The sequence below is a fragment of the Acinetobacter sp. ANC_7504 genome, assembly GCF_056779995.1.
Genome location: NZ_JBWYIZ010000007.1, coordinates 57439 through 157042, shown reverse-complemented (window position 1 = coordinate 157042; position 99604 = coordinate 57439). Strand labels below are relative to the sequence as shown.

Below are 99604 nucleotides of genomic sequence, written 5' to 3'. Positions count from 1 at the left end.
AATTTCTACCAATCATCAATGATAATATATATCGATCAAGCAACCAGTAAAAATCCACACAAGTTGTTCTTCATAATCTCTTAATGATCTTCTTAATGCTTCGTCAGCATCAAGCTAGGTCGGCTATATTACCCTTTCTTTTCAGAAAGTCAACTAGCAATGTTAATTTATTTTCTAACTTATTCTCAAAACTTAGATCCAACCTATTCAGCTAAATCCTTGTTTTTCAACAAGTTTTAATCAACATCACCGCCGATGGATGTGCATTCTACAGTATTTCATATCCAATGCAACCTCTTTTTTAAAATTTAATTATATTTTCTTAACAAGTGATTATATTTTCTACAAAATCACTCTTTTTTCACGGTTAATTCACATTTTTTGTGCAAATATACTTTAGTAAACTGCTTTCAACTCTCGCTATAATGGCGTTATTCTGTTCGTACTTACTATTTATTTAATAAGACTAATATTCAGCTTTTATTCTAGGATGTTTTTATGCAGTACTCTCAACTTATTTGGGTCAGTATGTTAAGTATTGGTTTAGCAGCACCCGCTTACGCCAAACAACCTGAGATTGCAGGCAATAAAATTGCTGACGATACTGCATTATCAACATCTGATCAGTTGTCTACCTCAAATGATAATAACCAGCCTTTAAACAACGATATTGCTAAGGCTTCACAACCAGCTTTAGAAAATTCAGTTAACACCAATGGATCTATCAAAGATTTAAAAAATTTAAAAATTGTTAATTTCAAAGTCAACGCAACAGCAGCATTACCTGAAAATGAAAAAGATCCACTTCAACCTTTAAACAGACAAATCTACGCATTTAATGATGTTGTCGATCAAAATGTCTTGCGCCCCATAGCCGTGCAGTACGCTGATAAAGTTCCAGAACAAGTTAGAGATTCAGTACGTGGCTTCCGAGACAATTTGGGTGAGCCATGGAATGCTGTAAATCAGGTTGCTCAAGGTCGCTTTAAACGTGCCGCACAAACGTTTGGTCGTTTTACATTAAATACAATTACAACGCTTGGTTTCGCTGATCCTGCACGTCGCTTATCTCTCCCAATGGAAGATGAGGATTTTGGAACTACTCTAGGCTATTACGGTGTCCCTTCTGGTCCTTACCTCGTTCTTCCTTTTATGGGACCAAGCACACTCCGTGATACTGTTGGTCGCGTAGTGGATAGTCAGGCACGCCCTCAAAAATATTTACTCGATGGTCATGATCGCATCTATTATAGTGACTGGGCACTTAGCGCATTAGATACACGTGCTCAACTTTTAGAGATTGAACAAGTCTTGCAAGGTGACAAGTATGCAGCAATGCGTGATGCCTACTTACAACGAAAAAACTATGTTATTGCTGAAAAACGCGGTTTAGAAACGGGTTCGGGACTATTTATTGAAGATGATTTTTCAGATGATGAATCCTTCATGGATGAGTCTATGGAATCCGAATAGAAACCATATGCAAGTTAAAGTCTAAATCTTCTGTTTTTAGACTTTAACTTGGCGTTCGATATAAGTTCGTCTAAGATAGTTTTATAAATAAAGCATTTAGGATTGATTCTTTCATCTATGTATTTCATTCAACCCACTCGTGACATCCATCTTCTAGATAGCGTTCTAGAGGCTCTGCCGAGTTTACAAATGATTCATATAGATGATCTTCATCTTTACGATTCAACCATCATTGCCATTAGTGATGTGAATGATTTTCTGCAATATAAATGGACCCTCCCTACGATCGTGATAGGTCATGCAGATGAGGGACTTCAACTCTCGCAAGCATGGGAACTTGGTGCACTCGCTGGCTGGATTTGGGATCGTCTTCCAAAAGACCTCGCAAAATCGATTGCTAAAATTGAAGCAAAATACAAACGTAATCAGGACAGCCGCGACCTGCCCTCCGCAGCCGAATTACAAAAAAAACTATTACCCAACCCAATCGACCTACTTAATTATAAAGTCGAGACTTTATTTCAACCGTCAGCTTACTTATCTGGTGATTGGTATGATTATTGGAAACTCAGTGATCGTGAAATCTTATTTTATCTCGCTGATGTTTCTGGACATGGTGTAACAAGCTCACTTCTTACCTCTTGGATGGCTGCATTTCACGGTAGATCGAAAACCCCACGAGAACTCCTCAAAAAACTTAATGGCATGCTTTTACAAGAGAACATCGAAAAGCATATTACAATGATTGCAGGCACATTGAATCTAGAGACCCACCAGCTTAAGTGGTCAAGCGCAGGGCATTACCCTCCAGCAATTATCTTTGAACCTAATCAGGATGCTCGCATCCTCAACACCAGCAGCTTTCCCTTAGGTCTTACTGAAGATCTCGAAATTGAAGAGTTTGAATGTACGTTGAATCGTGGAGCTCGTTTTATTATTTGCTCAGATGGTGCACTTGAACCTTTTGATGGTGGATTGAATGAACAATTCACACAATTGGTCTATCACTTGCAAAATCAATCATTCGAAGTTCCTGAACATGTTGCAGATGATATTGCAATACTCAGCTTCCAACGCCTAAATTAAGTTAATAATCAATAGTGTAGCTGTTTATAAATCGATCTACGACTGAAGACTACTTGAGTATCGACTTGCGCTATGTGATAATTTTAGCATCCTTTCTGCAAATGGCATTTATATGTCAACAGGTCATGTTGAATATGCAAGCTTGGATGGTACGCACATTTTCAAACTCATTGGAGAAGTGCGCGCTCAATCTTGTATAAGCCTTGATAAATTATTATCTCGGATTGAACAACAACAAAACGTCGTAGGCGCAATTGTTGATTTAACCCAAACTACATTCATAGACAGTACTGTGCTTGGAATCCTCGCAAAACTAGGATTAAAGCTCAAACAAGTGCATCAAGTTCAAGCTGTTATGTTATCTACTAACCCAGATATCACTACACTTGCGAACAGTATGGGTCTTGGTCAGGTTTTCGTAATTTTAAACTATTGCGGAGATCCGAATGTGTGCACGCGCGCTTTATTGGACGAACACATCACACATAATGCAATGCTTTCAACTGTATTAGATGCTCATCGTACATTAATGAAATTAAATGCTGATAACCAAAATATGTTCGAGCCTTTGGTTAAGCAATTAGAACAACAACAAGATACCATCGATCACAGCATCTGATATTCTCTTAAGCATACTGAGCGCTTAAGGAGAACCTCATGACAACCTTACTTTCTGTCACCCAAATGAACTCCCAAAATGATATTGAAAATAACTTTCAAGTCATTGAATCATTGTTAGCAAAAAGTAAGGATCAAGGCTGCTCCTTGATCGTTTTCCCGGAGAATTTCGTTTGTTTTGCGGCAGGCAAACAGCGTGAGACTGCTGAACGATTTGAAGAAATACAATCTCGTTTAGAACAGCTTGCTCATCAATATCAAATGTGGATTGTTGCTGGGACACTCCCCTGTCCTTTTCGCCCAGACGGCACCATTGTGCCAGATGGTCGTGTCAGAACAACCAGTCTTTGTATTAGCCCTGAAAAGACAGAAGCACGTTATGACAAGATTCATTTATTCGATGTTCAAGTCGGTGATGCGGTAGGTGGATATCAAGAATCTAAGTTTTTTGAACCAGGTGATCAAACCGTCATTGCTAAAACTCCATTTGGCAATATTGGTTTAATGGTCTGCTATGACCTTCGTTTTCCTGAACTTGCTTTAAAGCTGCGCGCACAAGGCGCAAATATTTTAACAGCACCTTCTGCTTTTACTTACACGACAGGTCAAATGCACTGGCAATTACTTTTGCAAGCTCGTGCCATGGATAGTCAATGCCAAGTTTTAGGCTCAGCTCAACAAGGGTGGCACGGTGAAAAAAGACAAACCTGGGGTCACTCTGGTGCTGCGAATTCTCGTGGTCAATTGTTAGATATCATCTCTGAAGAAGGTGCTCAAATGATTACAGTTCCGTTTGACATCGATGAACAGAAAAAAATTAGAGAATCGATGCCATTAATTCAGCATCGTAAACTTATTCAGCTTTGACCTGCTCACACATAAAAAATTGAATACCAAGCTTTACAAAATTACCGCTTATCATTCCTTTTAAATCAGAGAGTATAGATATTCACCTATACTCTATCTGGAAGGAATCATGTCATTAGAAAAAGTTGTTTATACCGCACATGCAAAAGCTACTGGTGGGCGTGATGGTCGTGCTACATCATCAGATCAAATTTTAGATGTTCAGCTCGCTGTACCAAAAGAAATGGGTGGTCCCGGTGGTGGAACAAATCCAGAGCAATTATTTGCTGCTGGTTATTCTGCATGTTTCTTAGGTGCGATGAAATTTGTTGCCAACCGCGATAAATTGAAAATCACACCAGATGCTTATATTGAAGGTGAAGTGAGTATTGGTCCTATTCCAACTGGTTTTGGAATAGCAGCCACTTTAAATATTCATCTGGAAGGCTTGGATAAAGAGCAAGCTCAAAAGCTAGTAGATGCTGCTCATATCGTTTGTCCATATTCAAATGCAACACGTGGCAATATTGATGTGACCTTGAATGTGATTGTTTGATCCAGTTGTTTCAATCCTAAAAATCACGCTGATATGCATATTGCATCTCAGCTTTTTTAGCGTTGTAGGTTAAGTTCATGTTAGAACCCATTTAAAATCAGTTGTTTAACCATATAAAAGAAGCCCTTTCATCTCCGATTGGGCTCTTTTGTTGAATCCTCAGCTTTCGGGCTTAATTTCAAATCAGCGCTTCTTCGTTTTATCGAGAATTATTAAATAATCTCTGAATCACTCCGCCGCTTCGTTTGTTACTCGAAGTACTTCCTCTAATGTACTCTTACCTTCAAGCACCTTTCGTAATCCATCATCACGTATCGAACCTGACTGCTGGCGAGCATAGTTTTCAACTTCAAACTCTGCAGCATTCCCGTGAATCAGACGGCGCATTCCATCATCAACAGGGACGATTTCATAAATGGCGGTACGACCACTAAAACCTGTATGCGCACAATGTTCACACCCCTCTGGTTGAGGCAGATTGAGCGCAATACCATCATGGACATTCTTAAAAATTTCTTTTTCAAAGTCATCCGCGGCACGCCAACTATGACAATGCGAACACAAAGTACGAACCAATCGTTGCGCAATCACACCAATTAAAGAACTCGACAGAAGAAATGGCTCAATTCCCATGTCTTTTAAACGCGTCACTGCACCAATCGCAGTATTGGTATGCAACGTCGACAATACCAAGTGACCCGTCAAAGATGCTTGCACAGCAATTTCTGCAGTTTCTAAATCTCGAATTTCCCCCACCATCACCACATCGGGATCTTGACGAAGCATCGCTTTCAATGCACGCGCAAATGTCATATCCACTTTAGTGTTAACCTGAGTTTGTCCAATACCTTCAAGTTGATATTCAATTGGATCTTCCGCGGTCAAAATATTCTTAGATCCGTCATTTAAATCCGAGAGTGCAGCATAAAGTGTCGTAGTTTTACCAGAACCTGTCGGTCCGGTCACGAGAATGATACCGTGAGGACGATGCACTAATTGGGTTAATCGCTCGTAATCATCTTTCATCAGACCCAAATGGGTCATATTTAAACGACCTGCTTGCTTGTCTAAAAGACGCATTACTACGCGCTCACCATGTGAAGAGGGTAAAGTCGAAACACGGACATCCACCTCACGACCTGCCAGTCGTAAAGAGATACGACCATCCTGAGGAATTCGCTTTTCAGCAATATCAAGTTTTGCCATTACTTTAATACGTGAAACTAACAATGGGGCAAGTTCACGACGTGGTTGCACGATTTCTCGAAGTTGCCCATCAACACGTAAACGAACCGATAACTTTTTTTCAAAAGCTTCAATATGTATATCTGATGCACTCACTCGAATGGCTTCGGACAATAATGCGTTAATCAATCTAACAATCGGAGCATCGTCTTCCTGATCCATCAGATCTTCTGCTTCAGGTACTTGATCGGCTAAACTTAACAAGTCAGGATGATCTTCTAAACCAGCAGCCACTTGCTGAGACTCGCCTGTCTCGCCAGCATAACTTGAACTGAGTAACTGACTAAAATCTTGTTCAGTCGCCAATTGATATTGGGCTGTACGCCCCACGTAACGGCGTGCTTCTTGCAAAGCAACCAAAGCAGTATCTTGACGACGGACAATAAAAACTTGATCCCCTTCATAACGCAACAAAACGCCATGCTTTTTTGCAAAACTATACGGTATTTGTATTTGTTTAAGTACTTGCATAAGGGATGATAATCATGATTAAAATTACCTCGAGTGTACTCTAAGCATTTGACAGCGTGAAGACAGTTTTTTTAATGAATTTACTTAAGGATATTCCCTATTGTCTCTAGATCAGAAACTTGAGCAAAACCCTTCGACTTTAAGATGGTGGGGTGAGCAGCATTTTGAACTCAATCAAGTGCGTGCTTGGCAATTTGGTTCATTGCTCTTTCGACTCACTCGTGGCTTACAAGAATGGCGCATGGAGTACTACCGTCCTCAAATTCAATACGACTACGAACAAAAGTGGCAGGAAATGGATGACCCCCATTTTTCATTTCCTCGTCCAGTACATGTTGAACGTTACATGTTCAGGGAAACTCACCCTAAAATTCAATTGATACCACGTCTTGCAGATCGATCTGTGGTGATCCGTCCTGTAGACCCAATATACATTCCAGCTGGTCAACGTGGCACGCTTTATATTAGTACCCCTCTGTGGCTTTCAGGTTATGTCGAAAGTCAAAAGACCCCATTATTCGATATACCGGTCATTATGCCTAAAGATACATGGTTCGGACCTGATCAACGCAGTGGTGAAATGTGTTACGCCACTTCAGTTGATGGTCGAACAGAACTCAAACAACTTCGTCCACGTGCATTTCGTGCAGTCACTCCAATTGACTTTCACAATGTCAGTGGACATCAACTCCGTTTCGATCGAATGAATGTACCTGTTCCTGCCCTACCTTTGTTTTATAGTGAAAGTACAGAGCGATTATGGACGTCACAAATTAAAGTCATTCACGAAGGGATGGATCGACCAGCACGTATTCGTATTGAAAATCGCACCCCACCATTGGCTGGTGATGTTATTTATGTCAATCCAGCACGTGCCCCAGGTAGTACTTTATTTAACATGTTTGATTCATTCTTCTAAGGGGGGGCATATGGCAGATAGTCTTACCGGCACCATTGCTGATAGCCTCAAAAGTATATTTACCAATATCAATACGGATCGCCTAACTGAAATTATTATTGCGATTGTGCTTTGCTTTATTGGATTCCTTTTTGCTCGAGTCGTTTCCAATACTTTTGTGAGAACGATCGGCGCCAAATTTAATGCTCATCAGCGTTTGGTATGGCGGCGCGGTATTTTTTATTTTATTTTCCTCATCTTTGTGATGGCGAGTTTAAAAGAAGCAGGTTTTAAATTAAGTGTATTTCTAGGTGCCGCTGGTATTTTGACCGTAGCGCTGGGTTTTGCATCTCAAACCTCTGCGACGAACTTGATCAGCGGTTTATTCTTGATTGGTGAAGGTTCTTTTGAAATTGGTGACACCATTCAAATTACGTTAATTCGTGGACATACCATCGAAGGTGAAGTGATCTCCATTGATTTACTGTCTGTCAAATTACTGACTCAAGATAATGTCTATGTCCGTTTACCTAATGAGCAATTAATTCGTGCTCCCGTACACAACCTTTCTAAATTCCCGATACGGCGCATCCCCATTACACTTGCAATCAACTTTCATGAAGACATCATTAAAGTACGAGAAGTTTTATTAAAAGTGGCCAACAGCTATCCTTTAGTGTTAGCAGATCCCAAACCTGCTGTAACGGTAACCGCATTCCGTGAATCTTCAATCGAATTGTTATTCGCCATTTGGTGCCAACAGGAAAACTTTTTAAAAGTGCGTGATGAAATGCAAGAGCGGATTCGAAACGGTTTTGTTGATCACCATATTGAAATTCCTGTACCTAAAATGGGTTTTGTTGATCGCCCTCCACAACCCTCGTTAACAGATGAGGAAATAGACCAATACGCCAATGCTAAGGAAATCAAAAGAGAGCCTAAATTATAATGAATTAAGGTTAATGCTTGATCTCAGGATCAAGCATTAGTCTCTTCTACTCGATTTTGCTCTGGCGCTGGGGCGATGTACGCAATAATCAGCATCAAACCTCCCGCGCCTAAAAATGATAAAACTCGACTTAGAGTGCCGATATGGGATAAATCTAACAATACCAATTTAAAAGTCACGATCGCCAAAATACTTGCACCAAACATCCATACCACTCGATTATGGATGACAGCGGCATATTTCATCACAATGAATGCCATGACCACCCACAATAATGTCAACGCCAATTGCACTGCAGAATCTTGCCAAATGATCCACTGGTTATAAGGTGTAGCAAAATAAAAATGTAAGGCTCTAAGAAGTACATAACTACTTACCCATAGCACAGCGAGTAAGATCAAGAATGCGCCAAGTGTTCGCTCTAGCCCCATTCTGATTTGACTGCGAAGCACCTGAATAAGAACCCACAAACCAGCCAGACTGACGACATCAATAGGATTTAAGATTGGGATAAAATATTTCCAAAAAGGTTCTACCACCCAAATTTGTGAGCTGACAATCCAGCACAACAATAAAATGAGGCTGGTCTTTGTTAACCAAAGCTTATTCAAGTCTGTTGTTTTAAAAATACTATAGCCATAAAGTATCAACGGTAAAAGGACAGCTCCCATCATAGGTGACATTGAAACTACACCCACGCTGGCACAAGCTAAAGAAGCGAGTCCACCAAAGGCGATCCATTCATTCTCATACTGAGCATTTGAAATGGGTTTTAACCACAGATAGCTCAGGCCCAAACAAGCCAAGATAAACAAGCCTTGCGCACCAAATGACTGCCAGACGATGACTCCTTGAGTGTATTGATCGATCAGCATAATAACTGCGAACACTACAATAGGAATCAGCCCCAACCATTTTGGTAATAACCATGACCATGAGACTACTTGGCGCGGTTGTAAGACTAAATTAGCAGCAAAATAAATCGCAGTTGTGAATGCAAGTGTGTAGATTAATCTCATCGGTTCACTAAAAGTTTCCACACCTTGATAAAGCAGTAAAAGACTCGCAAAAAAAGAAAAAATAGACAGGAAAATTTTATCTGACAGTGTCAGCTGTTTTTGATAACGCATAACAACATTGGAGACCGCAATCGCAAGGATATAACTTAGACCTAGTAACCATGGGATGATATTTGGAATTGATGCTAACTCGATCAAATAGTATAAATACGAAAATAATCCAACTGCTAACAACTCATAACCTAATGTTCGCCCTACCCTAAACTCACGATGCAAGCCCCACATTAAAATAAGCAGTCCTTCAATGATCCACCCGATCACACTCCATGCTTGTGGAATCAAGATCGGCGGGATAAAACTTAGAAAAATAAAACCTAACATTAAATAATTTTGTTTAATCGCCGTATCAAATTTTGCGTGCTGCACAACTTTAAAAATCGCAAAGTGAGTCAATGCAAAACCCAAACACAAGGCAATTTGAACCGATGTTTGATCTAAATACATGAGATGTAAAAATGCATATGCGACCAAGGGACTGACATAAATCAATGCGGAGTCAATAATACGCTGACCTAAATGAGCCTGATTTTGATGTGTAGCGAGCTGGTTAAATCTGAAACCCAACCAAATAAATACACTCGCATGTGCAATAACTAGACAGGATAAAACGAATCTCTCTGCAACACCGCCATTCAAAAAGGCATAACCACCACCGATAACAACAATGAGCAGCAACGCTATTTGAGTGAGTATTTTCCATGGATGTAATGTACAAATTACACCTACAACACTATTGACCGCTAGATAATAAGACAGTAATTGAGCTGAGGAAAAATCTGCATGAGGTAATGTGAACGGTGCAATATAAGCAACTAAAACTCCCATCTGGGAAAGCTCCACTGACCGCTGTTTTAAAATCAGTATGACCAACGACAGCATGCTCAAGCTGTAAAGCGTAATCGTATTAATGAGATTTAACAGATCATCGTGATAAGCAAATAGAATACTTAATAACAATCCCGCAAAACCCAGTCCTTGTAAAGCAAGACCAAAGCCGCGGTTTTTTTTCTGTATATGATAACCAAAGGCAACACATATGACGGCGATGACAGCAACAGCCAAAAGTTTGATTGAAAGACTTAAGGTCCAATGTTCAACCATATATCTCAATAATAAGACGACCCCAATCACTAGGACGGTAATCGCAACTTTGAGAACAGGATTACCATGAAAGATCCATCGTCTGATTTGCATCCCAAAACCCAAATCATGCTGCTGATTTGTCTGGATTCCCTCTGAATCTTGTAAAATACTTGTGGTGCTGGTCTGATCGTCTCGATCTAGTTTTATTAGCTTTTCCTGCAAAGCACCGATTTGAATTAATCGACCCTCAAGTTGTCGCAACCAGTTTAGAAAAAAATAAATCCAGAGTGTTAAACCTAATCCAACCAACCATGTCCAATCGAACAAGCTGCCAATTAGTGCAAGAAATGACGAAATATATAAGGGCAATCGTGATGTATTCTGTTTCGAATAATGAGTCTGTTGCTCAATGTTGGTAAGCGGTTTTTCAATATGATGGGCATATTGCATAACACTTATGAGGAATGCAGCAACACATAAAAACGTAATGATCGGCAACGCTAGAACCCAAGTACTGATCGCTACTATGATGAGTAGCATCAACCAAATCATTTTTATTTCACTATATTGCTTCAGCATACACATCATTCCTTTTTAGCTAGATTGATGATACCTCAGCAAGAATTAGCATTTTGCGTTTTTCATCGCATATTCTGTACACTTGATTGCAAATCTTGTATCAGCGCAACTGCTGAAAATCACGTACAATGAAAAAGTTAATTGGATTAGGAACGTTTCAATGCCACCATTTGTCTTGGTCGATGGGTCATATTTTTTATTTCGTGCTTATCACGCACTACCACCGCTAACGACGTCAACAGGTTTACAAACCAACGCAATTCGCGGAGCTATTTCTGCTATCCAAAAGTTAATGCGTCGTGTTCAACCTACACACATGGCTGTCATTTTTGACACACCTGAACCAACTTTCCGTCATCAACTTTCCCCAATATATAAAGGGGATCGACCGAGCATGCCTGACGAACTCGCTCAACAAATTCCGTATTTACATAATTTAATTCGTGCTTTAGGTATCCCACTCCATGCCATACCTGGTGCGGAAGCCGATGATATCATCGGTACGCTGGCAAAACGTGCAGAAAAAGAAGGCTATCAAGTCTTGATTTCCACAGGCGATAAAGACATGGCTCAATTGGTCACGGACAAAGTGACACTTGAAGACAGTTTTAAAGACAAGCCCATGGATGTGAATGGCGTTTTTGAAAAGTTTGGTGTTTGGCCGAACCAAATTATTGATTATTTAACCCTCATGGGAGATGCCTCTGACGGCATCATGGGCGTTCCTGGTATCGGGGCAAAGACTGCGGCTAAACTGCTGAATGAATATGGTTCAATTGGCGGCATTCTTGAAAATGTAGATAAAATTAAAGGCAAAGTAGGCCAAAATATTAAAGACAATGCAGATGGTATTGCGCTAGATCATCAGCTAGCAAGTATTGTTTGTGACTTAGACATGAATCTGACCTATGATGATCTTAAACTCCGAGATCCAAATGTTGCAGAGTTACGTCAGCTTTACACCGAACTTGAGTTTAGAAATCAACTGCAGTCTTTAGATCATCCCAACAATCCAAATAGTGCTGCGTATAAACAATTGAGTCAAGTTGTCGCAAAACCGAGTACTGCAACGTCGAAAATCGAAGACCAAGCGGTTCAGACTAGTGTAGATGATCAGCTTGGCGAGGCAACTTACCATACCGTTTTAACACCAGCGGATTGGGAAAAACTCTTTCAAAGATTGGCTACTGAGAAACGCTTTGCTTTCGATACTGAAACCACAAGTTTAGATTATCGTGTTGCAGAGATGGTAGGATTCTCTGTGGCATTTGATGCCCAAGATGCATATTACGTTCCGCTTGCTCACGATTATGAAGGTGCTCCAGAGCAATTGGATCGCGACGCTATTCTTGCGCAAATCAAACCAATTTTAGAAAACGCTGAGATTGAGAAGATTGGTCATCATTTAAAATATGATGCTCATATTCTCGAAAATCATGGAATTCATTTACAAGGCTGGTACTTTGACACCATGCTTGCCTCGTACGTGCTCAATGCTGTGGCGACGCGCCATGGTATGGATGACGTTGCGCGCGTTTATCTTAGCCACTTAACCACCACTTACGAACAAGTGGCGGGCAAAGGTGCTAAACAAAAAACCTTTAATCAAATTGAAATCGAAACAGCAGCGCATTATGCCGCTGAAGATGCCCATGTAACCTATCGTTTGTATGAGGTATTGGAGCGTAAGCTTAAAGAAATCCCAGAGCTTCTCAATATTCTTCATCAAATCGAAATGCCGACAGCTGCAGTTCTGACGACGATGGAAGAAAATGGAATTCAGCTCGATTTGAGTTTCCTCGATCAATTGGGTCAAGAATTTTCTAATACAATTCTAGAGTTAGAAAATCAGATTATCGAAATCGCGGGTCAACCTTTTAATGTCAGCTCACCTAAGCAGGTGGGTGATATTCTTTTTGATAAGTTAGGTTTAAAAGGTGGTAAGAAAACTTCAACAGGTCAATACAGTACCAGCGAAAGCATTCTTGAGAAAATTGATCACCCGATCGCTTCACTTATTTTAGAATATCGTGGCTTGTCTAAATTAAAAAGTACCTATACTGACGGTTTAATCAAACAAGCCAATAACGAAAGTCATCGTGTTCATACCAGCTACCATCAAGCTTTAACCGCAACTGGACGATTATCTTCAACTGATCCTAATCTTCAGAATATTCCAATTCGTGAAGAGATCGGTCGTCAAATCCGAAAAGCTTTTGTTGCACCTGAAGGTCGGGTTTTACTTGCTGCCGATTACTCACAAATTGAACTACGTCTTATGGCACATTTTTCACAAGATGAGGCTTTAGTTGACGCGTTTAATCACGGCCAAGATGTTCATCGCCGTACTGCTGCAGAAGTATTAAATATTGCTTTGGATGATGTAACCAATGATCAACGTCGCCAAGCCAAGGCAGTCAACTTTGGATTACTTTATGGCATGTCTGAGTTTGGTTTAACACGTCAGTTGGGATTCACACGCGAAGAATCTCAAAATTACATTAAACAATATTTCCATCGCTATCCTGGCATTTATGAATATATGCAACGCACACGACAAGTCGCATTAGAACAAGGCTTTGTTGAAACCATTACAGGACGACGCTTATACACCCCAGATATCGATGCACGCAATATGATGATTCGAAAGGCAGCTGAACGCGCTGCAATTAATGCGCCTCTTCAAGGTTCTGCTGCGGAGATTATCAAAATGGCAATGATCGAAGTAGATAAAATTCTACCTAAAGATCAGGCCAAATTATTATTGCAAGTTCACGATGAATTAGTGTTTGAGGTAGATGAAGCGATCGCTGACGAGATCGCTATTAAAATCGCAGATGCAATGCAAGGTGTTGTTCAACTCTCTGTGCCACTTGTTGTTGAAGTCGGCAAAGGGAAAAACTGGGGCGAAGCGCACTAATTTCTAAGATTCTTAGATTGTAAAAAAGGACTCAAATGAGTCCTTTTTTATGAAATTGTTTAAATCCACAATTTAGATTTAACCAATTGATTTCAACATGATTTCAGCAATATAAAGTGTAAAGAATGCAAGGATTGGAGAAAGATCAATCATCCCTAAATTTGGCATTACTTTACGGAATGGTGCCAACATCGGTTCAGCTAATTCTTGAATCACTTCAATATAGGGTGAACGTGTTTGTGAAAACATCAAAATCCAACTACATATGATGTAAGCGAACAGTAAATATTTAAGAATTGAAATTAATGCCTGCAACATTGAAAGTACTGTTGAACCAATAAAGTACAATGCATCGCCTGTTGGTAAGGCATTTAAATATTTATAACCAAATACCTTAAGAAAATACAACAACACGATCAGCACTAAAGCTGCTAGATTTACACGCCCCTGTGCCACAGTTGGCAAGATTCGTCCAAACACATCTACAATTTTAGTTGCTTTCACTGTCGATAGCACAACAGGGTTATATGGACTGACTGCAGCCAATTGCATTAAAAAACGGAAAAATACCAATAAAATCGCAACATTAATGATAATGTCAAAAAATAGCGCAGAGTTCGCACCCATACTTCAATTTTCCTAAAATTTAGTTATTTAGAACTATCACTTAATTCCTGAGCGAGCTCCTGACTGCGTTTTTTTGCAGCCGCAAGAGCAGCTTGAATATTCTGTGAAATTTGCGCTCGATCAAAAACTTCCAAGGCCGCTTGAGTTGTACCATTTGGTGATGTCACATTTCTACGCAGTTCAGATGGCGTATTAGAACTGGTGATCGCCATTTGTGCAGCACCGAGAGCTGTTTGTAGCGTTAATGCTGTTGCAGTTTTCTCATCCAAGCCTAAATTTTTCCCAGCACGAATCATACTTTCCATCATATAGAAAAAGTACGCTGGACCTGACCCCGATACCGCAGTTACTGCATCAATTTGCTCTTCTGAGTTTACCCAAAGTGTTAAGCCTGTTGCAGCTAAAATCTGACTTGCCAATTCACGCTTTGCTTGGTCAACAACGTCATGAGCATATAAACCATGGGCACCTGTTTGAACCAATGCAGGTGTATTAGGCATGACACGAACGATAAAATCCGTCCCCGTTAATGCAGCAATCGTTGCAATTTCAGCTCCTGCTACTATCGAAACAATTAACTTATTCTCAAATTTATCTTTTAACGGTTTAAGAACTTGTGCGAGTACTTGTGGTTTCACCGCCAGAACAACAACATCAGCATTTTGGATCGCGTCTTCATTATTGTCTGTAACTTGAATTTCTTTTTCTTTTAATAACTCTCTCACACGTTCTACAGGATCGGAAACTGTAATACGCGTTGTTGGTAAACCACGACTAATCAACCCTCCAATTAGGGCTTGAGCCATATTACCACCACCAATGAAACAAATATTACAGTTTAACGCAACACTCATGAACGACTCTCAACCTTGATTTTATAGCGATGAAACTAACTTTGGCTGCCAACCACCGACTTCACAATACTCTGATTCAGCCAGCCAAAACCCTTTTGGCGTGAAAACACCAAGCATAACATTATCTAAGCTTAAAATTTGAATAGTATGACGCTTCCATGGAAAAATGTGTGCCTCTTGAATTGCTTTTTTTAATGGCCATTTCCCCACACGTCCATGCAAATGGACTTTTTCCCCACCTTGACGATAATGCAATGTCAAAGGCTGATTTAAAAGTTCTATACGCAGACCATACTCTTCCTGATGTTGGCAGATCTTAAATTGACCCGAAGCTAAATTTACAATTTGCTGGATTTCAAATTTTATTTCTGAATCAGTTGTATTCGATTCTGCTAAGTATTCATCCTTAGCAACTCGATATAAGATGTTTTGGAAACGAACATAATATTGTCCATTCCAATGCAATGCTGCTTGTGCATCAGGTTTCGCCAAAATAACTTCTTCAGTCAACCGCTCTACCATCTCAAATGCAGGACGGTATTGATCCTTACCTTTCATCCAATTGGATAAAAGTTGTCTTCTTCTTGCTAAACTTAATTGATTGAGTTGTCGTAAATCTAGATGATCATCATCGCCACAGAACGCCAAATCTTGCTGTAAAACCTCTTGCAAAATTTCATCCGCATCTTGCATCAGCACACTAGTTCTCACAATCGCCTGTTGCATTTTAGGGAATCGGCTTTGCAAAATATTCCAAAGCTCATGACGGCACCAAGCTCGATCATAATGCGTATCAAAATTGGTAGGGTCATCCACGTAGGGCAATTTGAGTTGTTCTACCCATTGGCAAATCTGCTCACGACTTAGATTCAATAATGGTCGCCAAATAATGATGTCTTCACGCGAATCAACTAATTTCATCGCGGACAACCCCTGTATTCCAGCACCAGAGAACAAACGTAATAATACGGTCTCAGCTTGATCCTGCTGATGATGTGCCAGTACTAAAATATCTGTGTCGGATAAATGATGTTTAAAAGCCTGATAACGTGCTGCTCGAGCTTGCTGTTCCAAATTCCCTTCAGCAACTTGAACTGTCTCGAGAACCACAGGGATGTGCGCTGCTATACAAAATTGATGGACGAATTCAGCCCATTCCTGATTTGCAGATTGCAACTGGTGGTTAATATTAATCGCACGGATTTTTTGGGGAATTAATTGAGACATGAGATACAGCAACAGCATGGAATCCATGCCGCCACTACATCCCACTAAGAACGTGTGTTCATCACCAAATTTGGCAATTTGTTTTAAGAAGCTAGACCTGAATTGTCGCTGCCAAACTTCATTAAACGTTGGTAACGTGCTTCGCATCTTGCATTTGCATCCATTGGAACAAGCTCATCAAGTGCAGCTTGTAACACATGTTTTAATTTATCCATGACTACGTCTGGCTGAAGATGAGCACCCTCACCTTCATCTACAACATACTCAACAATACCAAGTTCTTTCAGTTTATCTGCAGTGAGTGCAAGTGCTTCACTCGCTTGCTCTGCTTTTTCAGCAGTTTTCCAAAGAATTGAGGCACAACCTTCAGGTGAAATCACAGAGTAAATACTGTGAGAGAGCATAATCACACGATCTGCAACGCCAATGCCTAATGCGCCGCCAGAACCACCCTCGCCTAGAACAGTCGCGATGACAGGTACTTTTAAACTTGAGAGCTGAGCTAGGCTCGTAGCAATTGCTTCTGCTTGTCCACGCTCTTCAGCACCAACACCAGGGTATGCACCCATGGTGTCAATAAATGTGAAAACTGGAAGATTAAAGCGTTCAGCCATATCAAGTAAACGCTGAGACTTGCGATAGCCTTCTGGATTACTCATCCCAAAATTATGCTGTAACTTTTCACGTGTACTACGACCACGATGTTGACCAACCACCATCACAGCCTGACCATTAAAACGCGCTAAACCGCCAACCATTGCACCATCATCACCATATAAACGGTCACCATGAAGTGCATCAAATTCTGTAAAAATTTCGCTCACATAATCTAAAAATTGTGGGCGATCTGGATGACGCGCAATTTGAACCGTTTTCCATGCTTTAGATTGAGCAGCTTTATTTTTCATAAGTCGATGAATATCCCTAAATTAACTATAACGTAGTTAACTAATAAAATTCGTTTATCAGCTTTTGTTAGCCAATAAATTGTTCCGACTGAATATTCAAAACGATATCCCAATGTTTAAATTGCACCTGCTCATCATGCAGCTCTGCAACCAACAAAGGCCATTGTTTTGCATCACCAGAAACTTTCAGTTGCCATTGTTGCTCATCTAATATCTTTAATTCAATGGCAGGAAGCATCTCATCGCTTCGGCTGTGATTCAGCAAAATTGCGAGACGAAGGAGCAAACATAGATAGACAAGTTTAATTCCACCGACTTTCGTCACATCATTTTTTGCTTCAGCACGCAATTTACGGCGATGATGAGCGACCAAATGTGACAAATGATTTTGATCAATTTGTGAAAAACCAGCAATGTCAGAATGCTGAAGCAAATATGCGCCATGACGATGATAACCACTATGACTAATGGCTAAACCAATTTCATGAAGATAAGCTGCTCGACGTAGCAAATCACTATCGTCATTATTTAGACCAAGCGTTCCTGCCACGCTATCAAATAATTGTTGAGCCGTTTCAACAACACGTTCTGCTTGTTTTTGATCAGCACCATAACGCCCCATCAAGGCTTGTACGCTACGATCTCGAATATCTTCATGCTGGAAACGCCCGAGTAAATCATACATTACACCTTCTCGTAAGGCGCCATCTGAATAGACCAGTTTATCAACTTGAAGAACTTCAAATACAGCGTATAAAATCGCAATACCCGCAGGTAGGACTGCACGACGATCTTCCTTAAGACCTTCAAATTCCATGTCTGAAATATGTTTGTATTTGAGTAATTTATCTTTAAGTTTTTCCAAGCCTTCACGCGTCAAGTTTTCCTGATCATCGCTCCAGCCCATATTTACCACAATTTGACGACAGGCTTTAATGGTTCCACTTGAACCAACAACAGTATCCCATCCTGCCGCACGATAAGTTGTCGCGATACCCGAGATTTCTTTGCGTGCAGCAGTCACCGCACGATCGAAAGCTTTTGGATTAATATCGCCGTCTGCAAAATAGGCCTTGGTAAATGCAACGCATCCCATTTGCACGGATTCAGTATGAATCGGCTCAAACTCTTCACCAATGATTAACTCAGTCGAGCCACCACCAATATCAATCACCAAACGGCGACCGCTGTTCGCCATAGTATGTGATACACCTAAATAAATTAAACGTGCTTCTTCACGACCAGCAATAATTTCAATAGGTTTAGGCAGAATTTCAGCTGCTTTTTGAATGAATTCATGCCCATTTTTAGCTTGGCGCAACGCATTGGTGGCGACAATTCTTAAGCGATTGGATTGGACTGAACTTAGGCGCCCTACAAATCGAGCTAAGCATGCTAAACCACGTTGTTGAGCAGCTTCTGTCAAATTTTTATTTTCATCTAAACCTGCGGCCAATTGGACCTTTTCAGACATCGATGCGACTTTTTTTACCTCACCATGATCAACTCGAGCAATCGCCAAGTGGAAGCTGTTTGAGCCCATATCAATGGCTGCAAGGAGTTCTTCATCAATCAAAAAATCAGACATTGTTGCGCTAAGTTCAACCAGAATTGTGCCTAGATTAATTCACATAACTGTAATTTAAAAGCCATTTATTTAGTCAATTTAACGACTATTTAAAAAATCATCATATATGACAATTGTGTTACACCGATCATGGAAATCGTGAGCATCAATTAGACATTTACAGAATTTAGTCCGAAAATAAACCCTATCCCCTACTTTGTTAAAGTGGTCTATGTAATACTTATATACATAGATAGACCGTTTTCAAAAAATTATTCGGAGCAAATTCCATGTCTACTAATATTGTTAATACAACTGATGCTAATTTTGAAGCTGACGTTTTAAATTCTGACACGCCAGTTCTTGTTGATTTTTGGGCAGGCTGGTGTGCGCCATGTAAAGCTATTGCTCCTGTACTTGAAGTTTTAGCAACTGAATACGAAGGTAAGGTTAAAATCGTAAAAGTTGACGTAACTTCATGCGAACAAACTGCTGTAAATTACAATATTCGTAATATCCCAGCTTTATTGATGTTCAAAAATGGTGAAGTTGTTGCTCAACAAGTTGGTGCAGCTCCTAAATCTAAACTTGCAGCTTTTATTGAAGAAAATATCTAATTCTTTCAATTTTAATTGCCTTGAAAGCGTCAAATTTTTGGCGCTTTTTTTGACGGTAAAATTGACAAAGAGCCATATCTCACTTATATTGCATGATCAAGAAACACTTGGACAATTTCTCCTCGTTTCTTACAATACACAAAACATAAGATCGCCGCTCGGCTAAAGAAATTGTTTACACATTTCTCCTCGAAAGAACTTACTAGATTCTGAGTTTGTTATTGTGCAAATCAATTGCTGCTCTTTTCTTGCACTGCGGATGTCTTTTGCTTCTATTCTATCTGTGTTCCACACTTCCTTTTAATTCAATCGACCATTTATGAACTTAACTGAACTCAAGAAAAAACCGATAGGCGAACTCATCAAAATTGCTGAGTTCATGGGCCTTGAAGGAATGGCACGTAACCGTAAGCAAGACATTATTTTTGCCATTTTGAAACGCCATGCTATGAATGGTGAAGAAATTTTCGGCGATGGTGTTCTTGAAATTCTGTCTGATGGTTTCGGTTTTTTACGTTCTGCAGCAGGGTCTTACCTTGCGGGTCCAGATGACATTTATGTCAGCCCTTCTCAAATTCGCCGCTTCAATTTGCGCACTGGGGATACGATTACAGGTACGATTCGTCCACCAAAAGAAGGCGAACGTTATTTTGCACTTTTAAAAGTGAATCAAATTAACTACGACACGCCAGAAAACTCTCGCAATAAGATTCTTTTCGAAAACTTAACGCCTTTATTCCCAACTGAACAATTAGTGATGGAGTTAGGAAATGGTTCGACTGAAGATTTAACTGCGCGTGTTGTCGATTTAGTTGCTCCAATTGGTAAAGGTCAACGTTCAATTATTGTTGCACCACCTAAAGCTGGTAAGACAATGTTGATCCAAAACATTGCTCAATCTATTGTTCGTAATAATCCTGAATGCTTCCTAATCGTTCTTCTCATTGATGAGCGCCCAGAAGAAGTAACAGAAATGGAACGTACCGTTCGTGGTGAAGTTGTTGCTTCAACATTTGACGAATCACCTGCACGTCACGTTCAAGTCGCTGAAATGGTGATTGAAAAAGCGAAACGTCTGGTAGAACACAAAAAAGACGTTGTTATTTTGCTTGACTCAATTACACGTTTAGCACGTGCATATAACACTGTTATTCCATCATCAGGTAAAGTTTTAACTGGTGGTGTTGATGCCCACGCTTTAGAACGTCCAAAACGTTTCTTCGGTGCTGCACGTAATATCGAAGAAGGTGGTTCACTTACGATCATTTCTACTGCTTTAATTGAAACTGGCAGTAAAATGGATGAAGTCATCTACGAAGAATTCAAAGGTACAGGTAACCAAGAGATTACGCTTGATCGCCGTATTGCTGAGAAACGTGTATTCCCTGCGATGAATATCAAGAAATCTGGTACACGTCGTGAGGAACGCCTCATGGATGAAGATAAACTACGTAAGGTTTGGATTTTACGTAAGCTTCTCCATCCTATGGACGAACTTGCTGCGATGGAATTCTTACTTGATCGCATGAAGGAAACCAAGACCAATGATGATTTCTTCGATCAAATGAAACGCAAAGCTGCCAACTAATACGCAAAAGGCCATCATTTTTTGATGGCCTTTTATTTGGGTTGACACCATTTACATAAATACACAATACTAACTTTTGAATGTAACTTTTCTTGCAAGTATGTGATTTTTATCATCTTGTATTTTAATTCCCTTTATTTTTTAAGTATTTACTTAGTATTTCTCCAATTCAAAATGCAATAATGATTGTAATTTTCTGTTAAAAATAGGGTCAAATTTTTCATTTTTTAAGCATTTTTTCATTTCGCCTAGTAGTAATTCAAAATACTCAGTGATAGCATGTCGGCATACCAGTTAGGCTGCTCCATGCGTTATTAACCTTACTAACGTTAGGAATAATAAAAGCACACAACAGACTAACCGGGTTTTTTGTCTCAATTTATTTTAATGAGAGTGATGCCATGTTATTCAAAAAAATTGCTATTGCTGCTGCCGTTGCTACTACTTTAGCTTTCGTTGGTTGTGCTAAAAAAACTGAAGAAGCTGCTGCTGACGCAAACGCTGCTGCATCTGAAGCTGTAGAAGCTGCTTCTGAAGCTGTTGTAGCTGCTGACGCTGCTGCTGTTGAAGCTTCTTCTGAAGTTGCTGCTCAAGCTGACGCTGCTGCTGCTGAAGCTACTGATGCTGCTGCTGAAGCTACTGACGCTGCTGCTGACGCTACTGCTGCTGCTTCTGCTGCTCAATAATCTAAAGTTTAGATTATTCGAAAAAAAGAGAACCTTTGGTTCTCTTTTTTTATGCGCTGAATTTTATGAATACGCATAAAGTTAAGAGCATAAAAAAACCTGAGCTGAGCTCAGGTTTTTAAATGTTATTTGATCAAGCGATTAATCGACTTGCTCTGTCCCTACACGCTGTCTAAACTTTTGACCAGCACGGAAGGTCACTACACGGCGAGCAGAAATAGGAATCTCCTCACCTGTTTTTGGATTACGCCCTGGACGCTGACGCTTGTCACGCAGTTCGAAATTACCAAAACCCGATAATTTGACATGTTCACCTGCAATTAATGCCTGGCTAATTTCATCAAAAAACAACTCAACCATTTGTTTAGCTTCACGACGATTTAAACTCGTCAGCTCACTCAAATGATCAGCCATTTCTGCTTTTGTTAATGCTGTCATGAGGCCCTCAATGTCGCTTGGTAAGTGTTTTCTAACACTTGTAAAATATTATCCATACCAGATTTAATTTCAGCATCCTCAAGCGTGCGACTCGGATGCTGCCATAAAAGTGCAAACGCCAATGAACGTTTACCCTCTTCTACACCTTGACCCGTATACACATCGAATAACCAAGAAGAATCAAGTAACTCTCCTCCAGTTTTTTCGATAAGTTGCTGAATTTCACTAACATTAATCTTATCACTAATTAAAACTGCAATATCACGTCTCACTGAAGGAAATCGTGATAATTCTGTAAAATTAGATACATAAGTTTGCAAAACAGACGATTGATCGAGTTCTGCTACCCATGTCGTTGCGAGATCAAGCTCATCTTCAAGCGATGGATGTAAACGACCAATATAACCAATTGATTGTCCGTCCACTAAAATTTCAGCAGATTGACCTGGATGTAACCATGAACGCTCTGAACGCACATATTCTACTTGAACTCGCCCAGCCGCCAATACAGCCTCAATTTCACCTTTAAAATCGAAGAAATCCATTGGCTGAGGTTTAGCATGCCAAGATTCCTGATTCTTCGCACCTGTTGCCACAATCGCAAGTGTAGGTATTTGCTTAAGATCATGAATACTGGTGGCTTCTTGATAATCAAAACGTAAGCCAAGCTCAAAGAAGCGTACGCGACTTTGTTGACGATTAACGTTGTATTGGACACAAGGAATTAAGCTTGAAAGTAAAGTCGAACGCATTACAGCCAAATCACTTGAAATTGGATTTGCCAATGCCAAAGGATTTACACTTGGATTTAACTGTTTTTCAAGTTTTAGATCAGCAAAACTAAAGCTGATTGCCTCTTGATAACCAAGTGCAACCAAAGTTTGACGTAATTGTGCAACTTCAAATTGATCTTGGTATTTTGCAAGTTTCACATCAATCACAGGCAAGCTGATTTGAATGTTGTCATAACCATGAATACGCGCAACCTCTTCAATTAAGTCTTGGTAGATTGCCATATCATAACGATGTGATGGCGGTACGACAGACCATTGACCTTGTGCTTTAATTGTTACCTGACAACCTAGACGTGTTAACGCATCAGTAATAAAGTCAGAGTCAACTTTATAACCAAGAAGTTGATCAACTTGCGCCTGCTCAAGCTCGATTGCTTCGCGTGTTGGCAATACTCTTGGATTTTCTGCTACCGTAATTGGACCAAATTCACCACCTGCAAGCTCAGAAATCAACTGAGATGCACGGTGCATTGCGATCATTGGAAGTTCGAAATCCACTCCACGCTCATAACGCTGAGACGCATCTGTATGTAAACCGAAGCTACGCGCACGACCCGCAATATGAAGTGGTGCAAAGAATGCTGATTCAAGGAAGATTTCAGTCGTTGCGTCTGTCACCGATGAAGACAAGCCACCCATGATGCCCGCAATTGCTAATGCTTTTTCGTCATCTGCAATCACCATCACGTTGTCTTGCATTTCAACTTCTTGCTCATTCAAGAGAACAAGTTTTTCACCTGCAGTTGCTTGACGAACGTGTACCGCACCTTGAACTTTACCACCATCAAATGCGTGAAGCGGTTGACCGAACTCCATCAATACATAGTTGGTAATATCAACTAAGATACTGTGCTGACGGATACCAGAACGAGCCAGTGCGCGTTCCATCCATTCAGGAGTTGGCGCTTTGGTGTTGACGTTTTTGATCACACGACCTAAGTAACGTGGGCAACCTTCAGTAGATACAACGACCTTCTTTTCATCAGCAATCGTTGCAGCCACTTCTTTAATTTCAGGCGCAGTCACGGGAAGTTGGTTAATCACACCAATTTCACGTGCAATCCCACGAATACTGAAACAGTCACCACGGTTTGGTGTGATACTAATATCAATCACGTTGTCATCAAGGTCTAGATATTCACGTACGTTTACACCGACTGGCGCGTCCGCAGGAAGCTCGAGTAGACCGTCGATTTTATCTTCTAAATCAATTTCAGATGCACCGCACAGCATACCTTGTGATTCAACACCACGAAGCTTACCTTTTTTGATTTTAAAATCACCTGGCAATACTGCACCGATGGTTGCTACGGGTGCTTTCATTCCTGCACGTACATTAGGTGCACCACAGACGATTTGTAATGGTTCACCCACACCAATGTTGACAGTCGTTACACGTAAACGATCTGCATCTGGGTGCTGTTCTACCGTAAGTACTTCACCTACAACCACACCTGTAAATGGTTTTGCAGCAGGAGATAAATCATCTACCTCAAGGCCAAGCATGGTCAGTTGGTCAGATAAAGTATCGCTATCGATGGCTGGGTTAACCCATGTGCGTAGCCAATTTTCGCTAATTTTCATTGATATAAAACCTGTAATTCAAATCTCTAGAATCCTCCCTCTAACCCCCTTTGCTAAGGGAGAGAACCCCAAATGATTCTGTGGAATTCCTCAAGTTAGGAGAGGATTTAATAAAAAGTTTTAAGCAAACTGGCGTAAGAAACGCACATCATTTTGGTAGAACATACGCAAGTCGTTTATGCCATAACGAAGCATTGCAAAACGTTCAACACCTAAACCAAATGCAAAGCCTTTGTACTTATCTGGATCAATACCCGCTGAACGAAGAACATTTGGATGCACCATGCCACAACCTAATACTTCTAACCATTTTCCTCGCTCATCCATGATGTCGACTTCAGCACTTGGTTCTGTGAATGGGAAGTAAGATGGGCGGAAACGTACTTTCAAGTCTTTTTCAAAGAACTCATTCAGCAAATTAACCAATAATCCTTTTAACTCAGCAAAGCTCGTATTTTCTGCAACGTACAAACCTTCAATCTGGTGGAACATCGGAGAATGTGTTTGGTCTGAGTCACAGCGATACACACGACCTGGACATACAATACGAATTGGTGGTTGCTGTGTTTCCATCGTTCGAATCTGTACACCAGAGGTATGCGTACGAAGCAAATGGTTTACATCGAAGTAAAAGGTATCGTGCATTGCACGCGCAGGGTGATGACCAGGAATATTTAATGCCTCAAAGTTGTGATAGTCATCTTCAACCTCTGGACCAGTCGCAACAGAAAAACCTGCTTTCGTGAAGAATTGACAAATACGCTCTTGTACTTGGGTCACTGGGTGGATACTGCCCACCTGTTGTCCACGACCAGGCAACGTGATGTCGATCTGTTCACTTGCTAATTTTTGTTCTAGTGCAGCTTTTTGTAATGCAGTTTGACGCTCAGTTAATGCGCCATTAATCGCTTCTCGAACTGAATGAATCTGCGCACCAAAAACCTTACGCTCTTCCGGATCCATTTTACCCAGTGCTTTCGATTGTTCAGCAAGCTGGCTTTTCTTACCCGTAAATTGCACTCGAACCTGATCGAGTGTTGCAAGGTCTTGAGCTGCTGCAATGGCAGCGAGCGCTTCAGTGGTCAGGGCTTCCAGTGACATAGTAACTCTCAAAGCAACAAATATAAAAAATAATATAACTGCGCATTCTAACAGCTTTTATAGCTCCGTATGAAGATCAGCAAGTGTTAAAATTGGATGTGGAATTAAATTGGAAATTACATTTATAAAAAGTTTAAGATATGCGCAATGATCATTGAGAAGATATGTCATGGCATTAGATCAAATTTGGAAACAACAGCTCACACTTGTGACTTACGGCAATGAGTTTTTAAGTCAGGATTTAAGTTTTCAACACTGGAAAAATCATGCGATTTTTAATCAGCACCATTTCCTTTTTCGAGATTTAAATACGCAACACTTATTGGCACAACATTTCCAAGTTTGGTTAGAAAGCTTAAAACGTCAGGGTGTCACACGCTTAAGCCTACATAACTCAAGTTTATTAATCGATGAAAAAAATCCCAATCCAAATGTTGAGCTTTTACCATATCCCCATTTCATTGTCAGTCATCACCGCAATGTAAAAACAGCATGGATCTGTGGTAAAGAACTTGCCGAATGGTATAGTTCTGAACAAGACTTCGACATACCAAACAACCAAACACTCCCTGCACGAATTGAAACATTTTGGCGTTTTGATCTATCCACCCAACATATCAAACGTGTTGAGGCAGATCTTCAAGCACCTAATTGGAATGATATTCACCACTACACAGAGAATGAGCTGTTCGATCGCGCATTAGCACAAGGCGTGCAATCCGTTGAGCGTGGCGCAATCTTTTATGGTACTGACGATCAATCGCCCTGCAACATTGGAGTTGCCTTACCATTACTCCCACAAGATTATGCAGCACCTTATGCCAATGAAACCTTAGTCCGTTTCATGCATCTAGAACAACATTTAAATATTCAAAAACGAAAACTTTTGGAGCAAGATCATCAAGAATCTCTTGAGAAAGAAAAACAACTGAAGGTATTTCAACAAAAGTTAGATGACCTGAGTGCAAAATTCATTACTAAAGTAGCAAATCACTATAAAACTGCTCATTTAAAAAGCCCCGAAATTCACTCCCCTTTGGATGAAGCCTCAACACATACTCAACATGGAAAACGATTTTTCAACAATGATTCCAGTTCTCACCAACCCACACCTAAAACAGGTAAATCAAATGTATTTGCCCTCATTTTAGTCACTGCAATAATCTGTTTCTGCGCTTACTATTTTGGACTGTGATGTTTTAAAAATTCATCTAATTGTTCAGTTTTATGAAAATGTAGCCACTTTATATGATGATATTGAGTGGCATTCATCATCTGCAAATATTTAAATCTATTTTTCCCATGTGTTTGGACTACCCACAATATTATTGAGTCTTTACTTAACAATTTCGCCCAATGTTCTCTATTGTTAGAATTTTTCCATATTTTCTTTTGGCTAATCACTCGGTATAGCGACCTCTTAATCACACGATAAAGATTTACGCGTAGTGAAAAATCCAACCAAATCACAGTGTCGATCTCACTTAAGATTAAATTTTGAATCAGGGAATAATTACCATCAATCACGAAGCCCTTATTCATAGACCTAACACGATTTATAAATTTTTCTTGAAATTGTATTGAAGCTGACTCGATCCAGTTATCCAACCAAAAGAGATTATCAAGTTCAATATGATCGACTTGCAGTTGAACAGCCAACTTACGTGCAAAGGTTGTTTTCCCAGATGCTGCTGTACCGACGACCATAATTTTATTCATACTAATCTCTTGGCTTTATTTGGTCGTAAACGATGAAAATAAAAAAGACCGCTAAAAAGCGGTCTTTTTCTCATCTACGATGATTAAGCAGCTAATGCGCCTTTAGCTTTTTCAGCTAAAGCAGCAAATGCAACTGCGTCATGCATAGCGATGTCAGCAAGTACGCGACGGTCGATGATCACTTGAGCTTTTTTCAAGCCATCGATCATACGGCTGTACGACAAACCATTTTGACGTGCACCAGCATTGATACGCGCAATCCATAAAGCACGGAATTGACGTTTCTTTTGACGACGGTCACGGTAAGCATATTGACCTGCTTTGATTACCGCTTGGAACGCTACGCGGTAAACGCGTGAACGAGCACCATAGTAACCTTTAGCGCGAGCAAGAATTTTTTTGTGACGGCGATGAGCCTGTACACCACGTTTTACACGAGCCATTTATAATCTCCTTAGATGTACGGGCACATACGACGAACTGAAGCAACGTCACTTACGTGAACCATTACACAGCCGCGCAATTGACGAATACGCTTAGCAGATTTTTTGGTCAAAATGTGGCGTTTGAACGCTTGTTTACGCTTAAAACCGTTAGCAGTCGCTTTGAAGCGTTTTGCTGCACCACGGCGAGTTTTCATCTTAGGCATAACAACCTCTTTTGAACACCTGTTCGGCTCGTTTGCACCATTACAATACGACCTGCAGGTAAGGGAGCGAGTATTCTATAGCATCTTTGCGCAAAACAAAAGCACCGTTAATCTTGATTCAGACAAATTAATCTTGATGAGTTTTACTCTACGAAAATTTAGAACAAACCAAGATACACCCAGTAGATAAATAGATATCGACCTGTTTTCGCTATACCCACCACGAAGATAAATTTCCAGAATTTTTCTTTCAAGATTCCTGCAATTAAGGTGATTGGATCACCAATGATAGGCACCCAACTTAAAAGAAGTGACCATGTACCATACTGCTGATAAGCCCGTTGAGCACGAATCATTTGATCTGACTTAAATGGAAACCACTTTTTGGTTTTAAACTGCTCTATTTTTAAGCCCAACCACCAATTAACGCATGAACCCATCACATTCGCTACACTTGCAACAAAAATAAGCATCCACGGCGAAAATTGTTTTAAAGCAAATGACCCCAACAATACTGCTTCGGACTGTAAGGGCAATAAAGTGGCGGCTCCAAAGGCACTTAAGAACAATAAAATCAGATTCATTAACTGGACTTGTTCGCCGCTAAAAGTTTCTGCGTTTTGCGATATTCTTTTATCGACCACGCAATTGCCAACACTACTATGATGACACGTAGCACCGTATATTTACTCGTAATTGCTGGAATCACCTGTTTTAATTGATCCCTAGAATCTGGTTCGATTGCTGCAATGATATTTTGCACATGAAATATTTCGACGATATAAGAAGCAACACAGAGTAAAATACCAGCAATAATTGCCCAGTATACTTTTGAATTAGATTCAACAATTTTGCTAAAATTTAAAAAAAAATCCTTCATGGCAGTTCTCCATAAAAAAACCACCAAATGGTGGTTTAGATATGTAAAGTTTATCACACTTAAATCCGTGATCTACTTTAGTAGTGCAAGCGCCTTTTGTACCGCTGGTCTCTGTTGGATACGTTGAATATAAGCTTCCACTTCAGCAAACTCTGCTAAATGAATACTTTGCCACTCGTGCCGCATCAACCAAGGGAAAATTGCCATATCCGCAATAGAGTACTCACCTGCCACATAGTCTTGCCCAACTAACTGCTTATTGAGCACCCCATATAATCTTTTGGTTTCTGTAATGTAGCGCTCGATCGCATAAGGGATTTTCTCTTTAGCAAATTTAGCGAAATGATGATTTTGACCTAACATCGGTCCTAGACCACCCATTTGCCACATCAACCACTGCTCAACCTGAATCCTCGCGATTTCGTGCTGAGGATAGAATTGTCCCGTTTTACGTCCTAAATATTGCAGTATTGCACCAGATTCGAAAATCGAAATTGCTTGATTATTTGGTCCATTTTGATCAACTATCGCAGGAATTTTATTATTAGGAGAAATCGCAAGAAAGTCAGCTTGGAACTGATCATTTTCTAAGATATTGATTGGATAGATTTGATAATCTAAAGCCATTTCTTCGAGTGCAATTGTTATTTTTAATCCGTTGGGTGTTCCCCAATAATATAAATCGATCATTACAGTTCAGGCTCCATATGCCCTTTGTTGATTGATTTACCCACCATAAATCATTTCAAACCAAACAACAAGGATAGAAATTTTTTATTTATAAATTATAAAAAATCAATTATTTATAAAATAATTTTAAAATTTTTTTGAATTTATTATTGAAAAATTTCGGTCTGAACCTATATAAAAAATTGCCAGATTAATGATGATCATCTGGTTCTGTTGATGATAGTCATGACAGAACAACATTCTTATTTTTATGACTTTGCTGACCTCAGGAGGTTTTAATCATGAGTAACTTAAATCTTCATCCATTGTTTCGTCGTAGTATTGGTTTTGATCGTTTAAACGATTTTATTGATTACGCAATGCAAAGTGATGCTCCAAACTACCCACCTTATAACATTGAAAAAAAAGGTGAGAACAGATATCGCATCGTGGTCGCTACTGCAGGATTTAGTCAAGATGAGTTAAATATCAGTCTTGAAAATCAACTTCTCTCAATCACAGGAAAACCGGAAGCTATTCAATCTGAACAAACCGAATATCTTCATAAAGGAATTGCGCGTCGTTCATTTAAATTATCGCTTCGCTTAGATGAACATATTGAAGTTCAACAAGCAGATTATGAAAATGGCTTATTAGTGATCGACTTAGAGCGTATCATTCCAGAAGAGAAATTACCTCGACAAATTCCAATTGGCAAAAAACTTCTGTTAGAAAATACAGAGTCTACTGAAAAAACAGTTCATGTCGAATAAAGCATCGAACTTAATGAGTCACAAAAAAAGCCGATGCAAAAGTATCGGCTTTTTTTATAGATCAAATCTACAGGTACTTTGAGCAACGAATTTCCTGATGTGCTGATGTGCAATATAAAAAATCCTTTTTGGGTCATCTTTCAAGACAGTAAACACTCTAAACCTATTCAGTTTTACCATCCATCTAGAATTTTCTATGCATAAGTACGAGTTTACCTGTCGAAATAATTACATTTTCTACTCAAGCCACAAAATGATTCGAGAAGTTTAAAATATACGTTTATTAGACTTCACTAAAGTACTGCCTGATGGAAATATTCAACTGATGATTTATACCCCAACTACAGTCGTTCCTCTCTTTACTAACTCAGGATGTACCTATATCCCTTCAATCAACATATAAAAAAGCCCTGCATGTGCAGGGCTTTTTCTCTAAATCGGTTTTACTTTTTCTTTTTAGGACCAAGTAACATACCCATTTGACGGCCTTCCATTTTTGGTGCTTGTTCCACTACACCGATTTCAGCCACATCAGCTTCAATCTTTTGTAATTGAGCAAGACCCAATTGTTGGTGAGCCATCTCACGACCACGGAAACGTAGAGTAATTTTAACTTTGTTGCCTTCTTCAAGGAATTTCAGAATAGCACGCAACTTAACATTGTAATCACCAACGTCTGTACCAGGACGCAACTTGATCTCTTTAACCTGAACTTGATGCTGCTTTTTCTTAGCATCTTTTTGCTTTTGCTTCAGATCAAATAAATGCTTGTTGTAATCCATGATTTTACAAACAGGCGGCTCTGCATTTGCAACGATCTCAACGAGGTCAAGATCAACTTCTTCTGCAGCACGCAACGCTTCAGCAAGTGAAACGATGCCTTTTTGTTCTCCGTCAGCGCCAACGAGACGCACTTCTTTCGCACGAATCTCATCATTTAATGCAGGACGATTGCTTTTAGCACCTTGTTGTTGGTTACGGTCAGGCTGTTTAATCTTTCTTACTCCACAATATACCGGCCGCGTTCGGCTACGGCTACTTTCACTAAGTCAACGAATGCATCGATAGACATAGTACCTAAATTTGTTCCAGAGCGAGTACGTACATTCACTGTACCTTCCTCTACTTCTCGATCCCCAAGCACCAATAGGTATGGAATACGCTCTAAAGTACGCTCACGAATCTTAAAGCCGATTTTCTCATTTCTCAAGTCTGAAATCGCTCGAATGCCATTTTCTTGCAATTTAGCGACGACTGACTGACAAGCATCTGCTTGAGAATCGGTAATATTCATCACACATGCTTGAATTGGTGCCAACCATGGTGGCATAAATCCAGCGTAGTGTTCAATAAGTATACCAATAAAACGTTCAAAACTGCCAAGAATTGCACGATGAAGCATCACAGGATGATCACGATCGTTGTCTTCAGTGACATAAGATGCATCTAAACGTAATGGCAAGTTAAAATCGCATTGGATTGTACCGCACTGCCAGATACGACCTAAACAATCTTTCAAAGAAAATTCAATTTTAGGACCGTAGAACGCACCCTCACCAGGTTGTAAATCCCAAGCGAGACCCGCTGCATCCAGTGCGTCAGCTAAAGATTTTTCAGCAACATCCCAAAGCTTATCATCCCCTACACGCTTTTCTGGACGTGTTGAGAGTTTCATTTGCACTTCTTCAAAACCGAAATCTTTATAAACATCTAAAGTCAGTTTAATAAAGTCAGCAACTTCTTGACCAATTTGCTCAGTTGTACAAAAAATGTGTGCATCATCTTGGGTGAAACCACGAACACGCATAATCCCGTGTAATGAACCCGATGGTTCGTTACGGTGACATGAACCAAATTCAGCAAGACGAATTGGTAAATCACGGTAAGATTTTAAACCTTGGTTAAACACTTGAACATGACATGGGCAGTTCATTGGTTTAACGGCATAGTTACGGTTTTCAGAATGTGTAGTAAACATGTTTTCTGCATAGTTTGCAGCATGTCCTGATTTTTCCCACAGACTAAAATCGACCACCTGAGGTGTGCGAATCTCTTGATAACCATTGTCCTGCTGAACTTTACGCATGTATTGTTCTAAAACTTGATAGATCGTCCAGCCATTTGGATGCCAGAACACCATGCCTGGTGCTTCTTCTTGCATGTGGAACAGATCAAGCGCTTTACCAATTTTACGGTGGTCACGCTTTTCAGCTTCTTCAATACGCTTGATATAAGCAGCCAACTGCTTCTTATCCGCCCAAGCCGTACCATAAATACGTTGAAGTTGTTCGTTTTTCGCATCACCACGCCAGTAAGCACCTGACATCTTCGTCAACTTAAATGACTTTAAGAATTTAGTGTTTGGTACGTGTGGACCACGACACATATCCACATATTCTTGATGATAATAAAGACCCATTTGAGTCTCATCTGGCATATCTTCGATGAGGCGTAATTTATAATCTTCACCACGCTCAGTGAATACTTTGATCACTTCATCACGAGGTGTCATCTTTTTAATGACATCATAATCTTGATCGATGAGCTTTTTCATACGCTCTTCGATGGCAGCCATATCATCTGGTGTAAATGGTTTTTCACTGTAGATATCGTAATAGAAACCATCTTCAATGACAGGTCCAATCACCATCTTTGCTTCGGGGAAAAGCTGCTTCACTGCGTGACCAACTAAATGGGCACAAGAGTGACGAATAATTTCAACACCTTCATCATCTTTAGGCGTAATGATCTGCAACGTGGCATCATCAGTGATTAAGTCACATGCATCAACTAGATGGCCGTTTACACGACCTGCAACCGTATTTTTTGCAAGACCTGGACCGATGCTTTGAGCAACTTCCATGACAGAGACAGCTTGATCAAATTGTTTTTGATCGCCGTTTGGCAAAGTAATAATTGGCATAAAAAATCCTTAAGGAGTGATGCCCCGTACAATGGAGCATGTCACCGCGAGATTATGATCGAGGCGAACCTCAAAAGATAAAAACGGTGGATAAATAAAATCGCTAGAGATTTTACACGTGTCACGTTGTTTAATAAACCGTTAATCGAGCATTAGGCGATAGCAGTTTTAATTATGACAAAAATAGTTAAAATATATTCCCAAATTAATATTTAAACCAATATTATCCCAATTATAGAAAAATAATCTTTTATACTTTCTATTAGATGATTAACATACTTTTAAACAAATAAATATAACCCACTGAAATCATTAGGCAGGTCATATGAAATCTCACCCACTAATTGCTTGGTCTACACTTCAGCCGCTTAAACCCGCATATGCTTTAGCAGCCAATGTGGATCTTGTTGTTCTCCGTCTTGAAGATCACGATGAAGAAAAAGTCGTTGTCATGTATGGTCGTTGTCAGCATCGCGGAGCACTCATGTCCGATGCCCATATTCAAGGCGACAAAATTGTATGTGGCCTTCACGGCTCTCATTACCTCTATAAAACTGGCATTAACCCGAGATATCTCAATAAAAATCTGCAAAAATTTAAAGCTTGGATTCATGATGATCATGTCTATGTTGACTTAGAAGAAATTGAAGCTTGGGAAAAAAGAAATCCACAGCAATTCAACCGTGATCGTTATCAAGGACTCTATGCAGATTCACAGCCTGCTCCTGAAGAGCCACACAATAGATTCATCTTAGAATTAGCTCGAACTGGTCTAAAAAATTTCGGTCATCATGGTCCTACCGCAGCCATGGGTGTGCCTTTTGACAAACTTCCAAAATGGGAAGATATCCAACTGGTCACAGCTCAACTTTGGAAAGTTCCTCTACTGGATGATGCCCCCGTTGCAAGCGAAGTGATTATTGGACCAAATGCAAAAAAACCATTGAGACTCAATATTCCATTATTTGTTTCCGACATGAGTTTTGGAGCTTTATCGCAAGAAGCAAAAACTGCACTGGCAATGGGTGCGGAAATGGCAGGTACTGGCATCTGTTCTGGTGAGGGTGGAATGTTAGATGATGAACAAGCCTCGAATTCACGATATTTTTACGAACTGGCCTCTGGTCGTTTTGGCTATGACATTGAAAAAGTAAAAAAATGCCAAGCTTTTCACTTTAAAGGTGGACAGGCAGCAAAAACAGGAACAGGCGGACATCTACCCGGGCATAAAGTGGTCGGAAAAATTGCAGAAGTACGTGGTTTAAAAGAAGGACAATCTGCGATTTCTCCCGCAACCTTCCCGGATTGGACTGAACTTTCTCAGTACAAGGAGTTTGCAAACTATATACGCGAGCAGACAGGTGGTATTCCGATTGGCTTTAAACTTTCTGCACAGCATATCGAAAAAGACATTGATGCTGCGATTGCGATAGGTGTGGACTACATTATTTTAGATGGTCGTGGTGGTGGTACAGGTGCAGCACCAACATTATTCCGTGACAATATTTCAGTGCCGACCATTCCTGCCTTGGCACGGGCACGTCGTCATTTAGATCGTTTAGGACGTCGTGACATTAGTTTGGTCATTACAGGTGGTTTACGTGTCCCTGCTGATTTTATTAAAGCCTTGGCGCTGGGTGCAGATGCCATTGCAGTGTCTAACTCTGCCATGCAGGCAATTGGTTGTTTAGGAATGCGCGCGTGTAATACAAATGAATGCTCTGTCGGTATTGCAACACAAAAAGATCATTTGCGTCGAAGACTCGAAATTGAAAAATCAGCACAGCAACTCGCCAACTTCTTCAATGCTTCAGTCGAGTTGATGCAAGTAATGGCGCGTGCTTGTGGGCATGACCATTTAAGTAAATTTAATTTGGATGACTTAACCACTTGGAAAAAAGAAATCAGTGAATTAACGGGCATCCATTACGGCGGCGTCCAATAAATTTCAAACCAATGCTAAAAAGGGATGATTAACTTCATCCCTTTTTTCTTTTAATCACTACTCTCTAAAATTTTCCCAAGGTTCAAATTTATTCGATTCCAAGTCAGATGAATTCCACTCATTTTCTTTTCGATAAAGATACGTGCGATTGAACTGCGGGATGACCACTTCACTCTGACTCGGTCGAATAAATACGTAGTCATCAGGATGGATATCAATTTTACGATCGACACAAATCATTTCCTGATTGGTGCTTCGTCCATACAATAGATGAGGATGAGATTTTGCTGGATAAACATATTGACCCATCCAATAGCCACCATAGATAAAAACCGCTTGATGCTTCTGAAAGAATTTTATTTTTTTAAATGAAGGCATCCCAGGCAACGAGACTTCGTCTAATACTTTCAGTACGGGACTCGCAATATATAAAGCGGGTTTAAGCAAAGAAAGATATTCAGAATCAAAATCGCTGGGCTTTAGCAACATTGAGCCAAATGACAGATCATTACACACACTATCTTTCACGTGAAAACTAAAGGTTGGACTTCCTCCTCCGTTAAAACAAAGCTGAGCATGATTTAAATCTGGAAATTGGTGCTTTAAGATGTGCTGATAATTTTGATAAATATGTTGAGATTCAGCATAAGCTGTTTCTGCACGCTTCACCACCTTAGGTAGTTTAGTGACATGCGCATCGTAGCCCATTAAACCACTTAAATTTAAAGTTTTTTGATGCTGCTGAATATAATTGAGCATTTGTATAAATTCAGCAAAATTTTGAACGCCTCCACGATGTAATCCCACATCAATTTCAAGATTGATATTGAAGCTAAGTCCCAGTTGATCAGCCAAGGCATGATATTGTTGCAAGCGAGCAAAGGAATCAATTAACCAATGTATCTTGCATTGGATTGGCGTGTGATGGTTTTGATAAAACCTTTCTACTGCACGAATTGGCATCGGCTTGCCAAAGAGTAAATCAGCTTGATCAAAATGATTGAACATCAATTCTAAGTGATCAATATGGAACACCATAAAGTGTCTGGTGTCTAAATCGAAACTTAGCTTTTTTAACAAAGGCAAACAAGCCAAGGATTTAACGACCAACCGCGGTTTTAAGTGCTTTGCCGAAGCTAACTGATTTTTTACATAAGCAATATTAAAGTTTAATGCATCGTCATCGATCAAGAGCATAGGTTGACCTAAACCATGTGCCCGCAAATCATCATTCATTTGATTAAAAAAACTATTCATCTCTCATCCTTGCTGCCCAAGTAATAGTTTTTCAAGATAGGGATTGAGAAACTTTCGATGGGGATCGAGCGCTTCTCTGATTTGCATAAATTCATTCCATTTCGGATAAAGAGCTCGAATCTCTTGATGAGACAGTTGATGCATCTTAGCCCAGTGTGGACGGCCTCGATATTTTTGAAAAATCGGCTCAATAAGATCAAATACTTTTTGAGGTGACTGCTTATAATATTGATGGATGGAAATCGAAATACTGTCCTGCTGATAGAAAGGACTTAGCCAAATATCATCCCCTTTGACCACGCGAAATTCGATAGGGAAAAAAGAATTTATCTGATATTTTCTAAACGTTGCAATCACTTCTTTGATGCATTGAATGCCATTCTCAATTGGAATTTGATATTCCATTTCATTGAATTTGGTATTCCGAGGTGTTGCAAAAATATCACTCGACCAATCAATGAATTCTGTTGGCTTCACAAAAACACCGACTAATTTTTGAAGATATTTCGTCAAAAAAGGGGCTTTTTTAGAAATTTCACAACACCATGTTAAAAGTTCATCCTCAGATGGCCAAGAAGTTTCTCTTGGCTTCACCTCACCCTCTGTAACATCAAGTGTTTTAAAAATTAACTGATCTGTAAAAGGGAAAATAAAATACTCCAAATGCCGATGTTGGTGCATCAATTGGAGAAATTGATCAAGGCTTTCTTCTACAGGGGCTAAATGAATTTTCTCTTCCAATTTATATCTAGGGCGGTTTTGCATGGTTATTTTCGTTAATATCCCGAGCGATCCCAACGATACTCTCCCTGCCTGAAAAATTTCAGGGTTCTCCGTCTTGGAGCATTGGATTAACTCCCCATTTGCCTGTAATAGCTCAAAACCTTCTACATAGCCTGAAATAGAATATAGCGCTGCACCTGTCCCGTGTGTTCCTGTAGATACAGCACCAGCTAAACTTTGTTGATCAATATCACCCTGATTCATAAGCGACTGTTCATAAGGAGCAAGATGCTGTCCTAAATTGAATAGTCGAGTACCTGCCCATAACGTCGCTTGGCATTTAGCCTGATCAGCATTTAAGACACTTGAAAATCGGTCTAAAGAAATAATAGACGCATCCGTTTTTACCAAAGGAGTAAATGAATGCCCTGCACCAACCACACGAACTTTAGGATGTTGAATCACAATATCCTGTAATTCATGTAATTGGTCTGGATATAAGATGTGTTGCGGGTTTGAGTGGCAATATCCCGACCAGTTAGACCAATAATGATGTGTCAGATTCCTCATGTTGCCAACTCCTTTTGTGCAACGGCGGTTTGAACATTTCCCAGATTGGTTCTTTTCTCTAATTCTTTTTGAGGTACTGCTTTAGGTACGCAATTTGATAATTGACGTTGTTCAAGTGGCAAACAAATCTGTTTAGCCAAATGTTTAAAATAGGTTTGAAAAGCTGCCAAAGTCCATTGACCAAATAAAGTGTGTCCACCTTCATAGGCTTGTTCTTGATATTCTTCGAATGTCGTCACATAGCCCATATAGTCATTACAATAAGATGCAAACCAAATTTTTGCGTTAGGAAATGTCGGTAATACACTTTTCTGAATGGTATTTAATACGCGCTTACCTGAAGTTGTTGTAAACTCTCCGGGAGCACATACCAAAAAAAGTTGACCGATTCGAATGAGCTGAATTGGCACGATATGTGGCACTAAATCGCTTTCTTGAATTGCGCCAGCGTGAACTTGAGCATTCATTTCAGCAATGAGTGGATCTAAAACACCAGGAAGTGAACCTAATTTTTTTCCTAATATCCGATGCTGACCCGATTCAAAAATAATATTTTTGGGTCCTTGAGCATGATAAAGCTTCTGATAATAAGCACTTTCCACTGGATCTTTTGAATTCAATTTACTTCGTTTGAATTGTTTTGAAAGTAAATTCATAGCCATGATCAATGGCTTTGCAGCACCCACACCATCGACTGGTGTGCCCGCAATAAATGCTGTCCCATGACAAGCTTGGCTTGTTATCGCATTGCTATATCCACCTGAAAACTCTGGATCAGCCACAGTATTTGCCATATCCACATACTCGAGTACTGCATCCAAATCTTGATATTGGATGTTTTGATTCTGTTTCTCAAGTAAAGCGGCTAAAGCATACTCACTCTGTATACGACCATTGTTTCTCGCATAGATGTATTCTGCTTCTCCTTTTATCTTTTTTCTGATCTTAGTCTGATTCTTTCCATGGAAGTGTGGTGACACATCGCCTGCTGTTGCTTGCGCAAATATACAAACTGGTCCATCCACCCCAGCAGCACTTAAGGTCTCTTCCGAAAGTGTTGCGGCATAGCCTTTATTATCACCATCATGAGCGTCTAATTGATTGCCCAAACATGTCGCATGCACACCAAACAGTGACAACAGAGAATGAAGCTTTTCCCCACGATAAAAGCCAAGGACTTGCATTTGTCGATTGATTGCTTTGTAAGTTTCAGATTCATGGACGAATGCAGTATCGAGATTTCGATTATACGCTTTTATCGAGCGATTCCATGCCACAGGGACTTGCTCAGGAATGTCAATTGTCGCTAATCGAATCTCTGTAAAATCGCGATTGAATAATGCCTGTTGAATACTGGATTGCACAGCATCCACAACTGCATCAAGGTGCTCAGGCACAAATCCTGGTGTCGGCATATTATAAAGAGCTTCATAACCACAACCGCCTGGACCTGAATGGGTATGCGTTGCCATTAGAACCAAACGATGCGGATCGAAACAATCCCTCAACGTTTCATTCAAGCGTTGGATTACATTGATTCGAATTGCTGAAGTAATACAGCCAAAATCTAGACAACATAATATCAATGGGGCATCTTGATCTTTTTGAATGGTCACTGTTCTCGCATACAGCGCAGTTCTTTTTTTATAGGCACGGTGATGCCACATCCCATAGCCAAACATGGCATAGCCTTTGGGTTCGATGTTAATTTCATCTTTCCCCCACCCAACAATATACATATGCAAAATCCTTTTGCTTTTATTATTCGATTTTGAAACTTAAAATCTGTTTAAAATTTACCCTATTTCTCGATCAATTACATTATTCAGCACAAATAAATATCACCAACTTCACGAATAAATCGCAATAAAATGAAGTTAAAAAATATGAAATTTCGCCTAATTGACAAAATGTCACGTTTGCTCGACTAAAGGATAAATGTATTCCGTTTATTTTTTGCTTATCTTTTACTCAGGATTATAAAAATGAAGATGGATACTAAAATGAATTTAAGTCCGTATGACGAACTACCTAGAACGCCAGCAAATTTTGTTGCCCTTTCTCCACTCAGATATTTAGAGCGTGCGGCCTATATCTACCCTCAGCAAGATGCAATTATTCATGGTACACGCCGGATTAGCTGGAAAGAAAAGTACAAACGTTGCCGTCAATTTGCCGATCAGCTGCAAAAGCTTGGTATTCAAAAAAATGATACTGTGTCGGTATTACTTCCAAATATTCCAGCCATGATCGAAGCGCATTTTGCAGTGCCTATGGCAGGCGCTGTACTCAATACATTAAATACGCGCCTAGATGCAAAAACACTCGCATTTATGCTTGAACATGCTGAATCAAAAGTACTTTTAGTTGACCCTGAATTCTCAGAATTAGCACAGGAAGCTTTAGCACAAGTTCCTCAGGACATTTATGTTATCGATGTTGCAGATACTGAATATGAATTCAATGATCAAGCGCCCCGTATTGGAAAAATTGAGTATGAATCTTGGCTTTCACAAGGTAATCCTGAGTTTGAGTGGCAATTACCACAGGATGAATGGGATGCCATCAGCTTAAACTACACCTCAGGCACAACTGGGAATCCAAAAGGTGTGGTCTATCATCATCGTGGGGCTTATATTAATGCAGCGAGTAATATCATTGCTTGTGGTATGACACCCCGTGCCACCTATTTATGGACTTTGCCTCTGTTCCATTGTAATGGATGGTGTTTCGCTTGGACCATGGCCGCCAACGGTGGCACAAATGTTTGTCTTCGAAAAGTTGATCCAGCACAGATCTATCAATTGATCGCGGATCATCAAGTCGATTACTTCTGCGGTGCACCAATTGTATTGTCCATGTTGATCAACACACCAAAAGAGCAACAACGCGAAATTAATCATCGAGTTGAAGTGATGGTTGCTGGTGCAGCGCCACCAGCTGCCATTATTGAAGGTATGCGAAATTTAGGAATCAATGTTACCCACGTCTATGGTCTCACTGAAACCTATGGACCATCAGCGCTATGTGCTTCGCAAGCAGGCTGGAGTGATTTAAGCATCCAAGAACAAGCTCAACTACATTCACGTCAAGGTGTACCTTATCCACTTCAAGATGGGATGAAAGTACTAGATCCTGAAACGATGCTGCCTGTACCGAATGATGGTCAGACCATGGGCGAAATTATGTTCCGTGGCAACATTGTCATGAAAGGGTACTTGAAGAATCCTGAAGCCACCGCTGAAGCATTTGCTGGTGGATGGTTCCATACTGGCGATCTTGCCGTATGCCAGCCTGATGGTTATGCCAAAATCACAGATCGCTCGAAAGATGTGATTATTTCTGGTGGTGAAAATATTTCTTCACTTGAAGTGGAAGAAGTACTTTATCAACACCCTGCCGTGCTGACAGCTGCAGTTGTTGCAAAACCTGATCCACGTTGGCAAGAAGTTCCATGCGCATTTATTGAATTGAAGCAAGGGCAACAAGCTACACCTGAAGAAATCATTGAATACTGCAAACAACATCTTGCTCGATTCAAGGTACCTAAAGACGTAGTGATTACTGAAATCCCTAAAACTTCAACAGGTAAACTGCAAAAGTTTGTGTTGCGAGATTGGGCAAAAGATCGTGCTGCACTCTAAATATTAAGCATCTAAGAAATAAAAAAGGTCTGAAACATCAGACCTTTTTTTTTTACCATTAACGATCAGAGATAAGTGCAACTTGCTGAACGTAATTCAGCAAATTTAACTTAGATTGTGCAACAGCATCCTCACCTAAGTTTTTTTGAATATCACGTTCAATACGAAGTAAATGCTGACGTATTGCATGATGCTCTGCAGCATTGTAAGTCTTCATAAATTCTTTAATAACAGGCTCACCTTGTGCAATCATACGATCGACCCAGCGGTGCAATTGTGCTGTCTTTTTCGCCCCTTGTTGAGGTGTCAAATAAGATAAGATCATGCTCTCGTCTTCATTGCGTAATAATTTACCAATACGCAAAAATTGACGACGACGAGCCTCACCTGATGTTATCAATTGAACATCCAATAAAGCTTCAATTAAGCGCTCTTCCACAGGAAGGCTTTCAATCTTTTTTTTGGGTAACTCAGCAAGTTGAGCCCCTAAAGCAGCCATACGTTGTACAGCTTTCTTTTGTTCAGTTTTACTTGCACGTCCTTCTAAAGACTCAAAATCATCTTCAGTAAAACGTTGCGATCGACGTGCCACGATTATTCAGCCTCGTAAAATTTTGCTGCGAATAATGCTTGAACTTCAGACAAAGCTTTCTCTTCATCTGCCCCTTCAATCACTAGTCTTAATGTAGTTCCTTTGCCTGCACCGAGCATGAGCAAAGACATAATATTTTTGGCATCGACTAATTTATCGCCCTTACCAATTTTAATCGAACTTCGAAATTTGGTAGTGACCTCAATGAGCTTGCCTGACGCACGCGCATGTAATCCTAATTTGTTAATTACGTCAACAGTTGTGTCAATCATGACCAGTGCTTCATTTCTCTATGCAAGACCTGAATAGACCATTGTGCCTCAAGCGCCTTTTTGAGTCTATCCACAATAAATACAGAGCGGTGCTGACCACCTGTACATCCAATCGAAACCGTAATGTAATGGCGATGCCCTTCTGCAAAGGCAGGCAACCACTTCTCTAAAAATTGCTTTAAATCCTCAAACATCATATTCACTTGGTCAAATGATGTCAGGAATTTTTCAATGGGCTCATCTAAACCCGAATATTTTCTAAGCTCTAAATCCCAATGTGGATTGGGTAAATGCCGCACATCAAAAATAAAATCAGCATCCAACGGAATACCATGCTTATATCCAAAAGACTGTAAAATAACAATTAAGTTATCTACCTGCCCTAAGCGGGATAATAATGTATCTTTAAGATCATGGACACTTTTATCTGATGTATCAATCTGTACAGTTGCTCTTAATTGAATCGGCAACAGTAATTGTTTCTCTTCCTGAATGCACTCATTCAGACTTTTAAAACGATTCGCCAGTGGATGAGGTCGACGCGAAGCACTAAAACGAGCAATTAACTCTTGATCTTTGGTGGTGAGATAAATCACCTCGACCTCACCATGTTTTTCCAGTTGCTGATAAACTTGCTCAAATTCTTGCAAATCAGCGCGTGTACTCCGAACATCAACCCCTAAAGCCAATTGTTCTAAATTATTTTCTTGATCTAACTTTCCAACGATCTCAGGAAGTAATGCTAGCGGCAAATTATCGATACAGTAATAACCTAAATCTTCGAGAACCTGCAATGCAGATGACTTCCCTGAACCGGATTGTCCTGTAACAATAAGAATTCGCTTCATGCACCACACCTGACGATCATCATCGAGTTTAATCCTGTTTTAATGACTGATTTGTAAATTGTCGATCAAGCGTGTCGAACCAATTTTCGCAGCAACAAATAACACAATATCTTGGTCAAATTGCTCTACTGCCTGCAACATTGGATTACGTGCTTCAACATAATCCACGACAAAGCCAGCATCACTTAACGTTGATTTTATCTCAGCAAGAACCTCTGTAAGCGCTTGACCTTGTTTTAAATTTGTTTCAGCAGTTTTTAAAGATTGATAAATGACTGGTGCAATTTGACGATGTTCAGCCGAAAGATAACCATTACGTGAACTTAATGCCAAACCATCTTCAGCACGTGCAATTGGCACACCAATAATTTCAATCGGCATGTTCAAGTCACGTACCATTGTCTTAATCACAGCCAACTGCTGGTAGTCTTTTTGACCAAAAAATGCAAAATGCGGTTGTACGATATTAAATAACTTCGTTACCACTACCGCAACACCATCAAAGTGCCCCGGACGTTGAGCACCACATAAATCATTGGTAATTTGACCGACACTAATGTTTGTTAAGCGAGGTTGACTGCCATACATTTGCTCAACTGAAGGTGCAAAAATAATGTCACAACCCTCTTCAGCCAACAACTGACTGTCTTGATCAAGTGTGCGTGGGTAACTGTCATAATCTTCATTTGGGCCAAATTGAATCGGATTCACAAAAATACTGACCACAACCACATCACATAATTTACGTGCTTCACGTACTAAATTTAAGTGACCTTGATGTAGATTCCCCATGGTCGGGACAAAACCAATAGTCTTTCGTGCTTGACGAGCAGCATGAAGGGATGCGGTTAAACCATGGATTGTTGTTTCAGTTTTCATGATTAAAGCTCAACTTGGAACGTATGTTCTTTAGCAGGGAAAGATTGATCTAGTACAGCAACATGATACGATTTGATTGCATCAAGAATGGACGTTTCACCAGACTGTTCTTTCATAAAATTACGTACAAAACGTGCAACACGACCGAAGTTTAATCCCAGCATATCTTGAACAACCAGAACTTGACCATCGGTTTGTGCTCCAGCACCAATACCAATCACAGGTACATGCGGAAATAGTTCTGTAATTTCTTGACCCAATTGTGCAGGTACACACTCTAGCAATAACACTGCAGCCCCAGCCTCAACAACGGCTTTACAATCAGCAATCAGCTGATCCGCAGCTTCACGCGTTTTGGCTTGTAATTTATAGCCACCAAATACATGAACGGATTGCGGCGTTAGTCCAAGATGGACACACACTGGAATACCATTGCGAGTCAATACTTCTACCGTTTCAGCAAGCCAAGCACCACCTTCAAGCTTGACCATTTGTGCGCCAGCCTGCATCACTTTTTTCGAGTTTACTAGTGCATCATTAAGTGTGGCATAACTCATAAAAGGCAGATCAGTTAAGATGAAAGCATGGTTATTTCCACGACGTACAACTGAGGTGTGATAGACCATATCTTCCACATTCACAGGCAACGTTGAATCATGGCCTTGAATAGTCATCCCAAGCGAATCACCAATTAAAATGGTATCTATTTCAGCAATTTCCATTGCCTTCGCCATACTGGCGTCATAACAAGTCAGACATGAAAATTTTCGACCTTGCTGTTTGAATTGTCTTAAATCGCTCAGACTGATCATAAGATGCCCTCTAACACAGTTCCTTAGAACATTTTAAAGTTTAAATATTGATCCAAGATGAATCTGCTAAAACATCCAATTGGCTGTGTTTTGCAATATTCGTTTCTCGAATTTTCTGTCCATGAATTTCTAATTCGACATCCAGATCTAATAACGGCAGTATGACAAAATCTCGCTCAAATATCCCGATATGCGGAACAGTTAAGCGATCATTTTGAATCGTTTGATCACCATATAACAATAGATCTAAATCGAGTGTGCGTTCACCCCAACGACGTAAACGCACCCGCCCTGCTTCATTTTCTATTTTTTGTAATTCATCCAATAATTCAAGCGCCGTTAGACTCGTATCTAAACGAACGACCGCATTGTGGTAATGTGGTTGGTCTTGAGGACCCATAGGTGGACTATGATAAAGCCTTGATGCTTTCACCATACCCAGCATTGCCAGTTTCGTATAGGCTTCTGCCATCAACTGCTGAGAATCACCTAAATTACTTCCCAGTCCAATATATGTTCGTACTGTCATTGGATAGGACCAAACACCACTGTATTTAAATCGCGTTTGACACGTTTACGCTTCAAAATAGGATGATCAGCTGCAATACCATTATCCAAAGCGATACTCGCATTTTGCTCTGTTCTTCGCTCATTCGCTGAAGCGGCCTTACGACTGCGGCGGCTACGTGACTCCGTTTCTTTAACTAGCGGTTCAATCTGCTGAGGCTTTGTTTCCGCAACATCTTCGGTCACGGCAACTTTACGTCGTGATTTAGTCCGTTGACGATTGTACTGCGCAATCACACGCTCTTTTTCGTCCAAAGACATCAACTGATAAGCATCCCACCATTGACCCATGCCATTGGTCGTCTGATCTCCAGACTTTTCACGCAGCAACATAAAGTCAAAACCTGCTCTAAAACGAGCATGACCTGAGAGTGCTTCAATTTGCTGAGGTTTTGGGTTCAACAAACGAGTTTGCATTTCCCAAACTTCACGAATAAATGTTTCTGCAAAACGCGGGATAATCGTGCGTGTCGCTTGGCGCTTCAGCACATCTAAGCCAGCTTGAGCACGTGCTTCAGCTGCCACAACACCTTTGTGCATATAAAAATCACAACGCTCAAGGAATGGTTTCCACAACAATACCGCATAGAAAAATGCAGGGTTGATCGTTTTACCAATTTGAATTCGCTGATCTGTATTTTTCGCTGCACGTTCAATAAATGCATCAATATGAGGAGGAATATCTGCAAATAATTGCTTCCAGATTCCAAACTCAATCAACATCGGGAGCACACGATTCAAATGCCCCATTGTGAATAACTTTTGAGATTCATCATATAAACGATGTGGTGATACATCACGTAAAAGCAAGGTTGCTTCAGGTGTAAATACGTCTAAAATTGCAGGATCAATTTTAAAGTTAAGTTTCGCAGCAAATCTCAGTGTTCGTAACATACGAACTGGATCTTCTTCAAAGCGTAACTTTGGATCACCCAATAAACGCAATGTTTTTGTTTTTATATCATCAATAGCGTTACAGAAATCAAGAACGATACCCTTACGCGGTTGGTAATACATCGCATTGATTGAGAAATCTCGACGAGCAAAATCTTCCTCAATTGAGCCCCAATTATTATCTCTTAGAATCATCCCTGCAGCAGAAGTCACTGCTTTTTTAGGAGGAGCTCGGAAAGTGGCCACTTCAATTAATTCACGACCAGAATAGACATGAGCCAACTCAAAACGACGACCAATAATTCGGCAACGACGACCAAATACTTCTTTAATTTGTGAAGGTGTCGCATTGGTTACAGCATCGAAATCTTTAGGGGCAAGTCCAAGCATCAAATCACGGACACCACCACCGACGATATAGGCTTCATAGCCGGCTTTAGTTAAAGAATCAATAACATCTAAAATGGAAGAAGGTAATTGTGCAGTGGATAAACCGCACTTTGACGCGTGCAAAGTTTGCAAAAGACGCTGTCTCCTACGTCAGAACGTAAAATCATAATTGTGCTAATCATAGCTCTAACACAATCAAAGGGCAATTTTATTCTCCAAGATTCACCGTCAAAATTGATTAAATTTCAACACCCCTTAGTGCCATTTGATCTCTATAAAAATGTGTTAGAGGGCTAACTGGTTGCGATTCTTTTCGATAAACTTTGGACCTATTCCTTTGACATTTTGAAGTTCATCTACTGACTTAAAACTGCCATGCTTTTGCCGATACTCAATAATTGCAGCAGCTTTCTTCTCACCCACTCCTTTAATCATTTGTAGTTCAACCATTGAAGCCGTATTAAGACGAACTTTAGTTGATTGCCCGACACCACCAGCTGCTTGCTTTGATGATGTATTTACGGCTGGTCGAGATAAATAATGGTTCGCACTTTGCCGGTTAAGTCGTTGATCATGAGCTTCTTGCTCTGCTTTCCATTTTAAGTAAGATTGATCAAACTGTTGTGGATATGCCGAACTGATTAAACTCACACATGCAGTAAATATCAGAAGAAGAAAAGAAATGATGCTATTCATGTTGAACCTGAATTTTATTGTTATGTTGCTTTAGATACACTTTTGCCTGATCCCACAATTGGTCCATTTCTTTGAGACTCATATTTTCAATGGGCGTATTTCTATTTTTTGCCTGCAACTCAATGTATGAAAAACGTTGTTTAAATTTGTGGATGGTTCCAAGTAGAGCCATCTCACTTGAAATGCCGATTTTACGTCCAACATTGATTAAAGAAAATAAACAATCTCCAAACTCCTCTTGTATTTCGTCGGAATTTTGATGGTTGAGCGCCTCTCTCAATTCAGATAACTCTTCATCTAACTTTTCATACGCTTGCTCAACATTTTCGAAATCAAATCCAATCTGAGCTACATTTTTTTGAATTTGCTCGGCTTGATCTAAGGCAGGACCCGCTTTAATTTCATCTAAACGTGATTTAGTTTTGTCTTTGTTCTCTTCAGCCTTAATTTTTTGCCAAAGTTCACTCACCTGCTGTTCATTCAGTTGTTCAAATTGAGCTGATTGAAAAACATGAGGATGTCTTCGAATCAACTTGTCACACAACGTTTCCACCACATCATGAAAATTAAATGCTCCTTGCTCACTATACATTTGCGCTTGAAATACAACTTGCAGCAGAAGATCTCCTAATTCCTCTTTTACATGCGCTGTATTTTGTGATCGAACTGCTTCTTCAACCTCATAAGCTTCTTCAATCGCATAGCGAGTCAAGCTTTCAGGCGTTTGTTTTTGATCCCATGGACATTTCGCACGAAGCTCTTGCATGATATTTAAAAGTTTTTCCATGAAAGTTGATCTCTAGTGAATGATGAGTTTAAAGATATTGTTGATTCAATGAACAATCTTATGCTCAACTAGGAACATAAAATGATGTAAAACAACAAGGATTTTCGATGACATCTAGCATTTTTATCAGTGGCGCAGCACAAGGGATTGGCGCAGCTACCGCAAAACTATTCTATCAGCAAGGTTATAAAGTCGGTATTTATGACATTAATCTCGAACAAGCTGAACAATTGGCTCAATCTTTAGGGCCAAATGCTAAAGCGGGTTTGCTAGATGTTTCCCAATACGACCAATGGCAAAGTGCTTTAACTGAGTTCAACGAATGGGCTGGTGAAATAAATATATTATTAAATAATGCTGGCATCTTATATTCAGGGGCATTCGAAAATACAGATATCTCATCGCATCATCGAACATTTAATATCAATGTTAACGGCGTTCTCAATGGCTGTCATGCTGCGCTCCCTTTCTTAAAACAGGCCTCCCACGCACGTATCATCAATATGTCCTCTGCTTCTGCTATCTATGGTCAAGCTGATTTAGTGTCCTATTCAGCAAGTAAATTTGCTGTTCGCGGCATTACAGAAGGTCTTGATGTTGAATGGCAAAAATATGGAATACGCGTATTAGACATCATGCCATTATTTGTTCAGACTGCCATGGTAAAAGGCATGGATGCGGGTACGATTCAAAATATGGGAGTCAGTCTCAGCGCCCAAGACGTTGCTCAGGAAATTTACCGTGTCGCACGTTTAAAAAACCATCACTTAACCGTGACTCACCATACTGTTGGCATCAAAACTGAACTGATGTATCACCTGTCAAGATTCAGTCCTCAATTGATCAATAGAGTGACAAATTTAATATTAAGTAAAAAGAAATGACAAATTAGTCACATTTGTGTAATATTCTCTCGCCCCAATAGGGGCATTTATAACAATGCGTTACAAATGAGAATATATAATGAAAAAAATTTTAACTTTAGCTATCGCTACTGCTTTAACAACGACTCTTGCTCAAGCTTCGGGTGAACTACCAACGAAACAACACTCAACTGCTGAACTCAAGGCAATGGATTGTGCAACACTAGCTGTTGAAAAAGCCAATGCTAAGCGTAACTTAGAAAATGCTGATAAAAATATTGCAGCTGCTGCAACCCAAACGCCAGCTAAATCATTGAGCAAATGGGCGGGTATGGCAGGTAATGCATTATCTACTTTCGGTGGCAACTCAGAAAAAGCAACAAAAATGGGGCAAGTTGCAAACTCTGTAGCGGGTGAAAGCGATACTTCTGATGCTGCAAATATTCCATTACAGCAACAGATCAAAGCTGCATCACAAGCAAACATCGATAATATTGGAATCTATCAAGGTTCTAAAAAATGCAAAATCTGATTTAACGCTATTTGAGTGATCAGTCATAAAAAAGCCTGCTAAAGCAGGCTTTTTTTAATTTCCTTGAACCAAACGTCTTGCGCTAATGATGCCTGGTTGCTGTTCCAATCGAGCCAATAAACGAGACAATTGAGCCAAACCTTTAACCTCAATCAACAGCTTCATATTGGCAATACCATCCGCTTCGGAAATGGTATTCACTTGGCGAATATTAATCTGATCTGAAAAAATCACTTGGGTTAGATCCTTCAGCAGTCCTCGACGATCATAAGCCTCAACCACAATTTGGACACTCTGTCCTCTTGTCGGTTGCATTTCCCAATCTGCTTCAACAGCGCGTTCAGGTTCTTGGCTGATCATACGCACATAATCCGGACAAGCCACCTTATGAATACTCACGCCACGATTGAGTGTGATATATCCAGCAATCGACTCACCATGAACAGGCTGACAACATTGTGCAATATGTAGTTCAACATTATCCAAACCGTCAATCAGAATCCCATGCGCTGATAATGTATGACTCGCCCGTGGATTTAATGCTGGCTTCAGCACTAACTCAGGCTCATCTTGATCCAAGTGCATATGACGATTGACTTGATTAATCAATGCATGAAGACTGATATCTCCACTCACCAAGGATACAAGAATGTCCTCACCTGTTTTAACGTTAAAGTGAGCACAATAATCACTCAAATCAATACTTTTTGGGTGAATTGCAAGACGTGATAATTCCTTGGTGAGAATCTCTCGACCGACTTCTAAGTTCTTACTACGGTCTTGCTGTCTGAACCAATGGCGCAACTTGTCTCTTGCACGTGCTGTCTTGATATAACCTAAAGAGTTCACCAACCAATCACGATTTGGCTCACGATCTTTCTTGGTCAAAATCTCGACTTGTTCACCTGTTTTTAATGTATAAGTCAGTGGAACATAACGTTGGTTCACACGTGCTGCATAACACTTGTTGCCAACCTCCGTATGCACATGGTATGCAAAATCTAAAACGGTTGAATTACGCGGTAATTCTTTGATGTCACCATCACGACTAAAAACATAAATTTTTTCAAAATCTTCAAAATCTTGAAGCTGATTGAAATTTTCAGTTTCGTCTTCATTCGGATGCGCACCTGCTTCATTTCGTTCTTGATAATGCTCAAGCACCGAACGTAAAGAGTGTAAACGATGATTAAATGAATAATCTGTAGTTTTCGCACCTTCCTTATAATTGAAATGAGAACAAACGCCTAACTCAGCTTCTTCATGCATTTCAGTGGTTCTGATTTGAATCTCTAAAGATTTATTTTCAGCAATCACTGCGGTATGTAAAGAGCGGTAACCATTGGCTTTCGGGTTAGTGATGTAATCATCAAACTGATGGGGAATATGACGCCAGATTTGGTGTACGATCCCCAAAGCGTGATAACACTCAGATACATTCTGAACCAGTACACGAACAGCTCGAATGTCATATAGCTGATCGAAACTTAAGTTCTTACTTTTCATTTTTCGATAAATCGAATAAATGTGTTTCACACGACCTGAGATTTCAGCCTCAATACCATGCTTCAGCAACTCACTTTTCAGTTTATCGACCACGAATTGAATATATTGTTCGCGCTCTAAGCGTTTTTCATTGAGCAAAGATGCAATTTCTTTATAGCGCTCTGGTGCTAAATAACGGAATGCAAGATCTTCAAGTTCCCATTTTAACTGCGCGATACCAAGACGATGCGCCAAGGGTGAGTAAATGGTTAAAATTTCTCGTGCGACACGCTCTTGACGCTCTTTTGGAGAGTTTGCCAACTCACGCAAAGCCAGCGTACGCTCAGCCAACTTGATTAATACAACGCGAACATCCTCTGTTACTGAGATCAACATCTTGTAAATCCCAGTTAAATGTTCACGCTGATTATTATTGAAGTGATCTTCTAAACGTTTATTTTTTTCGATCAGCTCTGACAACTTACCCATTGCCAAAGTGCCTTTCACCAAATTGTAGACACTTTCACCAAAGCTTTTACGAATCTCCTCAAGCGACGTCATGCCCTCACGCACACTACGATAAAGCATCGCTGCTGACAAAGTATCTTCATCAACATGTAGGTGAGCCAAAATATCTGCCATACCTAAGCCAGTCGCGAAGGTATTGGTTTTATGATGGTGATCAGAAGTCAGTTCTTTTTTTAAAACACTAAGAGCGACTTCTTCTAATTTTTTAAGTTCTGCACCGTCTAAAATAATCCGCGCACGGTCTAGCCAAGTTGCTAAACCAAGTTGCGCTTCAGCGGCATGTTCTACAGTCGTTTCCTCAGACAACTCAGTCAGTCGTCCAGGTAACTGCTCACGTACTGTGACCATACCCTTCTCCTTTTTTAAATCTAATCTTCATTTTATTAAATCAACACTTAGCACTAGCTTTTTTCAAATAAAGCAATAGATTCAACATGGCCTGTATGACTGAACATATCCATCACACCAGCTTTCTTCAACTGATAACCATGTTGTACTAAAATCCCTGTATCACGTGCTAATGTAGCAGGATTACAGGAAACATAGACGATTTTTTTTGCACCAAAATTTGGCACATAGTGCATAATTTCTTCAGCTCCAGCGCGTGGTGGGTCTATTAAGAGTGCATCGAACCCTTGATTTGCCCAAGAATGTTGCGAAAAATCTTGCGTTAAATCCTGAGCATAAAATTTTACGTTTGTGATGCCGTTTTTCAGTGCATTTTCTGTCCCACGCATCACCATTTCCTCACTTCCCTCCACCGCGACGACCTCACCCCGTGTTACAGAACGTGCAAGTGGCAATGAGAAATTCCCTAGACCACAGAATAAATCAAGAACACGCTCATTTCCGCTCAGGTCAAGCAATTCACATGCCAGCTTCACCATTTGTGGATTAATGGTGGGGTTCACCTGAGTAAAGTCAGTCGGTTTAAAACCAAACGTCACGTTAAAATCAGGTAGTGAGTAATGTAATCGCTCAGATACGTCACCATCCGCACGATGAACACTACTTACACCAGCTGGTTGCAAATAAAGCTGCCATGATCTTTCTAACGCAAATTCACGCAGTTGGTTGACATCATTTTGCGGTAATTTGTTGGTATGACGTATCAAAAGTGCAATCTCTTGATCTCCTTTCGCCAATTCAATATGACCTATATCTGCTTTTGCTTTTAGATTTTCAAGGAGTACCTTGAGGTGAGGTAACGCAGCATCTAGCTCTGCATCTAAAATTTTGCAGGTTTTAATTTCAGTAAGCTGATTAGATTGAGCCTCACGAAAACCCATGACTAATTTATTTTTTTTAGCAATGTAGCGAACGCCAATACGAGCCTTGTGACGATAATCTTCACGTGTCGAACGCAATGGTTCTAGCCACGACTCTGGAAGAGCACCTGCAAAGTGGGTGAGATGCGACTCTAAAACTGATTGTTTTAAACGAATTTGTTCATCTAATTTTATGTGCTGCATATTACAGCCTCCACATTTTCCAAAATGTGGACAAACTGGCTGTGTACGAATTGGACTCGGCGCCCCAATCAACTGCACACAATCAGCTTCTTCTAATTTTTTTGCCTGATGGGTAATTTGAGCTTCTACTGTTTCTCCTGGCAGTGCAAAACGAATAAAGACCTTTTTACCCAATTTGTCTTGAGGATGTTCCTGTCCTTGAAAATGTGCGATCCCTCGCCCTTCGTGTGAAAGTCTCTCAACTGTAAATGTATAACGAGGAAGTTGAGATGAGCGATGTGCGGCACGTTGTTTCAAAGAGATAACCTAATGTTGAGTTGATTTAAAATCCGAAGCGGTGAAGTCAGTTTTTTCAGCAGTTTCTTGCCAAATACGCAAAAATTCTGTTTGCTGTGGTTGACCTTGAAGATAATGAATCGTCGCTTGAATCCACAGACGATGATCTTCAGGCAAAATCTGTCCTTTTAACAATACATAGCGCAGATAGACTAACCATGTGTTTAAAACATCCCCTTCACAATAACTGGTTAATTCTATCCAATTATTGTTACGAACATATTCAGGGATAAAATAACCTGGTGTTCCGCGCTTACCCGGGTAACCGAGCATATAGGCGACATCATCCAGTTTTTGGAAGTGACGCGCATTAAACATTGCCATAAAATCCATCAAATCAATATGACGATGATGGTAACGATTCTGGTAGTTATTATAGCGCTTTTGCGTATCAATTTCGCCTTGATCAAACAGACTTGGCGCAGATAGCCCATGATACATTGCTCTATACATAATAACAGGCAGATCAAATTGGGAGCCATTCCAACTGACTAAAGTCGGATTACGTTTATCAAAAATTGATAGAAATTTTTGTAAAATTTCAGGTTCTGAATAATGTTCACGACTGAATGAAAATAATTTCATTCCCGCCTTTTCATCAATCCATAGTCCTGAAATACAGACAATTTCATGCAAAGCAAGTCGCTGAAAGTCAGTGCCCGCTTCTTGACGTCTTAACTTACTCAGCGCTTGTTCAATACTATCTTCTGGTAAATCTAAGCCATATAGATGCGCTCCTGATTTAAGATCGGTCAATGTTTCAATATCAAACACTAAAACAGGTAAGCGCATATAGATTTACTCGAATTTATTGTTCATCTTCTACAGAGAATAACCCCGTAGAGAGATAACGATCACCACGATCACACACGATACATGCAATCACAGCACTAGGATGTTGTTCAGCGATTTTTATTGATGCCCAAACTGCACCACCAGAAGAAGTACCAGCACTAATTCCTTCCTTACGTGCCAATTGACGAGCCATTTTTTCAGCTTCAATTTGTGGAATATCCATAATTTGATCAACGCGAGAAGCATCAAAAATCGTCGGTAAATATTCTTGAGGCCAACGGCGAATACCTGCAATATTCGACCCTTCAGATGGCTGTAGACCAATAATTTGAATATTTGGATTTTGTTCTTTGAGGTATTTTGAAATCCCCATGATGGTTCCCGTTGTTCCCATCGAACTTACAAAATGCGTAATTTTACCGCCAGTTTGTTGCCAAATTTCTGGACCAGTTGTCAAATAGTGTGCTTGGACATTGTCTGGATTACCAAATTGATTGAGTACTAAACCTAGACCATCTTTTTCCATTTGCAATGCGATATCACGAGCTTCTTCCATATTCTCGGATTCAATAAGCTCAGCACCATACGCACGCATTGCATCTTTGCGCTCTTGACTAGAGCTTGCAGGCATAATCAATTTCATTTTATAGCCACGCATTGCCGCAACCATGGCTAATGCAATACCTGTGTTACCGCTAGTCGCTTCGATCAGCGTATCACCTGGCTTAATGTCACCACGTTTTTCAGCTTGCATGATCATGTTATATGCTGGGCGATCTTTGACAGAGCCCGCTGGATTATTACCTTCCAGTTTTGCCAATACAGTCGCTTGAGTATGACTTGCCAGACGCTGTAACCTAACCAATGGGGTTTTACCCACATAGTGGTCTAATAAAAAATCGTCTGATTGAAAATCTACTTGTGTATTACTCATTATTTGCACCCATATTGAGGTGCAGGTATTGTATGAAAAAAAGTATCTCACTGCATCAATTTCAAAGGCTTTTTAATGAGGGTGATTAAAGCACCATCATTTTTTTAAAGCGTGCTAATATGCCCAACATGGGGAATGAGTCACTCTGCACATGTCGAATTTGAATAAAAAAATCTTCAATCGCTTAAAACTAAACCATGCTTATGGGCAATTGATTGCCCTCATTTTTGTACCCATTGCGGTACTGGCAAGCGTCGGCTCTGCACTGGTACTCACAGAAACGTCTAATTCCGCAAAATCAGAACAACGCTTTGCCGCAAATGCAATTTTAAGTCGTTATAAATACACGACAGAAAACCTACTTATTGCGCTTGAAAAAAACCCCTCACAAGCGCAACAAGACCGCGCTAAAAGCATCTTACAAAAGATGTTTAATGAAAAGTATTTACTCAGTGTCGCAGTCCTAGACCAACAACAAAAACCTTATTTTGGGTTAGGCTATCGCAATGATAAACCTTGGCCTAGCTTCCCGACCAATGTACAAACATTTGGTCCGATTAAAGATCAACATAATCATATTTATGGCTTAGCATTAAATACGCCTGATCAAAGTAAAAAATGGCTTGTTATCGAGCTAGATAATCAACCTCTAGCCATTTCTCAATATCGTGTTTTCATTGTACTGATCACGACGGGTTTGTTGACACTTTTACTCTTATTACTGTGCTTGAACTTTTATTCACGACGTTGGATTGCGCCTATGTACGAAATACGTATGCAATTACAGCGACTCAATGCAGACACACTCGACCAACACATGGTCATCAATAGTACTGGCGAGTTAAGGTTACTCCAACGTGATATTGCGAATGTCGTTAAGCGTCTACATTTCAGCTTTTTAGAGCTGAAGGAACATACCGAGCAGACCGAAGACGATTTAAGACGTACGCTTGATACACTTGAAGTGCAAAATATTACTTATAAACAAGCACGCGATCAGGCCATCTCATCCAATCAGGCAAAATCTGTTTTTCTTGCCAATATCAGTCATGAGTTGCGTACCCCGCTGAATAGTATCGATGGTTTTATTCACTTGTTATTGCGCCAAGAGAATCTCAGCAATGATCAAAGCCTGTATTTGCAAACGATTCGCAAATCATCAGCACATCTTTTAGCACTGATCAATGACGTCTTGGACTTTTCAAAAATTGATGCCGGTAAACTTGAATTAGAAACCGCATCATTTGATTTAGAAGAAGCGATCTTCGATGTTATGGACATGTTGTCGCCATTAGCCGCCCAAAAAAATATCGACATGGCCTTCTACTATGCCGATAACATTCCAAAGTATGTGATTGGCGATGCTTTACGTTGTAAACAGATTTTGACTAACCTGATTTCAAATGCCATTAAATTCACCCCTGATGGTGAAATTATTGTACGTGTTCGCATGGAGCATGACGATCTAGAACATTGCCTATTACATTTCAGTGTTCAAGATAGTGGTATTGGATTAAGTGGTACAGATCGGAAACGGTTATTTGAATCTTTTTCTCAAGGCGATGCTTCCGTCACTCGTCAATTTGGTGGCACAGGTTTAGGCTTAGCAATCTCAAAACAATTGGTTAATCTGATGCATGGCCAAATTGGCTTTGAAGATAACCAAGAACGCGCCCCAACTGAAAAGGGTTCAACATTCTGGTTTACTGCGAAATTTGCGGTTGATGAATATGAAATTATTCATCCGCAACTCCATGACATGCGTGTCATCTCCTATTTAGCCCACCCTGCAACTGCCAATGTTTTACGTCATTATTTAGAAAATTACGGTGTTGAACACACAGAAGCTCAATCCATTCTAGATTTATTCAGCCGTCTAAATGGTTTGACACATCAACCTGAAAATACGTGGTTGATTGTAGATCACAGTGGTGATCCAGAGGCTTTATTAAAAGAGATTCGCGGACGTTATCAAGGTCACTTGGCCGTATATGGCTATCAGATGGCGCTCGACCTCAACATGTTGAATGAATACAAAGCGAGACCACTGTATCAACCTCTGAGCCGTTCATCATTAATTCAGCTTTTGGAAAATCAGCCAATATTTGAAGTAGAACCTCATGATAACTTTAAAGCCCTTAATTTACATGTACTTGCAGTAGACGATCATCTACCAAACTTAATCGTTTTAGAAGCTTTGCTCGGCGAAATTAATGTTCAAACAACTAAAGCGCAAAGTGGACAAGAGGCACTACAAATTTTACAACAACAGATTCAAAATGATGAAAAGCCGTTTGATCTGATATTTATGGACATTCAAATGCCAGTGATGTCCGGCATCGATACGACTCGTGCGATCAGGTCACTAGAATCCACCATCGAGGGACGTCACACACCGATCATTGCACTTACAGCACATGCTTTAGCAGATGAGAAACAAAAGTTGCTTAAAGTCGGCATGGATGACTATGTCACCAAACCAATCCAAATGGATCAGATTATTCAAATTCTGACCCATTGGAGCAGTGATAAGTTTATTCATCCAATTAAATCCCAAGAAAAAACTTTACGTATCGAAACCTTAGATCATCAGGTTTTAGATTGGAAACAGTGCGTTCAATTGGCAGCGAATAAAGAAGACTTAGCACAAGATTTATTGAAGATGCTGGTGGACAGCTTCCCGAATGAACTTGCTGAAATAGAACAACTCATCGAACTTGAAGATTATCCGCAGCTCGAACATGTATTACACCGTTTATATGGGGCAACACGCTACGTCGGCACTCCGAATTTACAAAGCATCACAGGTGAATTTGAACAGTTCGTTTCAACGCTGCGTAAAGAGCGTAGAAAAGCAGATGAGCAATTTATTGAAAATGTGATGAAACGACTGGATGAATTAAAAGACGCGATTGTACAAGTAAAAGAAGCAGCCGAGTCTATTTTGAATCATTAATAGACGATCAACGCACTGTATTAGGCAATACGTGATGACTCTACTGTCACGACAGTCTATTTTGGACATGTTATGCTTAAAACAAGGAACAATAAACTCGAGTCACAATAATGGCTGTAATACGTGTAGAAAAAAATAATGGAATTGCGACGGTTTTCCTAAATCGTCCCGACAAACGTAACGCGATGAGCTTTCAACTTTTGAAAGAGTTGGTGCAAGTCGCAAAAAAAATTAAATCTGATCGTACTATCCGCTGTGTGATTCTCACTGGTGAAGCCAACGTATTTAGTGCAGGTATTGATTTAACAGACCTGAATAATCCACAAAATCGTGCTTATGCCGCATGGGAACTCATTAAGCCTGGTCAAAGTCTATTTCAAAAAGCTTTTTTAATCTGGCAAGAACTCCCTGTTCCAGTCATTGCAGCTATTGAAGGGTATTGCTTCGGTGCAGGTATGCAATTGGCTTTAGCGGCTGATATTCGAATTGCTCACCCCAACACCCAAATGTCGATTATGGAAACCCGTTGGGGCTTAGTTCCAGATATGGGGTTAACACGCTCAATCAAAGGTATTATTGGAGTCGACCTAGCCAAAGAATTATCATTAACAGCACGTGTATTTGATGGTCAATATGCCAAAGAAATTGGATTGATCACACATGTTGATAACGCGCCGATGCAAAAAGCTCAACAGCTTGCCGACGAAATGTTGCAGCGCTCACCTGATGCCTTAGCTGCAGTAAAACAAGTCTTAGATGCGATGGAACACGCACCCAAAAAATCACTTCGTCTTGAGAAAATTTGGCAACTCAAATTACTCCTTGGCAAAAACAGTCAAATTGCGCGTAAAAAAGATAAAAATCCAGATTTGGAATTTCTACCACGTCAATTCAAATAAATTGGTTTTCAAACTTAGATCAGGGATTAGCTTCAATAATGATTAACGGTCAAACTAAAATCGCATTCTTAGGTATGGGTTTAATGGGTAGCAGAATGGCGACTCGATTGATACAGGCTGGGTTTTACACTGCTGTATGGAACCGAAGCCCCAACGCATGTGTGCCGTTAATCCAGCTTGGGGCACTTCCCCTTCAACTCTCTGAGATAGCACAATTTGATCTGATCCTAACTTGTTTAGCCGATGACAATGCGGTAGAGGCTGTTTTTTCTCAAATTGAATCACTGATTCAACCCGAGCAGATTATTGTGGACTTCTCGAGTCTATCTGTGGATAAAACTAAAAATCTTGCACAACGTGCAACTGCTAAATCAGCGCATTGGATAGATTCTCCTGTGTCAGGTGGAACAGCTGGTGCTGAAAATGGCAGTTTAGTTATTTTTGCTGGCGGACCATCGAGCATAATCGAATCTTTACAACCAATGTATCAAGTTCTTTCACAACGTGTAACCTGTATGGGTGAAACTGGAACAGGACAAGCCACCAAAATTTGTAATCAACTCATCGTTGCTGCAAATAGCACACTCATCGCAGAAGCTGTTGCTTTAGCAGATCAGGCGGGTGTTGATACTCAACTGCTTGCACCTGCCTTAGCAGGTGGATTCGCCGACTCTAAACCTTTTCAAATTTTAACACCACGTATGGCAACGCATGAGTTTGAGCCTGTGCAATGGAAAGTTCAGACGCTGTCTAAAGATTTAAATAATGCCTTGAGTTTGGCTCGACAATTTGACCTTAATATTCCTGTCGCTCAACAAGCCTTAGAACAATTGAAAGCGCATCAATCCAATGGCTTTTCTGAATCAGACCTTGCCTCAGTCATTCTGCAAGTTGAACAAAACAATAAATAGGTCGCATTCAATATGAAGCTCGCTGTTAATTTATCGATGATCTTTACAGAAGTTCCACTCATTGAACGCTTTGCGCTGGCTGCTGAATATGGGTTCCAACATGTAGAAATTCAATTTCCATATGAGCTGAGTATTGAGCAAATTCAGCATGAACTTAATGAACATCAACTTAGCTTGTGTCTCATCAACGTTCCTGCCGGAGATTTAATGCAAGGCGGATGCGGATTAGCAAGTATCCCAAGTAAAACTGATGAATTTAAACAAGCTGTTGACTTAGCGATTGAATATGCATGCTCACTCAATATACCTCGAGTGAATATTTTGGCTGGCAAGCAACCAGATAATGTTGAATATCAGGTCTGCTATGAAACCTTAGTCTCAAATCTTAAATTTGTCAGCGAGATCTTCACAGCGCATGGGATTCAACCCGTTTTTGAGATGATTAATGGCTTTGATATGCCCAACTTCATGATTCAAACAATGCATCAAGCCAAAGAGTTACTGAAAGACGTCAATCATCCAGCTCTAAAAATGCAATTCGATTGCTATCACATGGCTAGAATGCAAGAAGACCTGATTCTGTCACTCAAAGAAAATATGCAACACATTGGGCATATCCAATTTGCAGATGTACCAGGTCGACATGAACCACTCACAGGGATAATTGACTATCCCGCTATTTTTGAATGCATTGCAAATAGCATGTATAAAGGATTTGTCGCAGCCGAATATCGCCCCCAATCTCATTCAACAGATTCTTTCGAATGGAAAAATAAACTTCTTTAATATCATCATATTGTGGTATAAAATTTGTTCAAAGTTTGAATTTTCAAGCAGAAAGCGCTATAGTGAAAGATGAGTTATAGTCAGGAAAATACACTTCTCATGAATTTAGAACCATCGCCCGGCGCTTCTAATTCTCACGAACTCTCTTTGAATTCTCCAAAACAAGACGTTCAAGCTTGCTTAAAAGTTGTTCAAGAAGCATTGCTTGACGTTAAAGCAAAAGAAATCACAACGATTGATGTTAGCGAAGTGAGCAATGTTGCAGATGCAATTGTCATTGCTTCAGGTACTTCCACACGTCACGTGAAAGCGCTTGCAAACAACGTCGCTGATGAAGCACGTAAAGCAGGTTTTCGCCCTATCGGTATTGAAGGCGAAAGCGATGCAGAATGGATCCTTGTTGATCTTGGCACTGTTGTAGTACATCTGATGTTACCTACAGCACGTAAGTTTTATGATCTAGAAAACTTATGGCGTAATGCTTCAACTACAGATTCTGTAGCATAAACATATTAAAGCGACCTTCTTGGTCGCTTTTTTATACTGTGCATTTTAAATTTATAACAATAAAGCCAACAAAAAAGAACTCACTAATTTGGTTTACCTTGATATGACCATGATAAAAGCCACAAGAACAGATCACGATGCATTAGTAGAAACATTAATGCAATCCTTTTGGAACGAAGAGTTTTGCAACTGGGCGATCCAAGCTGAAAAACTGAGTTTCCAACAAAAACATGAAAAACTAGAGCAATTCTTTAGTATTCAATTGAAAGATATCGCTCAACCATATGATGAAGTCTATACCAATCCCGATCGCTCAGTTGCTGCACTTTGGATTCCACCAAATCAGTGGGATTTAAATCTCATTCAGCAGGTTAAACTACTCCCTCAATTAACGAAGATTATCGGTTTAAGACAACTGGTGAAATTTATTCACATCATTAATCTGGTGCAGAAACATCATCCCAGTGAGGCGCATTATTATTTACAACTCATAGGTGTAAGTCCTGACCACCAAGGACAAGGCTTAGCCAGCAAAGTCTTAACACCTATTCTCACAAAGAGCGATCAACACGGTATCCCATGTTATTTAGAAACTGCAACACCAAGTAATGTTGGACTCTATCGTCATTATGGATTTGAAGTGATCTTTCACCTTCGCGATCTGCCCTACGATGCACCTGAAATTTGGGGAATGTGGCGAAAACCTACACATGAAAAATAAAAAAACCACCCGAAGGTGGTTTTTTTAAAACAGTCTATAAATTAGTGACCTGTACCATTAATGGCTTTCGTCATATCTTCAACAACTTTCTTCGCATCACCAAAGATCATCATTGTTTTGTCGTTATAGAACAAGTCATTATCAAGACCCGCATAACCTGTCGCCATAGAGCGCTTGATCACCATAATGGTACGAGCTTTATGTGCTTCAAGAATAGGCATACCATAAATTGGCGAGTTTGGATCATCTTTCGCTGCAGGGTTAACGACGTCATTCGCACCGATGACCAACACCACATCTGTTGCTGGGAAGTCTGAGTTAATCTCATCCATCTCTAAGATGTCTTCGTACGGAACATCTGCTTCAGCTAAAAGGACGTTCATGTGACCAGGCATACGACCTGCCACTGGGTGAATCGCAAAACGTACAGTTACACCTTGCTCTTTCAATAAATTTGCAAGCTCTTTCACCGCATTTTGAGCACGACCTTGCGCCATACCATAACCCGGTACAATTACAACACTGTCTGCATTTGACATTAAGAAACCAGCATCGTCAGCAGAACCAGAACGGTAGTTGCGTTGAACTGCTGCACCAGCTGCTGCTGTCGGTGCTGCAGCACCACCCATTGCACCACCAAACAATACGTTGATGATTGAACGGTTCATTGCTTTACACATAATATAAGACAGAATTGCACCTGATGAACCTACAAGCGAACCTGCAACAATTAACATGTTGTTTTCAAGCGTGAAACCAATCCCTGCTGCCGCCCATCCAGAGAATGAGTTAAGCAAAGACACCACAACTGGCATATCACCACCACCAACAGGCGCAATCCATACCCAACCAAAGGCTAAAGCAAGTGCTGTCATTGCCCAGAACGAGGTCATGTTACTCGTCAAGAAGAAGTGAATCCCTGCTGCTAGCATCGCAATAAAAATCAAAGCTTGAACAGGTTTAACCCATGCACCTGAAATCGTTTTTGCCCATTTCTTTGCCGCCAATTTACCATAAGCAAATACCGATGCAGTGAATGTAATGGCACCAACGAAACACCCTACGAATAATTCGAATAAATGTACGCGACTCATTTCATGGAAGTTCACACCATTTGCAGCCAGTAAGTCTGGCCCAAGCTCGACGAGCTTGTTGTTGTGAATAATTGCAGCGATCGCAATCAACACTGCAGCAAGACCCACGAGTGAGTGCATGAGAGCAACTGTTTCTGGCATTTGTGTCATAGGCACTGTACGAGCTCGAGCAATACCAACGACTGCACCCAATACCATTGCACCGACAATCATCCATACCACAGGATTATCAGCAACAAAGAAAGTTGTTAACACGGCGATTGCCATTGCAATCATACCGTAACGGTTACCTGCAATTGCTGTCTTAGGACCAGACAAGCCACGCAAAGTTAAGATAAAAAGAACGGCACCGATTAGGTAAAACCAATCCGCATACTCACGAATAAATTCCATGTATTAACCCTCTTTTTTCTTTTGCTTTGGCTTAAACATTTCAAGCATACGAGCGGTTACAGCGAAGCCACCGAAAATATTAATGCTTGCTAAGAAAACAGCGATCGCACCTAATACACTCACCACATTGATGGTATCGAAACTCACAGCCCCCTCAACACCCATAACAGGTAGACCAACAGTTTGGATCATCGCGCCGACAATAATAATTGAAGACAATGCATTCGTTACGGCCATCAGTGGCGTGTGAAGCGCAGGTGTCACTCCCCAAACAACGTAATAACCTACGAAGATTGCGAGGACAAAAATTGTAATAGTTTCAACCATGATCAGTCTCCTTAACCACGCTTCAACAGCACTTGACCACCATGAGTGACAAGCAATGCTTTTTGGATTTCATCTTCTTGATTAATGCTGTAGTTTTTATCTTGATCAAAAAGCGTTTCAACAAAGTTATAAACGTTACGTGCATATAGCGCTGAAGCTTCTGTAGAAACGGTCGCTGGAATATTTGGAATACCCAAAATTTTCACGCCATTATCAGTCACAACAGTTTCACCGCATTTTGAGCCTTCAACGTTACCGCCAGTTTCAACTGCCATATCGAGGATGACTGAACCTGGTTTCATTTTGGCAACTGTTTCAGCTTTAATTAAGCGCGGTGCATCACGACCTGGTAAAAGCGCCGTCGTGATCACGATGTCAGCATTCGATACCGCTTTGTCTACAATTGCAGCTTGGTCTTTAATATATTGTTCACCAGGCATCCAACCATAACCATTTTTTGCAGCTTCATCGGCACGCGCTTGCTCTTCTGCTGACATTGGTACGTCTAACCATTTACCGCCTAAAGATTCAACTTGATCTTTGGCTGTTGGACGTAAGTCTGTCGCTTCAACAATAGCACCTAAACGTTTGGCTGTTGCAATCGCTTGTAAGCCTGCTACACCAACACCCATAATGACTACACGAGCTGGTTTAACCGTACCCGCCGCTGTCATTAACATTGGGAACATACGTTGGTACTCTGCCGCCGCAAGAAGCACAGATTTATAACCTGCCAAGTTTGCTTGTGATGACAACACGTCCATATTTTGGGCACGAGATAACGTACGTGGTAATAACTCAAGTGCAAATGCAGACACTTGCTGAGCAGCGAATTGATCAAGTTCCGTATTACGGTACGGATCAAACATCGCAACCACTGTGGTGTTTGGGGCTAATTTTTGTATTTCTTCGCCTTTAGGTGCGCGAACTTTTAAAACCAATTGACTGCCGGTATAAGCATCATCAACAATTTTTGCACCAACCTGTTCATAGGCACTATCAATATAAGCAGCTTTAACACCTGCATTACGTTGGATAACGACACTGTGACCAGCACCAATTAACTTCTTTACTGTTTCTGGTGTCGCAGCTACACGACTTTCACCAACTACAGTTTCGGTAGGGATTCCGATCTGCATGAGCATTCCTCAAGCTAATTTTTCTTAAAGTAGATATCGCATTCCTGCGATATACCCCTGGATGTATTCATGTGAATTTTTTGGATTCTAATTGAACTTTTTTAAATTACCACCCAATATTTATTTAATAAATACCCTCATTTTGAACTCATGATTCACAATCATCACAAAATTTCATGGTATTTGATCTATCATTTTCATAAAAAATAGTTCCAGATTCGTTCAATTTTCGATCCATTTTTTAACAAAAAAGAAACTTTTTTCTAATTTATCGTCAGTATAGGGAGCTTGACTTTATTAAGCTTTGATCATTCTGACATTTTTTAGCTTTCTTTTTATCCCTTTTGATTGTGTTAAAGCGCCGTGCATGTCACATTTTTAGTTGCTTCTTTCATTCTCATAAATCTCAATTTGCCGAATTGACAAAAAATCAGACTAATCGATTCAAATTCTCACGACATTCTTAAAAATTATAAATAAGACAAAATTTAGATAAATCTTGGTTTTAAAATTGAGCTTAAATTTTGGCTGAACATGAAATACAAGCTGACTGATTCTTGAAAAGAATGCTTACAAACCGTGCAAAAAAAATTTGAAATATTTTTTTGATGTATTTTTTGGGTTGATAGACCACTGTTTTTTTCATATTACGCACCACAATGATGCATTTAAACAAAAAATCAAAACGCCTTATGTCGCTAGGTAGGTGATTTAGCGAAAATTAGAGATTGAATTTTAGAGCTTACAATGAAGATTGGCTTATACTTCCATTACTTAAAAATTGATTTTTAACATTTATGGTACTTAAGCTGACTCCCACTCAGTTAGGGAGTTTATGTGCGCTGTTGGCAGCATTCTTGTTTAGTAGTAAAGCGATCTTAATCAAACAAGCTTATGCAGTTTCTGAAGATGTTGATGCAACATTGCTGGTTGCCTTAAGGATGCTCAGTGCCTTACCCGTTTTTCTTTTTATTTGTTGGTTGAACCGACACCGTAATCGCGGATTTTCAGCGCAGGATTGGGCCCTACTCTTCGTTGCTGGTTTGATTGGATATTATTTTTCAAGTTGGCTCGATTTTATGAGTCTGATGTACATCAGTGCCTCTTTGGAGCGTATTATCCTATTTCTATATCCCACCATGACAGTAATTGCATCAAGTGTAATTTTCAAACATCCTCTTTCAATGAAGACTATTTTTGCGATTGGACTAAGTTATGGCGGCACGCTTATAGTGATGCTCCAAGAACAAAGCAATGTGCCTCATGAAAGTAATTTTTGGCTAGGTGTAAGTTTAGTTTTCGCAAGCGCGATTTGCTTTGCGAGTTATCTATTGATGACTCCAAAATTAATCCAAAAATTTGGATCGTGGAATTTTACGGGCTTAGCAATGTCTATCGCCTGCTTAGGGACGATTCTTCACTACTTTATTGCTCAGCCAAGTCCTATATCCAATATCCTTCAACAACCCATAGAAATAATCGGATATGGTGTTGCATTAGGTATTGGGGTAACGGTGATTCCAACTATTCTCATTGCGCAAAGTATTGCTCGTTTAGGTGCTTCTCAAACAGCCATGATTGGTTCACTTGGTCCAATTCTGACCATTATATTGGCAACTATCTTTTTAGGGGAATCAATGAATATGATTCAATGGTTTGGTTGTGCGCTGAATATATTGGGTGTGATGATGATTACGCTTTCCAAAACTAAACTGAAATAAAGACAACATTAACCTCACAGTTCAAATTTCAAAATAATGCTTCACGATGAAACTTAGTCTTCATAGTGAATTTCTATTTTCCCTTGATCATCGTCAAATTTAATGTCGAGTGGAACAAAGTGGGAACCCGACGATGTAGACCCCATTTGATCATTTTCATTTCTTAATGGGCATTCAGTTAAAGATAAGCACCCACAACCAATGCACCAATCCAGTTGTTGACGAAGTTGAAGCATATTTAAGATTTTTTGATCTAAAATTTTTTGCCATGCACTCGATAATGCGGTCCAATCTGATTTAGTCGCGGTTTTATTCTTAGGGAGTATGTTAAATGCTTGCTTCACTTCAGAGAGTGAAATCCCAACCTGCTGTGCCACTTTGATGATGGCAATCCTTCTCAGCATATATCGAGGATATCGCCGTTGATTTCCTTCCGTCCGCACACTCCAAATAAGTGCTTTGTCTTCATAAAATCTGAGTGCTGCGACCGATACACCACTTCGAGCAGCTAACGCGCCTATACTGAGCCACTGTTGTAATTTTTGTTCTTCCATGCTTGACCTCAAGTTAAGTTGAGCTTTCATAATTCTCTTCTAAGCTTAATCCAGAGAAGATAGAATGACAAAACCAAATAAGCCAACGTTTAGTTTAACCACTAAAAATCCGCCTCAGCTTTATTCTCCAAGGCAACTTGGATATAGCCACATCTGTGAGGTCAAACACTTCAACACAGTCGTTCATATATCAGGTCAAGGTGGTGAAAATGCCGACGGACATTATTCCACTGATTATTCAGAACAACTCAACCAAGTCTTCGAAAATCTCAAAATCGCTCTCAGCTATGCACATATCGACTTTTATAACATTGCTGTTCTAAGCGTTTTGATTGTCAATTTTGACCAACAAAAACATCACCTGTTAAATCTGAAAATGAATACAATATGGAAAGATCAAAATTTCCCAGCATGCACACTAATCCCTGTGTCTCGCTTGGCATTAGACGCCATGCAAATTGAAATCGAAGCCACAGCTTACTGCTCCTCATCCACTGAGCCATTTATTCATGTATAACGATCTTGACGATTTAAATAAAAAAGACATCACGAATGACACTGCTTTACTTTGGTTGATGGCCATTGCTTGTGGTATTTGTGCAGGCGCTAATTATTATTCGCAGCCCTTAATTCACTCTGTTCAACTTTACTTTAATGCCCCTGCAACAGATGTGGCATTAACTGTCACTTTGGCTCAAGTCTCTTATGCTGTCGGACTGCTTTTTATCGTACCACTTGGTGATATTCTCAATAAAACGAAATTAATCCCATTTTTAATGTTCTTTGCAGCAGTGGGATTATTTATTTGTGCTTTTTCGCTCAACCTTTATATGTTATGGGCTGGCACAATTATCACTGGGCTTTTCTCAGTTGCAGCACAAATTTTGATTCCGTTTGCCACGATGGCGGTTCGACCAGAACGAACAGGCGAAGTCGTCGGGTTACTGATGAGCGGATTATTGGTTGGTATTTTGATTTCGACCAGTTTAGCTGGTTTGTTATCCAACTTATTTAATTGGCAGCTCATTTATATCGTCAGTGGAATTTTGATGTTAATGGTCGCTGTGGTACTTAATATTCGTCTGCCTTATATTCCTAGCTCTAAAATTAGTTATTTTGCTGTGTTTAAATCCATGGGGCTGCTACTTAAAGAAGAGCCTCGTTTAATCTATCGCTCTATCATTGGTGCCTTTGCATTTGCAACGATGAGCATCCTATTCTCCACCATTTCTATTTTACTTAAATCCTCTTTTTCTCTTGAAGATGTCATGGTGGGTTTAGTCACTTTGGTTGGCGTATTTGGCGCCTTGTCCACCAAGAAAATTGGTAAGATCGCCGACCGTGGTTACGTCAAACAAATCACTTGGTTTGGCATTTTAATCCTAGGTAGCGCATGGATATTCCTTTATTTAGGTGCATTCTATTTAAGTTGCTATATCATCGGTTTTGGACTGATGAATCTCGGTCTAGCATTGGTGCATAGTAGCAACCAGAATGTGATTTTTAATTTAAGACCGGATGCTAAATCTCGTGTAAATTCACTTTATATGACCAGCTATTTTATTGGTGGCGCAAGTGGTTCCGCGCTAGGAATTTATGCTTGGGATCATGGTGGATGGGCAATGGCGTGTATCGTAGGATTAATCTTGGTCAGTTGTACGGCACTATTCACGCTAGTGGATCAACGTTATCATCGAACCCAACTAAGCTAACTCGTAAAATATGCATGTTAAGCCTCTATAAATAGAGGCTTTTTCAATAATTTAGCCTCTGCAGTCATCATTCAGTCCTCTAAAGCTGTGTATCTCTTGTGCGTAATCACACACACTGTTCACTATCATTATAAAAAATATTCGTGAACAAGAATGAAAGCAGTTGTATGTCATCAAAATGAATTAACACTTGAAGATGTCAGCCATCTAACACCATCACAAGGACAAACTTTATTAGAAGTTGTGCGATGTGGTATTTGTGGCAGTGATTTACATATGCAACATAGTTGTGACCACATGCATGAACTTACGGCTAAAGTGGGTCTAAAAGGTGTTGCAAAGTCAACAGACCGTTTTGTCATGGGGCATGAATTTTGCGGTCGTGTTCTAGATTATGGTCCTAAAACTAGAAAAAAATTTAAAACAGATACCTTAGTTTGTGCGATGCCACTATTGAAAGTTGATCAGTGGTGTTATCAAGCGACTGGTCTTTCCCCTCAAGCTTCTGGTGGTTATGCCGAACAAATCTTGGTGCAATCTCAACTCATGTTTGCGGTGCCAAATGGATTACATCCCGATCTTGCAGCAATGACCGAGCCAATGGCGGTAGCTTTACATGCAGTACGTCGGAGCAGAATAAAGAAATCAGAACCCGCAATTGTTATTGGTTGTGGTCCAGTAGGCTTAGGTGTCATTTTAATGCTCAAAGCGATTGGTGTGAAAAAAATTATTGCCAGTGACTTTTCACCAAATCGCCGTAGGCTGGCTCAACTTTGTGGCGCAGATGTCGTCATTGATCCTAAACAATCATCGCCTTTTGAGAGTTGGAAAGAATACGGTTTATTGGGTGATGCTTCTGAAGCGATTAACTATGGAATCGGTATTTTTGAAAAGATTCAGTCTATGCATATTCCATGGTGGCATGCGTGGCGTGTGGCTGACAAATTAGGTGCTTTACCCAAACGTCCTGTGATTTTTGAATGTGTCGGGATGCCAGGCATCCTTCAACAGATTATTAACGGTGCGCCATTATTTTCTAAAATTATCGGTGTGGGTGTATGTATGCAATCCGACAGCATCGAACCCGCTTTGGCTTTAAACAAAGAAATCGAAATCCAGTTTGTGATTGGTTATACGCCACTTGAGTTCAGAGATGCGCTCCATATGATCGCTGAAGGTCAAATTGATTGTTCTCCTCTGATAACGGGCGTTGTAGGTCTTGCAGGAGTCAAAGATGCTTTTCAGGCCTTAGGTGATCCTGAACAACACGCTAAAATTTTGGTCGACCCCAAAAAGACCGGATCTGATATCAGTGCACTTTAGATAATCTTTAGGTTCTATACGACATAAGTGCTCAGCGATTTTTTTACTATGGGGCTCAAACTTGATCAGATTCCCTTATTCATCCTGCATGATACTCAATCGAACTTTAAATTTTTAATTTCATCTATGAATAGATCTTAAACAAGGAAGTTTTATGTCAAATTTAAATCACATGCCTTTCAATGTTGAAGCAAGTTGTTCTTGTGGCGCAAATACTTTTCGCTTTTCTCATGCACCCATCGCACATTTTATTTGTCACTGCCAAGTTTGCCAAGAATATACAGGTCAGACATTTTCCGATGTTTTGGTATTTCTAAAACAAGATGTTTGTGATTTGAATATTAAACAGACTACTTTTAAACGTTTGAAATCACCACCCAATATCCGTCGTGGGATATGCAAACAATGTCATTCCCCTTCTATTGAATTTGGAATATTAGATCAGTTGGTATTTATTCCTAAATGGAACTTAAAAGACTTCTCGCAAGTTCCCCATGAAAATATGCATATTTTTTACCATCGTCGTGTGCAAGATGTAGCTGATAATTTGCCAAAATATAATGGTTTTATCCAGAGTCAAACTCAAGCAGCTAAGTTTATTTTAAAAGGGTTAACTAATAGAATCCTAAAATAAAATCACTAATAAAATATGACTTCACTTGAACACTGTTTAAACCAATGATTGAAAAATTTAAATTAGATCTCTTTCATAAATCAAAAAAAGATCTATCCTTTACTGATTATTTGTACCGAATAATTTTAAATATTCATACATAATTTGCGAATGAAATACATCGACTCAAAGAAGCTTTCTGAAACACATTTTAAGCGATATACAGGCATCTCATGGTCAATCTTTGATTTAATGGCTGAACAGCTAAAAATGCTTGTACCTGCTAAAGGTAGACCATCTAAGTTAAGTGTAGAAGATCAAATCCTTCTGTGCTTAAGTTATTGGCGTGAATATCGAACATTGTTTCATGTCGCAACGAGTTATGGTGTATCAGAGCCTACTGCTTCAAGAATCGTCCGCCACGTAGAGGATTGCCTGATCAAGTCCAATCTATTTAATTTACCCAAGAGTTTGCCTGAAGGCGAAGGTATCGACTGGAATGTGGTGATCGTAGATGCTACAGAAATTCCAATACAAAGACCTAAAAAAACAGAAGAAAAGCTATAGTGGTAAGAAGAAAGCTCATACTTTCAAAGTACAAGCCCTTATCCATTATAGAACACAGCAAGTTCTGAGTTTATGCACGAGTTGTGGTGCTGTACATGATTTCGAGCTTTTCAAACGCAACATGAATCAAATTCCTAAAGGGTCTTTTATCCTTGCAGATAAAGGCTATCAAGGGATTTATACGGTGTATCCAAATAGTCTATTTCCATTAAAAGCAAAAAAGTACTGTAAACTAGATCCCGAGCTAAAAGTTTACAATCAAGAAATCAATAAAAGAAGAATTGGAATTGAGCATGTATTTGGGACTTTGAAGACCTTCAAAATCCTTGCTGAGCGATATCGCAACCGTGGCAAAAGATTGGGATTAAGATTCAGTTTAATCGCAGGGATTTATAATTTAGAACTGAGTAAAAATGATTTATGAAAGAACCCTAATATTTATACCAAGCAAAAAAATATAATAACCAAGAGGCTTTGTTTCAAACAATAATTCATAACCGCCTGATTCAAATCAATTAAAATAAAAAATTATATTTCCTATAATAAAGATTTATTCATATAAAAAAATTTATATAACAAATCCAAAGCTTCTGATAATATTTAAATTAATATTGAAAATATCCAACCACCTATAACATTGATATAAGAAAAAAAATACCATCTAATTTTAAGTAGAATTAATTTAAATAAAAAACTAAATATCCAAAAAAATGTATTTAAAGCAAAACATATACAAAAATAAGTGAGAATTAATGTTAGTTCCCCAAAAAATGAATTCTGATAGTGATCAAACAACAATTCAATACTGAGTACAAATGGAAGCGAGCCAATTACAATATTCCAGTTCAATATCTTTTCTCTTTTCTCTTTTAATTGCCAACCAAAGAGAGTCAATGTAGCCTGAAAAATAAAAAAATAAGTCAAAATGAGTAAAAAGTCTCCTGGGTTTTTAAAACCACTCATCATTTTGAAAACCCACATTTGGCTTCATAGCCCATATCCACACATCCTTTATCTATTCGATAAAGCAGTGTATTAAACTTCCTCAAAGTCTGGCTAAATATACCGTCCAGTTTAATACATGACGCCACATCACTTTGACCAATAAGTATTAAACATCTCTTTGATACCATCATCATCTTCCATATATTCCTCAGGTGATATTTTTAAAGCTACACCACTCAAATAAATTATTGCTTTCCATAGAAGCTCCTCTTCAGTAGGAGGATCAAAAAACAATTCATTATGGTCAAGCGCATTCATCCTTATTCTTGCCCACTCTTCAGCTTCCTCTCGACTGATTTTATGGGTCAATAAGCCGCTGAATACTTGTTGTACATCTGATAAAAATATTTTCATAACACCATTTCCCAGTATATTTCACATTCTTATCAAATAAATGATGTGTTTTAGTTCCATTAGGCTTTGTTGCACAAAGCTATTCTTAAGGGCTTCTTCAGCCATATAATTTTCAAATGAAGAAGCCTACACATAATCTACCGCACAACCAATTGGCCCGCATATAACCGAGCACTCATTAATCGCGGAAATATTGCCATTTGGTTTGATCCTACTACGCAATGGTATGCTCTATCAAAAGGCAAACAAGGACGAAATCAAACCTACTCCGACGCAGCCATCCAATGCTGCTTAATGATTAAATCCTTATTTCGTCTGTCTTTACGTATGGTCACTGGCTTTGTGCAAAGTCTGATTAAACTTTGCGGATTAAATTGGACAGCGCCAGATTACAGTACGCTTTGTAGAAGACAAAAGTATATTGATATTGCAATCAGCTACCAAAAAAGTAGCTATGGGCTGCATCTACTCATGGACTCTACAGGCTTGATGTTTCTAGGTAAGGGCGAATGGAAACGCAAGAAACATGGACCTGGATATCGTCGCCAATGGCGTAAGCTACATATTGCTATAGATGCTGAAACCTTTCAAATACGTGCTATACAGCTCACAACCAATAATATCAGTGATTCACAGGTACTTGGTGATTTACTTGATCAGATTCCACAAGATGAACAGGTTGACTCTGTTTATACCGATAAAACTTATGACACCAAGCAATGCCGTCAGGCTATTGCAGATCGGCAAGCGCATACGGTGATTCCACCTAGAAAAAATGCGAAACCATGGAAAGATACAAAGAGCAGCTCGCTAGAGCGAAATGAATTACTTCAAACAGTTAAACGTTTAGGTAGGACACTATGGAAAAAATGGTCAGGCTATCATCGCCGAAGTTTGGTTGAGACTAAAATGCACTGCATCAAATTATTAGGAGATAAACTCAGTGCAAGGAGCTTTGATAGCCAAGTCAATGAGGTTCATGCACGTGTAGCAGTCCTCAACAGGTTTACGGAATTGGGTCGACCACTTACCCAAGTTACGCCTTAAATTTGGCTCAATTAGGGGCGCTTTGCCTTTCAAATCTTTGTGCAACAAAGCCTTTAAAAATTAGAGATTCATTAACCTTTAGAAGCAGTATTCTTTAACACCTTCCTCAATGAACCATTTTTTAAATTATGGTAAGATGCCGAGCTTTTCACGATTTACTCAATCTAGGTTTCACCATGTCTTATATCCAATCCTTACAGCCTCGAATTTCCGTCGCACCCATGATGGATTGGACGACTCGTGATTACCGCTTTTTTGCACGTCTATTCAATCCAAATATCATCATGTACACCGAGATGGTGACCACAGGCGCAATTTTATTTGGCGATGCAGCCCGTCATTTAGATTACAGCAAAGAAGAACACCCTATTGTGTTACAGCTTGGTGGATCAAATCCTAAAGACCTCGCAACCTGTTCTAAAATGGCTCAAGATTGGGGCTATGATGAAATCAATTTAAATGTTGGTTGCCCTAGTGATCGTGTTCAAAACAATAAAATTGGTGCTTGCCTCATGGCTGAGCCTGAGCTGGTTGCTGAATGTATTGCTGAAATGCAAAATGCAGTTGATATTCCCGTCACGGTAAAACACCGAATCGGCATCGATGATATGCAATCGTATGAGGAGATGCTGCATTTTGTCGATACCGTTGCAAAAACGGGATGTCAAAATTTTATCGTGCATGCACGCATTGCTTTACTACAGGGTTTGTCACCAAAAGAGAATCGAGACATTCCGCCTTTACGTTATGAAGATGTCTATCGTTTAAAGCAAGATCGCCCAGAACTATTGATCGAAATCAATGGTGGGATCAAAACATTTGCTGAAACTCAACAACACTTACAACATGTGGATGGTGTCATGATTGGTCGCGAGGCTTATCACAATCCTTATCTACTGGCTGAACTAGGACAATTATGGAATTTGTCAGCACCTGATCGTTTTGAGATCATGCAGGAAATGATGCCATATATTGCAAAACGTTTAGCTGATGGTGCGCCACTTTCAGTGATTACACGTCATATTTTAGGCTTATTTCAAAACCTTCCTGGTGCACGAAAATGGCGACAAGCCCTGAGTGGGGGTAACGCGAAAACATTAAAAGATATTGAAAATGCCTTAATCGGTATGCAACAAGCCATTCAAAGACATGCTGAACAAGAAAGCTTAAAAATCAATGCTGAATAAACAAATTTCATCATTAAAAAGGTCTCTTGATAGAGACCTTTTTTTGATAATCACTTTTAGGCTTGTTTTGCTTGAATTGAATCTAATCGTTTTAACACTTCAGCCACTGCTACCATTGCAAAACTTGATGTCACCACCACGGCTGAACCATAACCACCACATCTTAACCCAGCACTCGCACAAATATCAGCATTCGAAAAAGGATTATCCACCGAATAAATACAGGTGATACCGAACTTCTCTTTCGGCTTTTTACAGATACCTTTTGAGCGTAACTGACTTCTTAATTTTGCCAGCATCGGGTCGTATTCTGTTTTTGACAAATCTGCGACCCGAATTTTGAGTGGATCTAATTTACCACCAGCACCACCAGATACAATCAAAGGGACTTTATTGAAACGACAATGTAGCATCAATGCGAGTTTTGCTTTGACATCATCAATGCAATCCAACACAACATCTGGATTTGAACTCAAAATCTCCGTTACATTTTCAGGCGTTAGATAATCATCAATTAAATTGATTTTTATACGTGGATTGATTTGGCGACAACGCTCTGCCATCACTTCAATTTTTTCATGACCTAATGTTGATGTCATCGCAGGTAACTGACGATTAATATTTGACGCTGCAACAGAATCCATATCAACTAGTGTTAACTCGCCCAAACCTGTTCTAGCCAAAGCTTCGACAGCCCAAGAGCCAACACCGCCAATACCAATCACCATGACATGACTGTTTTCATAATGCTGAAAATTTTCTTCACCATAAATTTTGGCTACACCCGTAAAACGGCGTTCATATTCATCATCATGAACTAAGTCAGTCATATTGCTCTAACACTATTTGGAAAAGGCGTATTTTAGCAAAACTTCGGAGGAATAGAGAGTTTTGAACTCACGACAATTTCAGTTCATTTTTTAGGTTGAGTGCAGACACACTATTCTCCCAAACACGTTGCGCAATATCTTCGATTCTCGTATTTAGACTATGTGCCAAACCTTCTAAAACATAAATTAAATTCTGTGGGGTATTTCGGGTTCGGTGTTCAGTTGAAGTTTGACAACATAATGGCGTCATATCAGGACAATCTGTTTCAATGACCAGATGCTCAATGCCAACATACTGAACTGTTTGGTGTAATTTTTTAGCATTGGGATTGGTAATCTGTCCCGTGATACCTAACTTAAATCCAAGTTGAATAAATGCCTTCGCTTCTTCTATCCCTCCACTGAATGCGTGGGCGATACCACCGTGAACAAATTGCTTTGCTTTTAACAGCCTTAATGCTTCAGCATGAGATTTACGAATATGTAACAGCACAGGAAGCTTAAATTGTTGAGCCAAATCGACTTGTTGCGCAAAAAAATCCTGTTGCTTAGCGAAAACTTCCGACTGCTTATGTTGCTTGAGAAAAGTATCTAAACCAATTTCTCCAACGGCGATGCATTGTTGTACTTCAAGAATTTTTTTTAAATCGTCTAGATGATGAGGCTGATGTTGTTCGATATAAAAAGGATGTAGACCAGGAGCGAGATAACTCCTCGGTGCCTGATCTAAACCATTTAACCAATGGTGTGTTTCAATCAGTGTATGAAAGCGTTGGTGTTGAAACCCGATCAATACAAGGGCATCCACTCCCTTCTGTTTAGCTTGATACGCAAGTTGCTCACGATCGAAGTCAAAAACTTCTACATCAAAGTGCGTATGCGTATCAAACAAACGTGGCATGGGCATGTTATTTTGCTTCACCTGCAGCTTGAGGTACAGCAACTTGAACCGCAGGATGAACAGCTTCCAGCATTTCAGGTTTAATCACACCCTCTAGCTTTTCATAAGGAATCGTGAGTCTTGGCAAACCCACCACATAAGGACCAATTTCATATTCACCGTATTGAAGAATTAAACCCTTTTTACCCAAATAATAGTTATCAGTGAGTTTAAATTTCCAAGCCTCTTCATACTCTTCAACGTTATCTGCTAACTGCGAATCTATGACCCATTTTTTAAATTCTTCATGGGCCAATTGATTTAATTTATTCTTTTGGTCTTTCACTAAAATTTGATCCAGTGACACTTGTTTCTGCTGTTTCAAATCAAAATTAAAGTAAGTTTGTGAAGAAGAACCATGTGCACCTCCTAAATAGTTACTCGTATTCAATACGACGGTTGCAAGTGGTCCTTGTGAATTTAAAATTTTAGGACTAATACTCAAACTAATTTGATGTCCAACCCCCAAGTGCTTTAACTCTTTATCTAAACCCACAAAGTTATCAATATAGGGCTGAATCTGCTCTGCAAGTAACTGCGCTGCAGTTTTATATTCAACAACTTCACTTGCGGCTTGAGTATCTTTGTCTTTAGACAGCGTCTGCTCAGGTTCGAACAACTCTAGCGTTTCTTGTAAATTTTTGATAATCGCTTGATCAATCAAGCCATCTAACACAAATTGATTCGTTCTTAATCGATCAATTGAAATTTCTGGACAATTGTTACCATCACATTCTACCAACCGAACAGGCACTTTTTCAGTTTCACCCTGAAGCATGAGTATCTGAACTTCCGATGCTGCTTGAGTTTGAGTGTCAGGTGACTCTTTAGGCCCGTCCCCTTTTGGCTGACATGCGCTCAGCGTAATTGCGGCAGTAAGTACAGATACAGTCCAAACTATTTTATTTTTTAACATCTCACAACCTTGAGGAGAAACGGTCATTTATCATTGATTTAAGCCTAACCCGATGAAATTGATAGCTCAAGCTTCGTTTGTATGGGTTTAACTGCAATTGTATATGCTACATTACAATATTTGTAATATTTCAAAACATCTTTTGGAAGATCTGCGGCACAACTACTTGCTTAGTTTGAGCATGATTCAAATAGATATCCAATTGCTCACCACCTTTGACAATTTCGTTCGCGCGAATATGAACACCAATCCCTTCACCATCAAAGAACCACTCCTGATTTTTCCAGCTAAGATTCACTGGAGCGATACTTCTCACTTCACTACTCTGGGCCTTTAACCATTTTTGATAGGACAACTGAAGTATTCTTTCAAAATCATTTATTTGGTTCTTTCGAATCACATCCTGCAACTGTAAAACTTTTTTCTGCTTTCGATCCAATACCATAAAGTAACCACGATCTTTAACGATCACTTCAGCTTGTTTTGAGTTTACGATGAATTGTATCAACACATATTGATTTCGTTGGGTGGCGACTTGCGTCAGTATATCCAACTCATAAGGCTGATTCAGTGAAAACTCCTTCATCCATGATTCAGATCGACTTATATAGGTTTCGATGGATTGATCCAAACTCAATTTTTCTTTTTCATTGATTTGATCTTGAATCACAAAAGCCAAATGGTTGTTAAGTTGTTGATTGACCCACTGATCTGCGGTTTTTAGACTTAAAATTTCAATTTTTTCGCAGACCGATTTTGTACAATTTTCGCTCTTTATTTCAACTTGAAACGCGTCATCATTTAAGTAAGGTAACACATCAGCGTTTTTAACTTGGGCAGACTGCCCTGACTTTTGTGTCGTAGACTCTGGTTGTTTTTCACAAGATGCCACCCCAATGACTAAAGTAGCAAGAAGAATACGCAATCGTTTTTTTTGTAAGTTTAGAGTAATCACAAGAATCAACCGAAATTAAAGCATTGGTTATTCTTATACAAAAACAGCTTCACGAGGAAGCTGTTTTACATTTTCAAGCAAAATTAATGTTCACGTGTATTACGGAAAACAATATCAGGATAACGCTCTTGCATTAATTGTAAATTGACACGGCTAGGTGCTAAGTACGTTAAATGCCCACCACCATCAACTGAAAGTTGGTCATGTGCTTTTTTCTTAAATTCATTAAATTTTTTCTCATCTGGACATGAAACCCAACGAACAGTGTTAATGCTCACAGGCTCGTAAATACAATCTACTTTGTATTCTTCTTTTAAACGATAAGCAACAACTTCAAATTGAAGAACACCCACAGCACCGACAATAAGATCATTACTGTTTTGTGGCATAAATACCTGAGTTGCACCTTCCTCTGAAAGCTCTTTTAAACCTTTTTGAAGTTGCTTCGATTTTAAAGGATCTTTTAAACGAACACGACGGAACATTTCAGGAGCAAAGTGAGGAATACCTGTGAATTGCAAGTTTTCACCCGAAGTGAAAGTATCGCCGATTTGAATCGTACCATGGTTGTGTAAACCAATAATGTCGCCTGGCCATGCCTCTTCTAAATGCTGACGATCACCTGCCAAGAAGGTTAATGCATCTGAAATACGCACATCTTTCCCAATACGAACATGCTTCATTTTCAAGCCTTTTTCATATTTGCCTGAGCAGATACGCATGAAAGCAATACGATCGCGGTGTTTAGGGTCCATATTGGCTTGAATTTTAAAGACAAAACCAGAGAAACCCTCTTCAGTCGCTTCAACTTTACGGTCTTGGGTAGGATGTGCTTTTGGTGGTGGTGCATATTCACTAAATGCATTTAAGACATGGTCTACACCAAAGTTACCCAACGCTGTACCAAACAATACTGGAGTTTGACGCCCTGCTAAGAATTCTTCACGATCAAGCGGTTCATTTGCCATTTGAACTAATTCTAGTGACTCTTCAAATGTAGCCCAAGCTAATTCACCGACTTTTTCACGAAGGTCAGCATGGTCATAACCATCACGAATTTCAATATCTGTAATGGTTGAACCAAAACCTGCTTTATAGACATAGAATTTTTCTTCGATCAGATTAAAAACACCCGCGAAGTCACGGCCTGTACCTAAAGGCCAAGTTAAAGGTACGCATTTAATTTTCAGGACATTTTCGATTTCGTCGAGGAGCTCAAGCGGCTCACGGATTTCACGGTCCATTTTGTTGACGAATGAAATAATTGGTGTGTCACGCATACGACACACGTCCATTAACTTAATAGTACGATCTTCGACACCTTTCGCACCATCAATCACCATCAACGCTGAGTCTACGGCTGTAAGGGTACGATATGTATCTTCAGAGAAATCTTCATGCCCCGGTGTATCGAGCAGGTTGATCATTTTGTCTTTATAAGGGAACTGCATCACAGAGGTCGTGATCGAGATACCACGCTCTTTTTCCATTTCCATCCAATCTGATGTCGCAGCACGGTCAGATTTACGGCTTTTTACCATACCTGCAACTTGGATCGCTTGCCCCCACAACAATAACTTTTCCGTCATTGTGGTTTTACCCGCATCGGGGTGGGAAATAATGGCAAATGTACGTCGCTGAGCAACTTGCTCCGCTAACTCTTGCTTAAAGCTCATGAATAACACCTACTGCAGACATGCAGTTTAGAAGATCAAAAAAGATCAAAATAAAAATTGGCGATATTGTAGCAGATCAATACCGAATGTGAATGTGATGAATCAGAAACTGACCAGAAGTTAATAGTTCTTAAATGTGCTTTCTAAACGATCCACAGGTAATGGCATACCCAATAAATAGCCTTGTAATTGTTGACAACCTAAACGTTTTAAGATATCGGCTTGTTTTTGAGTTTCAACGCCTTCAGCTGTCACCACCAAACCTAAACGTTTAGCCAATACAATAATACTTTCTAAGATAATTTCATCTTTAGTATTGGGTGAAAGATTTCGAATAAATTCACGGTCAATTTTAAGCTCATCTACCGGGAGATTCTTTAAATATAAGAAGCTAGAATGACCAGTTCCAAAATCATCAATCGCAAGCCCAATCCCCAAATTACGTAGGCTCTCAAAAGTACGAATACTGACATCGATATGATGCATTGCTGTCGATTCAGTAATCTCAATAATTAAATGGGCTGGATCGATCTGGTATTGCGTGATTAAACATCTTAATGTATCTACCAGCGCTTTATGTTCAAATTGTACAGCTGATAAATTTACAGCGATCGGACAGAAAGGCAATTTCTTTTTTTGCCAAGCTTGAATCTGTATACACGCTTGTTCAAGAGCCCAGTAGCCCATTTTAATAATAAGACCTGTTTGCTCCGCACCCTCAATAAACATATTTGGTGCTAGAAGTCCTAGACTTGGATGCTTCCAACGAATTAAAGCTTCAACGCCACAAATTTTAAAATCTGCTGTGAATTTCGGCTGATAAAATAAAATGAATTGTTGTTCTTCAACAGCACGATACAAATCATTAATAAGTTTTGATTGGCTACGTGCGATTTCTTGTTGATCTAATGAATAGTTAAACACACTGTAAGTATTGCGACCTTGCTCTTTGGACATCAGCATTGCAGCATCAGCATTCACCAACAAATCATGTAAATCAGCACCATGATCTGGATAATAGACCACACCTAAACTTGCTGAGATATTGATTTCCTTCCCAGAAATCACAAAGCCTTCTTGGATTTTACTCAATACTAGATTGGCAACTTGATCAATTTGGTCTGTAGAAAAGTCTTCAACAACCAATAAAAACTCATCACCACCAATACGAATTAATTTTTGGTTTTTTTCGAGTAATGCATGAAGTCGATGTGCTAAATTCACTAAAAGCTGATCACCAATATGATGTCCAAAAGCATCATTTACTGCCTTGAAACGATCTAAATCAATATAAATGAATGCAACTTTATGATCTTTAGATTGGTGTAGTGAAAATAATGAAGTGGTGTAATCAAGCAAAAAAAGTCGATTTGGAAGTTTGGTCAAATTATCTTGAAGGGCAAGGCTTTCCAATTCCTTATTCATTTTGATTAATTGTTGATTTCGCTCTTCAAGTCGTAATTCTAAAATAGCGACAAAAAAACTGACCACTAAAACCAAGCAGGTGACAAATATAATGACAAAAAGTAATAAACCTTGACCTTCATGGAGTTGATTCAATGCTGCATATTTGGCATCCACGGGTTGGAAAGTCGCAGCCGCCATACCAATATAATGCATTCCCACAATACTAAAAGCGATCATGAATGCCACGGCAAGCTTGAAAGCCAATTTATTGTGATAGGTACGCTTATATTTAAACATCAGCCAGAATGACAATCCTGAACCACATACAGCAATCAGTACAGAAAAAATCACCAAAATGGTGTCATAACGAATAATGTAGTTGGGAACGATCAATCCCGCCATTCCAGTATAGTGCATACCTGAAATACCGAAACCCATCAGAAGTGCACCCAAAACCAATCTAGCCAAAGGAAGTGTAGATCTAGTCGTGAGCCATATGGCAAAAATTGAAGCGAGAGCTGCGATCACATAAGAGAATAGCGTTAAACCTATATCGAAACTATGATCTTCGGGTAAATGACAAGCCAGCATTCCAACAAAATGCATGACCCAAATCGCAAGACCAAATATCATGCCACTTACACCGAGCAGCACTTTTTGACCAACTGGGTTTTTGTGGGTACTAATGAGTTGTTCAAATGAAATAGCAATAAAGCAGACGATCACTGCCGCCACAGCAGAACCCGCCACCATTGCATAATCGTAACTCATATGAATCATATAGAGACTTATCCGTACCTGAACCTGTTTTTATTTTATTTAAACCCCAAAAGTACAGCAAATAAATGTAAGAAGGTTCAACTTTTTAATGAGCATTTGTCGCCTACAACAATATCACCATCTCATTGAACGTCAAGTTGTTTTTCGGCGATATCCATAAAAAATGGCGTATCGAAATACGCCATTTTTTAAGTAAAACTTAACAATAAATATTTTTATTTTTGCAAGGCAATGTAATCGAGCAAGATATGAGCTGATTCAGTGACAAATGCCTCTTCTTCAGGTAAAGGTGGGCGTTGATTAGTTTTCATCTTAGCACGCGATTCAGCCAAAGCTTCCATCGATGCCTGATAACTTTCCCAATTTGGATAAGCAGTTTTACCCATTGCTATACGGCGTTTATTTTCTTCTGCCAACGTTTCTTTTTCCAAAGCGATGAGTTCAGCTTTACGTTGATCGATATCCAACACGATTTGTTTATTCTCTTTAGCTTTCTGCGAAATCGCTTTACGCGCTTCTAAATACTTAAATTGAATATCATTCGCAACACGCTGTTTTGAATGAGCAGCTAATTTTGGTACAAAGGCTTGCACTTCTCCCTCACGTTTGAAAGGAGCTGTAGGGATGGTATCCCACTCTAAAGCATTCTTAGCTTTACGCTCCCCAAACTCTTCATCGTAGATATCAACCAATTGAATATCAGGCACAACCCCTTTATTTTGTGTGCTTCCACCAGTAACACGGTAAAACTTTCGTTGCGTCAATGTCGCTTGACCATACGCTAAGCTGTCCAATTGAACTTGAGCTGTACCCTTACCTGTCGTAGTACTTCCAATCACAATCCCACGACCATAATCCTGCACAGCAGCTGAATAGATTTCACTTGCTGATGCAGAAGCCAGATTCACCATGACAGCCAATGGACCTGCGTAGGTTTGAGCGCCTCCATCACGATCTTCGAAGACACTGACGTTACCATTCCCATCCCGAATTTGAACCACTGGACCAGATTTAATCACTTGCCCAATCATTTTTGCCACTTCTTCGAGTGAACCGCCAGGGTTATTACGAAGATCGACGATAATGCCATCGACATTTTGCGCAGCTAAACTTTTCAATGCATTATTGGTATCTTCAGATACTGAACGATAGCTTTCACCAGCACGACGGGCACGGTAGTTGTAATAGAACGATGGAATTTCGACTACCCCAACTTTATGTTTCTTGCCATCTCGTACAATTTCTACTGTTCTTGAACGTACACCTGCATCCTCTTCTTGAATCACATCACGTACGATAGTTACGGTACGTGCCTGACTCATAGATGCTCCAGGTCCGAGCAATTTAATGGTGACTTTAGTCCCACGCTTACCTCGGATCAATCCAACGATTTCAGAACTGGTCCATCCAATGACGTCGACCATTTTGTCACCGTCTTGCGCGACACCAATAATACGATCACCAGACTTGACCTGTCCCGTCTTAAACGCAGGACCACCATCTACGATCGTCTCGATACGCGTATAGTCTTCATTCCCGCGTTCTGGACGGATCGACACACCAATCCCCTCAAGCTGCAATGTGGTCTGACGATTTAACTCAATCGCATCGATTGGTGGGAAATAATTACTGTGCGGGTCATAAGTCGCTAACATAGCATTGAGCGTTTTTTCTAAAACGTCATCGCTTTTTGTACGCTTCATACGTTCTAATTGACGCATATAGCGCTTGGTCAAAGTCTGAACTGGCGTTAAATCTTCAGCTGAAGTGAGATCTTGCCCTGCTGCTAAAGAAGGATCATCTTTCAGCGCTTTTTGCTTAGCCAAATCTTCTTCTTTAGCAATCGTTAAATTGATTAACTGAGACACCAGCATTTTGCGCCATTGATTTTCTTGCTCAGCTTTATTTTTGAAAAATGGAGCCTTTTCACGATCAGACTCGATAAACACATTAGGTTGATTTAGGTTTTGCGGTTTTTTTAACTCCGCCAACATAAACTCATAGAATGACTTTAAACGATCACGATATTGAGCGTGAATGGCATAAGGTCCTTCAAGGTTACCCGCTTTGAGCGCGGCTCCAAAAGTTGGTCCGTATTTTTTCTTATAGTTTGCCACTTCATCTGCCAAGAAAAGGCTATGGTCAGGATCAAGACTATCAATATACATATCAAAAATACGTTGTGAGGTCGTAGCATCTAAACGCATATTTAAATAGTGCTGACGATCCACCAAAGTTGCTAATTGTCTTGAAACTAAAGCTTGTTCTTGTGTGGGCTTTATATTCTGAACCTGTTGAACCGCTGGTTCATTCGCTGCGATCGCAACATTAATTGTATGACCAAAAAATAAACCACCAGTGGCAATGGCTACCGCGCAAGCGATTGTTTGAAGTTTCATAACGAATTTGTCTTTCCTTGGATAAACCAAATTTACACTATTGTTTTCAGATAGAAATATTAATATTCAAAACCTTAAACAACTTTTTTATTTCTGCCGTATAGTTTTATCATAATCTGTACGGAGAAAATGTAGCAAATCATTGCAAAATTCGGGTATTGTTTTCTCTTTTAAAATTAGAATCACGGATTCCACTATGATTGGCGCATTGATGCTTGATATTGAGGGCACAACACTTAATCAAGAAGATATTCAACTCCTACAATCTCCACAAGTTGGTGGAGTCATTTTGTTTGGAAGAAATATTGAATCACCTCAACAAGTTCGCGCCTTAACGGATCATATGCGCCAAGTTCGTCCCGATATTTTAATTGCAGTCGATCAAGAAGGCGGACGCGTACAACGTTTAAAACAAGGCTTCTCTCTCCTTCCTGCTATGGGACGTTTCGGTGAGCTGTATCTAAGACAGCCAGAACGCGCAATTGAATTGGCTGAACAATGCGGCTGGCTCATGGCTACCGAAGTTCTTGCAGTCGGGATCGACTTTAGCTTTGCACCTGTATTAGACCTTAACGACATCAGCGATGTTATTGGTGATCGTGCTTTTGCTAAGAATATCTCAGATATCATCCCTTTAGCCCAAGCCTTTATGCAAGGTATGAAACGCGCAGGCATGGCAACCACGGGGAAACACTTCCCTGGCCATGGCTCGGTTAAAGCAGATTCACATATTGCTGCAGCTGTGGATACACGAAGTTATGCTGAAATTGAAGCTCAAGATATGCAAAGCTTTATTCAACTCCAACCTCAACTTGACGCACTCATGCCAGCACATGTGATTTATGAAAAAGTAGATCCAAATCCTGCTGGTTTTTCTCAGTATTGGGTTCAAAAAGTACTTCGTGAAACACTTCAGTTCGATGGTGTCTTGTTTTCTGATGACTTAAGTATGCAAGCAGCTTGTGTTGCAGGTGGTGCAGATGCTCGCATCAAAGCCGCGCTTGAAGCTGGCTGTGATATGGGCTTAGTCTGCAATAATCGGGAATCTGCATGTGTCGCGCTCAGTGCCATAGAGAATTATCCATTGCCGAACCAAGAACGCTTAGAGCGTATGCGCGGTAAGATTCAAGAGATTCGCATTGGTGAACAACTTGACTTAGGCAACGAATGGAGATCTGTCAAAAAGGTCATTGAAGATTTTAGACAATCATTTTAATAATAAAGGGAGCATCTAAATGCTCCCTTTATCTTGACCAATCCAATAATAATCATAGCTAAGGATGTGTATGTCTCAATCAAAACAATCAAAGCACCGTCATATTTCGTTTACTGCTCACTACACTGGCTATATTTGGTACCAAATGGGTATCTCTCACGAAGCATTTGCGACTTCGAAAGGTAAAGCGTTGGCGCAATTCGCTCACCCTTTTGAAAGTATGGCTGAGAAGTTTATCGGTGGAAGTATGCGTTCAACTCTGAAGACACGACATACATTATTAGACGACCATTTAAAATTATTAATCAAACAATATCCAAACCTGCAAATTTTAGAAATTGCAGCGGGACTTTCACCTCGTGGTTGGTGGTTTAGATCTCATTATCCCGAAATAGATTATCGCGAATTAGATTTACCAGACATGGCTGCCACAAAACAATCCGCTTTGAATAAAATCGATCCCGAAAGCCCTAAAGTTTTATCAGCAGACTTATTCACGGATGATTTCAAAACAGCTTTTGACGAATTCGACCCAACACGACCGCTAGTGATTATCAGTGAAGGATTAATCAATTATTTTAATCAAGATTTACTCAAACAATTGCTGAATTCGATTGTGCGTTTTGGTCAACCATTCCAAACGCTTCATTATTTAACTGACCTTTATCCCGAGCCTGTGCAACATAAACTGGCTAACTTAATTTGGTCGAGCAGCAAATTACTCAAATACGCTTCAAGAAGTGCATTTACCTTCCACTTTAAAGACGCTTTAGAGGTACAGCACTTTTTTAAACTGTCAGGTTTTACTGAAGTTGAAGTCATTCAACCTCAACTGTATTTTGAAAAAAAGAATCAAAATATGGATACAGATCAGCATCTTGGTGATCTAGTATGGATGATTCATGCAATAAAATAATGATTCGTTCGTAGCAATATTACGAAGTATCTATTTTTTGATTCAAATGAATTCAATGACAGCCTAATCCACGCTGTCATTGTGTTTATGGGTATCTATAAATTGAAGTAAGCGATCAGCCACTTCAAAATAACCATGCTTGAATAATGCTCTTACTTCATTGCCAATAAAATCGAATATTAAACATTCGACAGCAAAATGTCCTTGCTCATCCTCAAATTCAATTGCAAAACTTCGAGCATCTTCCTGTAAGACTTCAACCTGAGATGGATCATCCAAAAAGAATGATACACCAAAGTAATTCAGGTCTTTAATTTCAACTTCAAAACGTTGTGCATTTGTTTGATGAATTAAAACAGAATGTGCATTTTTAAGGGCAAATCGAACTTCCCCTCTGCGATCCAATGATTGCATTTGGTCTTTATCTAAATAAATGATCCCATCTAGATTATGAATGGATTCGCCTTTTAAGAAACTGGTAAAAAGATTCATGGTTTCTTTTCGGCGTTGCAGTTGAGGCACATGATCCGCATTTGCAATCATTGCAAACTCAACATCAGGACATTGCAAGGCAAAATTCGCATTCTCAAATGGCAAAGTAAAACTATCGAATTGACCACATGCTACTAATGTTTTACACATCGGAATTGGAACATGGGAAAGACGCAATAAACGATTACAGTTGATTTCATATCGCTCACGCTCAGCGATATCAAACTCAGACATCTGCTTATAAAAAAGTCGTTTAGCTGTTGGAGACATGCGCGTTTGATCTAATTTTGCATGATTCACCAAATACAAAATGACAGCCTGACCAAACTCATCCATACGTTGCTCTTGCATCAATATTAATGACTCTTCAAGCAACATACGCCAGCTTTTACGCGTCTTCTGCATGACGCCCATCAGAATTAATCGATCTACCAGTTCTGGACGATAATGAGCAAAACAGGAAGCAACCACAGAGCCTAATGACATCCCCATAACAGAGACTTTCTTAATCTCCACCAAATCCAACCATTGACCTAACATTTTTGAAAGCTCTGGTAGCTCTAGAGTACCAGCAGAAATTCCAGTATCACGATTGTGGATTTGTTGATTTGAACCTAAAGATGGTAAGTCGATTAAAATAACAGGTCCTTTCTCGAAGAGCTGTTCAACGCAATATTTATATGAATTAAAATTTTGAAATGCGCCTCCGACAATCAGCGTTGGCGTCTGATGCAGTGTTTCTGGCGATGCGATCGCCATATATTCAATTTTCCACCCATCAATCCATGTGGTTCGTGGCGGCTCTTTAAAACTATTTTTATGGTACAGATCAAAAAAATGAGTGCTGTCTTCAGCTGAATAATCCTCAAGCTCCATTTTTATCATGGAATTCATTCCCTTATCTCCATTTGGCTTTATTGTTTTGTTTTCACAGCCGTTAATTTGATCATACTCTCAATTCGTTATGATTATGCAACATAATTAACATTCATTTCATTTTATACAGATGCATGAAATCTGCGCAATGCAAGAATTCACCTTTTATCTTTTTTAACTGCCGTTAGGTTCTAAAAATAGTTACAAGTTTTATCAACTTAGCTTTTTTCGCTTATAAACATAGATTGTTGTCATCTGCGCTGCTACTATTTGAATGAGATTTTAAAATGATCAGTTAAACTGCTATGCAAGACTCCATCGAACAGTACATGCAAGTCGTCGGTCAGAATGCGCGTGAAGCTTCACGCTTTTTGGCTGGCTCTTCGACTTTTGAACGAAATAATGCTTTGACGGCAATCCATACCGCTTTGGAAGACCATCAAGCTCAAATTCTAGCTGCGAATAAACTAGACATGACTCGTGGTCATGAAAACAATTTAGACAGCGCATTACTCGATCGTTTGGAACTTACACCCACACGCTTCAGTGGAATGTTACAAGGTCTTAAAGATGTCATCAGTTTAATTGATCCCATTGGTGAAATTACTGACCTAGCTTATCGCCCGTCTGGTATTCAGCTTGGAAAAATGCGAGTGCCTTTAGGTGTCGTAGGTATGATTTATGAATCACGTCCTAACGTCACTCTAGAAGCAGCCTCTTTAGCGATTAAGTCTGGCAATGCCATCATTCTTCGCGGTGGTTCAGAGGCATTAGAGTCAAACAAAGCCATTGCTACCGCAATTCAAAAAGGTTTAGAGCAAGCTGGTGTACCAGTTAACGCAGTCCAAGTTGTCAATACAGCAGATCGTGCTGCAGTTGGGCAATTGATTACCCTCTCTGAGTATGTTGACGTTATTGTTCCACGTGGTGGCAAAGGCTTAATTGAACGTATTACACGTGAAGCGACTATTCCTGTAATCAAACATCTTGATGGTAACTGTCACGTCTTCGTTGAGGCCCAAGCAGATCTACAAAAAGCATTGCCAATTGCGTTAAATGCAAAAACTCATCGCTATGGCGTATGTAATGCCATGGAAACGCTGCTGGTTGATGAAAAAGTTGCTGATGACTTTCTGCCTCGCATTGCTGAACTTTATGCTGAAAAACAAGTTGAGTTGCGTGGTTGCTTGAAAGTCAAAGCAATTTTAGGTGAACAGATTAAAACTGCGACCGAAGAAGACTGGTATGAGGAATATCTAGGACCTATTTTAGCGGTTAAAGTAGTCAGTGGCGTTGAAGAAGCAATTTTGCATATCAATAAATACGGATCGCATCACACTGATTCGATTATTACTGAAAACTTTAGCACGGCCCGAAAATTCCTTACTCGCGTCGATTCAAGTTCGGTCATGGTTAATGCCTCTACTCGTTTTGCTGATGGTTTTGAATATGGTTTAGGTGCTGAAATCGGCATTTCAACAGATAAAATTCATGCCAGAGGTCCAGTCGGATTAGAAGGACTCACCTCACAAAAATGGATTGTTTTAGGCGATGGCCAAATCCGTCAATAAATCTAACTTAAAAAAACAAAGCCCTTTGAGTAAAGGGCTTTGTTTTTGAGTGATTCAACTCATCATAACGAAATAAAAAACGTATAAATTAAATCAATTACAAAGCAGAAGTGGTATATAAAAAATACAATACATGCTATGTTTTACACATACAATTTAATTAAAACATAACCATTATTTATTTTATAAATGAATAAAGAAAGACTATAAATTTTAATTATTATTGCCTTAGTGGTCGATAGTGCTTAAGTCTAATCACCTAAAGTCTATCTAGGACAATAAAAAAACGCATGTTACAAATGCTTCACGATCAAGAAATAACATTTTTTGTTCATTTGGAAGAAAACAAACGAAATATTAAAATTGCCAGTAAAGGAACACACCATGCCCCATTCAGTTCTTATCATCAATTGCGGTTCTTCTTCGATCAAGTTTGCATTATTACTTAAAGATCAAGATTTCCGAATTCATGGTCTTGCTGAAAACTTAGGTACGCCAGAAGCGCGCATCAAAGGCGTGACTATAGGCAACGAACCAGTTGATATTCGTATTCCAAATGCAGACCACAAAGAAGCTCTTGAAGTTGGATTATCTCGCTTAGCGAATCACAAGCCTGATGCCATTGGTCATCGTATTGTACATGGTGGTTCTTTAACTCAAGCAGAGTTAATCACCGATGAAATTATTGAAAAAATCCGTGAAGCAACACCTTTAGCTCCATTACATAATCCTGCACATCTCGTTGGGATCGAAGCGACTAAACGTTTGTTCCCAGACTTACCGCAAGTTGCAGTGTTTGATACAGCGTTCCATCAAACAATGCCAGCGCATGCCTATCGTTATGCGGTACCAAAATTTTTATACACTGAACATAATGTTCGTCGCTATGGATTCCACGGCACAAGCCATGCCTATGTATCAGATCGTGGCTCTGAGCTTGCTGGTAGTTTCCGTGAAGGTGGTTGGCTCACCGCTCATTTAGGCAATGGTAGTTCTACTTGTGCAATTTGGAATGGTAAAAGTGTTGATACCTCTATGGGATTAACGCCACTCGAAGGTTTAGTGATGGGTACCCGTAGTGGTGATGTAGATCCAAGTTTACATAATTTTTTAGCCAAAAACCTAGGATGGGACATTTACAAAATTGACAGAATGCTCAATAGCCAATCTGGTTTATTAGGACTTTCAAACCTGTCAAACGATATGCGAACACTTATCGAAGCTTCAGAAGAAGGCAATGAAGATGCTGCACTTGCTATTGAAGTATTCTGCTATCGTCTTGCTAAATCATTAGCAGCACTCAGCTGTGGTTTACCTCGTCTTGATGGCTTATTCTTCACAGGTGGTATTGGTGAAAACTCAGCATTTATTCGTGAAAAAACATTATCTTATTTGCCACATTTTGGTTTTAACTTTAGCAAAGAAAAAAATAACCAATTAGCTCGCGGTACTGAAGGTCGTATTGATAATGGTACTGGTCCGCAAATTTGGGTCATTCCTACAGATGAAGAAGGACGTATTGCACAAGAAACAGAACATGTGGTGAATCAAATCGGAGATGTGAATTCATCTGAAAAAAAGTCTGAACTTGAAACCGCGACTGCTTAAGTAGTCGCCCGCTCAGACATATTTACATATTTCTTTTTTATTTTTAGATATAGATTTTGATGATATGAAAACAATTGTACTTGTTCCAACTGGTGAAGGTGTAGGTCTGACATCAGCGTGTTTAGGCTTAATTTATGCACTTGAGTGTCAAGGTGTAAAAGCTGGTTTTGTTAAGCCATTTTCACAAGAAGTACATGCTGAAAATTTCGATCGCACCACAGCGTTATTCCGCCATGTTTCTCAGAACGAAACAGTTGAACCAATCTCATATCAAAATGTAGTTCAGCAATTAAATGCTGATGAAAGTGATGAGTTATTAGAAGAAGCTGTTCGTTTACATCGTCAAATTGCTAAAAAACATGATCTTATTATTGTGGAAGGGTTAGTTCCAAATAGTCGTGATAGTTTTGCATCTGAACTGAATGCTCAACTTGCTCAAGCACTAGATGCGAAAGTCATCATTGTGAGCAATGCTGATATCAAACAACCAGCCTATACTGCAGAAAAAGTAGAAACCCAATTACGTAATTTTGGTGGAGCAAACAGCAACCGAACAGCTGGTGTGCTTTTCATGCGAACCAAAGGTCTGTCCGAGGAGTCTGCACAGATTCCAGTGACCATTGATCCAAGTCTGCGTCTGACACAAGAGACTCAACAATTTGTTGGGGAAATTCAAAAAACACATCCACTGATTGGTTCCGAACAACTTCCTGTTATTGCATTAGTACCATTTAGTAATACTTTAAGTGTGCCGCGAATGTCTGATATCGCGCAACATATTCAAGCAGAATGGATTAACTTAGGTGAGGCTGCACAACGACGTGTTCTGCATAGTAGCCTGATCGCTTCAAATATCGAGCGCGAACTGCACAAATTCACGGCAGGCGAACTGATTATTAGCGCATCAGATCGTATTGATGTCTTACTTGCAAGTAGTTTAGCAAGCAGCAATGGTATCCCTCTTGCTGGTTTAGTATTGACTGAACATTATGCACCTAATCAACAAGTACTGGCTTTCTGCCAAGCTGCGATAAAACAGGGCTTACCTATTTTACACACACCATTGAGCACCTTTGAAACGGCAACCCAACTGGCTAATTTAAGTAATGAAATTCCTGTAGATGATACTGCTCGCGCTGAACAAGTCACTCGATTTGTATCTAGCCATATTGATGCGGATTGGGTAACGCAGTTGCTGAATGGTTCATACCAACCACGTCTTTCTCCATCTGCATTCCGTCATGAGTTGGTACAAAAATCAATTGCAGCGAAGAAAAGAATTGTTCTTCCTGAAGGTGATGAACCTCGTACGATTCAAGCAGCCGCGATCTGCCAATCACGTGGTATTGCTCACTGTATCTTACTGGCAAAACCAGAAGCAGTTTTAGATGTAGCCAAAGCTCGAGGGATTGAATTACCTGATGATTTAGAAATCATTGATCCAGACCTCATCCGCGACAATTATATTGCGCAAATGGTAGAGTTGCGTAAAGGCAAGTTAAATGAACTGCAAGCGAAAGAACAGTTACAAGATACAGTGGTTCTTGGAACGATGATGTTAGCACTAGATCAAGTGGATGGATTAGTTTCAGGTGCAGTTCATACCACAGCCAATACAGTTCGCCCTGCATTTCAGTTGATTAAAACGGCACCTGATTACTCTTTAGTTTCGTCTGTTTTCTTTATGTTACTACCAGATGAAGTGTATGTTTATGGTGACTGTGCAATCAATCCAGATCCTAATGCAGAGCAACTTGCTGAAATCGCGATTCAATCTGCCGATTCAGCAAAAGCGTTTGGTATTGATCCACGTATTGCCATGATTTCATATTCAACAGGAACATCTGGCACAGGTGCTGATGTTGAAAAAGTTGCTGAAGCAACACGCATCGCAAAAGAACGTCGTCCAGATTTATTGATTGATGGACCCCTTCAATATGATGCTGCCTCTGTAGAAAGTGTAGGTCGCTCTAAAGCACCTGACTCTCAAGTGGCGGGTCGTGCCAATGTGTTTATTTTCCCTGACTTAAATACTGGTAATACCACCTATAAAGCAGTTCAACGCTCTGCCAATGTGGTCAGTGTCGGTCCAATGCTCCAAGGTTTAAACAAACCTGTAAACGATTTATCTCGTGGTGCATTGGTCGATGATATTGTCTTTACCATTGCTTTAACAGCGATTCAAGCTGAGCAACAAGCCCAATAATTTGATTTGCATATGAGTTACCATCCTCGCGAAAGTGAGGATGGTTTTTTCAATAAGTCCCTTAGAACACTCAGATCTATGATTAACTCCTACGTGTTGTAACTTAGAATCATGAGGTTAACTAAAGACTTATATAAAAAAACAAGAACTCTTAAAGAGTTCTTGTTTTTTTATAATAATTAAAATTAATTCTGAATAAATTCAAGAAGGTCAGGATTAATCACGTCAGGATTAATAGTGAGCATCCCATGTGAATAACCTGGATAAATCTTTAAAGTTCCATTTTGTACCAATTCAGCCGATAACTTTCCTGAAATATCAAGAGGAACAATTTGGTCATCATCACCATGTAAAACTAATACTGGCACCGAAATTTTCTTAAGGTCTTCTCTAAAATCAGTTTGGGAGAAAGCCACAATCCCATCATAGTGTGCTTTAGCAGAACCCATCATCCCTTGTCTCCACCAATTTTGAATCACTGGTTCAGACGGCTTCGCATTCGGACGATTAAAGCCATAAAATGGACCTTCAGGTACAGCACGATAGAATTCAGCTCGATTTTTAAATAACTGAGCCTGCATATCATCAAAAACAGCTTTCGGCAATCCATTTGGATTATCTTCAGTTTTCACCATATAAGGTGGTACAGAGCTCACAAGAACAGCTTTAGAGACACGTTCCTCACCATATCTTGCTATATAGTGTGCAACCTCTCCACCGCCTGTTGAATGACCAATATGAATCGCCTTTTTAATGCCCAAATGCTCTACAACAGCCGCAACATCATCAGCATAATGATCCATATCATGACCTTCAGACACTTGAGAAGATCGTCCATGACCACGGCGGTCATGCGCCACTACACGGTAACCTTTGTCTAAAAAGTAAAGTATTTGCGCATCCCAATCATCTGAACTTAAAGGCCACCCATGATGAAAAAAAAGAACCTCACCGTCACGTGATCCCCAATCTTTATAAAAAATTTCAACACCGTCTTTAGTCTTTACATAACTCATTTTCAACTCCTTAAATTGGTTGAATAATAATTGAATATGAAATCAAATTAATTCTTAAGCAATTGAATATTTTTTAAAATTTAATTCGATTTATTAGGATTAGAACTTCATTAAAAACTTAAATGTGTTAAAAACCAAGTAACCATTTAGAGTGTTAAAACTGTTCTACCTCAGATTAAAGTAACGGATTTGGCATAAGTTTAATTGACTCAGATGATATAGTTTAAGTATCAATTGAATCATTTTCTGGAGATTTTTCTTTTTCGGTATTGCAAAGGTGTCTCACCCGTCCAACGTTTAAATGCTCGTGAAAAAACAGAACTCTCTGAGAAACCGAGAACGCTGACAATATGGCACATGGAAATCTCTTTGGATGCTAATAATTGCTTTGCAGTCCGAATACGATAATGAGTTAGAATTTTCTCAAAAGAAGTGTCAATATCGTTTAAAGATGCACGCAAGGTGTTGACCTTCATATTTAACTTGTCTGCCACATGCTTTAATTGAACATTGCCTGATTCGAGTAAAACATCAGCTAGAATTTGTTCTATATCAGAAATAAGTTCATATTTTTCAACCTGTCTCATCTGACGTTTTGCATAAGTTTCATGGATGGCAAATAATTCAGGCTCATACCAGTCAAATTTTAAATTCAACAACGCTGCATCAAATATAATTTTCCCATCTGGACAGCCCAACTCAACTTCACATCCCCATACGCGCTTGTATTCTATTAATGTCGCACCATATTCATAGGGTAAATAAATTTTAATTGGGCGGAATTGATCATCTGTAATGAATTTCAAAAACTTTAAAATCACACTGATCACAATCTCTAAATAGTGCCGAACAGGATGATTAAACCCTTGAATTCCAGCAACATGCTCATCTGTGAACAGGCTAAAATGAAAAGCTGAAGAAAGTAATTTTTGGTAATTTAAAGCTTTCTCTAGTCCAACTTTAAATCCCGAACTACTCAAAAACAGATACTCAATCACTGAGCCTCTAATTACAGGAAAATGCTCTCCTACATGTAAACCAATATCTCTGTCATTAGAAACTTTTTGCGCTGTATTCCAAAATCGGTACTGACATGAATTATCTCTGCGAACTGTCTTATCAGGCAACTGTGCGGGCAATCTTACATCTTCTAAAATTTGCTCTACATTTAATCCCATCTGTTGCATTGTGATATAGGCATAACTTAGAAAGACTCCAGCGTCACTTGACTTCATATTTAATTAACTTCTAGATTTTATGAAATATATAAATAATATTGATTTTTAATTATATAAATATTTACTTAATACTTTCTATTGAAAATCTTAACAAAATTTAATTTCATAAAGTCAATGTATTAGAATTATTGATGACTAAAATAGTGAAATTTCACCCATTTAATCTAAAAATATTATGAGATAAATTTGAAAAAAATTATTATTACGTATAAAAAAGCTTAAACAACTTATTACGTAAACGTATTTCCATCTAAAAATTAATTAGCAAATATTAATTTTAACTTTTCTATGAATGAATCTGCTCTCTTAAACTTTCGCCCAATTCCTCAGCAAAAAAGCCACAATTGAATCATTTTGTCTTATAATTTAGCCCGCTAGCTATCAGCCCGCTCAAGAGATATTTGTATGACAACTATTATCAAGCAAGACGACTTGATCACATCCGTTAAAGATGCGCTTCAGTTCATTTCTTACTATCATCCACAAGACTTCATCCAAGCAATGAGTCGTGCGTATGACCGTGAAGAAAACAAAGCTGCCAAAGATGCGATCGCACAAATCTTAATCAATTCACGTATGTGTGCCGAAGGTCACCGTCCGATCTGTCAAGATACTGGTATCGTCAACGTATTCGTTGAAGTGGGCATGGACGTTAAATTTGATTTAACAATGAGCTTAGACGACGCGATTAACGAAGGTGTTCGCCAAGGTTACTTAGAAAACTCTAACGTACTTCGTGCATCTGTACTTGCTGATCCTGCTTTTGGCCGTAAGAATACGAAGGACAACACCCCTGCTGTGATCTACCATAAACTTGTTCCAGGTAACAAAGTAGATATCACTGTTGCAGCAAAAGGTGGTGGTTCAGAAAATAAATCTAAACTTGCTATGTTAAACCCATCCGATTCAATCGTGGACTGGGTACTGAAAACTGTACCAACCATGGGTGCAGGCTGGTGTCCTCCTGGTATGCTTGGTATTGGTATCGGTGGTACTGCTGAGAAAGCCATGATGCTTGCAAAAGAAGCATTGATGGAAGAGATCAACATGGACGAACTACTTCGTCGAGGTCCGCAAAATAAACTTGAAGAACTTCGTATCGAAATCTTCGAGAAAGTAAATGCTTTAGGTATCGGTGCACAAGGTCTTGGTGGCTTAACGACTGTTCTAGACATCAAAATTAAAGACTACCCTTGTCACGCTGCGGGCAAACCAGTGGGTATGATTCCGAACTGTGCTGCGACTCGTCACGCACACTTCACACTAGACGGTACAGGTGTTGCGAATATTATTGCACCTAAACTTGAAGACTATCCTGAAGTCACTTGGGACTCATCTTCTTCTAAACGTGTTGACTTAGATAACATCACACAAGAAGAAATGAACTCTTGGAAACCAGGTGATACGCTTCTTCTTAACGGCACAATCTATACAGGTCGTGACGCTGCGCACAAACGTATGGTTGATATGTTAAACAACGGTGAAGAGCTTCCTGTAGACCTTAAAGGTAAGTTCATTTACTACGTTGGTCCTGTTGATCCAGTGGGTGACGAAGTTGTAGGTCCTGCAGGTCCAACAACTGCAACACGTATGGATAAGTTCACACGTCAAGTTTTAGAAGCAACTGGTCTTTTCGGTATGATCGGTAAAGCGGACCGCGGTCCTGCTGCGATTGAAGCAATCAAAGACAATAAAGCAACTTACCTCATGGCTGTAGGCGGTGCTGCATATCTCGTATCTAAAGCAATTCGTGAAGCGGAAGTTGTCGCTTTTGAAGATTTAGGTATGGAAGCAATCTATAAGTTCGTGGTTAAAGATATGCCTGTATCTGTTGCAGTAGACGTTAACGGCACATCAGTTCACGCAACTGCACCAAAAATTTGGCAGGCTAAAATTGGTAAAATTCCAGTTGTAGATGCAGCTGCACAATAAATAATATTCGACTTGTCTCAAGTTAAAAAAGCACTCTATCATTAGGGTGCTTTTTTATACCGAGAATACTCATGAAAATTTTAAGAACATTATTTTTGAGCGGATGCATGATCTGCTCACCTGCGGTTATGGCAGCTCAAGCGACTGATCAACAAATCGAAAAACTCATACAAGTATTGAATTTAGATCAGCTCTTACAAAGTACACTTAAACAAATCCGACCTCAAATTGATCAACAGGCCTATAGCATTGTTCAAAATATTGTTAAGGCCGAAAAATTAACACCACAACAACAAGTTATTGCCAATGAGCTGGCTGATAAAATTCACCAAGAAAATATTAAGCAAACTTCTTGGGAAAAACTTAAACCGATCTATCTGAAAATTTATAAAGATGTCTATGATGCCGAAGAAGTTCAAGCCCAGATCGACTTTTATTCCTCTCCAACAGGTCAATCCATTTTAAATAAAGGTCCACTTGTTGCTCAAGAATCCATGAAAATCCTGAATCAACAACTTGCAGGCTCTTTACAATCTACAGAAAAGAATTTTGCTGAAGTCCAAAAGAAATTAGAACAACTACAAAAACAAAGTATTCATACTGACTCTAAATAAGCTAAAAACCATTCTGCTGAATCAGAGTTACCATGTGCGTGGATCATATATCTTAAAAGGTTCTGTTAAGCGCACATCATCACTGGCTTTATATTCTTTATTTTTAATTTTTTCTTTTGATTTTTGCAATGTTCCGTTCGGTTGAATAACGGCAACATAGTTAAGCCCAGGCGTTTTCAACTGAGTCATGCCAATTTCTCTTAATGCCTGTTTTGTTGGCATTTGCATCAATGGTCCAACTCTGAGGAGATCTTCACTACCATTTGGTCCACCTCGAAACTGTTCTTCTTCATATTTTAAGAAATACTGCTGCCCCGCTTTAACACTAAAACTTGCAACCAAAGGTTTTTGAAAATGCATCACAGTTAAAGGTCGACTGATACTAAGTTGATAATCCCCTTCAGCCAGCTCTATCCAATAATAATGATTGCTGATTAAACTCGGAATGCGCTTACCATTTAGAAAAAAACTCGGTGCAATAATTTCCTGACGATTCCACTTACTATCAGGACGGTACAGATACAACACTGCGGCTTGCTGATGTTGAGGTTTTACACGGCTGAAAAACTGTCCTGGTTTTTGATTTACCCATGAGCCCAGATCAAATCCTGCAACTTTATATTGAGCTAGCTTCTGAGATACAAAAGTTTTTTTCTCACTAAAATCTACCGGTTTTAACGTTGAAACCACATGAGTTTGATTATTTTCGTTAAGCCCTTTATGTGTCTGACATGCCACAAGAAACAGACTCAAAGCACACACTGCTACGGTTGATCGCATGATTATCCCTCATCACGAATACTTTTTATTCTATGTCATATTTTTGTTATCGTTAGATTATCATCTCAATCCGAGATTAAAAACAAAAAACGCGCAAAAAGTGGGACTTTTTACGCGTTTCAGATGAATTACAATCAATTAAGCAGATTTAGTATCTAAAATCTTTAAATCGACCTTTTCTTCAACTTGTTG

Annotated in this window: 89 protein-coding genes and 1 pseudogene (1 of these 90 cut by a window edge); 39 read left to right on the top strand and 51 right to left on the bottom strand. The window is 39.6% G+C overall.

The features are described 5' to 3' along the window. Window positions 1-498 precede the first annotated feature (498 nt). From AC1M9F_RS09455 to AC1M9F_RS09435, 5 genes are all read left to right on the top strand, one after another. Window positions 499-1473: an MlaA family lipoprotein gene (locus AC1M9F_RS09455; RefSeq protein ID WP_481597632.1), complete on the top strand. Its 975-nt coding sequence runs from the start codon at window positions 499-501 to the stop codon at window positions 1471-1473. 117 nt (window positions 1474-1590) lie between these two features. Continuing rightward, window positions 1591-2559 carry an RsbU family protein phosphatase GigA gene (gigA, locus tag AC1M9F_RS09450; protein WP_035268527.1) on the top strand — a complete coding sequence of 323 codons (969 nt, stop codon included), beginning with the start codon at window positions 1591-1593 and terminating at the stop codon, window positions 2557-2559. Between the two features lie 112 nt (window positions 2560-2671). After that, window positions 2672-3178 (top strand): anti-anti-sigma factor GigB, encoded by a 507-nt coding sequence (gene gigB / locus AC1M9F_RS09445; protein WP_035268529.1) that lies wholly within the window; start codon window positions 2672-2674, stop codon window positions 3176-3178. Between the two features lie 38 nt (window positions 3179-3216). Then, window positions 3217-4044 carry a carbon-nitrogen hydrolase family protein gene (locus tag AC1M9F_RS09440; RefSeq protein WP_481597631.1) on the top strand — a complete coding sequence of 276 codons (828 nt, stop codon included), beginning with the start codon at window positions 3217-3219 and terminating at the stop codon, window positions 4042-4044. A gap of 109 nt (window positions 4045-4153) precedes the next feature. Then, entirely contained in the window at window positions 4154-4579 is a 426-nt protein-coding gene (locus AC1M9F_RS09435; RefSeq protein ID WP_179998598.1) for an organic hydroperoxide resistance protein, read from the top strand. A gap of 228 nt (window positions 4580-4807) precedes the next feature. Here AC1M9F_RS09435 and gspE read toward each other — a convergent pair whose 3' ends face one another. Then, window positions 4808-6295: a type II secretion system ATPase GspE gene (gene gspE / locus AC1M9F_RS09430; protein WP_481588729.1), complete on the bottom strand. Its 1488-nt coding sequence runs from the start codon at window positions 6293-6295 to the stop codon at window positions 4808-4810. A 100-nt stretch (window positions 6296-6395) separates the two neighbouring features. Here gspE and AC1M9F_RS09425 point away from each other — a divergent pair, with 100 nt between their 5' ends. Further along, a complete protein-coding gene (locus AC1M9F_RS09425; RefSeq protein ID WP_092768367.1) occupies window positions 6396-7214 on the top strand; it encodes a hypothetical protein in 819 nt (272 codons plus the stop codon). Window positions 7215-7224: 10 nt separating this feature from the next. Further along, on the top strand, window positions 7225-8142 hold the full coding sequence (locus AC1M9F_RS09420; RefSeq protein WP_035268545.1) for a mechanosensitive ion channel family protein: 918 nt from the start codon (window positions 7225-7227) through the stop codon (window positions 8140-8142). 29 nt (window positions 8143-8171) lie between these two features. On the opposite strand, the gene AC1M9F_RS09415 is transcribed toward AC1M9F_RS09420, so the two are convergent. Then, window positions 8172-10883, bottom strand: a complete 2712-nt coding sequence (locus AC1M9F_RS09415; protein WP_481597630.1) for a DUF2339 domain-containing protein — start codon at window positions 10881-10883, stop codon at window positions 8172-8174. Window positions 10884-11043: 160 nt separating this feature from the next. On the opposite strand from AC1M9F_RS09415, the gene polA reads away from it, so the two are divergent. Further along, entirely contained in the window at window positions 11044-13803 is a 2760-nt protein-coding gene (gene polA, locus AC1M9F_RS09410) for a DNA polymerase I (RefSeq protein WP_481597629.1), read from the top strand. Between the two features lie 78 nt (window positions 13804-13881). Here the strand turns inward: polA and AC1M9F_RS09405 are convergent, their stop codons facing one another. The 5 genes from AC1M9F_RS09405 to ppx all read right to left on the bottom strand — a co-directional run bounded on the left by AC1M9F_RS09405 (window position 13882) and on the right by ppx (window position 19007). Continuing rightward, window positions 13882-14430, bottom strand: coding sequence for a YggT family protein (locus AC1M9F_RS09405; RefSeq protein WP_092768361.1), 549 nt, complete (start codon window positions 14428-14430; stop codon window positions 13882-13884). A 23-nt stretch (window positions 14431-14453) separates the two neighbouring features. Next, a complete protein-coding gene (gene proC, locus AC1M9F_RS09400) occupies window positions 14454-15284 on the bottom strand; it encodes a pyrroline-5-carboxylate reductase (RefSeq protein ID WP_481597628.1) in 831 nt (276 codons plus the stop codon). 21 nt (window positions 15285-15305) lie between these two features. After that, window positions 15306-16658, bottom strand: a complete 1353-nt coding sequence (tilS, locus tag AC1M9F_RS09395; protein ID WP_481597627.1) for a tRNA lysidine(34) synthetase TilS — start codon at window positions 16656-16658, stop codon at window positions 15306-15308. Beyond that, window positions 16595-17419 (bottom strand): acetyl-CoA carboxylase carboxyltransferase subunit alpha, encoded by an 825-nt coding sequence (locus AC1M9F_RS09390; RefSeq protein ID WP_035268558.1) that lies wholly within the window; start codon window positions 17417-17419, stop codon window positions 16595-16597. The genes tilS and AC1M9F_RS09390 overlap by 64 nt, the downstream gene beginning before the upstream one ends. Before the next feature lie 67 nt (window positions 17420-17486). Further along, a complete protein-coding gene (gene ppx / locus AC1M9F_RS09385; RefSeq protein WP_481597626.1) occupies window positions 17487-19007 on the bottom strand; it encodes an exopolyphosphatase in 1521 nt (506 codons plus the stop codon). A gap of 269 nt (window positions 19008-19276) precedes the next feature. Between ppx and trxA the strand changes: the two genes are divergently transcribed. From trxA to AC1M9F_RS09370, 3 genes are all read left to right on the top strand, one after another. Further along, a complete protein-coding gene (trxA, locus tag AC1M9F_RS09380) occupies window positions 19277-19603 on the top strand; it encodes a thioredoxin (protein WP_481597625.1) in 327 nt (108 codons plus the stop codon). 319 nt (window positions 19604-19922) lie between these two features. Continuing rightward, window positions 19923-21191, top strand: a complete 1269-nt coding sequence (gene rho, locus AC1M9F_RS09375; protein ID WP_035268567.1) for a transcription termination factor Rho — start codon at window positions 19923-19925, stop codon at window positions 21189-21191. 401 nt (window positions 21192-21592) lie between these two features. Beyond that, window positions 21593-21877 (top strand): hypothetical protein, encoded by a 285-nt coding sequence (locus AC1M9F_RS09370; protein ID WP_035268570.1) that lies wholly within the window; start codon window positions 21593-21595, stop codon window positions 21875-21877. Between the two features lie 141 nt (window positions 21878-22018). On the opposite strand, the gene AC1M9F_RS09365 is transcribed toward AC1M9F_RS09370, so the two are convergent. From AC1M9F_RS09365 to pheS, 3 genes are all read right to left on the bottom strand, one after another. Then, window positions 22019-22315, bottom strand: a complete 297-nt coding sequence (locus tag AC1M9F_RS09365) for an integration host factor subunit alpha (RefSeq protein ID WP_035265376.1) — start codon at window positions 22313-22315, stop codon at window positions 22019-22021. Then, window positions 22312-24693, bottom strand: coding sequence for a phenylalanine--tRNA ligase subunit beta (gene pheT / locus AC1M9F_RS09360; RefSeq protein WP_481597624.1), 2382 nt, complete (start codon window positions 24691-24693; stop codon window positions 22312-22314). Before pheT ends, AC1M9F_RS09365 begins: the two co-directional genes overlap by 4 nt. Window positions 24694-24813: 120 nt before the next feature. Beyond that, window positions 24814-25794 carry a phenylalanine--tRNA ligase subunit alpha gene (gene pheS, locus AC1M9F_RS09355; RefSeq protein ID WP_035265373.1) on the bottom strand — a complete coding sequence of 327 codons (981 nt, stop codon included), beginning with the start codon at window positions 25792-25794 and terminating at the stop codon, window positions 24814-24816. A gap of 169 nt (window positions 25795-25963) precedes the next feature. Between pheS and AC1M9F_RS09350 the strand changes: the two genes are divergently transcribed. Further along, window positions 25964-26989 (top strand): hypothetical protein, encoded by a 1026-nt coding sequence (locus AC1M9F_RS09350; RefSeq protein WP_481597623.1) that lies wholly within the window; start codon window positions 25964-25966, stop codon window positions 26987-26989. On the opposite strand, the gene AC1M9F_RS09345 is transcribed toward AC1M9F_RS09350, so the two are convergent. From AC1M9F_RS09345 to AC1M9F_RS09320, 6 genes are all read right to left on the bottom strand, one after another. After that, window positions 26974-27513, bottom strand: coding sequence for a P-loop NTPase family protein (locus AC1M9F_RS09345; RefSeq protein ID WP_481597622.1), 540 nt, complete (start codon window positions 27511-27513; stop codon window positions 26974-26976). The genes AC1M9F_RS09350 and AC1M9F_RS09345 overlap by 16 nt on opposite strands. 83 nt (window positions 27514-27596) lie before the next feature. Then, window positions 27597-27956: a 50S ribosomal protein L20 gene (gene rplT, locus AC1M9F_RS09340; RefSeq protein WP_004867327.1), complete on the bottom strand. Its 360-nt coding sequence runs from the start codon at window positions 27954-27956 to the stop codon at window positions 27597-27599. Between the two features lie 11 nt (window positions 27957-27967). Continuing rightward, window positions 27968-28162, bottom strand: coding sequence for a 50S ribosomal protein L35 (rpmI, locus tag AC1M9F_RS09335; RefSeq protein WP_004278281.1), 195 nt, complete (start codon window positions 28160-28162; stop codon window positions 27968-27970). Window positions 28163-28320: 158 nt separating this feature from the next. After that, the gene (locus AC1M9F_RS09330) at window positions 28321-28746 is read right to left on the bottom strand and encodes a YqaA family protein (protein ID WP_481591523.1); all 426 of its coding nucleotides are present in this window, start codon (window positions 28744-28746) and stop codon (window positions 28321-28323) included. Next, complete coding sequence (locus tag AC1M9F_RS09325; protein WP_481591524.1) at window positions 28746-29042, bottom strand: hypothetical protein; 297 nt, start codon at window positions 29040-29042, stop codon at window positions 28746-28748. The genes AC1M9F_RS09330 and AC1M9F_RS09325 overlap by 1 nt, the downstream gene beginning before the upstream one ends. Window positions 29043-29114: 72 nt before the next feature. Further along, the gene (locus AC1M9F_RS09320) at window positions 29115-29732 is read right to left on the bottom strand and encodes a glutathione S-transferase family protein (RefSeq protein WP_481591525.1); all 618 of its coding nucleotides are present in this window, start codon (window positions 29730-29732) and stop codon (window positions 29115-29117) included. A 281-nt stretch (window positions 29733-30013) separates the two neighbouring features. On the opposite strand from AC1M9F_RS09320, the gene AC1M9F_RS09315 reads away from it, so the two are divergent. Beyond that, entirely contained in the window at window positions 30014-30484 is a 471-nt protein-coding gene (locus AC1M9F_RS09315; protein WP_481595065.1) for an Hsp20 family protein, read from the top strand. Window positions 30485-30927: 443 nt separating this feature from the next. Here AC1M9F_RS09315 and infC read toward each other — a convergent pair whose 3' ends face one another. Continuing rightward, window positions 30928-31479 carry a translation initiation factor IF-3 gene (gene infC, locus AC1M9F_RS09310; RefSeq protein WP_081403231.1) on the bottom strand — a complete coding sequence of 184 codons (552 nt, stop codon included), beginning with the start codon at window positions 31477-31479 and terminating at the stop codon, window positions 30928-30930. 5 nt (window positions 31480-31484) lie between these two features. After that, window positions 31485-33407, bottom strand: coding sequence for a threonine--tRNA ligase (gene thrS / locus AC1M9F_RS09305; RefSeq protein ID WP_092768341.1), 1923 nt, complete (start codon window positions 33405-33407; stop codon window positions 31485-31487). A gap of 325 nt (window positions 33408-33732) precedes the next feature. On the opposite strand from thrS, the gene AC1M9F_RS09300 reads away from it, so the two are divergent. After that, window positions 33733-35352 (top strand): glutamate synthase-related protein, encoded by a 1620-nt coding sequence (locus AC1M9F_RS09300; protein WP_481597621.1) that lies wholly within the window; start codon window positions 33733-33735, stop codon window positions 35350-35352. Between the two features lie 57 nt (window positions 35353-35409). Here the strand turns inward: AC1M9F_RS09300 and AC1M9F_RS09295 are convergent, their stop codons facing one another. Genes AC1M9F_RS09295 through AC1M9F_RS09285 form a run of 3 tightly spaced genes read right to left on the bottom strand, consistent with a single transcriptional unit; the run spans window position 35410 to window position 39641 of the window. Beyond that, window positions 35410-36609: an alanine racemase gene (locus AC1M9F_RS09295; protein WP_481597620.1), complete on the bottom strand. Its 1200-nt coding sequence runs from the start codon at window positions 36607-36609 to the stop codon at window positions 35410-35412. A 3-nt stretch (window positions 36610-36612) separates the two neighbouring features. Continuing rightward, the gene (locus tag AC1M9F_RS09290) at window positions 36613-37902 is read right to left on the bottom strand and encodes a D-arabinono-1,4-lactone oxidase (protein WP_481597619.1); all 1290 of its coding nucleotides are present in this window, start codon (window positions 37900-37902) and stop codon (window positions 36613-36615) included. After that, window positions 37899-39641: a neutral/alkaline non-lysosomal ceramidase N-terminal domain-containing protein gene (locus tag AC1M9F_RS09285; protein WP_481597618.1), complete on the bottom strand. Its 1743-nt coding sequence runs from the start codon at window positions 39639-39641 to the stop codon at window positions 37899-37901. The genes AC1M9F_RS09290 and AC1M9F_RS09285 overlap by 4 nt, the downstream gene beginning before the upstream one ends. A gap of 264 nt (window positions 39642-39905) precedes the next feature. Here AC1M9F_RS09285 and AC1M9F_RS09280 point away from each other — a divergent pair, with 264 nt between their 5' ends. Beyond that, window positions 39906-41546 carry an acyl-CoA synthetase gene (locus tag AC1M9F_RS09280; protein WP_481587552.1) on the top strand — a complete coding sequence of 547 codons (1641 nt, stop codon included), beginning with the start codon at window positions 39906-39908 and terminating at the stop codon, window positions 41544-41546. 58 nt (window positions 41547-41604) lie between these two features. Here AC1M9F_RS09280 and yjgA read toward each other — a convergent pair whose 3' ends face one another. From yjgA to mazG, 9 genes are all read right to left on the bottom strand, one after another. Continuing rightward, a complete protein-coding gene (yjgA, locus tag AC1M9F_RS09275) occupies window positions 41605-42138 on the bottom strand; it encodes a ribosome biogenesis factor YjgA (RefSeq protein ID WP_035265351.1) in 534 nt (177 codons plus the stop codon). A 2-nt stretch (window positions 42139-42140) separates the two neighbouring features. Next, window positions 42141-42410: an HPr family phosphocarrier protein gene (locus AC1M9F_RS09270; protein ID WP_035265349.1), complete on the bottom strand. Its 270-nt coding sequence runs from the start codon at window positions 42408-42410 to the stop codon at window positions 42141-42143. After that, on the bottom strand, window positions 42407-43258 hold the full coding sequence (gene rapZ, locus AC1M9F_RS09265; RefSeq protein WP_035265345.1) for an RNase adapter RapZ: 852 nt from the start codon (window positions 43256-43258) through the stop codon (window positions 42407-42409). The genes AC1M9F_RS09270 and rapZ overlap by 4 nt, the downstream gene beginning before the upstream one ends. 39 nt (window positions 43259-43297) lie before the next feature. Further along, window positions 43298-44137 carry a pantoate--beta-alanine ligase gene (gene panC, locus AC1M9F_RS09260; protein WP_179998617.1) on the bottom strand — a complete coding sequence of 280 codons (840 nt, stop codon included), beginning with the start codon at window positions 44135-44137 and terminating at the stop codon, window positions 43298-43300. A 2-nt stretch (window positions 44138-44139) separates the two neighbouring features. Further along, window positions 44140-44949 carry a 3-methyl-2-oxobutanoate hydroxymethyltransferase gene (panB, locus tag AC1M9F_RS09255; protein ID WP_481597617.1) on the bottom strand — a complete coding sequence of 270 codons (810 nt, stop codon included), beginning with the start codon at window positions 44947-44949 and terminating at the stop codon, window positions 44140-44142. Between the two features lie 40 nt (window positions 44950-44989). Then, window positions 44990-45478: a 2-amino-4-hydroxy-6-hydroxymethyldihydropteridine diphosphokinase gene (folK, locus tag AC1M9F_RS09250; RefSeq protein ID WP_481591534.1), complete on the bottom strand. Its 489-nt coding sequence runs from the start codon at window positions 45476-45478 to the stop codon at window positions 44990-44992. Beyond that, the gene (pcnB, locus tag AC1M9F_RS09245) at window positions 45475-46932 is read right to left on the bottom strand and encodes a polynucleotide adenylyltransferase PcnB (RefSeq protein ID WP_481588712.1); all 1458 of its coding nucleotides are present in this window, start codon (window positions 46930-46932) and stop codon (window positions 45475-45477) included. Before pcnB ends, folK begins: the two co-directional genes overlap by 4 nt. Window positions 46933-47085: 153 nt before the next feature. Further along, complete coding sequence (locus tag AC1M9F_RS09240) at window positions 47086-47496, bottom strand: ComEA family DNA-binding protein (RefSeq protein WP_092768325.1); 411 nt, start codon at window positions 47494-47496, stop codon at window positions 47086-47088. Beyond that, window positions 47489-48283, bottom strand: coding sequence for a nucleoside triphosphate pyrophosphohydrolase (gene mazG / locus AC1M9F_RS09235; protein WP_481591536.1), 795 nt, complete (start codon window positions 48281-48283; stop codon window positions 47489-47491). The genes AC1M9F_RS09240 and mazG overlap by 8 nt, the downstream gene beginning before the upstream one ends. A gap of 107 nt (window positions 48284-48390) precedes the next feature. On the opposite strand from mazG, the gene AC1M9F_RS09230 reads away from it, so the two are divergent. Both AC1M9F_RS09230 and AC1M9F_RS09225 read left to right on the top strand, forming a co-directional pair. After that, on the top strand, window positions 48391-49167 hold the full coding sequence (locus AC1M9F_RS09230) for an SDR family oxidoreductase (RefSeq protein WP_481596266.1): 777 nt from the start codon (window positions 48391-48393) through the stop codon (window positions 49165-49167). A gap of 79 nt (window positions 49168-49246) precedes the next feature. Then, complete coding sequence (locus tag AC1M9F_RS09225) at window positions 49247-49678, top strand: hypothetical protein (RefSeq protein WP_035265332.1); 432 nt, start codon at window positions 49247-49249, stop codon at window positions 49676-49678. Between the two features lie 54 nt (window positions 49679-49732). Here the strand turns inward: AC1M9F_RS09225 and AC1M9F_RS09220 are convergent, their stop codons facing one another. The 4 genes from AC1M9F_RS09220 to cysM are packed head-to-tail and all read right to left on the bottom strand — an operon-like array spanning window position 49733 to window position 55228. Further along, complete coding sequence (locus AC1M9F_RS09220) at window positions 49733-52039, bottom strand: RelA/SpoT family protein (protein ID WP_035265331.1); 2307 nt, start codon at window positions 52037-52039, stop codon at window positions 49733-49735. 53 nt (window positions 52040-52092) lie between these two features. Next, complete coding sequence (gene rlmD, locus AC1M9F_RS09215; protein ID WP_481597616.1) at window positions 52093-53460, bottom strand: 23S rRNA (uracil(1939)-C(5))-methyltransferase RlmD; 1368 nt, start codon at window positions 53458-53460, stop codon at window positions 52093-52095. Window positions 53461-53469: 9 nt separating this feature from the next. Continuing rightward, window positions 53470-54291, bottom strand: a complete 822-nt coding sequence (locus AC1M9F_RS09210) for a 3'-5' exonuclease (protein WP_035265329.1) — start codon at window positions 54289-54291, stop codon at window positions 53470-53472. Window positions 54292-54307: 16 nt separating this feature from the next. Next, on the bottom strand, window positions 54308-55228 hold the full coding sequence (cysM, locus tag AC1M9F_RS09205; protein ID WP_481588705.1) for a cysteine synthase CysM: 921 nt from the start codon (window positions 55226-55228) through the stop codon (window positions 54308-54310). Window positions 55229-55379: 151 nt separating this feature from the next. Between cysM and AC1M9F_RS09200 the strand changes: the two genes are divergently transcribed. The 6 genes from AC1M9F_RS09200 to AC1M9F_RS09175 all read left to right on the top strand — a co-directional run bounded on the left by AC1M9F_RS09200 (window position 55380) and on the right by AC1M9F_RS09175 (window position 62008). Continuing rightward, complete coding sequence (locus AC1M9F_RS09200) at window positions 55380-58184, top strand: GacS-like sensor histidine kinase (protein ID WP_481597615.1); 2805 nt, start codon at window positions 55380-55382, stop codon at window positions 58182-58184. A 110-nt stretch (window positions 58185-58294) separates the two neighbouring features. Continuing rightward, complete coding sequence (locus AC1M9F_RS09195) at window positions 58295-59083, top strand: crotonase/enoyl-CoA hydratase family protein (protein ID WP_092768311.1); 789 nt, start codon at window positions 58295-58297, stop codon at window positions 59081-59083. Window positions 59084-59118: 35 nt separating this feature from the next. Then, window positions 59119-59994, top strand: a complete 876-nt coding sequence (locus AC1M9F_RS09190) for an NAD(P)-dependent oxidoreductase (protein WP_481597634.1) — start codon at window positions 59119-59121, stop codon at window positions 59992-59994. A gap of 12 nt (window positions 59995-60006) precedes the next feature. Then, window positions 60007-60780, top strand: a complete 774-nt coding sequence (locus AC1M9F_RS09185) for a hydroxypyruvate isomerase family protein (protein WP_481597614.1) — start codon at window positions 60007-60009, stop codon at window positions 60778-60780. Between the two features lie 99 nt (window positions 60781-60879). Continuing rightward, window positions 60880-61287 (top strand): ribosome silencing factor, encoded by a 408-nt coding sequence (rsfS, locus tag AC1M9F_RS09180; protein ID WP_035265319.1) that lies wholly within the window; start codon window positions 60880-60882, stop codon window positions 61285-61287. Window positions 61288-61390: 103 nt separating this feature from the next. Beyond that, the gene (locus AC1M9F_RS09175) at window positions 61391-62008 is read left to right on the top strand and encodes a GNAT family N-acetyltransferase (protein ID WP_481590354.1); all 618 of its coding nucleotides are present in this window, start codon (window positions 61391-61393) and stop codon (window positions 62006-62008) included. A gap of 41 nt (window positions 62009-62049) precedes the next feature. Here the strand turns inward: AC1M9F_RS09175 and AC1M9F_RS09170 are convergent, their stop codons facing one another. The 3 genes from AC1M9F_RS09170 to AC1M9F_RS09160 are packed head-to-tail and all read right to left on the bottom strand — an operon-like array spanning window position 62050 to window position 64961. Next, the gene (locus AC1M9F_RS09170) at window positions 62050-63495 is read right to left on the bottom strand and encodes an NAD(P)(+) transhydrogenase (Re/Si-specific) subunit beta (protein ID WP_481597613.1); all 1446 of its coding nucleotides are present in this window, start codon (window positions 63493-63495) and stop codon (window positions 62050-62052) included. A gap of 3 nt (window positions 63496-63498) precedes the next feature. Then, the gene (locus tag AC1M9F_RS09165; protein ID WP_092768301.1) at window positions 63499-63822 is read right to left on the bottom strand and encodes a proton-translocating transhydrogenase family protein; all 324 of its coding nucleotides are present in this window, start codon (window positions 63820-63822) and stop codon (window positions 63499-63501) included. Window positions 63823-63833: 11 nt separating this feature from the next. Then, the gene (locus tag AC1M9F_RS09160; RefSeq protein WP_035265315.1) at window positions 63834-64961 is read right to left on the bottom strand and encodes a Re/Si-specific NAD(P)(+) transhydrogenase subunit alpha; all 1128 of its coding nucleotides are present in this window, start codon (window positions 64959-64961) and stop codon (window positions 63834-63836) included. Window positions 64962-65758: 797 nt separating this feature from the next. On the opposite strand from AC1M9F_RS09160, the gene AC1M9F_RS09155 reads away from it, so the two are divergent. Further along, window positions 65759-66682 (top strand): DMT family transporter, encoded by a 924-nt coding sequence (locus tag AC1M9F_RS09155; RefSeq protein WP_481597612.1) that lies wholly within the window; start codon window positions 65759-65761, stop codon window positions 66680-66682. A 53-nt stretch (window positions 66683-66735) separates the two neighbouring features. Here the strand turns inward: AC1M9F_RS09155 and soxR are convergent, their stop codons facing one another. Continuing rightward, window positions 66736-67236, bottom strand: coding sequence for a redox-sensitive transcriptional activator SoxR (gene soxR / locus AC1M9F_RS09150; protein WP_035265311.1), 501 nt, complete (start codon window positions 67234-67236; stop codon window positions 66736-66738). A gap of 64 nt (window positions 67237-67300) precedes the next feature. Here soxR and AC1M9F_RS09145 point away from each other — a divergent pair, with 64 nt between their 5' ends. The 6 genes from AC1M9F_RS09145 to AC1M9F_RS09120 all read left to right on the top strand — a co-directional run bounded on the left by AC1M9F_RS09145 (window position 67301) and on the right by AC1M9F_RS09120 (window position 71875). Then, the gene (locus tag AC1M9F_RS09145) at window positions 67301-67753 is read left to right on the top strand and encodes a RidA family protein (RefSeq protein WP_481597611.1); all 453 of its coding nucleotides are present in this window, start codon (window positions 67301-67303) and stop codon (window positions 67751-67753) included. Next, window positions 67746-68948: an MFS transporter gene (locus AC1M9F_RS09140; protein ID WP_035265309.1), complete on the top strand. Its 1203-nt coding sequence runs from the start codon at window positions 67746-67748 to the stop codon at window positions 68946-68948. Before AC1M9F_RS09145 ends, AC1M9F_RS09140 begins: the two co-directional genes overlap by 8 nt. Before the next feature lie 153 nt (window positions 68949-69101). Beyond that, entirely contained in the window at window positions 69102-70271 is a 1170-nt protein-coding gene (locus AC1M9F_RS09135; RefSeq protein ID WP_481588697.1) for a zinc-binding dehydrogenase, read from the top strand. A 154-nt stretch (window positions 70272-70425) separates the two neighbouring features. Further along, window positions 70426-70905 carry a GFA family protein gene (locus AC1M9F_RS09130; RefSeq protein WP_481597610.1) on the top strand — a complete coding sequence of 160 codons (480 nt, stop codon included), beginning with the start codon at window positions 70426-70428 and terminating at the stop codon, window positions 70903-70905. A gap of 150 nt (window positions 70906-71055) precedes the next feature. Then, on the top strand, window positions 71056-71451 hold the full coding sequence (locus AC1M9F_RS09125) for a transposase family protein (protein WP_481597609.1): 396 nt from the start codon (window positions 71056-71058) through the stop codon (window positions 71449-71451). Next, window positions 71399-71875 (top strand): transposase, encoded by a 477-nt coding sequence (locus AC1M9F_RS09120; protein WP_481597608.1) that lies wholly within the window; start codon window positions 71399-71401, stop codon window positions 71873-71875. Before AC1M9F_RS09125 ends, AC1M9F_RS09120 begins: the two co-directional genes overlap by 53 nt. Window positions 71876-72543: 668 nt before the next feature. Here AC1M9F_RS09120 and AC1M9F_RS09115 read toward each other — a convergent pair. Next, window positions 72544-72810, bottom strand: a complete 267-nt coding sequence (locus tag AC1M9F_RS09115) for a hypothetical protein (RefSeq protein WP_481597607.1) — start codon at window positions 72808-72810, stop codon at window positions 72544-72546. 116 nt (window positions 72811-72926) lie between these two features. On the opposite strand from AC1M9F_RS09115, the pseudogene AC1M9F_RS09110 reads away from it, so the two are divergent. Together AC1M9F_RS09110 and dusA are read left to right on the top strand one after the other, a co-directional pair. Beyond that, a pseudogene (locus AC1M9F_RS09110) lies at window positions 72927-73857 on the top strand (IS5 family transposase). Between the two features lie 176 nt (window positions 73858-74033). Next, window positions 74034-75044, top strand: coding sequence for a tRNA dihydrouridine(20/20a) synthase DusA (dusA, locus tag AC1M9F_RS09105; RefSeq protein ID WP_092766772.1), 1011 nt, complete (start codon window positions 74034-74036; stop codon window positions 75042-75044). Between the two features lie 56 nt (window positions 75045-75100). Here the strand turns inward: dusA and AC1M9F_RS09100 are convergent, their stop codons facing one another. The 7 genes from AC1M9F_RS09100 to AC1M9F_RS09070 all read right to left on the bottom strand — a co-directional run bounded on the left by AC1M9F_RS09100 (window position 75101) and on the right by AC1M9F_RS09070 (window position 84947). Then, window positions 75101-75874 (bottom strand): tRNA threonylcarbamoyladenosine dehydratase, encoded by a 774-nt coding sequence (locus AC1M9F_RS09100; protein ID WP_481593314.1) that lies wholly within the window; start codon window positions 75872-75874, stop codon window positions 75101-75103. 67 nt (window positions 75875-75941) lie between these two features. Next, entirely contained in the window at window positions 75942-76775 is an 834-nt protein-coding gene (locus tag AC1M9F_RS09095; protein WP_481597633.1) for a TatD family hydrolase, read from the bottom strand. A gap of 7 nt (window positions 76776-76782) precedes the next feature. Then, window positions 76783-77730, bottom strand: coding sequence for an RsiV family protein (locus AC1M9F_RS09090; protein ID WP_481597606.1), 948 nt, complete (start codon window positions 77728-77730; stop codon window positions 76783-76785). Between the two features lie 130 nt (window positions 77731-77860). Next, complete coding sequence (locus AC1M9F_RS09085) at window positions 77861-78685, bottom strand: hypothetical protein (RefSeq protein ID WP_481597605.1); 825 nt, start codon at window positions 78683-78685, stop codon at window positions 77861-77863. Between the two features lie 83 nt (window positions 78686-78768). Next, window positions 78769-80361 (bottom strand): peptide chain release factor 3, encoded by a 1593-nt coding sequence (locus tag AC1M9F_RS09080; RefSeq protein ID WP_481597604.1) that lies wholly within the window; start codon window positions 80359-80361, stop codon window positions 78769-78771. Window positions 80362-80481: 120 nt separating this feature from the next. Beyond that, entirely contained in the window at window positions 80482-82548 is a 2067-nt protein-coding gene (locus tag AC1M9F_RS09075; protein WP_035265296.1) for a putative bifunctional diguanylate cyclase/phosphodiesterase, read from the bottom strand. A gap of 215 nt (window positions 82549-82763) precedes the next feature. Next, a complete protein-coding gene (locus AC1M9F_RS09070) occupies window positions 82764-84947 on the bottom strand; it encodes a carboxy terminal-processing peptidase (protein ID WP_035265294.1) in 2184 nt (727 codons plus the stop codon). A 196-nt stretch (window positions 84948-85143) separates the two neighbouring features. On the opposite strand from AC1M9F_RS09070, the gene nagZ reads away from it, so the two are divergent. Both nagZ and AC1M9F_RS09060 read left to right on the top strand, forming a co-directional pair. Next, window positions 85144-86163, top strand: a complete 1020-nt coding sequence (nagZ, locus tag AC1M9F_RS09065) for a beta-N-acetylhexosaminidase (RefSeq protein WP_481597603.1) — start codon at window positions 85144-85146, stop codon at window positions 86161-86163. A 70-nt stretch (window positions 86164-86233) separates the two neighbouring features. Next, window positions 86234-87079, top strand: coding sequence for a class I SAM-dependent methyltransferase (locus AC1M9F_RS09060; RefSeq protein ID WP_481597602.1), 846 nt, complete (start codon window positions 86234-86236; stop codon window positions 87077-87079). A gap of 63 nt (window positions 87080-87142) precedes the next feature. Here the strand turns inward: AC1M9F_RS09060 and AC1M9F_RS09055 are convergent, their stop codons facing one another. Next, on the bottom strand, window positions 87143-88465 hold the full coding sequence (locus tag AC1M9F_RS09055; RefSeq protein ID WP_481597601.1) for an alpha/beta fold hydrolase: 1323 nt from the start codon (window positions 88463-88465) through the stop codon (window positions 87143-87145). Between the two features lie 287 nt (window positions 88466-88752). On the opposite strand from AC1M9F_RS09055, the gene AC1M9F_RS09050 reads away from it, so the two are divergent. From AC1M9F_RS09050 to pta, 3 genes are all read left to right on the top strand, one after another. After that, entirely contained in the window at window positions 88753-90018 is a 1266-nt protein-coding gene (locus tag AC1M9F_RS09050; protein WP_035265287.1) for a glutamate-5-semialdehyde dehydrogenase, read from the top strand. Between the two features lie 384 nt (window positions 90019-90402). After that, entirely contained in the window at window positions 90403-91626 is a 1224-nt protein-coding gene (locus AC1M9F_RS09045) for an acetate/propionate family kinase (RefSeq protein ID WP_481591557.1), read from the top strand. Window positions 91627-91690: 64 nt separating this feature from the next. Then, complete coding sequence (gene pta / locus AC1M9F_RS09040; protein ID WP_481591558.1) at window positions 91691-93832, top strand: phosphate acetyltransferase; 2142 nt, start codon at window positions 91691-91693, stop codon at window positions 93830-93832. A gap of 185 nt (window positions 93833-94017) precedes the next feature. On the opposite strand, the gene AC1M9F_RS09035 is transcribed toward pta, so the two are convergent. Together AC1M9F_RS09035 and AC1M9F_RS09030 are read right to left on the bottom strand one after the other, a co-directional pair. Next, window positions 94018-94848: an alpha/beta fold hydrolase gene (locus tag AC1M9F_RS09035; protein WP_481597600.1), complete on the bottom strand. Its 831-nt coding sequence runs from the start codon at window positions 94846-94848 to the stop codon at window positions 94018-94020. Window positions 94849-95087: 239 nt separating this feature from the next. Next, the gene (locus AC1M9F_RS09030) at window positions 95088-96083 is read right to left on the bottom strand and encodes an AraC family transcriptional regulator (protein ID WP_481597599.1); all 996 of its coding nucleotides are present in this window, start codon (window positions 96081-96083) and stop codon (window positions 95088-95090) included. A gap of 408 nt (window positions 96084-96491) precedes the next feature. Here AC1M9F_RS09030 and AC1M9F_RS09025 point away from each other — a divergent pair, with 408 nt between their 5' ends. After that, window positions 96492-98018, top strand: a complete 1527-nt coding sequence (locus tag AC1M9F_RS09025) for a fumarate hydratase (RefSeq protein WP_035265279.1) — start codon at window positions 96492-96494, stop codon at window positions 98016-98018. Between the two features lie 71 nt (window positions 98019-98089). Continuing rightward, on the top strand, window positions 98090-98632 hold the full coding sequence (locus tag AC1M9F_RS09020; protein WP_481597598.1) for a DUF2059 domain-containing protein: 543 nt from the start codon (window positions 98090-98092) through the stop codon (window positions 98630-98632). Between the two features lie 27 nt (window positions 98633-98659). Here the strand turns inward: AC1M9F_RS09020 and AC1M9F_RS09015 are convergent, their stop codons facing one another. Then, window positions 98660-99412: a DUF2846 domain-containing protein gene (locus AC1M9F_RS09015; RefSeq protein WP_035265274.1), complete on the bottom strand. Its 753-nt coding sequence runs from the start codon at window positions 99410-99412 to the stop codon at window positions 98660-98662. Window positions 99413-99550: 138 nt separating this feature from the next. Further along, on the bottom strand, window positions 99551-99604 hold the 3' portion of the coding sequence (gene clpX / locus AC1M9F_RS09010) for an ATP-dependent protease ATP-binding subunit ClpX (protein ID WP_035265272.1). The gene runs 1257 nt beyond the window's last position; 54 of the gene's 1311 nt are visible here — the last part of the coding sequence; the start codon falls outside the window, past its right edge; the stop codon is at window positions 99551-99553.

What these genes read in the sequence shown, in the direction of transcription:
- AC1M9F_RS09390 (WP_035268558.1), bottom strand. Translation starts at nt 17,419, where the DNA reads ATGAAAAATAAAGCTGCTCAATCTAAAGCATGGAAAACGGTTCAAATT.
- AC1M9F_RS09170 (WP_481597613.1), bottom strand. Translation starts at nt 63,495, where the DNA reads ATGGAATTTATTCGTGAGTATGCGGATTGGTTTTACCTAATCGGTGCC.
- AC1M9F_RS09055 (WP_481597601.1), bottom strand. Translation starts at nt 88,465, where the DNA reads ATGAATTCCATGATAAAAATGGAGCTTGAGGATTATTCAGCTGAAGAC.
- AC1M9F_RS09415 (WP_481597630.1), bottom strand. Translation starts at nt 10,883, where the DNA reads ATGCTGAAGCAATATAGTGAAATAAAAATGATTTGGTTGATGCTACTC.
- AC1M9F_RS09015 (WP_035265274.1), bottom strand. Translation starts at nt 99,412, where the DNA reads ATGCGATCAACCGTAGCAGTGTGTGCTTTGAGTCTGTTTCTTGTGGCA.
- gigA (WP_035268527.1), top strand. Translation starts at nt 1,591, where the DNA reads ATGTATTTCATTCAACCCACTCGTGACATCCATCTTCTAGATAGCGTT.
- AC1M9F_RS09160 (WP_035265315.1), bottom strand. Translation starts at nt 64,961, where the DNA reads ATGCAGATCGGAATCCCTACCGAAACTGTAGTTGGTGAAAGTCGTGTA.
- AC1M9F_RS09095 (WP_481597633.1), bottom strand. Translation starts at nt 76,775, where the DNA reads ATGCCACGTTTGTTTGATACGCATACGCACTTTGATGTAGAAGTTTTT.
- AC1M9F_RS09070 (WP_035265294.1), bottom strand. Translation starts at nt 84,947, where the DNA reads ATGAAACTTCAAACAATCGCTTGCGCGGTAGCCATTGCCACTGGTGGT.
- AC1M9F_RS09435 (WP_179998598.1), top strand. Translation starts at nt 4,154, where the DNA reads ATGTCATTAGAAAAAGTTGTTTATACCGCACATGCAAAAGCTACTGGT.
- gigB (WP_035268529.1), top strand. Translation starts at nt 2,672, where the DNA reads ATGTCAACAGGTCATGTTGAATATGCAAGCTTGGATGGTACGCACATT.
- AC1M9F_RS09080 (WP_481597604.1), bottom strand. Translation starts at nt 80,361, where the DNA reads ATGAGCTTTAAGCAAGAGTTAGCGGAGCAAGTTGCTCAGCGACGTACA.
- soxR (WP_035265311.1), bottom strand. Translation starts at nt 67,236, where the DNA reads ATGGAAGAACAAAAATTACAACAGTGGCTCAGTATAGGCGCGTTAGCT.
- AC1M9F_RS09185 (WP_481597614.1), top strand. Translation starts at nt 60,007, where the DNA reads ATGAAGCTCGCTGTTAATTTATCGATGATCTTTACAGAAGTTCCACTC.
- AC1M9F_RS09135 (WP_481588697.1), top strand. Translation starts at nt 69,102, where the DNA reads ATGAAAGCAGTTGTATGTCATCAAAATGAATTAACACTTGAAGATGTC.
- AC1M9F_RS09220 (WP_035265331.1), bottom strand. Translation starts at nt 52,039, where the DNA reads ATGGTCACAGTACGTGAGCAGTTACCTGGACGACTGACTGAGTTGTCT.
- AC1M9F_RS09320 (WP_481591525.1), bottom strand. Translation starts at nt 29,732, where the DNA reads ATGATCGATTTATATTATTGGGGAACACCCAACGGATTAAAAATAACA.
- AC1M9F_RS09120 (WP_481597608.1), top strand. Translation starts at nt 71,399, where the DNA reads ATGCTACAGAAATTCCAATACAAAGACCTAAAAAAACAGAAGAAAAGC.
- polA (WP_481597629.1), top strand. Translation starts at nt 11,044, where the DNA reads ATGCCACCATTTGTCTTGGTCGATGGGTCATATTTTTTATTTCGTGCT.
- AC1M9F_RS09140 (WP_035265309.1), top strand. Translation starts at nt 67,746, where the DNA reads ATGTATAACGATCTTGACGATTTAAATAAAAAAGACATCACGAATGAC.
- AC1M9F_RS09145 (WP_481597611.1), top strand. Translation starts at nt 67,301, where the DNA reads ATGACAAAACCAAATAAGCCAACGTTTAGTTTAACCACTAAAAATCCG.
- AC1M9F_RS09050 (WP_035265287.1), top strand. Translation starts at nt 88,753, where the DNA reads ATGCAAGACTCCATCGAACAGTACATGCAAGTCGTCGGTCAGAATGCG.
- AC1M9F_RS09270 (WP_035265349.1), bottom strand. Translation starts at nt 42,410, where the DNA reads ATGATTGACACAACTGTTGACGTAATTAACAAATTAGGATTACATGCG.
- AC1M9F_RS09455 (WP_481597632.1), top strand. Translation starts at nt 499, where the DNA reads ATGCAGTACTCTCAACTTATTTGGGTCAGTATGTTAAGTATTGGTTTA.
- rho (WP_035268567.1), top strand. Translation starts at nt 19,923, where the DNA reads ATGAACTTAACTGAACTCAAGAAAAAACCGATAGGCGAACTCATCAAA.
- AC1M9F_RS09210 (WP_035265329.1), bottom strand. Translation starts at nt 54,291, where the DNA reads ATGCGCTTACCTGTTTTAGTGTTTGATATTGAAACATTGACCGATCTT.
- proC (WP_481597628.1), bottom strand. Translation starts at nt 15,284, where the DNA reads ATGAGTGTTGCGTTAAACTGTAATATTTGTTTCATTGGTGGTGGTAAT.
- dusA (WP_092766772.1), top strand. Translation starts at nt 74,034, where the DNA reads ATGTCTTATATCCAATCCTTACAGCCTCGAATTTCCGTCGCACCCATG.
- AC1M9F_RS09315 (WP_481595065.1), top strand. Translation starts at nt 30,014, where the DNA reads ATGAGTAACTTAAATCTTCATCCATTGTTTCGTCGTAGTATTGGTTTT.
- AC1M9F_RS09060 (WP_481597602.1), top strand. Translation starts at nt 86,234, where the DNA reads ATGTCTCAATCAAAACAATCAAAGCACCGTCATATTTCGTTTACTGCT.
- AC1M9F_RS09440 (WP_481597631.1), top strand. Translation starts at nt 3,217, where the DNA reads ATGACAACCTTACTTTCTGTCACCCAAATGAACTCCCAAAATGATATT.
- AC1M9F_RS09155 (WP_481597612.1), top strand. Translation starts at nt 65,759, where the DNA reads ATGGTACTTAAGCTGACTCCCACTCAGTTAGGGAGTTTATGTGCGCTG.
- AC1M9F_RS09075 (WP_035265296.1), bottom strand. Translation starts at nt 82,548, where the DNA reads ATGATTCATATGAGTTACGATTATGCAATGGTGGCGGGTTCTGCTGTG.
- AC1M9F_RS09420 (WP_035268545.1), top strand. Translation starts at nt 7,225, where the DNA reads ATGGCAGATAGTCTTACCGGCACCATTGCTGATAGCCTCAAAAGTATA.
- panB (WP_481597617.1), bottom strand. Translation starts at nt 44,949, where the DNA reads ATGATCAGTCTGAGCGATTTAAGACAATTCAAACAGCAAGGTCGAAAA.
- AC1M9F_RS09230 (WP_481596266.1), top strand. Translation starts at nt 48,391, where the DNA reads ATGACATCTAGCATTTTTATCAGTGGCGCAGCACAAGGGATTGGCGCA.
- AC1M9F_RS09045 (WP_481591557.1), top strand. Translation starts at nt 90,403, where the DNA reads ATGCCCCATTCAGTTCTTATCATCAATTGCGGTTCTTCTTCGATCAAG.
- cysM (WP_481588705.1), bottom strand. Translation starts at nt 55,228, where the DNA reads ATGAGTAATACACAAGTAGATTTTCAATCAGACGATTTTTTATTAGAC.
- rsfS (WP_035265319.1), top strand. Translation starts at nt 60,880, where the DNA reads ATGAATTTAGAACCATCGCCCGGCGCTTCTAATTCTCACGAACTCTCT.
- AC1M9F_RS09125 (WP_481597609.1), top strand. Translation starts at nt 71,056, where the DNA reads ATGAAATACATCGACTCAAAGAAGCTTTCTGAAACACATTTTAAGCGA.
- nagZ (WP_481597603.1), top strand. Translation starts at nt 85,144, where the DNA reads ATGATTGGCGCATTGATGCTTGATATTGAGGGCACAACACTTAATCAA.
- AC1M9F_RS09325 (WP_481591524.1), bottom strand. Translation starts at nt 29,042, where the DNA reads ATGAAGGATTTTTTTTTAAATTTTAGCAAAATTGTTGAATCTAATTCA.
- AC1M9F_RS09330 (WP_481591523.1), bottom strand. Translation starts at nt 28,746, where the DNA reads ATGAATCTGATTTTATTGTTCTTAAGTGCCTTTGGAGCCGCCACTTTA.
- AC1M9F_RS09300 (WP_481597621.1), top strand. Translation starts at nt 33,733, where the DNA reads ATGAAATCTCACCCACTAATTGCTTGGTCTACACTTCAGCCGCTTAAA.
- AC1M9F_RS09285 (WP_481597618.1), bottom strand. Translation starts at nt 39,641, where the DNA reads ATGTATATTGTTGGGTGGGGGAAAGATGAAATTAACATCGAACCCAAA.
- AC1M9F_RS09020 (WP_481597598.1), top strand. Translation starts at nt 98,090, where the DNA reads ATGAAAATTTTAAGAACATTATTTTTGAGCGGATGCATGATCTGCTCA.
- mazG (WP_481591536.1), bottom strand. Translation starts at nt 48,283, where the DNA reads ATGGAAAAACTTTTAAATATCATGCAAGAGCTTCGTGCGAAATGTCCA.
- AC1M9F_RS09405 (WP_092768361.1), bottom strand. Translation starts at nt 14,430, where the DNA reads ATGGGTGCGAACTCTGCGCTATTTTTTGACATTATCATTAATGTTGCG.
- ppx (WP_481597626.1), bottom strand. Translation starts at nt 19,007, where the DNA reads ATGTCTGATTTTTTGATTGATGAAGAACTCCTTGCAGCCATTGATATG.
- folK (WP_481591534.1), bottom strand. Translation starts at nt 45,478, where the DNA reads ATGACAGTACGAACATATATTGGACTGGGAAGTAATTTAGGTGATTCT.
- AC1M9F_RS09225 (WP_035265332.1), top strand. Translation starts at nt 49,247, where the DNA reads ATGAAAAAAATTTTAACTTTAGCTATCGCTACTGCTTTAACAACGACT.
- AC1M9F_RS09100 (WP_481593314.1), bottom strand. Translation starts at nt 75,874, where the DNA reads ATGACTGACTTAGTTCATGATGATGAATATGAACGCCGTTTTACGGGT.
- AC1M9F_RS09290 (WP_481597619.1), bottom strand. Translation starts at nt 37,902, where the DNA reads ATGAGGAATCTGACACATCATTATTGGTCTAACTGGTCGGGATATTGC.
- rapZ (WP_035265345.1), bottom strand. Translation starts at nt 43,258, where the DNA reads ATGAAGCGAATTCTTATTGTTACAGGACAATCCGGTTCAGGGAAGTCA.
- AC1M9F_RS09030 (WP_481597599.1), bottom strand. Translation starts at nt 96,083, where the DNA reads ATGAAGTCAAGTGACGCTGGAGTCTTTCTAAGTTATGCCTATATCACA.
- AC1M9F_RS09345 (WP_481597622.1), bottom strand. Translation starts at nt 27,513, where the DNA reads ATGAATAAAATTATGGTCGTCGGTACAGCAGCATCTGGGAAAACAACC.
- AC1M9F_RS09200 (WP_481597615.1), top strand. Translation starts at nt 55,380, where the DNA reads ATGTCGAATTTGAATAAAAAAATCTTCAATCGCTTAAAACTAAACCAT.
- AC1M9F_RS09130 (WP_481597610.1), top strand. Translation starts at nt 70,426, where the DNA reads ATGTCAAATTTAAATCACATGCCTTTCAATGTTGAAGCAAGTTGTTCT.
- AC1M9F_RS09295 (WP_481597620.1), bottom strand. Translation starts at nt 36,609, where the DNA reads ATGAATAGTTTTTTTAATCAAATGAATGATGATTTGCGGGCACATGGT.
- pheS (WP_035265373.1), bottom strand. Translation starts at nt 25,794, where the DNA reads ATGTCACTGGAAGCCCTGACCACTGAAGCGCTCGCTGCCATTGCAGCA.
- panC (WP_179998617.1), bottom strand. Translation starts at nt 44,137, where the DNA reads ATGAAAACTGAAACAACAATCCATGGTTTAACCGCATCCCTTCATGCT.
- AC1M9F_RS09240 (WP_092768325.1), bottom strand. Translation starts at nt 47,496, where the DNA reads ATGAATAGCATCATTTCTTTTCTTCTTCTGATATTTACTGCATGTGTG.
- trxA (WP_481597625.1), top strand. Translation starts at nt 19,277, where the DNA reads ATGTCTACTAATATTGTTAATACAACTGATGCTAATTTTGAAGCTGAC.
- AC1M9F_RS09025 (WP_035265279.1), top strand. Translation starts at nt 96,492, where the DNA reads ATGACAACTATTATCAAGCAAGACGACTTGATCACATCCGTTAAAGAT.
- AC1M9F_RS09365 (WP_035265376.1), bottom strand. Translation starts at nt 22,315, where the DNA reads ATGACAGCATTAACAAAAGCAGAAATGGCTGATCATTTGAGTGAGCTG.
- AC1M9F_RS09350 (WP_481597623.1), top strand. Translation starts at nt 25,964, where the DNA reads ATGGCATTAGATCAAATTTGGAAACAACAGCTCACACTTGTGACTTAC.
- gspE (WP_481588729.1), bottom strand. Translation starts at nt 6,295, where the DNA reads ATGCAAGTACTTAAACAAATACAAATACCGTATAGTTTTGCAAAAAAG.
- AC1M9F_RS09035 (WP_481597600.1), bottom strand. Translation starts at nt 94,848, where the DNA reads ATGAGTTATGTAAAGACTAAAGACGGTGTTGAAATTTTTTATAAAGAT.
- AC1M9F_RS09370 (WP_035268570.1), top strand. Translation starts at nt 21,593, where the DNA reads ATGTTATTCAAAAAAATTGCTATTGCTGCTGCCGTTGCTACTACTTTA.
- AC1M9F_RS09115 (WP_481597607.1), bottom strand. Translation starts at nt 72,810, where the DNA reads ATGAAAATATTTTTATCAGATGTACAACAAGTATTCAGCGGCTTATTG.
- thrS (WP_092768341.1), bottom strand. Translation starts at nt 33,407, where the DNA reads ATGCCAATTATTACTTTGCCAAACGGCGATCAAAAACAATTTGATCAA.
- AC1M9F_RS09280 (WP_481587552.1), top strand. Translation starts at nt 39,906, where the DNA reads ATGAATTTAAGTCCGTATGACGAACTACCTAGAACGCCAGCAAATTTT.
- AC1M9F_RS09165 (WP_092768301.1), bottom strand. Translation starts at nt 63,822, where the DNA reads ATGGTTGAAACTATTACAATTTTTGTCCTCGCAATCTTCGTAGGTTAT.
- pta (WP_481591558.1), top strand. Translation starts at nt 91,691, where the DNA reads ATGAAAACAATTGTACTTGTTCCAACTGGTGAAGGTGTAGGTCTGACA.
- AC1M9F_RS09195 (WP_092768311.1), top strand. Translation starts at nt 58,295, where the DNA reads ATGGCTGTAATACGTGTAGAAAAAAATAATGGAATTGCGACGGTTTTC.
- pheT (WP_481597624.1), bottom strand. Translation starts at nt 24,693, where the DNA reads ATGAAAATTAGCGAAAATTGGCTACGCACATGGGTTAACCCAGCCATC.
- AC1M9F_RS09175 (WP_481590354.1), top strand. Translation starts at nt 61,391, where the DNA reads ATGACCATGATAAAAGCCACAAGAACAGATCACGATGCATTAGTAGAA.
- rplT (WP_004867327.1), bottom strand. Translation starts at nt 27,956, where the DNA reads ATGGCTCGTGTAAAACGTGGTGTACAGGCTCATCGCCGTCACAAAAAA.
- tilS (WP_481597627.1), bottom strand. Translation starts at nt 16,658, where the DNA reads ATGCGAAGCACGTTACCAACGTTTAATGAAGTTTGGCAGCGACAATTC.
- AC1M9F_RS09090 (WP_481597606.1), bottom strand. Translation starts at nt 77,730, where the DNA reads ATGTTAAAAAATAAAATAGTTTGGACTGTATCTGTACTTACTGCCGCA.
- rpmI (WP_004278281.1), bottom strand. Translation starts at nt 28,162, where the DNA reads ATGCCTAAGATGAAAACTCGCCGTGGTGCAGCAAAACGCTTCAAAGCG.